General features: G+C 34.2%; 106 protein-coding genes and 1 tRNA gene (1 of these 107 running past the window's edge). 45 read left to right on the top strand and 62 right to left on the bottom strand.

The features are described from left to right. The 3 genes from dapB to AP058_RS02865 all read left to right on the top strand — a co-directional run. On the top strand, positions 1-196 hold the 3' portion of the coding sequence (gene dapB / locus AP058_RS02875) for a 4-hydroxy-tetrahydrodipicolinate reductase (RefSeq protein ID WP_066306759.1). Its footprint begins 506 nt before the window's first position; 196 of the gene's 702 nt are visible here — the last part of the coding sequence; the start codon falls outside the window, past its left edge; the stop codon is at positions 194-196. A gap of 52 nt (positions 197-248) precedes the next feature. Continuing rightward, positions 249-1,802, top strand: a complete 1,554-nt coding sequence (gene lepB, locus AP058_RS02870) for a signal peptidase I (protein ID WP_066306758.1) — start codon at positions 249-251, stop codon at positions 1,800-1,802. Between the two features lie 104 nt (positions 1,803-1,906). Then, positions 1,907-2,524, top strand: a complete 618-nt coding sequence (locus AP058_RS02865) for a WbqC family protein (protein WP_066306756.1) — start codon at positions 1,907-1,909, stop codon at positions 2,522-2,524. On the opposite strand, the gene AP058_RS02860 is transcribed toward AP058_RS02865, so the two are convergent. The 6 genes from AP058_RS02860 to AP058_RS02835 form a co-directional block, all read right to left on the bottom strand. Beyond that, on the bottom strand, positions 2,525-3,571 hold the full coding sequence (locus tag AP058_RS02860; protein WP_066306752.1) for an endonuclease/exonuclease/phosphatase family protein: 1,047 nt from the start codon (positions 3,569-3,571) through the stop codon (positions 2,525-2,527). Positions 3,572-3,587: 16 nt separating this feature from the next. Next, positions 3,588-4,457 carry a rhomboid family intramembrane serine protease gene (locus AP058_RS02855; protein WP_066306751.1) on the bottom strand — a complete coding sequence of 290 codons (870 nt, stop codon included), beginning with the start codon at positions 4,455-4,457 and terminating at the stop codon, positions 3,588-3,590. Between the two features lie 43 nt (positions 4,458-4,500). Next, positions 4,501-5,250, bottom strand: a complete 750-nt coding sequence (locus tag AP058_RS02850) for a rhomboid family intramembrane serine protease (protein WP_082706554.1) — start codon at positions 5,248-5,250, stop codon at positions 4,501-4,503. Next, positions 5,247-7,115, bottom strand: a complete 1,869-nt coding sequence (mutL, locus tag AP058_RS02845) for a DNA mismatch repair endonuclease MutL (protein WP_066306750.1) — start codon at positions 7,113-7,115, stop codon at positions 5,247-5,249. Before mutL ends, AP058_RS02850 begins: the two co-directional genes overlap by 4 nt. 160 nt (positions 7,116-7,275) lie before the next feature. Continuing rightward, a complete protein-coding gene (ribH, locus tag AP058_RS02840; protein ID WP_066306748.1) occupies positions 7,276-7,848 on the bottom strand; it encodes a 6,7-dimethyl-8-ribityllumazine synthase in 573 nt (190 codons plus the stop codon). Between the two features lie 110 nt (positions 7,849-7,958). Then, positions 7,959-8,732 (bottom strand): tetratricopeptide repeat protein, encoded by a 774-nt coding sequence (locus tag AP058_RS02835; protein ID WP_066306746.1) that lies wholly within the window; start codon positions 8,730-8,732, stop codon positions 7,959-7,961. A 247-nt stretch (positions 8,733-8,979) separates the two neighbouring features. Here AP058_RS02835 and AP058_RS02830 point away from each other — a divergent pair, with 247 nt between their 5' ends. The 12 genes from AP058_RS02830 to AP058_RS02775 all read left to right on the top strand — a co-directional run bounded on the left by AP058_RS02830 (position 8,980) and on the right by AP058_RS02775 (position 21,322). Then, positions 8,980-10,059, top strand: coding sequence for a DNA replication/repair protein RecF (locus AP058_RS02830; RefSeq protein ID WP_066306744.1), 1,080 nt, complete (start codon positions 8,980-8,982; stop codon positions 10,057-10,059). An 82-nt stretch (positions 10,060-10,141) separates the two neighbouring features. After that, entirely contained in the window at positions 10,142-10,843 is a 702-nt protein-coding gene (locus tag AP058_RS02825; protein ID WP_066306778.1) for a thioredoxin domain-containing protein, read from the top strand. A gap of 6 nt (positions 10,844-10,849) precedes the next feature. Further along, entirely contained in the window at positions 10,850-11,527 is a 678-nt protein-coding gene (locus AP058_RS02820; protein WP_066306742.1) for a DUF2461 domain-containing protein, read from the top strand. Between the two features lie 4 nt (positions 11,528-11,531). After that, complete coding sequence (locus AP058_RS02815; RefSeq protein ID WP_066306741.1) at positions 11,532-12,587, top strand: glycosyltransferase; 1,056 nt, start codon at positions 11,532-11,534, stop codon at positions 12,585-12,587. Between the two features lie 104 nt (positions 12,588-12,691). Beyond that, positions 12,692-13,705: a UDP-N-acetylmuramate dehydrogenase gene (murB, locus tag AP058_RS02810; protein ID WP_066306740.1), complete on the top strand. Its 1,014-nt coding sequence runs from the start codon at positions 12,692-12,694 to the stop codon at positions 13,703-13,705. Between the two features lie 10 nt (positions 13,706-13,715). Beyond that, entirely contained in the window at positions 13,716-14,330 is a 615-nt protein-coding gene (locus tag AP058_RS02805; RefSeq protein ID WP_066306739.1) for an FMN-binding negative transcriptional regulator, read from the top strand. 82 nt (positions 14,331-14,412) lie between these two features. Further along, positions 14,413-15,519, top strand: a complete 1,107-nt coding sequence (locus AP058_RS02800) for a glycosyltransferase (RefSeq protein ID WP_066306776.1) — start codon at positions 14,413-14,415, stop codon at positions 15,517-15,519. Beyond that, complete coding sequence (locus AP058_RS02795; RefSeq protein ID WP_066306736.1) at positions 15,510-16,061, top strand: RNA polymerase sigma factor; 552 nt, start codon at positions 15,510-15,512, stop codon at positions 16,059-16,061. The genes AP058_RS02800 and AP058_RS02795 overlap by 10 nt, the downstream gene beginning before the upstream one ends. Positions 16,062-16,212: 151 nt before the next feature. Continuing rightward, the gene (locus AP058_RS02790; RefSeq protein ID WP_066306733.1) at positions 16,213-17,043 is read left to right on the top strand and encodes an energy transducer TonB; all 831 of its coding nucleotides are present in this window, start codon (positions 16,213-16,215) and stop codon (positions 17,041-17,043) included. 148 nt (positions 17,044-17,191) lie between these two features. Beyond that, positions 17,192-18,061, top strand: coding sequence for a lipoyl synthase (lipA, locus tag AP058_RS02785; protein WP_066306729.1), 870 nt, complete (start codon positions 17,192-17,194; stop codon positions 18,059-18,061). 59 nt (positions 18,062-18,120) lie between these two features. Continuing rightward, positions 18,121-19,125, top strand: a complete 1,005-nt coding sequence (gap, locus tag AP058_RS02780) for a type I glyceraldehyde-3-phosphate dehydrogenase (protein ID WP_066306727.1) — start codon at positions 18,121-18,123, stop codon at positions 19,123-19,125. 19 nt (positions 19,126-19,144) lie between these two features. Continuing rightward, entirely contained in the window at positions 19,145-21,322 is a 2,178-nt protein-coding gene (locus AP058_RS02775) for an ATP-binding protein (protein WP_066306726.1), read from the top strand. 3 nt (positions 21,323-21,325) lie between these two features. Here AP058_RS02775 and AP058_RS02770 read toward each other — a convergent pair whose 3' ends face one another. The 5 genes from AP058_RS02770 to lpxK all read right to left on the bottom strand — a co-directional run bounded on the left by AP058_RS02770 (position 21,326) and on the right by lpxK (position 26,630). Continuing rightward, complete coding sequence (locus tag AP058_RS02770; RefSeq protein ID WP_066306719.1) at positions 21,326-23,314, bottom strand: TonB-dependent siderophore receptor; 1,989 nt, start codon at positions 23,312-23,314, stop codon at positions 21,326-21,328. 59 nt (positions 23,315-23,373) lie between these two features. Further along, positions 23,374-24,219, bottom strand: a complete 846-nt coding sequence (locus AP058_RS02765) for a hypothetical protein (protein WP_066306716.1) — start codon at positions 24,217-24,219, stop codon at positions 23,374-23,376. A gap of 103 nt (positions 24,220-24,322) precedes the next feature. Then, on the bottom strand, positions 24,323-24,691 hold the full coding sequence (locus AP058_RS02760) for a hypothetical protein (RefSeq protein WP_231739492.1): 369 nt from the start codon (positions 24,689-24,691) through the stop codon (positions 24,323-24,325). 129 nt (positions 24,692-24,820) lie between these two features. Next, a complete protein-coding gene (locus AP058_RS02755) occupies positions 24,821-25,633 on the bottom strand; it encodes a purine-nucleoside phosphorylase (protein WP_066306714.1) in 813 nt (270 codons plus the stop codon). Further along, positions 25,590-26,630 carry a tetraacyldisaccharide 4'-kinase gene (lpxK, locus tag AP058_RS02750; protein ID WP_066306712.1) on the bottom strand — a complete coding sequence of 347 codons (1,041 nt, stop codon included), beginning with the start codon at positions 26,628-26,630 and terminating at the stop codon, positions 25,590-25,592. Before lpxK ends, AP058_RS02755 begins: the two co-directional genes overlap by 44 nt. Before the next feature lie 92 nt (positions 26,631-26,722). Here lpxK and AP058_RS02745 point away from each other — a divergent pair, with 92 nt between their 5' ends. The 4 genes from AP058_RS02745 to rluF all read left to right on the top strand — a co-directional run bounded on the left by AP058_RS02745 (position 26,723) and on the right by rluF (position 30,492). Beyond that, positions 26,723-27,817 carry a Nif3-like dinuclear metal center hexameric protein gene (locus AP058_RS02745; RefSeq protein WP_066306710.1) on the top strand — a complete coding sequence of 365 codons (1,095 nt, stop codon included), beginning with the start codon at positions 26,723-26,725 and terminating at the stop codon, positions 27,815-27,817. Positions 27,818-27,820: 3 nt separating this feature from the next. Further along, a complete protein-coding gene (locus AP058_RS02740) occupies positions 27,821-28,600 on the top strand; it encodes a zinc ribbon domain-containing protein (protein ID WP_066306709.1) in 780 nt (259 codons plus the stop codon). Between the two features lie 56 nt (positions 28,601-28,656). Then, complete coding sequence (locus AP058_RS02735; protein WP_066306708.1) at positions 28,657-29,505, top strand: alpha/beta fold hydrolase; 849 nt, start codon at positions 28,657-28,659, stop codon at positions 29,503-29,505. A gap of 171 nt (positions 29,506-29,676) precedes the next feature. Continuing rightward, positions 29,677-30,492, top strand: a complete 816-nt coding sequence (gene rluF / locus AP058_RS02730) for a 23S rRNA pseudouridine(2604) synthase RluF (RefSeq protein ID WP_066306707.1) — start codon at positions 29,677-29,679, stop codon at positions 30,490-30,492. A gap of 45 nt (positions 30,493-30,537) precedes the next feature. Here rluF and AP058_RS02725 read toward each other — a convergent pair whose 3' ends face one another. After that, positions 30,538-31,569, bottom strand: coding sequence for a helix-turn-helix transcriptional regulator (locus AP058_RS02725; protein ID WP_082706553.1), 1,032 nt, complete (start codon positions 31,567-31,569; stop codon positions 30,538-30,540). A gap of 152 nt (positions 31,570-31,721) precedes the next feature. Between AP058_RS02725 and AP058_RS02720 the strand changes: the two genes are divergently transcribed. After that, complete coding sequence (locus AP058_RS02720) at positions 31,722-34,169, top strand: TonB-dependent receptor domain-containing protein (protein ID WP_066306700.1); 2,448 nt, start codon at positions 31,722-31,724, stop codon at positions 34,167-34,169. A gap of 32 nt (positions 34,170-34,201) precedes the next feature. Continuing rightward, complete coding sequence (locus tag AP058_RS02715; protein WP_066306698.1) at positions 34,202-35,503, top strand: hypothetical protein; 1,302 nt, start codon at positions 34,202-34,204, stop codon at positions 35,501-35,503. A 147-nt stretch (positions 35,504-35,650) separates the two neighbouring features. Here AP058_RS02715 and AP058_RS02710 read toward each other — a convergent pair whose 3' ends face one another. From AP058_RS02710 to AP058_RS02695, 4 genes are all read right to left on the bottom strand, one after another. Next, the gene (locus AP058_RS02710; RefSeq protein ID WP_066306695.1) at positions 35,651-36,532 is read right to left on the bottom strand and encodes a bifunctional 5,10-methylenetetrahydrofolate dehydrogenase/5,10-methenyltetrahydrofolate cyclohydrolase; all 882 of its coding nucleotides are present in this window, start codon (positions 36,530-36,532) and stop codon (positions 35,651-35,653) included. Between the two features lie 131 nt (positions 36,533-36,663). After that, positions 36,664-38,046, bottom strand: coding sequence for a signal recognition particle protein (gene ffh / locus AP058_RS02705; RefSeq protein WP_066306693.1), 1,383 nt, complete (start codon positions 38,044-38,046; stop codon positions 36,664-36,666). A 185-nt stretch (positions 38,047-38,231) separates the two neighbouring features. Next, positions 38,232-39,314, bottom strand: coding sequence for an HmuY family protein (locus AP058_RS02700; RefSeq protein WP_066306691.1), 1,083 nt, complete (start codon positions 39,312-39,314; stop codon positions 38,232-38,234). An 11-nt stretch (positions 39,315-39,325) separates the two neighbouring features. After that, positions 39,326-41,443 (bottom strand): TonB-dependent siderophore receptor, encoded by a 2,118-nt coding sequence (locus AP058_RS02695; protein WP_066306687.1) that lies wholly within the window; start codon positions 41,441-41,443, stop codon positions 39,326-39,328. 102 nt (positions 41,444-41,545) lie between these two features. Here AP058_RS02695 and AP058_RS02690 point away from each other — a divergent pair, with 102 nt between their 5' ends. Further along, the gene (locus AP058_RS02690; protein ID WP_066306686.1) at positions 41,546-42,457 is read left to right on the top strand and encodes a DUF6607 family protein; all 912 of its coding nucleotides are present in this window, start codon (positions 41,546-41,548) and stop codon (positions 42,455-42,457) included. 82 nt (positions 42,458-42,539) lie between these two features. On the opposite strand, the gene argS is transcribed toward AP058_RS02690, so the two are convergent. Next, positions 42,540-44,321, bottom strand: a complete 1,782-nt coding sequence (argS, locus tag AP058_RS02685) for an arginine--tRNA ligase (protein WP_066306683.1) — start codon at positions 44,319-44,321, stop codon at positions 42,540-42,542. Between the two features lie 183 nt (positions 44,322-44,504). Between argS and AP058_RS02680 the strand changes: the two genes are divergently transcribed. Beyond that, the gene (locus AP058_RS02680; RefSeq protein ID WP_066306680.1) at positions 44,505-46,919 is read left to right on the top strand and encodes an outer membrane beta-barrel family protein; all 2,415 of its coding nucleotides are present in this window, start codon (positions 44,505-44,507) and stop codon (positions 46,917-46,919) included. Between the two features lie 100 nt (positions 46,920-47,019). Here the strand turns inward: AP058_RS02680 and AP058_RS02675 are convergent, their stop codons facing one another. Both AP058_RS02675 and AP058_RS02670 read right to left on the bottom strand, forming a co-directional pair. Next, positions 47,020-47,694, bottom strand: coding sequence for a copper homeostasis protein CutC (locus tag AP058_RS02675; RefSeq protein WP_066306677.1), 675 nt, complete (start codon positions 47,692-47,694; stop codon positions 47,020-47,022). Between the two features lie 89 nt (positions 47,695-47,783). Further along, complete coding sequence (locus AP058_RS02670; protein WP_066306675.1) at positions 47,784-48,791, bottom strand: 3-oxoacyl-ACP synthase III family protein; 1,008 nt, start codon at positions 48,789-48,791, stop codon at positions 47,784-47,786. A 264-nt stretch (positions 48,792-49,055) separates the two neighbouring features. Between AP058_RS02670 and AP058_RS02665 the strand changes: the two genes are divergently transcribed. Beyond that, positions 49,056-51,467 (top strand): prolyl oligopeptidase family serine peptidase, encoded by a 2,412-nt coding sequence (locus AP058_RS02665; protein ID WP_066306673.1) that lies wholly within the window; start codon positions 49,056-49,058, stop codon positions 51,465-51,467. 62 nt (positions 51,468-51,529) lie between these two features. Here AP058_RS02665 and AP058_RS02660 read toward each other — a convergent pair whose 3' ends face one another. From AP058_RS02660 to AP058_RS02650, 3 genes are all read right to left on the bottom strand, one after another. Further along, positions 51,530-52,480 carry an ABC transporter ATP-binding protein gene (locus AP058_RS02660; protein ID WP_066306671.1) on the bottom strand — a complete coding sequence of 317 codons (951 nt, stop codon included), beginning with the start codon at positions 52,478-52,480 and terminating at the stop codon, positions 51,530-51,532. A 111-nt stretch (positions 52,481-52,591) separates the two neighbouring features. Further along, the gene (locus AP058_RS02655; protein ID WP_066306669.1) at positions 52,592-53,287 is read right to left on the bottom strand and encodes an OmpA family protein; all 696 of its coding nucleotides are present in this window, start codon (positions 53,285-53,287) and stop codon (positions 52,592-52,594) included. A 17-nt stretch (positions 53,288-53,304) separates the two neighbouring features. Next, positions 53,305-53,784, bottom strand: coding sequence for a lipocalin family protein (locus AP058_RS02650; RefSeq protein ID WP_066306666.1), 480 nt, complete (start codon positions 53,782-53,784; stop codon positions 53,305-53,307). Between the two features lie 181 nt (positions 53,785-53,965). Between AP058_RS02650 and htpG the strand changes: the two genes are divergently transcribed. From htpG to AP058_RS02615, 7 genes are all read left to right on the top strand, one after another. Then, positions 53,966-55,849, top strand: coding sequence for a molecular chaperone HtpG (gene htpG / locus AP058_RS02645; RefSeq protein ID WP_066306665.1), 1,884 nt, complete (start codon positions 53,966-53,968; stop codon positions 55,847-55,849). A 168-nt stretch (positions 55,850-56,017) separates the two neighbouring features. Next, the gene (locus AP058_RS02640; RefSeq protein WP_066306661.1) at positions 56,018-56,911 is read left to right on the top strand and encodes a DMT family transporter; all 894 of its coding nucleotides are present in this window, start codon (positions 56,018-56,020) and stop codon (positions 56,909-56,911) included. An 84-nt stretch (positions 56,912-56,995) separates the two neighbouring features. After that, a complete protein-coding gene (locus AP058_RS02635) occupies positions 56,996-57,349 on the top strand; it encodes a DoxX family membrane protein (RefSeq protein WP_066306660.1) in 354 nt (117 codons plus the stop codon). 68 nt (positions 57,350-57,417) lie between these two features. After that, complete coding sequence (locus AP058_RS02630; RefSeq protein WP_066306658.1) at positions 57,418-58,254, top strand: sterol desaturase family protein; 837 nt, start codon at positions 57,418-57,420, stop codon at positions 58,252-58,254. 110 nt (positions 58,255-58,364) lie between these two features. Beyond that, entirely contained in the window at positions 58,365-58,643 is a 279-nt protein-coding gene (locus tag AP058_RS02625; protein ID WP_066306656.1) for a DUF2805 domain-containing protein, read from the top strand. Between the two features lie 102 nt (positions 58,644-58,745). Beyond that, positions 58,746-60,608, top strand: a complete 1,863-nt coding sequence (locus AP058_RS02620) for a peptidase M61 (RefSeq protein ID WP_066306654.1) — start codon at positions 58,746-58,748, stop codon at positions 60,606-60,608. Positions 60,609-60,730: 122 nt separating this feature from the next. Beyond that, positions 60,731-61,441: a DUF4369 domain-containing protein gene (locus AP058_RS02615; protein ID WP_066306651.1), complete on the top strand. Its 711-nt coding sequence runs from the start codon at positions 60,731-60,733 to the stop codon at positions 61,439-61,441. 127 nt (positions 61,442-61,568) lie between these two features. Here AP058_RS02615 and AP058_RS02610 read toward each other — a convergent pair. The 6 genes from AP058_RS02610 to idi form a co-directional block, all read right to left on the bottom strand. Continuing rightward, a tRNA-Thr gene (locus AP058_RS02610) sits at positions 61,569-61,642 on the bottom strand. 78 nt (positions 61,643-61,720) lie between these two features. Beyond that, the gene (locus tag AP058_RS02605) at positions 61,721-61,987 is read right to left on the bottom strand and encodes a hypothetical protein (protein ID WP_066306648.1); all 267 of its coding nucleotides are present in this window, start codon (positions 61,985-61,987) and stop codon (positions 61,721-61,723) included. Between the two features lie 55 nt (positions 61,988-62,042). After that, positions 62,043-63,011: a type I phosphomannose isomerase catalytic subunit gene (locus AP058_RS02600; RefSeq protein ID WP_066306646.1), complete on the bottom strand. Its 969-nt coding sequence runs from the start codon at positions 63,009-63,011 to the stop codon at positions 62,043-62,045. Positions 63,012-63,073: 62 nt separating this feature from the next. Further along, on the bottom strand, positions 63,074-63,532 hold the full coding sequence (locus AP058_RS02595; protein WP_066306644.1) for a peroxiredoxin: 459 nt from the start codon (positions 63,530-63,532) through the stop codon (positions 63,074-63,076). After that, positions 63,533-63,943 carry a 6-carboxytetrahydropterin synthase gene (locus tag AP058_RS02590; protein ID WP_066306642.1) on the bottom strand — a complete coding sequence of 137 codons (411 nt, stop codon included), beginning with the start codon at positions 63,941-63,943 and terminating at the stop codon, positions 63,533-63,535. It abuts the gene before it with no gap. A 9-nt stretch (positions 63,944-63,952) separates the two neighbouring features. Then, positions 63,953-64,480 (bottom strand): isopentenyl-diphosphate Delta-isomerase, encoded by a 528-nt coding sequence (gene idi / locus AP058_RS02585; RefSeq protein WP_066306639.1) that lies wholly within the window; start codon positions 64,478-64,480, stop codon positions 63,953-63,955. A gap of 290 nt (positions 64,481-64,770) precedes the next feature. Here idi and msrB point away from each other — a divergent pair, with 290 nt between their 5' ends. After that, the gene (gene msrB, locus AP058_RS02580; protein WP_066306636.1) at positions 64,771-65,319 is read left to right on the top strand and encodes a peptide-methionine (R)-S-oxide reductase MsrB; all 549 of its coding nucleotides are present in this window, start codon (positions 64,771-64,773) and stop codon (positions 65,317-65,319) included. 7 nt (positions 65,320-65,326) lie between these two features. Next, entirely contained in the window at positions 65,327-65,956 is a 630-nt protein-coding gene (gene msrA, locus AP058_RS02575) for a peptide-methionine (S)-S-oxide reductase MsrA (protein WP_066306633.1), read from the top strand. A 54-nt stretch (positions 65,957-66,010) separates the two neighbouring features. Here msrA and AP058_RS02570 read toward each other — a convergent pair whose 3' ends face one another. Next, positions 66,011-67,579 carry an NAD(P)/FAD-dependent oxidoreductase gene (locus AP058_RS02570; protein ID WP_066306631.1) on the bottom strand — a complete coding sequence of 523 codons (1,569 nt, stop codon included), beginning with the start codon at positions 67,577-67,579 and terminating at the stop codon, positions 66,011-66,013. 316 nt (positions 67,580-67,895) lie between these two features. Between AP058_RS02570 and AP058_RS02565 the strand changes: the two genes are divergently transcribed. Next, entirely contained in the window at positions 67,896-68,831 is a 936-nt protein-coding gene (locus tag AP058_RS02565; protein ID WP_066306629.1) for an alpha/beta hydrolase, read from the top strand. Positions 68,832-68,840: 9 nt separating this feature from the next. Here AP058_RS02565 and AP058_RS02560 read toward each other — a convergent pair whose 3' ends face one another. Then, on the bottom strand, positions 68,841-69,905 hold the full coding sequence (locus AP058_RS02560) for a DUF2891 domain-containing protein (RefSeq protein WP_066306626.1): 1,065 nt from the start codon (positions 69,903-69,905) through the stop codon (positions 68,841-68,843). Positions 69,906-69,985: 80 nt separating this feature from the next. On the opposite strand from AP058_RS02560, the gene AP058_RS02555 reads away from it, so the two are divergent. Beyond that, positions 69,986-70,225 carry a hypothetical protein gene (locus AP058_RS02555; RefSeq protein WP_066306625.1) on the top strand — a complete coding sequence of 80 codons (240 nt, stop codon included), beginning with the start codon at positions 69,986-69,988 and terminating at the stop codon, positions 70,223-70,225. A 77-nt stretch (positions 70,226-70,302) separates the two neighbouring features. Here AP058_RS02555 and recQ read toward each other — a convergent pair whose 3' ends face one another. Next, positions 70,303-72,498, bottom strand: a complete 2,196-nt coding sequence (recQ, locus tag AP058_RS02550; RefSeq protein WP_066306624.1) for a DNA helicase RecQ — start codon at positions 72,496-72,498, stop codon at positions 70,303-70,305. Positions 72,499-72,583: 85 nt separating this feature from the next. On the opposite strand from recQ, the gene AP058_RS02545 reads away from it, so the two are divergent. The 5 genes from AP058_RS02545 (at position 72,584) to AP058_RS02525 (ending at position 75,886) form a co-directional block, all read left to right on the top strand. Beyond that, entirely contained in the window at positions 72,584-73,549 is a 966-nt protein-coding gene (locus AP058_RS02545) for an SIS domain-containing protein (protein WP_066306774.1), read from the top strand. Next, positions 73,549-74,352 carry a twin-arginine translocase subunit TatC gene (gene tatC / locus AP058_RS02540; RefSeq protein ID WP_066306622.1) on the top strand — a complete coding sequence of 268 codons (804 nt, stop codon included), beginning with the start codon at positions 73,549-73,551 and terminating at the stop codon, positions 74,350-74,352. Before AP058_RS02545 ends, tatC begins: the two co-directional genes overlap by 1 nt. 1 nt (position 74,353) lies before the next feature. Beyond that, positions 74,354-74,704, top strand: a complete 351-nt coding sequence (locus AP058_RS02535; RefSeq protein WP_066306619.1) for a carboxymuconolactone decarboxylase family protein — start codon at positions 74,354-74,356, stop codon at positions 74,702-74,704. Positions 74,705-74,847: 143 nt separating this feature from the next. Beyond that, positions 74,848-75,588, top strand: coding sequence for an LPS export ABC transporter ATP-binding protein (gene lptB / locus AP058_RS02530; protein WP_066306617.1), 741 nt, complete (start codon positions 74,848-74,850; stop codon positions 75,586-75,588). A 76-nt stretch (positions 75,589-75,664) separates the two neighbouring features. Then, positions 75,665-75,886, top strand: coding sequence for a DUF5808 domain-containing protein (locus tag AP058_RS02525; RefSeq protein WP_066306614.1), 222 nt, complete (start codon positions 75,665-75,667; stop codon positions 75,884-75,886). A gap of 292 nt (positions 75,887-76,178) precedes the next feature. Here the strand turns inward: AP058_RS02525 and AP058_RS02520 are convergent, their stop codons facing one another. Continuing rightward, positions 76,179-77,030, bottom strand: coding sequence for a glycoside hydrolase family 25 protein (locus tag AP058_RS02520; protein ID WP_066306612.1), 852 nt, complete (start codon positions 77,028-77,030; stop codon positions 76,179-76,181). 7 nt (positions 77,031-77,037) lie between these two features. Further along, complete coding sequence (locus AP058_RS02515) at positions 77,038-77,754, bottom strand: phosphatidylcholine/phosphatidylserine synthase (protein ID WP_066306610.1); 717 nt, start codon at positions 77,752-77,754, stop codon at positions 77,038-77,040. Positions 77,755-78,022: 268 nt separating this feature from the next. Here AP058_RS02515 and AP058_RS02510 point away from each other — a divergent pair, with 268 nt between their 5' ends. Both AP058_RS02510 and AP058_RS02505 read left to right on the top strand, forming a co-directional pair. Then, the gene (locus AP058_RS02510) at positions 78,023-79,009 is read left to right on the top strand and encodes a PorV/PorQ family protein (protein ID WP_066306607.1); all 987 of its coding nucleotides are present in this window, start codon (positions 78,023-78,025) and stop codon (positions 79,007-79,009) included. 69 nt (positions 79,010-79,078) lie between these two features. After that, positions 79,079-80,170 carry a DUF4105 domain-containing protein gene (locus AP058_RS02505; RefSeq protein WP_231739486.1) on the top strand — a complete coding sequence of 364 codons (1,092 nt, stop codon included), beginning with the start codon at positions 79,079-79,081 and terminating at the stop codon, positions 80,168-80,170. Positions 80,171-80,270: 100 nt separating this feature from the next. Here AP058_RS02505 and AP058_RS02500 read toward each other — a convergent pair whose 3' ends face one another. The 29 genes from AP058_RS02500 to AP058_RS02360 form a co-directional block, all read right to left on the bottom strand. Then, positions 80,271-81,641 carry an exopolysaccharide biosynthesis polyprenyl glycosylphosphotransferase gene (locus tag AP058_RS02500; protein ID WP_231739484.1) on the bottom strand — a complete coding sequence of 457 codons (1,371 nt, stop codon included), beginning with the start codon at positions 81,639-81,641 and terminating at the stop codon, positions 80,271-80,273. 84 nt (positions 81,642-81,725) lie between these two features. Then, positions 81,726-83,096, bottom strand: coding sequence for an O-antigen ligase (locus AP058_RS02495; RefSeq protein ID WP_066306600.1), 1,371 nt, complete (start codon positions 83,094-83,096; stop codon positions 81,726-81,728). Then, complete coding sequence (locus AP058_RS02490; protein ID WP_066306598.1) at positions 83,089-84,174, bottom strand: glycosyltransferase; 1,086 nt, start codon at positions 84,172-84,174, stop codon at positions 83,089-83,091. The genes AP058_RS02495 and AP058_RS02490 overlap by 8 nt, the downstream gene beginning before the upstream one ends. Then, positions 84,171-85,289, bottom strand: a complete 1,119-nt coding sequence (locus tag AP058_RS02485; RefSeq protein WP_066306595.1) for a glycosyltransferase — start codon at positions 85,287-85,289, stop codon at positions 84,171-84,173. The genes AP058_RS02490 and AP058_RS02485 overlap by 4 nt, the downstream gene beginning before the upstream one ends. Then, a complete protein-coding gene (locus tag AP058_RS02480) occupies positions 85,286-86,293 on the bottom strand; it encodes a glycosyltransferase (RefSeq protein ID WP_066306592.1) in 1,008 nt (335 codons plus the stop codon). Before AP058_RS02480 ends, AP058_RS02485 begins: the two co-directional genes overlap by 4 nt. Further along, positions 86,286-87,287 carry a glycosyltransferase family 2 protein gene (locus AP058_RS02475; RefSeq protein ID WP_066306589.1) on the bottom strand — a complete coding sequence of 334 codons (1,002 nt, stop codon included), beginning with the start codon at positions 87,285-87,287 and terminating at the stop codon, positions 86,286-86,288. Before AP058_RS02475 ends, AP058_RS02480 begins: the two co-directional genes overlap by 8 nt. After that, positions 87,284-88,306 carry a hypothetical protein gene (locus AP058_RS02470; RefSeq protein WP_066306587.1) on the bottom strand — a complete coding sequence of 341 codons (1,023 nt, stop codon included), beginning with the start codon at positions 88,304-88,306 and terminating at the stop codon, positions 87,284-87,286. The genes AP058_RS02475 and AP058_RS02470 overlap by 4 nt, the downstream gene beginning before the upstream one ends. Continuing rightward, the gene (locus AP058_RS02465) at positions 88,307-89,161 is read right to left on the bottom strand and encodes an FkbM family methyltransferase (protein ID WP_066306585.1); all 855 of its coding nucleotides are present in this window, start codon (positions 89,159-89,161) and stop codon (positions 88,307-88,309) included. A 5-nt stretch (positions 89,162-89,166) separates the two neighbouring features. Beyond that, complete coding sequence (locus AP058_RS02460; RefSeq protein ID WP_066306583.1) at positions 89,167-90,702, bottom strand: glycosyltransferase family 2 protein; 1,536 nt, start codon at positions 90,700-90,702, stop codon at positions 89,167-89,169. 519 nt (positions 90,703-91,221) lie between these two features. Further along, the gene (locus tag AP058_RS02455) at positions 91,222-92,382 is read right to left on the bottom strand and encodes a glycosyltransferase family 4 protein (RefSeq protein WP_066306579.1); all 1,161 of its coding nucleotides are present in this window, start codon (positions 92,380-92,382) and stop codon (positions 91,222-91,224) included. A gap of 30 nt (positions 92,383-92,412) precedes the next feature. Next, complete coding sequence (locus AP058_RS02450; protein WP_066306578.1) at positions 92,413-93,840, bottom strand: UDP-glycosyltransferase; 1,428 nt, start codon at positions 93,838-93,840, stop codon at positions 92,413-92,415. Positions 93,841-93,888: 48 nt separating this feature from the next. Beyond that, a complete protein-coding gene (locus AP058_RS02445; RefSeq protein ID WP_231739495.1) occupies positions 93,889-94,485 on the bottom strand; it encodes a polysaccharide pyruvyl transferase family protein in 597 nt (198 codons plus the stop codon). A 224-nt stretch (positions 94,486-94,709) separates the two neighbouring features. Further along, positions 94,710-95,585: an N-acetylneuraminate synthase family protein gene (locus tag AP058_RS02440; RefSeq protein ID WP_066306576.1), complete on the bottom strand. Its 876-nt coding sequence runs from the start codon at positions 95,583-95,585 to the stop codon at positions 94,710-94,712. Then, a complete protein-coding gene (locus AP058_RS02435) occupies positions 95,578-96,738 on the bottom strand; it encodes an acylneuraminate cytidylyltransferase (protein ID WP_066306573.1) in 1,161 nt (386 codons plus the stop codon). The genes AP058_RS02440 and AP058_RS02435 overlap by 8 nt, the downstream gene beginning before the upstream one ends. Before the next feature lie 51 nt (positions 96,739-96,789). Next, the gene (locus AP058_RS02430) at positions 96,790-97,713 is read right to left on the bottom strand and encodes a hypothetical protein (RefSeq protein WP_157492589.1); all 924 of its coding nucleotides are present in this window, start codon (positions 97,711-97,713) and stop codon (positions 96,790-96,792) included. A gap of 2 nt (positions 97,714-97,715) precedes the next feature. After that, on the bottom strand, positions 97,716-99,152 hold the full coding sequence (locus AP058_RS02425) for an MBOAT family protein (RefSeq protein ID WP_066306568.1): 1,437 nt from the start codon (positions 99,150-99,152) through the stop codon (positions 97,716-97,718). Position 99,153: 1 nt separating this feature from the next. Further along, positions 99,154-100,029 carry a glycosyltransferase family 2 protein gene (locus tag AP058_RS02420; protein WP_066306566.1) on the bottom strand — a complete coding sequence of 292 codons (876 nt, stop codon included), beginning with the start codon at positions 100,027-100,029 and terminating at the stop codon, positions 99,154-99,156. Positions 100,030-100,077: 48 nt separating this feature from the next. Continuing rightward, a complete protein-coding gene (locus tag AP058_RS02415) occupies positions 100,078-101,211 on the bottom strand; it encodes a glycosyltransferase family 4 protein (RefSeq protein ID WP_066306565.1) in 1,134 nt (377 codons plus the stop codon). Further along, complete coding sequence (locus AP058_RS02410) at positions 101,211-102,380, bottom strand: glycosyltransferase family 4 protein (protein WP_082706552.1); 1,170 nt, start codon at positions 102,378-102,380, stop codon at positions 101,211-101,213. The genes AP058_RS02415 and AP058_RS02410 overlap by 1 nt, the downstream gene beginning before the upstream one ends. Further along, complete coding sequence (locus AP058_RS02405; protein ID WP_066306562.1) at positions 102,381-103,157, bottom strand: glycosyltransferase; 777 nt, start codon at positions 103,155-103,157, stop codon at positions 102,381-102,383. Next, a complete protein-coding gene (locus AP058_RS02400; protein ID WP_082706551.1) occupies positions 103,157-103,888 on the bottom strand; it encodes an FkbM family methyltransferase in 732 nt (243 codons plus the stop codon). Before AP058_RS02400 ends, AP058_RS02405 begins: the two co-directional genes overlap by 1 nt. 267 nt (positions 103,889-104,155) lie before the next feature. Further along, on the bottom strand, positions 104,156-104,935 hold the full coding sequence (locus tag AP058_RS02395) for a glycosyltransferase family 2 protein (protein ID WP_066306559.1): 780 nt from the start codon (positions 104,933-104,935) through the stop codon (positions 104,156-104,158). Beyond that, complete coding sequence (locus AP058_RS02390) at positions 104,932-105,795, bottom strand: glycosyltransferase family A protein (RefSeq protein ID WP_066306556.1); 864 nt, start codon at positions 105,793-105,795, stop codon at positions 104,932-104,934. The genes AP058_RS02395 and AP058_RS02390 overlap by 4 nt, the downstream gene beginning before the upstream one ends. Continuing rightward, the gene (locus AP058_RS02385) at positions 105,792-106,637 is read right to left on the bottom strand and encodes a glycosyltransferase family 2 protein (RefSeq protein WP_082706550.1); all 846 of its coding nucleotides are present in this window, start codon (positions 106,635-106,637) and stop codon (positions 105,792-105,794) included. Before AP058_RS02385 ends, AP058_RS02390 begins: the two co-directional genes overlap by 4 nt. A gap of 66 nt (positions 106,638-106,703) precedes the next feature. Next, positions 106,704-107,657: a glycosyltransferase family 2 protein gene (locus tag AP058_RS02380; RefSeq protein WP_066306553.1), complete on the bottom strand. Its 954-nt coding sequence runs from the start codon at positions 107,655-107,657 to the stop codon at positions 106,704-106,706. 6 nt (positions 107,658-107,663) lie between these two features. Then, positions 107,664-108,284: an FkbM family methyltransferase gene (locus AP058_RS02375; RefSeq protein ID WP_231739478.1), complete on the bottom strand. Its 621-nt coding sequence runs from the start codon at positions 108,282-108,284 to the stop codon at positions 107,664-107,666. An 83-nt stretch (positions 108,285-108,367) separates the two neighbouring features. Then, entirely contained in the window at positions 108,368-109,657 is a 1,290-nt protein-coding gene (locus AP058_RS02370) for an ABC transporter ATP-binding protein (RefSeq protein ID WP_066306548.1), read from the bottom strand. Positions 109,658-109,865: 208 nt separating this feature from the next. Beyond that, complete coding sequence (locus AP058_RS02365) at positions 109,866-110,735, bottom strand: ABC transporter permease (RefSeq protein ID WP_066306544.1); 870 nt, start codon at positions 110,733-110,735, stop codon at positions 109,866-109,868. A 155-nt stretch (positions 110,736-110,890) separates the two neighbouring features. Beyond that, complete coding sequence (locus tag AP058_RS02360) at positions 110,891-111,658, bottom strand: hypothetical protein (RefSeq protein ID WP_066306537.1); 768 nt, start codon at positions 111,656-111,658, stop codon at positions 110,891-110,893. Positions 111,659-113,203: 1,545 nt separating this feature from the next. On the opposite strand from AP058_RS02360, the gene AP058_RS02350 reads away from it, so the two are divergent. The 3 genes from AP058_RS02350 to AP058_RS02340 are packed head-to-tail and all read left to right on the top strand — an operon-like array spanning position 113,204 to position 114,613. Then, the gene (locus AP058_RS02350) at positions 113,204-113,959 is read left to right on the top strand and encodes a hypothetical protein (protein ID WP_066306531.1); all 756 of its coding nucleotides are present in this window, start codon (positions 113,204-113,206) and stop codon (positions 113,957-113,959) included. Further along, the gene (locus AP058_RS02345) at positions 113,960-114,373 is read left to right on the top strand and encodes a DUF5675 family protein (RefSeq protein WP_066306529.1); all 414 of its coding nucleotides are present in this window, start codon (positions 113,960-113,962) and stop codon (positions 114,371-114,373) included. A gap of 12 nt (positions 114,374-114,385) precedes the next feature. Then, complete coding sequence (locus AP058_RS02340) at positions 114,386-114,613, top strand: hypothetical protein (protein WP_066306527.1); 228 nt, start codon at positions 114,386-114,388, stop codon at positions 114,611-114,613. Positions 114,614-115,343 lie beyond the last annotated feature (730 nt).

The following is a 115,343-nucleotide window of genomic DNA, read 5'->3' as shown; positions in this document are numbered from 1 at the left end:
TCACATTGATGCAATTCGCCAGGGTGAAGTACCGGGCACTCATACTGTCAGTTATCAATCTGCAGTAGACACTATCGAAATTAAACATACAGCTCACAATCGCGAAGGCTTTGCCCTTGGTGCCGTAATTGCTGCCGAATGGTTGGCGGGAAAACAAGGCGTATTTACAATGAAAGACGTTTTAAACATCAAATAATATCATTTTTGCTTAGAGATTTTGTTTCTTAGTCAAATTAAACAATACAATTATGACACTATATTTATGGTTTGTATTTTTCCTAGTGATGCAACTAGTTCACTTTTTAGGAACATGGAAAATGTACGAAGCAGCAGGAAGAAAGAAATGGGAAGCTGCCATTCCGGTTTATAACGCTATCGTTTTAATGAAAATTATTGGTCGACCAACGTGGTGGACTATTTTACTTTTCATTCCGATCATTAACCTTATCATGTTCCCAGTTATTTGGGTTGAAACTCTACGTTCTTTTGGAAAAAACACCACAGCAGATACGCTATTGGGCATTTTTACTTGTGGACTTTACATTTACTATGTTAACTATACGCAGAAATTAGAATACGTTCCGAACAGAAGTTTGCACGCCCAAAACAAGACAGCTGATACTTTAAGTTCGTTGCTTTTTGCGATTATTGTAGCAACGCTAGTGCATACTTACATAGTGCAACCGTATACAATACCAACTTCTTCCTTAGAAAAATCACTTTTAATTGGAGACTTTTTATTTGTTAGTAAAGTAAATTATGGACCGCGTGTACCAATGACTACGATTGCATTGCCTATGGTTCATGATTCCATTCCTTTTATCAAACAAAAATCATACGAAAAATGGCCACAATTACCCTATTTAAGATTACCCGCTATCGAAAAAATACAGCGAACTGACATTGTCGTTTTTAACTGGCCAATGGACACCGTGTATCAGTTTTTTGATAAATCAGGTCGTCACGTAGACAAACCGGTCGATAAGAAATCAAATTACGTAAAACGTTGCGTTGGTGTTCCTGGTGATAGCTTATCTATAAAAGATGGTTTTGTTTTTATTAATGGAAAACAATTAGCGCTACCAGAACGTGCTAAACCACAATACTCTTACGAAGTAGCTTTGGACGGAAAGACCCCAATTGATTTTGAATATTTAACCCGAGAATTAGACATCACAGATTTCGCTGGTTATAAAAATCCTGCAGCGAGAGATACTATCATTTTTAGTGCACTAACCGAAGTTAGCGCAGAACGATTAAAAAACACGCCAGGAATAACTGCAGTTACTCGAATGATCAGCAAAGGTAATGATAACTCTATTTTTCCTCATAACGGCAAAGGAAACATGGATAATATGGCTGCGCTCTATATTCCTGAAGCTGGAAAAACAGTTGCATTAAACTTACAAACGTTACCTTATTATAAGGAAATCATTCGTAATTACGAAGGAAACGATTTAAAAGTCAATGGAAGTGAAATTCGTATTAATGGAGAAATTGCTAAATCTTACACGTTCAAACAAGATTATTATTGGATGATGGGAGATAACCGACACAATTCTGAAGACAGCCGTTATTGGGGGTATGTTCCAGAAAACCATATCGTAGGAAAACCAGTTTTTATTTGGATGAGTTGGGATACGAACGGAAAAGGATTTAATAAAATTCGTTGGGACAGAGTTTTTAGCACTGTTGATGGCGAAGGACAACCGCAATCGTACTTTAAATATTTCTTAATTATTCTTGCTTTGTTTTTCGTCGGAGATTATTTTTGGAAAAAAAGAAAAGAGAATAAAGCATAACAATCTATTATAAAACTTTAAAGTCTAAAGTCGTACCGTAATTTGCATCACTGCAAGTGCTGACTTTAGACTTTCCGTTTTTAAAAACAACAAGACTTAAGAAAATGGATTCACTACTTCTTCCAACCTATTTCCCCTCTATCAGTCACTTTGCAGCAATTGCACAAGCGGATACTGTGACTTTTGAGATTGAAGATAATTTTCAAAAGCAAAGCAACCGCAACCGAACATATATTTATAGCCCAAACGGAATTCAGCTTTTGAATATTCCTGTTAAGCATTCTAAAGACAGTCGACAAAAAAGCAAAGACATAGTAATAGAGCCTGATTTCGATTGGCAAAAGCAGCACTTTAAATCATTAGAAACAGCTTACAGAAGCTCGCCATTTTTTGAATTTTTTGAAGATGACATTTATCCTATTTTTGAAAGAAAATATACTTTTTTAATGGACTTGAATTGGGAAGTTTTTGAAATTATGTGCAAATGCTTACGCATGAAAATTAACTATTCAACCACGAGTGAATATCTTAAAGAAGTTCCTGATAGCATAGATTACCGAGCATTAGCAAACGGCAAAAAAGACGAGCATAAATTTGAAAGCTATACCCAGGTTTTTGCAGATAAGCATGGGTTTATAAATAATCTCAGCGTACTAGATTTACTTTTTAATGAAGGAAAGTTTGCTGCTGACTACTTAAGAACTCAGCAACTATCATTCTAATCATTCCATTGAAAGTGTGGCAATAATCGGGAAATGATCTGAATTTTCGAAATCAGAAAAGCTCTCAAACTTCTTTACTTTCATACTATAATCCGCAAATATATAATCGATTCTAGCTGGGTAATACTTAAACTTATAAGTAGCACCAAAACCTTCACCAGCTTCTTCGAAACTGTCTTTTAAAGATCCTTTGATGTTTCTATATACATAGGAAAACGGACTGTTGTTCATATCTCCGCAAATAATTATCTTATACTTGCACTCCTTTTTATGTTCTTTAAAAATCTCCGCTTGTTGCTGCTGCTGTTTAAATGCTTTACCAATCCTTGAAAGTAATAAATTAGATTTCTCTTGATTGATTACGTCAATATTTTCGGAAATCTCATTGACGTCTGGAGAAATTTTAATTGACTGCAAATGCATATTATAAACCCGCACAATGTCCTTTCCACGTTTGATGTCGGCGTAAATTACATTATTGTTGGAATTGGGAAATTCAATATTTCCTTGATATAAAATAGGGTATTTAGAAAAAATGGCTTGACCTGTCTTTATTTTATTGCCTTCCATTACAATATAACGATGTGGATATACCTTTAAATCGATATTTCCTGAATTAGAATATTCTTGAATGCATAATATATCAGGATTCTTTTCATTTATAAATTCCAAAATATTATCGGGTATATCATCTCTCGGCACCCATTTAAATACATTTAAAAGCCGAACATTATAACTCATCACCGTAAAATCTTTGGTATCTGATTTGTATTCGGGAGCACTAAATTTGTAGAATTTATTGATAAAAGTAATACCCATCAACAAAACGAGACCCGAAAGAATCATTCGCTTCTTCAGCAATAAACCCCAATACAAAAAAAACAAACCATTTAGCACAAAAAACAAAGGCATAAACAAAGTAAAAACAGACAATAATGGGAAAGCTCTGGGCGCCAAAAACGGCAAAATATAAGCGCTGAATGTTAATACAGTCAACACTATATTAAAAAAGAACATGATCTTATTAAACCACGAGAGATTTTTCATTGCAGTGTGTTAAGGATTATTTTCCTGCTTTAAACAGAAATTCTTTTTCTTCTTTGGATAAACAATCATAACCCGACTGACTAATCTTATCTAAAATTTCGTCAATTTGTTGCTGTCTTTTGTCTTTGGTGACAATTCGAGAGGTTGCTTTTTCGACAGGTGGTTGCTGTCTGTAATTTTTATGTACTTTTCGGAAAGCCGTTGCAGGTTTTCTGTGAAACATATTGGCAAAAAAATCAATTACACGAGAAACAACTGTACTTACATCGGTTCCGTTTTGCAGTAATTTAATATATAAGAACCCGAAAAAAGCTCCCGCCAAGTGCGACATGTGTCCGCCCATATTATCCAAGCGAAACTGCATTAAGTCTAACACTAAAACAACAGCGGTGATGTGCCACAATTTTACATTGCCGACCAATATCATTCGAATTTGCATTAACGGCTGATAGGTCGTTACAGCAACCAAAATTGCCATAATAGCTGCGGAAGCACCTACGATTGAAGCATTATATCCTAAAATATAAAATGCAATAGCAAACACTACTCCTGCAAAAACAGCACTTAATAAATACAGTCCTAAATACTGTTTTTGAGTAAAAAAAGTAAGAAATAATGAACTCGCAAAATTCAGTATAATCATATTAAAGAATAAGTGCAGAAAACCGTCGTGCAAAAAAGCATAGGTTAAAAATGTCCATGGATAATAAATAACCTCAGAAGGACTTGAAGAAAGTGCCAACCAACTAGGAAAAATAAAAAATCCTTTTGAAAAGTGGTAGAAAAAAATTAGAGAAACGAGAAAACATCCTACATTCCAATAAATTACTCTTTTTGCAATGCCTCCTACTTTGTATTGTAACTTTAAATCATCAATTATACTCATAAACTATTTCCTATAATTTTTATTAAAATTAAAAAATTAAATCCTAATTCCAACGATTGTCATTGAACTCATTTTTCTTCCAATAATACATAATTAAAAATCCAGCTACAGCACCACCAACGTGTGCAAAATGCGCAATACCAGGCCCACTGCTGCCAAATAAAGAATTACCATTAATGCCTAAAAACAAATCGATACCCAAAAGTCCCGGCACGAAGTACTTCGCTTTGATCGGCACTGGGATAAACATCAAAGCCAACTCGGCATTAGGAAACATATATGCAAAAGCAACTAGAAGTCCATAGATAGCTCCAGAAGCTCCGACAACTGTGCCCAGATAAGCACCTGTAAAGTTTTTAAAATCAGAAACAGTCATAATTTCTTGCCACCTCGTATCAATTTTTCCTTGATCTAAAAGTTGCAAAATATCTGCCTTCGCAAAACCGTGTTCAGCTAAAACTGACAATCCTTCTTGAAAAAAGTAGTAGTTAACACCAGTGTGCAACAATGCTGCTCCTAAACCACAAGAAACGTAAAAAAACAAAAACTTTTTAGCTCCCCAAAAATGTTCCAGAGCTGATCCAAACGAATATAATGCAAACATATTAAATGCAATATGCATTAAGCCTCCGTGCATAAACATGTGGCTAATCGGCTGCCAGAATTTAAATTCGGGATTCTCTGGAAAAAACATGGCAAAAAAATCATACGAAATAGGCACTAATTGTGAGCCTATAAAAAAGATCACATTAATGATCAATAGTTGTTTAACAACGGGAGTGATTTTCATCATAAGGCAAATTTTTTATCGATATCTTCCACACGCATCGTGATGAAAGTTGGTTTTTGAAAAGGAGAAATATTAGGATCTTTACAAGCAAACAGTCCGTTTACTAAATTGTCTTGTTCTTTTTCGGTCATGTAAGAACCTGTTTTAATCGCCAAACTTTTGGCCATTGACTTTGCAATCGTATCGTTTTGACTGTAATTATTCTCGGGGACACCATCTTGTAAATCAGACAACAATTGCTCAATTACCATAGACACTTCACTTTCGGTAACATTTACTGGAATACCAGAAATCACGATGTGGTCTTCTGCATTTTCATCAAACACAAAACCTGTAGTAACCAATGATTGCTGTAACTCGTGCACTAATTCCATTTCGCTCGACGAAAAAAACAAATTTAAAGGAAACAATAGTTGCTGACTTAATGCCTGATTAACAGTCATATTTAATAAAAATTGCTCGTATAAAATGCGTTGGTGCGCGCGCTGCTGATCGACAATAACCATTCCTGATTTAATGGGCGATACAATATACTTTTTATGAATTTGATAGGTTTTCTGTACAACTTGCTCCACGTCATTGTCATTAAATAAAGACGAAGTTATGGTATCACTTTCAAACGAATGCGAAGCAATTTCTTCTGCATCATGCTTTAACCCCACATACAAACTTTCCCAACTCGCTGTTACTTCTGGCTTTTTGTACGAATACGAGTTACCACCGGCAGTCGCTGTCGTTTGCTTTCTAGGTGGTTCCACCATTTCAAACGGATTAAAATTACCATCGACCTGTATCGTTGGCGTTTCGCCATCCAAATCCTTGTAATGATAAGGTGTATCCAAATTAGAATCACGATCAAAATCCAATACTGGAGCTACATTAAATTGACCTAAACTATGCTTGATCGATGCGCGTAAAATAGCATATAGTGCTTGTTCATCATCAAATTTAATTTCTGTTTTTGTTGGATGAATATTTATATCAATAGTATTGGGTGGCACTTCAAGAAATAAAAAATAACTCGGTTGTGCACCGTCTTTTAAAATTCCATCGTAAGCAGCCATCACCGCATGATGCAAATAACCACTTTTTATGTAGCGATCATTCACAAAGAAAAACTGCTCTCCTCTACTCTTTTTAGCAAATTCGGGCTTGCATACAAATCCTTGCACTTTTACAATCTCAGTCTCTTCCTTTACAGGAACTAACTTTTCGTTTGTTTTGCCTCCAAAGATACCAACAATACGCTGGCGAAAACTAGCCGCAGGCAAATTGAACATTTCGCTTCCGTTATGATAAAAAGTAAAATGAATACTGGGATGCGCCAAAGCCACGCGTTGAAATTCATCCATAACATGGCGAAACTCAACAATGTCTGACTTCAAGAAATTACGCCTAGCAGGAATATTGAAAAATAAATTTTTAACTGCAAATGCGGTTCCTTTTGGTAACACTGCAGCGTCTTGCGAAACAAATTTACTGCCTTCAATAATAATGTGCGTTCCTAATTCTTCCTGGTCTTGCTTGGTTTTCATTTCCATGTGTGCAATTGCAGCAATAGAAGCCAATGCTTCACCTCGAAAACCTTTAGTGTGCAACGAAAACAAATCTTCGGCATGGCGAATTTTAGATGTTGCATGACGCTCAAAACATAAACGTGCGTCGGTAACCGTCATTCCTTGTCCGTTATCAATAACTTGAACCAATGACTTACCCGCATCTTTAATAATCAATTTGATATCAGTTGCTTTGGCATCAACGGCATTCTCAAGTAATTCTTTGACTACCGAAGCCGGTCTTTGAACCACTTCTCCAGCAGCAATTTGGTTGGCAACATGATCAGGAAGCAATTGTATAATACTCGACATTAATAGGGAATTGGATTTGTGTTTTTGAAATTTGGTAAAATAACCAAGAAGCACAAATTTAGCAAATTTTGATTGTCTTTTGGGGATTATAAACTCATAAATAAAACAAAAAACCCATACTATTTAGCACAGTATGGGTTACGATTTATATCGTTGTGTGTTATTCTTTCAGTTCCAACGGAGTACCTTCATCAATTTGAATAGCCCCCGAAGTCAACATCGGATTTTTATAATCATGCATCAAAGAAGCTTGATTGCGTAAAAAGGCCATTTTGATTGCTGCAATTGCAGCTTCAGTACCTTTGTTACCGTGAATTCCTCCACTTCTATCGATAGATTGTTGCTCGTTATTATCCGTTAAGACACAAAATATAACTGGCACATCCGTTTGTACATTCAAGTCCTTGATGCCTTGTGTCACTCCTTCACACACAAAATCAAAATGCTTAGTTTCTCCTTGAATTACGCATCCAATTACAATTACAGCATCCACGTTCTGTGTTTGTAACATTTTTTTGGCTCCATAAATTAGCTCAAAACTACCCGGAACATTCCAGCGAATAATATTTTGCTCGTGAACCTCATTATCAATTAAAGCATTATATGCACCATTATATAAACCTTCAGTCACTTTTTCATTCCATTCGGAAACGACTACTCCAAAACGGAAATTTTTTGCCTTCGGTAATTTGTTTTTATCGTATTCTGATAAATTTTTATTTGCAGTTGCCATGTTTACACTTTTTGATTAAGAAACTAAAGTTAAAAAAATAAAGGTTAGAAGCGAGAAGAAATTTATACATTTCTAATAACTTCTAACCTTCACTACAATTTATTGTCGTATTACTGAGCCAAACCAATCAAGGCATCAACAGAAGAACCTTCTGGAGTTGCTTCGTACTTTTCTTTGATTTCATTAAAATATTTCAAAGCATCATCCTTTTTCCCTAAAGACAAAGCAGTTTTTCCAGCTTTTAATAAAAAACGTGGCGTTGTAAAATCGTTTTTATTATAATCTGAAGCTTTTACGTAATAGTCTAAAGCTTCTTTTGGTTGATTTTTTTGAGAGTAAGCATCACCAATTGCTCCTTTTGCCAAAGCTCCCAAGATCATATCATCTGATTTGAAGTTTTCTAAAAATTCGATCGCTTGATCATATTTACCCGTGTTCAAATAAGAAATACCAGCATAATAATTTGCTAAATTTCCAGCAGCTGTGCTCGAGTATTCATCAGCAATTTTCAAGAATCCAAATTTACCTTCAGAACCGTTTAAAGCTAAATTATATAATGAATCACTTGCTACACCGTTTGTCGCTTTTTCAAAATTTTGTTGTGCAACGAACATTTCGCTAGCAGCATCAAGTTCTTTTGGAGCAGCAATAAATTTTTGGTAAGCCAAATATCCAATTGTTAAAATAGCAATACCTGCTACTAAACCAATAATGATGTTTTGATTTTTAGCAACAAAATCTTCCGTTTTAGAAGCAGTTTCGTCTAATTTTGAGAACACTTCAGCAGTAGTACTGTCTTTTTCATCAATGATAACGTCTTCTACCGTATCTTTAACTTCTTTTTCCTTAGGTGCTTTATATCCTCTTTTATTGTAAGTTGCCATTTAAAAAATTAATTTAGTGAACGGCAAAAATAAAATTTTTATTGAGACCTACGTAATAAAAAACGATTTTATATTTATTTTAAATATTTTTTTCTACAGAACGCAAAACTTACTGTCTTTTTAGTGCTAATTTATTCCATTTCCCAATCTTTAAAGTACTAGAATCTCGATATTTTTTGATAATTTGCAAGACTTTTTAAAAAGTTTCTTCAAAAACATAAACAATTACCACAGCGCACTTTACCACATGTATTTAAAAAAAATAGCCTTATTTAACTATAAAAATTTTGACGAAGCCAGCTTTCAATTTGACTCTAAAATAAACTGCTTCGTTGGAAAAAACGGAATTGGCAAAACAAATGTACTCGACGCAATTTATCACTTGGCTTATGGAAAAAGTTATTTTAACCCTCTAGCGGTACAAAACATCAAACATGGCGAAGAATTTTTTGTGATTGACGCCGAATTAGAAAAGAATGAACGCAATGAACAAATTGTTTGTAGCTTAAAAAAAGGACAGAAAAAAATACTAAAACGCAACGGCAAAGCCTACGATAAATTTTCGGATCATATTGGTTTTATTCCGTTAGTAATTATTTCTCCTGCAGATCGGGATTTAATAGTTGAAGGAAGCGAAACTCGCAGAAAATTTATGGACAGTGTGATTTGCCAACTCGACGCTCCATACTTGCAGCAACTTATTCAATATCAAAAAATAATTGTGCAGCGTAATGCTTTATTAAAGTATTTTGCTCTCAATCATGTTTTTGACAACGACACGCTATCTATATATAATGAGCAACTGAATGTTTTAGGAAAAGCGGTTTTTGAAAAAAGAAAAAACTTCATCGCCGAATTCATTCCAATTTTCAACAAACACCATCAAAGCATTACCGGAAATAATGAAACGGTTCAAGTTGTTTACGAAAGTAGCTTGTTTGAAAAAGAACTGCTTACTCTTTTACAAGAAAATATTGGTAAAGATCGAGCTTTGCAATATACAAGCGTCGGTATTCATAAGGACGATTTACTTTTCGAAATTGATGCGCATCCGATAAAAAAATTTGGCTCGCAAGGACAACAAAAATCATTTTTGATTGCGTTGAAATTAGCTCAATTTGAATTTTTAAAAAAACAAAGTGGCGTAAAACCTATTTTACTTTTTGATGATATTTTTGATAAATTAGACGAAAGTCGTGTTGCTAAAATAGTAGAAATGGTAAACACCGATACTTTTGGACAATTATTTATTTCAGACACACATCCAGAACGGACCGAAACTATTGTAAAATCAACACATCAATCGTACAAAATATTTAATTTATGATTGTATAGGGTTTTCAAAAATTAAAAAATCCTTATTTTAGCACAAACATAAAATGACCCCTAACAAAATAAATACTACATACATGAAAATTTCACAAATCTTAGTACTAATTACGGCCTTTATTGTTGCCTCTTGCAACGGACAAGCAGATAAAAAGATTGAAGTTCTTGCGCCCAAAGCATTTAGCGAAAAAATACACACAACAGCTAATGCACAAATTTTGGATGTTCGAACTCCAGAAGAGTTTTCGGGCGAACACCTTGAAAACGCAATCAATGTAGACTGGAAACAAAGTGACTTTGAAACTAAAGCAGCAGAATACGACAAATCAAAACCTGTTTTTGTGTATTGTTTGAGTGGTGGTAGAAGTAAAAAAGCTTCGGAAAAATTAAGTGAAATGGGCTTTACAACCATTTATGAATTGGAAGGTGGAATTATGAAATGGAATTCTGCTGGACTTGGCAAGCCACTAGACAAAGTAGTTGGAATGACCAAAGCTGACTACCTAAAAATGATTACGAGTGATAAAAAAGTACTAGTCGACTTTTATGCAGAATGGTGTGGACCTTGTAAAAAGATGGAGCCGTACTTGACTAAAATGGGCACAGATCCAGCTAGTGAAGTGCTTGTGATTAGAATTGATGTTGACAAAAACAAAACGTTAGCTACCGAAATGAAAATCGATCAATTGCCTGCATTAATCTTGTATAATAACAAGAAGGAAGAGCAATGGAGAAATTTTGGATACATTAGTGAGCAAGATTTAGTAAAAAAAATACAATAGTAAAATATGCTAACCATAGAATCACTCCAATTTTTAGATGATTTAAAAAACAATAACAATAGAGATTGGTTTTTAGAAAACAAAAAAAGGTATGAAATTTTCAAAACCGACTACCATCAATTGATTGGTGATTTTTTGGATGCTATGAAACCTTTAGACCCTTCCTTAGAACTGTTAGAAGTCAAAAATTGTACATTTCGTATTAATCGCGACATTCGTTTTTCTAAAGATAAGTCACCTTATAAATCACATTTAGGTATCTGGATTTCTAGTGGAATTAAAGGTTTGAATCGATCTGGGTATTACATTCACATCGAAAAAGACGCTAGCTTTATTGCAGGCGGATTGTATTCTCCCGAATCAGATGATTTAAAGAAAATTAGAAAAGAAATTGCCTTTTTTTATGACGATTTAGAAACTGTTTTAGCCGAGAAAACATTCAAGAAAGAATTTGGCACTTTAGATGTTAACGAAAGAAATTCGCTCAAAAATCCACCACGAGGATATGACAAAGAGCACCCCGCAATTTCTTTTTTAAAATTAAAGAGCTTTACGGCGAGTCAAAAAATAGATAGAGCTGAATTTTTAAAGTCTGATTTTGTTACTAAAATGAGCGCAAAGCTACTTGCTTTAAAACCTTTAAATGATTTCTTGAACCGTGGTTTAGCAACAGACGAATTTTAGGCGGATGCAAAAAAGAAAAATACTTTTCTTAGGCGAGTCTTATCGCGCAGACGCTATTACGTGGATGAACGGATTAAAAGAATTTGGCGATTTTGAAATAATTACATGGGAACTTCAAACTCCAAATAGCTCTAAACTGAAACGTATATTCGAATATAGTACAGCTCTTTTTTCCATAAAAAAAATAATTCGAATCGAAAAACCAGATATGGTTGTCGCAGAAAGAACTACGAGTTATGGTTTTTTGGCGGCTTTATCAGGTTCTAAAAATACCGCTATTGCGCAACAAGGACGTACCGACTTATGGCCAGAAAATTCTAAGCTGCTGCCTTTTAAAAAACTCATTCAGAAATTTGCGTTTCAAAAAGCACACCTTATTCACGCTTGGGGAGAAGTAATGACTGTTTCTATGAAAGCAATTGGAGTAGACATGAACAAAGTTTTGGTACTCTCCAAAGGAATTGACTTGGATGTTTTTACTCCTTCTCAAAAAAAATTCGATACAATACAAGCAATTGTAACGCGATCTTTGCAACCAGAATACCGACATGATAATATTTTAAAAGCATTTTCTATCGTAAACAAAAAGGGAATTGACTTCTCCCTGACTATTGTTGGCGACGGCTCTAGATTAAATAATTTGAAGGCTTTAGCCAAAGAATTACATATTGAGAATAAAGTGATTTTTACCGGAAGAATCCCAAATTCTCAATTACCAAACTTGCTGCAACAAGCAACTATTTATGTTAGCATGCCTATCACAGAAGGAGTGTCTGCATCTTTGTTCGAAGCCATGGCTTGCAATTGTTACCCTATTGTTTCTGAAATTGCAGGCAATCAAAGTTGGATTAGTTCAGGAAATAATGGCCATTTGGTTGCAATTGATAACGCTCAAAAATTAGCAGAAGCATTAATTTGGGCAAAAAACAACGACACTATTTGTCAAAAAGCTATTTTTGAAAATAGAAAAATGGTTGAAGAAAAAGCGAGTTACAAGATAAACATGAAAATTATTTCGGACAAATACCACGAATTAATCGATCGCAATTCGGCTGAATAAACTTTCAAATCAGTACGTTGATATTTTCAGCAATCTCCATACAACTCAATTATAATTCTTACTTTTGAAGTCTTAAAATACTCTTCAAAAAATAGTTCGTTTTTATGAAAATAACTGCTGATTTTTCTTTAAAAAATTACAACACTTTTGGTATCGAAGTCCTTGCATCAGAATTCATATCGGTTCATACGATTGAAGAGTTGAAAACTGTTTTGGCAGAAAACAAAACAAAGGAAAAATTTATTTTAGGCGGCGGAAGCAACATGCTTTTAACCAAAAATATTGATGCCTTAGTTATTCATATTGATTTGAAAGGAAAAAGAATCATTGAAGAAAATGATGAATTTGTTCTTGTTGAAAGTCAAGCGGGCGAAAATTGGCACGAATTTGTTCTGTGGACAATCGATCAAAATTTCGGGGGATTGGAAAACATGTCCTTGATTCCAGGAAATGTGGGTACGACTCCTGTACAAAACATTGGCGCTTACGGAACGGAAATAAAAGACACTTTTATTTCTTGCGAGGCAATGAACATAGAGAATCAAGAAATAAAAATCTTCAACAAAGCCGAGTGCAATTTTGGTTATCGGGAAAGTGTTTTTAAAAATGAAATAAAAAATCAATACATAATTACGTCAGTCGTTTATAAACTGACCAAGCACGAACATAAAATTAATACGTCTTACGGTGATATTTTAGGTGAATTAAACAAACAAAATATCTCGATACCTACTTTAAAAGACGTGAGTAATGCTGTAATTACCATCAGACAAAGTAAATTACCAGACCCCAAAGAATTGGGAAATAGCGGAAGCTTCTTTAAAAATCCGATTATACTAAAATCTGATTTTGAGAAAATTCATCAGCAATTTCCTGAAATGAAATTTTATGAAGTATCAGAAACTGAAGTAAAAGTACCGGCTGGTTGGCTAATTGAACAAACTGGTTTAAAAGGAAAACGTTTTGGTGACGCAGGCATTCATAAAAACCAAGCGCTCGTTTTGGTTAATTATGGAAATGCCACAGGTCAAGAAATTTTGGCCGTTTCAAAAAAAGTGCAAGATACCGTCTTTGAGATCTTCGGTATTCGAATTGAAGCAGAAGTAAATGTAATTTAAGCACAAAACAATGTATATCCCTAAGACTTATAAAAACGAAAATCCAGATGAAATTCGTGCTTTTTTAAAAGCGAATGGGTTCGGAATTTTAGTCAATCAAACCAACGGAAAATTGTGGGCTACTCATATTCCCATGATTTTGGACACCGACGATAATGGCAACGAAATTTTACACAGTCATATTTCTAAACTAAATCCACAAGCTGAAGGTTTTACAGAAAACGACCAAGTTCTAGCCATTTTTTCGGGATCGCACAGCTATATTTCTTCGTCTTGGTACGATCATGAAAATGTTCCGACTTGGAATTACAGTGCCGTTCATATATATGGTCGAATTAAAATTGTAGAACAGGAGTCTGCTCTTCGATCCTTAAAAAAATTAGTAGATCGCTACGAAGCCAATTCTGAGAAACCAATTCGCATTGAGAATTTATCCGAGAAAACAATGCAAGAAGCTAGAGGTATTATTGGTTTCGAAATTGAAATTGAAGAGATTCAAGCAGTCAAGAAACTATCCCAAAATCGAGACGATAAAAATTATAAAAACATCATTTCTGAATTAGAAAAAACCCAAGATATGCAAGCGATTGCTGTTGCTAAAGAAATGGGGAAATGTAGAAAGTAAATCAATTTTCTTTATTGAAAATCGGCAATTCCTACCTACATTTGCACTCGCAAGTTTCAAATTAAAAAGACATATAAATCAAATGCTTACAATTATTTTCTTCTTTTTTATTGCAATAGTTGTCATCCAACTTTCTTATTACCTTGGTATTTTTGCGAAATTTTCTTTTGCGAAACCACAAAACTTCACCTCTAAAAAAATTTCTGTCTCGGTAATTGTTTGCGCAAAAAATGAAGAGGAAAATGTCAAAAAATACATTCCAATTCTTGCCGAGCAAAATTATCCTGATTTCGAGATTGTATTAATAGACGATGCTTCAAGCGATGAAACTTTAGAAGTTTTTGAAGAATTCGAAAAAACGTATCCTAATATTCGCTTGGTTAAAGTAAAGAACAACGAAGCATTTTGGGGAAATAAAAAATACGCATTAACGCTTGGCATAAAAGCTGCAAAAAAAGAATATTTATTGTTTACTGATGCCGATTGCTATCCAACCTCTAACGAATGGATTACCGCAATGACTTCGCAATTTACGATGAATAAAACTATCGTTTTGGGGTACGGTGGTTACGAAAAAATAGAGCATTCTTTTATCAATAAAATTATTCGATTTGAAACCGTACTTACGGCACTTCAATATTTCTCATGGGCCAAAATCGGAAATCCATATATGGGTGTGGGTCGCAATTTAGCCTACAAAAAAGAAGAATTTTTTAATGTAAATGGATTCATAAAACACATTCAAGTTCGTTCTGGAGACGATGATTTATTTATAAACGAAGCTGCGAATGCTCACAATACAACGATATCTTTCACTCCAGAAAGCTTTACTTATTCTAAACCAAAAGAAACGTACAAAGAGTGGTTCAATCAAAAGAGAAGACACGTTTCGACGGCAAAATTTTATAAAATGTTCGACCAAATTCAGCTGGGCATTTTTTACTGTTCGCAATTCTTATTTTTACTTTTAGCGATTATTTTATTTGCATTTCAATTTCAGTGGATGATTGTGTTGCCTTTATTTTTACTTCGTTATTTGGCTTCTTGGCTTGTCGTGGGTTTCTCTGCAAAGAAATTTCAAGAAAAAGACCTAACAATTTGGTTTCCTGTATTAGAAATAGTGCTTATATTCACGCAAATCAATATCTTTATAACTAATATTTTTTCAAAACCAGTACATTGGAAATAAATTCTAAAATTGAAGAAGCGAAAAAAGGAGACCAAATTGCCTTTACTTTTTTATTAGATCGGTACTGGAATGAGGTTTACGGATTCTTACTCAAACGAACCGAAAACGAAACCACTGCCGAAGATATTACCATCGAAACTTTCTCGAAAGCATTTGATAAAATTGGCACTTATAATTCTGAATTTCAATTCAACACTTGGTTGATTGCCATTGCCAAAAACGTTCACATCGATTTATTACGCAAAAAAAAGTATAATCTTTTTGTACCCATTTCAGATCATGAAGATCAGCAAGCATATAATGTTGCCGACACTGCTCCTACTGCTGAAGACGAATTAATTACGGAGCAAAATCTTTCGCGTTTGCTGCGCTGCATCAAAGAATTAAAGCCACATTACCAAGAAGTAATTCAATTACGCTATTTTCAGGAACTTACTTACCAAGAAATTGCCCAAAAAATTGGTGAACCTTTGAGCAATGTAAAAATTAAGTTATTACGTGCTAAAAAATTGTTAGCAGAAATTATCAAAACTAAAAGATAATTCAGTAGCTTTATAAAAAGAATAAACAATTCTACGTTTATTTCTTAATTCATTCCATATTACTAAATATTAGTATTATCATTTTTACTTACTTAAAAGTTGTTTTTGCTTATGATTTAACTGCTACTTAACCTTTTAAACCCCATGAATTATGTCAAAATCAAGTATCTATGAAAACAGTTGGATTGATATTGTTTTCGAAAACAAGAACAAGGAATATGGTGCATATCAACTGCGTCATGACAATTTAAAGACTTCATTTACAGCGCTTTTAATGGGTTTATTATTTGTGGCTAGCGTAACTTCTGTTCTGTTTTTTGTAAATAAAATTAAAAATCCGATTAGTGTAAATCCAGTTGACATTCCAATCATCGATGAGACCATTCATGTTACAAAAGTCGATTTGCACGAAGAACCAGAGCGCGCAGCTCCAGTACTACCCACAACACAAGTGACACCGCCTGCTCCTATCACTATAAAAAGTCAGTTGGTTAATCCTGTAATTGTAAAAAGTGATTTAGTTGTTGCCGATATCGCAAAAGCGAGTGATAATGTGATTCCAGTAAACCAAGATAGTACTGGATCTGGAACTGAACTAAGTACTTTCCCGAGGGTTGGAACCGAAAATGGAACAGCGACTACTGGAAATCTTGATCCAGGCACGGGTATTATTAATAGCAATGCTGTCGATGTAATGCCGGCTTTTCCTGGCGGAATTGACAAATTTTATAAGTATGTCGGTACTACCTTTAGACAGCCCGATTTAGAATCTGATCAAGTTTTTCGCGTTTATGTTTCTTTCGTAATCGAAAAAGATGGCACTATGACTGCTATTAAAGTTTTAAAAGATCCTGGTTTCGGCTTAGGAAAAGAAGCCATTCGAGTATTGCAATCTTTAAAAACAAAATGGAGTCCTGGAATTGTAAATTCTAAACCTGTACGAACAGCGTACAATTTACCTATTATAATTAAAGCGCAATAATTATTAAAAGCAGGTCTTCGGTCCTGCTTTTTTATTTAAAGTCGCATAAAAACCAGTCGTTATTGCTTAAATTGAGAAACAAGATAACGCGTTGTTAAACTCTATTTTAAAACTACATTCCGTATCTTTGTGCTTTGAATTTTTATATATGGAAAACGTTGTAGAAAATAATTTACCTGTTGCAAAACCCAAATGGCTAAAGGTAAAATTACCAATCGGAAAAAAATATACAGAGCTTCGCAGCTTAGTCGATAAATACAGTTTAAATACCATTTGTACTTCTGGAAGTTGCCCAAATATGGGTGAATGCTGGGGAGAAGGAACGGCTACTTTTATGATTTTGGGAAACATTTGTACTCGTTCGTGCGGATTTTGCGGTGTAAAAACTGGAAGGCCAGAAACCGTTGATTGGGATGAACCAGAGAAAGTAGCGCGTTCTATCAAATTAATGAACATCAAGCATGCTGTTGTTACTAGTGTGGATCGCGATGATTTAAAAGATGGAGGTTCTATTATCTGGAACGAAACCGTGAAAGCGATTCGCAGAATGAATCCCACTACTACTTTAGAAACTTTAATTCCCGATTTTCAAGGAATTGAACGGAATATAGATCGTATCATAGCTGCCAATCCGGAAGTAGTTTCGCATAATATGGAAACCGTTAGACGCTTGACACGTGAAGTTCGTATACAAGCAAAATACGACCGCAGTCTCGATGTGTTGCGTTATTTAAAAGAAAAAGGAATCAACAGAACCAAATCTGGAATTATGTTAGGTTTGGGCGAATTGGAGGAAGAGGTTTTTCAAACGATGAGAGATTTGCGAGACGCAAATGTAGATGTCGTTACTATTGGACAATATTTACAACCCAGTAAAAAACATTTGCCAGTAAAAGAATTTATTACTCCCGATCAATTTGCCAAATACGAAAAATACGGACTCGAATTGGGTTTCCGCCATGTTGAAAGTGGACCATTAGTTCGTTCTTCATACAAAGCACAAAAACATATTTTATAAAAAGCTGATTCGTTTAATCGTTTATTTCTTTAAACGATTAAACGATTAAAAAAATAACTTTGAAAACAAGAATTGCAATAAATGGTTTTGGAAGAATTGGTCGCAATTTATTCCGTCTTTTACTAAATCATCCTGAAATTGAAGTTGTTGCAATAAATGATATTGCCGACACCAAAACAATGGCGCATTTAACTAAATACGATAGCATTCACGGTGTTTTACCTTTTTCAGTAGAATCAGATGAAAAAGGAATTATTGTAGATGGAAAGCATTACTTATTTTTTCACGAGAGAGCCATTACAGGATTAGATTGGAAAGAAAATAAAATTGATTTTGTTGTTGAATGTACGGGTAAATTTAAAACCCACGAAGAATTACAACAGCACATTACATCTGGTGCAAAGCGAGTAATTCTATCCGCTCCGTCAGAAGTAGATACTATAAAAACAGTTGTTTTGGGCGTTAATGAAAACATCCTAGACGGCACGGAGCAAATCATCTCCAATGCAAGTTGCACAACCAATAATGCAGCGCCGATGATTCAAATCATTAATGATTTATGCGGAATCAAGCAAGCATACATCACTACTATTCACTCCTTTACGACAGACCAGAGCCTTCACGACCAGCCACATAAGGATTTACGTCGTGCCAGAGGTGCTAGCCAATCAATTGTACCAACAACTACAGGTGCAGCTAAGGCTTTAACAAAAATTTTCCCTAAATTGCAGAATAAAATTGGTGGCTGCGGCATTAGAGTTCCTGTTCCAGATGGTTCGCTAACAGACATTACAGTCAATGTAAAACGAGCAGTTACTATAGAAGAAATTAATAAAGCTTTTGAAATTGCGAGTCAAACCACTTTGAAGGGCATTTTAGCGTATACTGAAGATCCAATTGTATCGGTGGATGTAATTGGCAATACAAATTCCTGCGTATTTGACGCGCAATTGACCTCCGTTATCGATAAAATGGTAAAAGTGGTGGGATGGTATGACAATGAAATAGGCTACTCTTCGCGATTAATAGATTTAATACTACTGATTCGTAAAACGATTAATTAAAGTTTAAAATAGGTATTCGATGGGAAGAAATTATCTTTTGACACTTTTTTGTTTTTTCCAACTTGCCTTATTTGCGCAAACGAACAAACCATTTGACAGCATTTCGTACTTTAATAAAATTATTAATTTTAACCTATCACTGAAAAAAGTTGATAAAGCACTTTTTTACACTAATAAATCAATTGCTTTTTCTGAAAAAAATAACCTAACGAGAAACGCTGCTTTTCAAACCTTCAAACTAGGAAAAATTCAATATTTAAATAAAAGCTTTACCGCTGCAGACGCTAGTTTTCGCAAAAGTATTGCTTATTTTGACAAAATTAAACTCGAAAACACCAAAGGTTTAGCTTATTATTATTTAGGGCTAACTACTATTTCTAGAGAAGATTTTAAGCAAGCAGAAGAACATTTTTTGCAATCGGAAGCTATTTTTAAAAATTTAGGAATTGTAGATACACTGGAGAGTCTGAACATTAAAAAAGCAACTGCATACCAACAAAAAAAGCAATATGCCTTAGCTAAAGATGCGTTAGTAAAAACCATTGATAAAGAAGAATCTGCAACTTCTATCAAAGCGAAGTCCGAAGCCTTATTTCAATTGGGTATTCTTGAAACAAAACTTAAAAGCGATTCTGCAATTATTCACTTCGAGGACGCATTAGAACTAAACTCAAGAAGAGACGATCTCAAGCAAAAAACAAAAATTCTGTTAGCGATTAGTAAATATTACAAAAGCAGACACGATTACGACCGCGCTTACACCTATCTCGAAGAACATTTTCAATTAAAAAATCATGTGCAGCAAGTAGAGAATGCTAAATTGGATTTTCTAGCTTACAAGACGTACAAAAAAAGTGAACTTTTAGGAGAAGCCCATAAACTCGAAAAGATAAAAATTGAAGAACAAAACGAAGCAAAATACAGTCAGCTAATAAGTATTCTTGCTATCGGATTAATTTCTATCTTATCTCTTTTGAGCTTGTCTTTATATAAAAACAATATTATTCGGAATCAAAATAATATTGTTTTAAAGGAAAAGAATCGAGAATTAATTATTGCTAAAAATAAGGCAGAAAAAGCCTCGAAGGCGAGAGCCGAATTTTTATCGACTGTCAGTCATGAATTGCGAACGCCACTTAATGCAATTAATGGAATTGCGCACTTGTTAATTGAAGACAATCCGAAAAAATCACAAATTGGCTACCTAGAATCACTACGATTCTCTGGTAATTATTTGACTACTTTTATTAATGAGATTCTAGAAATTAACAGAATCGAATCTAATAAATTAGAAGTAGAGCAAATTAGTTTTAATTTAAAAGAGTTAATGATTAATATAAAAAGTTCCTTAAAAGAACTTGCTTACGTTAACCAAAACAACTTTCAGCTAATAATTGACCCAACCATTCCTGACAATCTAATTGGTGATCCAACCAAATTAGCTCAGATCGTAATGAACTTGATTAATAATGCTTTAAAATTCACTCAGAATGGCGAAGTAAAAGTAATCGTTACTTTAAATTCTATTGAAACTGAAACAATAGCACTACTTGATTTTGAAATCATTGATACTGGTATAGGGATTCCTGCAGATAAATTACACTCCGTTTTTGAAAGTTTTTCTCAGGGCTCTATAGAAGTGAATCGTAAATATGGAGGAACTGGTTTAGGTTTAACTATTGTTAAACGATTGGTAGAAGTTCTAGGTGGAAAAATAAAACTAAAAAGTGAAGTTGATAAAGGATCTAGTTTTACGTTTAGTTTGAAATTTGAAATTAATTTTGCAGCCATTGCTGTAAAAGAAGCACTAACTTACAACGCTGAAGTTTTAAAGAATAAAAGAATACTATTGATTGAAGACAACAAAATCAATCAGATGATCACCAAAAAAATGTTGGAAAACAAAGAAATGGAATGCATCATAATTGACAATGGCGAATTGGCGATCGAAACTTTAAAAACTGAAAAATACGACCTTATTTTAATGGACGTTCATTTACCTGGAATTAACGGAACTACCGCAACCCAAGAAATTCGAGAATTTAATACCGATACGCCAATCATTGCATTGACAGCTATTTCGCTAGAAGAAAATCGGGAGTCGCTATTGGCCTTCGGAATGAATGATGTAATTACGAAACCTTTTGTCCCCGAAGAATTTTATGCCACAATTGCAGAACATTTAGAAGCCAATTAATTTTTACCGCAAAGAAATATTTACAAAAAAGTTTCTTCCCATTCGTGGTAAATTATTCCAGTCCGTGTACGTACTATAATTAGCATCTAAAACATTTTCAACACCAGTATTTAACTGCAAATTGGTCTTAAGCCAATTGACTTTTCTACCTACACTCGCGTCAATAATTCCGTACGCTGGCGTTTTATCTTCACCATAAAACGCATTAAAATTTGTTTGAGTTGCATTTCCTTTCACTAAAAAAATAGCGTTCCATTTATATTTATAAAATTCGAGGGATGTACTATACGCTAACGGACTCATAAAAGGCAAGCTTTTATTATTATCATCTCTTCCTATATAATACTGTAATTGCGCATTCCATTTCCAATTTGGACTAAGCTTATATTTTACAACCAAGTCATTTGACCAAATAGTAGCGTAATCTATTGCAGTATATCTTTTGATACCATTAGCACCAATGGTCATCGGAGCCACATTTTCATCTGGAATTCCTAAAATATAATTACTCAGATAAAAATATGTTGAAGTGATCTTTACAGCCCAATTTTTTTTAGTGACGCCAAAGTAGAAATTCACTTCATATGATTGTTCGTTTTTTAAATTCGGATTTCCAATGTAATCGTAATTATCAAAACTGTTATACAAATAAAAACCGTATCCTTCAGAAACAGAGGGAGCTCTTTCCCCAAGAGCTAATCCTGCTCCAGTAGAGAATTCATTTTTTTGATAGTTGTAATTTGTCGAAATACTTGGCAAGAAACGCGATCGTGTATCGGCTAGATCTGGATAAAATATTTGCAAACTTTCTAAGCCAAATTCACTTGCGATGTGATTGGAATGAAAACCCAAAGTAGTCGCTATTTTTAAAGAAGACTGCTCGGATAAATGCCAATTATCTTCAATATAAACACCCGAATATACGGTACGCACATCGGGCCAAGTGTACATAAACATTAAATTTTCGCTAGGATTTTCGGGATACATCGTCATTTCGGCTAGCGAACGATTGTAGAAACCATTAAAATTGGCAGAAACTGAATGTTGAGCCCAACTTCCTTTTATATTGCTGTAAAATCCAAAAGTATCACTCCATCCCGGCATGTCCATGTGGATCGGCACTGACAGTCGCTTGGTATCGTCCATTAGGTGCTTGATTGTATTGTAATAGAGTTTCGATTCCCAGTTTTGCAACCATTTATTTATTGGCTTGTACTCCAACTTCACAGACGTAATTAATGCTTGTGCTAACGAAACATCCATGGGTAATGATGGATAACCGACATTTGTTGCTCGATCAAAAATTACTGAAGCTTCCATAGTTTTATCAGCTGCTAATTGATAACCTCCAGTTGCAGAAATATTTAATTTTCGAAATTGCGAAAACTGTACTTCTTCTGTATTACCTGCTTTATAATTGTCGGCATCTCTAAACATTGCATCAGTATTTATATAAAAGGGACCTTTTTTATAATCTACTCCACCTCCGACGATTTTTTGCTTATTATTAAACTCAAATCCCGTTAGAAAATCAAAATCCCAACCTTGAACCGCTGTATTAGTATTATTGCTTTTTAAATCGAGTGAACCACCAATAGTATTGCCATGACACGAACCTTGTTGTCCAGATGATACGGTTGCTTCAGATAAATTAGATACCTCTACATAAGAAGTTATGGGGTCCATTTTATCGGTACAAGCGCCAAAAATCCGCATCCCATCAATAGTAACCACAGTTCGTTCGGTAGCCATACCGTTTATCAAGGGCTCCCAAGCATAGGCGCCTCTCTTTATTAAATTAATTTTATTTGATTTTTGTAAAAACTCGTCGACAGAAGAAAGAGTTTTAAATTGCTTTTCGTGCAGTGGCGTTTTCGTTCCTACTACAAGCACTTCTGTCAATTGCATAACATCAAGGCTATCTTTTGCAGACTCTTGTCCATACGCATGTACAGCAAGACCTACCATTAAAAATGATACTAACTTTTTCATAAATATTGAATTATAAAGCTTGTCGGTAAAGAACAAGCTTTAGATGATTACGCTCTTCTTTAAAATTCAATTTCAAAGAAAAGACTACTTGAATCGATTTTTTCAGAAACGGTTTCACCCTTAATGGTTGTTCCGTTTTTGTCTGCTAATTGCAAGTTAATTTTCCAATATCCAGTCATTGTTAATGATACTTTTCCGTTGTACCAGTCCCCTGCTTTGTCCTGAATGGCATTTGTATTATTTGGTGAAGAATGATTGCCCATACTTGGCATTCTTGGATCAATTTTAATGGTATAACCATCCATAATAGGATAACTATCCATGTTTTCCATTTTCCAAAGTCCTATCTTCAGGTCGTTGGTAGCCACTTTGGGTTTTGTAGGCTCAATTAACGCAAGAACATATTTTACGCCATCAGTACCTGTAAAGGATGTTACATTTCTTTTTGCAACTGTCGGTACATCAATGTTAGATTCTACGGAAAAGCTCGCTCCATCAATACTATAATTGATTTGTAAATTCCAATATTCAGAATCATTTTGTGGCATTTGGAAAACAATATATCCTTTGTAAATCGAATTGTTTTCTGCTGATTTAACTATAGTAGAAAATGGGCAAGAATGGCTCATCATTTTCATGTGCATTATTGGTTTCCAAGAAATTGCAGCATCCTTTACATATTCTGAAGTTTTTTTGTCTTTAATACGCAAACTAATATCATTGAAACCTTGCTGCAAAAATCCAGTTTCCGAATACATTTCAACAGTATGCAGGTCATTTTCAAATTTGGTAACTAAGTTCAGTTTCTCGATGTCAGTCGCAGCAGCATCATCATTATTGGAACAAGAAGTAAAAGTTAAGACAGCGACAAATAATGCCACAATATATTGTATTGAAGTTTTCATTTTTTTTGCAATAAAAGGTTAAGTAGTTGTGTCTAATAGTGCTATTAGACAACTGTTTATGATCAGTACGTTCTATACTGATATTAAATAGTATTGTAACCGATTATTTTACTGGAGGATGAAATATGACAGTATTTACCAAATAGTGGTAATTATTAAACCAAGTAACTAGTACTTTAGATGGATTAAAAAAGGAAGAAAAGTCGAAATTTATTGATTGTAATTCTTGAAAGTAAACCACCTCATACATTTTGACATTTACTTTTTTATCTGTAGGATTGGTTGATTCACTAGCTGAAGCTTTAGCCAATTCTTTAATCAAATGACATTTTCCGTTGCAGTTTAATTCGGGAATTTGTTTGTTTTCACAAAGTTCATTTACGATGTAATCATAATTAACGATGTATTCTATAACCGGAAAAACAGGTTTTAGAAACATCGTCATCGATAGTATGATCACCAATATTCTCATAATACAAAGTTCAGGAATAAGATGCACAAAGAACATGATTAAAATCATACTTGTACCGTAAAAACTGAATTTTTTTTGAATTTAAAATAGTCGCTAAAAGAGCAAGCAAACCACTAAAATTTAATAGATTTAGTACCCTTCAATTAAGTTTTTGATCAGCAAACGAACTTTGGGTTCGGCCATCTTAGCAGCTTCCAAAACTTCTTCGTGGGATATAGTTTCTAGAAACCCGTCTCGACCAATATCTGTAATTACAGACAATCCGAAAGTTTCTAAACTCATGTGTCGCGCAACTATAACTTCTGGAACCGTTGACATTCCGACACAATCGGCACCCATTCTGTACACCATATTGTATTCAGCCAAGGTTTCGAAAGTCGGCCCTTGCAGTCCAAAATAAATACCATCTTGCACTTTAATAGCATTCGCTGCAGCGATTTCTTTGGCTTTTGCTATCATTTTTAACGAATAGGGTTCACTCATATTAACAAAGCGCGGACCAAAACGTTCGTCATTTTTACCACGTAAAGGATGCTCGGGTGTAAAATTAATATGGTCTTTTATTAAAATAATTCCGCCAATTTCGTAATCAGGATTAACGCCACCAGAAGCATTAGAAACGATCAACTTTTGGATACCTAAGTACTTCATCACGCGAACTGGGAACGTAACTTCTTGCATCGAATAGCCTTCATAATAATGAAAACGACCTTGCATGGCGACCACATTTTTACCTCCTACTTTTCCAAAAATAAGCTTTCCCTGATGTCCAACAACTGTTGATACCGGAAAATTTGGAATCTCTGAATACGGTATCGAGTATTCTATGGTTATATCCTCTGTAAAATTTCCTAAGCCCGAACCCAATATAATTCCATATTCGGGAACAGTATTAAATTTAGATTGAATGAATTGTACGGTTTCTTGAACTTGATCCCACATAAGCTAAAATTATAGAATCAAACTGATTCTGATTAGTAATAAACGAACTTTTGATAGGCAAATAATACAATTGAGGCACTAAAACGGTATTCATTAATCGCACATAATCTTTTTCTGTGGTAATGATTTTTAGTCTTTGTGCGCGTTCTTGAATCACTGCAATATCCGACTCACTAAAATCATGATGATCGGGAAACGTTAAACATTTATCTTGATTCGATGTAATAAAATCAAAAAATGGAGTGGGCTTTGCAATTCCTGCTACAACTAATTTTTTCTGATTTTTTACATCTGCCACTTCAAGTGTCTCTCTCTCACTGTAAACACGAGTATCGTAATCAATAAAGGTAAAGAATAATTCTTGATCGGTCTTTAGATTTAGTTTTTGTTTAATTTCGTCTTGCTCTGGAGCCGAAAGATTTGCAGGACACTTGGTTACAATAATAATAGTTGCACGTTTGGCTCCACTTCTGCTTTCGCGTAAATTTCCGGTAGGCAAAATAAAATCATTTGAATACAAATCGCCGTAAGAAGTCAATAATATATAAAGACCAGCTTTTACTTTGCGGTGTTGGTACGCATCATCCAATAAAATTATTTCTGGTTTAGTCTTTTGTGAAAGCAATTGCCGAATTCCGTTGCTTCGATCGGCATCAACAGCCACCTGAATCTTAGGGAATTTTTGATAAAACTGAAAAGGTTCGTCTCCTAAAATGGCCGCCGTAACCGTTTCATCTGCCAAAATAAAACCTTCACTTTTTCGTTTGTAACCCCGACTTAAGGTCGCTACTTTATAATGTTGCGAAAGCAATCGAATTAAATGTTCAATTTGTGGTGTTTTACCAGTTCCTCCTACGCTCAAATTTCCAACAGCAATAATGGGCAAATCAAAAGAATTTGATTTAAAAATTCCGTTATCAAACATCCAGTTACGAATACTCGTAATACATCCGTACACAATTGCAAAGGGAAATAAAATTATTCTGAGAAATTTCATTTTACGAAAGTATAATATTTTTCGTTAATTTGTCTCTCTTTTCAGCTCGGATACGAAAGGTTGAAAGTTAAAATTTGATAAAATTGATGCAGATGAAAATCAAAGAAATACTTGATGTTCTCGAACAAATGGCGCCTTTGGCTTATGCCGAAGATTTTGACAATGTTGGTTTATTGGTGGGTGATCAAAATGCCGAAGCCACAGGAATTTTAGTCTGTCATGACGCATTAGAAGGTGTAATCGATGAAGCAATTAACAAAAACTGTAATTTGGTAGTTTGTTTTCATCCTATTTTATTCGGGGGACTAAAAAAGATTACAGGCAAAAATTACGTAGAACGGTCGATCTTAAAAGCTATAAAAAACGATATTGGCATTTACGCAGTTCATACGGCTTTGGACAATCATCAATATGGTGTGAATAAAATATTCTGTGATGCTTTGGGTCTTACAAACACTAAAGTTCTAATTCCGAAGCAAAATTTTATTCGAAAATTAATCACTTTTACTGTTCCTGAAAATGCAGCTGAAGTTCGACGCGCACTTTTTGAAGTTGGAGCAGGAACCATTGGCAATTACGAAAATTGCAGTTTTGTTTCTAATGGAACAGGAACTTACAGAGGAAATTCTAAAAGTAATCCGGTTATTGGTGAACGCAATGAATTGATCGAAGCCTCTGAAATAAAAATTGAAGTTACTTTTGAAAAGCATTTGGAATCTAAAATACTAAAAGCACTTTTTACGAGTCATATCTACGAAGAGGTTGCTTACGAAATTTATGATCTAAAAAACGAACACCAAAATATTGGTTTGGGCATGATTGGTGAATTTGAAAATGAAATGCAAGAAGCTGACTTTCTTACTTTTGTAAAAGAGAAGATGGAAGCAAATGGTATTCGACATTCTCAATTTTTGCAAAAATCGATAAAAAAAGTTGCCGTTTTGGGTGGCTCTGGAAGTTATGCCATAAAAAATGCAATTAATGCTGGAGCAGATGCGTTTTTGACTGCCGATTTAAAGTACCATCAGTTTTATGAAGCCGAAAATCGACTACTTTTAGCAGATATTGGTCATTTTGAAAGCGAACGGTATACAAAAAATTACATTGTTGATTTTCTTCGGAAAAAAATCCTTAATTTTGCCATCATTTTATCAGAAGAAAATACAAATCCAGTTAAGTACTTATAGAATATGGCGAATACGAAAGAGTTAAGTGTTGAGGACAAGTTAAGAGCAATTTACGATTTACAGTTAATTGACTCAAGAATCGACGAAATCAGAAATGTAAGAGGAGAACTTCCGTTGGAGGTTGAAGATTTAGAAGATGAAGTAGCTGGTTTAAGCACTCGTACTGAAAAATTAAAAGGAGAGCTTGAAATGATTGATGAGCAAATCAAAGCTAAAAAAATAGCTATTGACGATCACAAAGATTCAATCAAAAAATATACTAAACAACAAGAGACCGTTCGTAACAACAGAGAATTTAATTCTTTGACTAAAGAGGTTGAATTTCAAGAATTAGAAATTCAATTGGCTGAAAAGCAAATCAAAGAAATGAAAGGTTCTATCGAACATAAAAAAGATGTAGTTAATGGACTTAAGGAAAGATTAGAGGCTAAATCGAATCACCTTAAACACAAAAAACTAGAATTGGATGCTATTATGGCTGAAACTCAAAAAGAAGAATTATTCTTGACTGAGAAATCTGCTGAGTATGCTGCTCAAATCGAAGACCGTTTATTAGCTGCTTACACTCGTATACGTACTAGTGTTCGTAATGGCTTGGCGGTAGTTTCTATCGAAAGAGGTGCTTCGGCAGGTTCTTTCTTTACAATTCCACCACAAACACAAGTTGAAATTGCTTCTAGAAAAAAAATCATCACTGATGAGCATTCAGGAAGAATTTTGGTTGACAGCGGTTTAGCTGAAGAAGAAAGAGAAAAAATGGAACAATTATTTGCAAAGTTCTAACAAATTTATAAAGCCTCGAATTTCGAGGCTTTTTTTATTATATACCGCAATTTGTTTTGGAAGTAAAAAAGAGAATTCGTTTAGTAACCTTAAAATCGGTTGGTTTTTACATTAACTGCTTGAGTTATGTAAAACCAAAAAAAGCACTGGCGTTATCGTATGCTTTATTTAGCGAACCGCGAATAGGAAAATTACAAAAGGAAAATTTACCTGAAATTTTACAGCATACCGAGACCGAAACTTTTCAGCACGACGAACATCATTTTAAAACCTATGTTTGGCAAGGCAACGAAACCAAAATTTTATTAGTACACGGATGGGAAAGCAATGCTGCTCGCTGGCAAAAAACATTGCCTTATCTTCAAAAATCAGGTAGTACCATTATCGCTATTGATGCACCGGCGCACGGACAAAGTAGTGGCAAAGAATTTAACGTGCCGCTTTATGCACAGTTTATTAATAAAGCCGTCCAAAAACACCAACCTACCATTATTATTGGCCACTCTATCGGCGGAATTGCTTGCGTGTATCACCAACATTTATTTCCCAATACTACTATTCAAAAAATGGTTATTCTTGGGGCTCCATCAGATTTAAAGACGTTGCTAGAAAATTATGTGAACCTCTTGAGCCTTAATCACAAAATGTACGCTTTAATGGAAGCTCGTTTTTTAACGCATTTTAATTTTAAAATAGATGACTTTTCTGGAAGGAAATTTGCTCAAAATATAAACATTCAAGGATTTATTGCTCACGATACCGAAGATGATGTTGTGGCCTTTACCGAAGGAAAAAAAATTGCAAGCACTTGGAAAAACAGTCAGTTCATTTCAACCAAAGGATTAGGACACGGCATGCACGACGACGAACTGTATGAAAAGGTTATTGCTTTTTTACAGGAATAAGTCGCGAAGATTTAAATAAACAGAGTTGCAAAGTTTTAGAGTTGCAGCGTTTTTTTTTTTTAATTAAAAGATAAGTTGTTTCTCGTTACTTTTATTGCAACTGCATTTAGTAGCCTATTCATTGTACAATAATCCCATTATCTAATTTTCAAATTGCTTATATTTGCAGTTATGGAAGAAAATTTAAAACGCCTCAATAAATTCATAGGAGAAACAGGCTATTGTTCTCGTCGCGAAGCCGATAAATTAATCGAAGAAGGACGCGTTACTCTGAACGGAGTGGTACCAGAAATGGGAACTAAAGTTTCAACTCATGACGAAGTGCGAATTGATGGCAAATTAATTGTGGAGAAACATGAAAAACTCGTTTATCTGGCTTTTAATAAACCAGTGGGAATTGAATGTACCACCAATTTAGAAGTCCATAACAATATTGTAGATTATATTAATTATCCAAAACGAATTTTCCCTATTGGTCGTTTAGACAAAGCCAGCGAAGGTCTGATTTTTATGACTAATGATGGGGATATTGTCAATAAAATTCTTCGTGCTCGAAACAATCACGAAAAGGAATATACGGTAACGGTAAACAAACCAATTACCGACCGATTCATACAACGAATGGGAAATGGAATTCCCATCTTGGATACTATTACCAAAAAATGTAAAGTAGAGCAAATTAGCAAATTCGTATTTAAAATCATTTTAACGCAAGGATTGAACCGTCAGATTAGAAGAATGACTGAATACTTAGGTTACGACGTAACAGCGCTTAAACGGATTCGAATCATCAATATTTCGTTAGATATTCCTGTTGGAAGATACCGTGACATTACCGAAGCAGAATTTAAAGAAATGAACGAACTAATTGCACCTTCTAGCAAAACTGAAGAAGCAAGTGTAGAGGAGTACGAAAGACCGCAACGAAGAAAAACGGAATTCATTAAAAAAGACGATCCACGATTTAAGAATAAGGGAGAGTATTAAAAGACAAAAAGAGTTGCTATTCACTTGAACAGCAACTCTTTTTGCTTATGATAGTGTTATAAGAACAATATCTTCAGCGGTAAAATTACCAATTACCTCAACAATGTAAAGCAGCATTGCAGAAAAAACTTTTAAAACTGATCCAGGACTGTATCCAAAATAACGCTTAAAGGCAGTTACAAAATGACTGCTTGTTTTGTAGCCTAGCTGTTCTGCAACCTCTGTTACGTTTAAGTTGCCTTCTTGCAAAATTTGCTTTGCCTTATTCATTTTAATTTCGTTTAAATACCCAAAAACAGTTGTGCCAAAAAGTGCTTTAAATTGTTTCTTTAATTTAAACTCGTTGGTTCCTACTCTCTTGGCAAGATCGATTAAAGAGCAAGGTGTGGTCAAATTCTTGATAATCAGCGATCGTGCTTCGTACATCTTTTCTATATCTGTTTTTGAAAATTTGACGCCTAATGTTGCACTCTTTTGGTATTGTTCTAATTGCAGCAATAGCAATTCGGTTACTTTTGCCTCCATATACAAACGTTTGAAAGAGCCTTTTCTATCGCAAGTACAGATGGCTCTAATTGCATTGAGAATTTCTGGCGACGTAGACAGACATTGCTCGGCCAAACCATTAGTTGTTCGACTCGCTTGCATTACAGAAAAAGCTTCTTTTTTATCCCAATTTATGGTTTCTAAAAAGCTGCAAAAATGTTTTTCGGTCATGGAGACAGCCAAACATTCAGCGGTACTGGCGTTTAAAGAAATAGGACAAACCGATGTTCCTTCTTTAATTTCACGGATTTGATGCTTCATTTGATTGTCAAACCGTTCCATTAAAAAAATCAATTGAATGATCGGTTTGGTTGTGCAAATTTCAAAAGTAACTGGTTTTACCAAATCCAATTGCAAAAAACGAATCAAAAATTGGGAAGTCGTTGTTGTACTTTCGATCAGACTACCATATTCTTGACTTTCAAAAGTGCTCGGCTTTTCAGCTAAATCCAAGCAGCCACATTTTTCACTGAAAAGGAATTGATCGCAAAGTGTAAAATCGGGCTCTTTTATTCGAGTTTGGAGTCTCATTTCAAATACGTTTTTGGACAAAACTAATCTATATTTATTCTAAATAAAAATAATCCTTTAAGTATAATTTGTAATCCTTTAAACGAAACTAGTTTTCTACAGGTCTGCGATACTTTTGCACCATTACTAAATCAATATCAATTGACTGTTTGATGAAGACTATAAAAATTATACCAGTTACTACTTCTATATTGCACTGGACTTTACTACTATTTCTTTGTTTGAGCTGCACTGTCGCATTTTCTCAAATGGGAAAAGTCTCTGGAAAAATTTTACTTGGAAGTGCGCAACCACTACCTGGTGCCAATATTTTATTGCACGGAAATGACATACAACGAACGGCAGTTACGGGAATTGATGGGGAATATCTGATGGAAAATGTTCCATTTGGTCAGTATGAAATTGAAATATCATCTTTAGAATCAGAGCAAAAAACACAAAAAATAAACCATAATTCAGCACATTACAGTAGCAATACCATCGTAAAGAAAGCTGAATCTAAAGAACTGAACTCTGTTGTCATTAGATCGAACACCAAGAAAAAACAACTTGAAACTAAAGGATTTGCCGTGAACGTAATTGACACTAAGAATTTTGAATTACAGTCCATCCAATTAAATGAACTACTAGACCAGACCGCTGGTGTTCGCGTGCGCCGTTCTGGCGGTTTAGGGTCAAATGCCGAATACATCATCAACGGAATGTCGGGTAATTCGGTTCGCATATTTATTGATGGCATTCCGATTCGAAATTACGGGCCTTCTTTTTCATTGAATAGCTTACCTGTCGCACTCATTGAAAGAGTAGAGATTTACAAAGGTGTAGTTCCAGCACATTTGGCCGATGATGCTATGGGCGGCGCCATAAATGTAGTTTTAAAAAATGCTGCAAAAAATAACCTTACCGCTTCTGTGTCTGGTGGATCGTTCAACACCTTTCAAACAGATGTAACCGGAAGTTACCGTAATGAAAAGAACGGACAAACATTTAGAGGATCTGCTTTTTTAAATTATGCCGATAACGACTATACCGTTTGGGGAGACCAAGTAGCAGTACAACTTGCTCCTGGAACTCCTGATGTTTACGTAAAAGCCAAACGTTTTCATGATCGTTACCGTTCGCAAGGAACTAAAGCAGAATTCGGTTTTACCGATGTACAATGGGCCGACAAGCTACTATTTGGCATGTTGTTGTCAAGAATGGACCAACAAATCCAGAACGGAGCAACAATGGAAATCGTCTATGGAAACCGATTTGCAGAGCAAAATACGGCAATGTATAGTGTTGATTTTTCTAAAAAAAATATTCTAAAAAATTTAGATGCAAGTGCATTTGTGTCACTATCGAGATTGACACGAAACATAACCGATACTATCGCAACGCAATACAGTTGGTTAGGGTATCCTACCAACTATTTCAACAATCCAGATGTTTGGGCTTCTGGTGCCGAAGCTGGAAATCCAACTTTACAAGAAGATTTGGATATTAACCTGAATAGCAAAGCCAATTTAACTTATAAATTAAATGCGAAAAATAGCGTACAATTTAACTATTTAGCCAATCGTTTTTCTAGAGATTCAGACGATAGCATGTTGCCAACCATAGAGCGAGCGATGCAAGAAGAACGAAGTTATTTCAAAAATATCTATTCGCTATCGTACGAAAACAGAGCGTTTGATAATCGTTTGCGAACAACCGTCTTTGCCAAATCGTATCATTTAAATCGTTTATCCAAAATTAGACAGCGCACAGGAAATAGCGCTTCGGCAACCATTACTATAATCGAAAGTAAAAATAAATCGGATGATTTGGGCTTTGGAGGTGCGATTTCATACAACATTACCCGTCAATTATCCATTTTTGGATCGGCAGAAAAAGCCGTTCGTTTACCCGAAGCAGGTGAAGTTTTTGGAAACGTTGCTGGAAATATTAATCCTGCGATTAACCTAAAACCGGAAAAAAGCAACAATTACAATCTAGGTATCTCCTTTGATAACATTAACTATAACAATCATAAATTGAATGTTAGAGGGAATGTATTTATTCGAGACACCAAAGATTTGATAATGCAATTACCCGTTGGTAATACCGAAGAATTTTTCCAAAATTCTAATGTCGGTAAAATTTACACCGAAGGTTTGGACTTAGAACTCCATTACAATTACAACAAGCTCGTGTTCTTTAATGCAAATACATCTGTTTTTGCTGCCCGAGATTACAATGTCACTTACGACAGCAGCGGCAATACGATTACGCCAACTTACGAGAGACTGCCCAACACGCCTTATTTTACTATGAATTACAATTTGCGATTGGACCAATATAATTTTATTCAAGAAAAAGCCAAGTTCTCTTTTTACTATAACATTTTATACGTGCATGAATTTTTCAGACATGGAAACGCTTTGGGTGGCGCAGGAAAAACAATTATTCCAACCCAATTGTCTAGTGACACCGGCATCGCTTACACTTTTCCGAAGAAAAAATTAACGTTGAGCATCGATGCTAAAAACATTTTCAATCAACAAATATTTGATAATTATGCGCTACAAAAACCGGGACGCGCTTTTTACGCAAAATTGACCTATACATTATTATAAATTTCAACATTAATATCTAAATACATTTTACTATGAATCTGAATTTCAACAAAATATTTAAATTGACTTTTACAACAGCAGCAGCACTAACACTCGCCTCTTGCAGCAATGACGAAAGTGAAACACCAGCAACTCCCGACACAACAACAACTCGTTCCTACCATTTGGTTTTAGGACAAGGTTCTACAAAAGAATCTACAACCTATACGCAAGGCGCTACTCTTGCCGAAATGCAAGATCCAAATAAAACTTTCTCTTTTACTGGCTTTGGATTCGAGGTGCCTTCGACTAGAACAGCACGTGTGTATGCTTCAAATGACGGAGAAACGATTTACAACCTAAATTATGGCGGTGGTGCAGTTACTAAATTTAGCTACAACGGCGGACAAAATTACAAGCAACTACTAAATACTGATATACAAGCGGTAATGGGAACTGCGTATCCGCGTTGGACAAAAATTGACGATAAGTACGCGATGTTGCAACACGTATTTAGCGAAGAAAAATACGATGCTACAGGTGTGATTTATCAAAGAACTGCAACAACAGTTAAGTTGGCCCGAATTAATTTGGAAACAATGACGGTTGAAGAAAACGCTACTTTCGAGTTTCCTTGGACGGAAGCAGAAGCTACTCAAGGTGTTTACGTTTCTCGTATTGATGCGCCAGTTGTGGCTAGTGGAAAATTATACTATGGCGCTGCCAAAAGTAAATACGATCCGATAACTGCAGCAAAAATAACTATGGAATACCAAGACGTAGAAACGTTGGTTGTTGATTATCCTTCTTTAAAGATGCCAAGAACGATTAGAACCGATGTAGATAATGTGGCAGGTTCTACCAATGGGTACCGCACACCAGTTGCACACAAAGATGAAGATGGCGCCATCTTACAATTGATCACGTCTAATGGTGCAACGATTACCAAAATAAAAAATGGCGTTTACGATACTTCTTATGGAACTTTTAATATTGCTCAAGCTTTAGGTTATAAAGCAGAAGCTAACACTGGATGGTTTTATGCTGGTAATGGTATTGGCTATGTTCCAGTTTTAAATACTGATTTGGGTGGAAGTTCTAGTTCTAACTGGGATCTTATTCGCGTTGATATCAATAAAAAGACTGCTGTAAAAATGAATATTCCATTTGCAATGTGGTTGCGTCAATACCAATGGGCAAGTGTGATTGAAGGTAAATTGTACATGGCTTTAACTCCAATTGGAGGCGAAGGAAACATTTACATTTTTGACCCTGCATCTACTTCAGCAGATGGTTTTAAAGTTGGAGCTAAATTAAAAACCGGTACAGATGCTTTTTACTTAGGCGTTTACTAAACAAATTTTTTTGTAGTTAGAGAAACAGGCTGCTTCAAAAATTTGAAACAGCTTGTTTCGTTTTACTATTTTAAATACAGCATCCTAAACCAATTGTAAACAAAAAACCCAAGACTCTCATCTTGGGTTTTTACTATAAATTATCTTTTAGTTTCTGCTTCTTAATTTGCGCGCCAACAATGTATTTTTCAATAACATTGCTATCGTCATTGGTCCTACCCCTCCAGGAACTGGTGTAATAAATGATGCTTTTTTACTTACCTCAGCAAAGTCAACATCACCTGTAATAATGTATCCTTTTGGATGAGATGCGTCTTCAACTCTTGTAATTCCCACATCAATCACAACAACACCTTCTTTTACCATATTTGCTTTTAAGTAATTAGGCACTCCTAATGCCGTAATTATAATATCAGCATTCCTGGTATATTCTTCAATATTTTTTGTTCTACTGTGCGTAATAGTTACCGTAGAATCTCCAGGATATCCTTTGCGGCTCATTAAAATACTCATCGGACGACCTACAATATGACTTCTTCCAATAACAACCGTATGCTTTCCAGAAGTTTCTACTTTATATCTTTCCAACAATTGCATAATCCCGAATGGAGTTGCAGGAATAAAAGTATCCATTTCTAAAGCCATTTTCCCAAAATTTGTCGGATGAAAGCCATCTACATCTTTATCTGGATTAACCGCCATTAAAATTTTCTCTTCGTTGATGTGTTTCGGTAACGGCAATTGTACAATAAAACCATCTAAATCATCATCTTCATTCAGCTCTTTAATTTTTGCTAATAGTGCTTCTTCTGTAATGTCTTCTGGTAAACTCACCAAAGTCGAATCAAATCCGATTTGTTGGCAAGATCTTACTTTACTTCCTACGTAAGTTAAACTTGCACCATCTGTACCCACGATTACAGCTGCTAAGTGCGGAACTTTTCCACCCGCATCTTTAATCGCTTGCACTTCGGCAGCAATTTCATTCTTAATATCTTCTGCTGTTTTTTTGCCGTCTAGTAGTTGCATTTCTTTTAGTTTAAAACGAAGTTTAAAGTTTAAATTATCTCGTAAATAGCTTAAACCAAACTGTATAATTAGTATTAAAAAATAAAGTTTAAGATTCTAATTGATTCGAATCTTAAACTTTACGTAGTATTTTATTTGATTCCGGGCATTCCGCCTGGCATTCCGCCTGGCATTCCGCCTGGCATTCCTTTCATGCCGCCCATCATTTTCATTAAATTTTTTCCGCCTGGACCTTGCATCATCTTCATCATCTTGCTCATTTGGTCAAACTGCTTCATCAATTGATTGACTTGCTCCACTTTTGTTCCTGAACCTTTAGCAATTCGAGCTTTACGTTTTACATCAATCACAGCAGGTCTGCTTCTCTCTCCTGGTGTCATTGAATGAATAATTGCTTCAATATGTTTAAAAGCATCGTCTTCAATCTCTATATCTTTCATGGCTTTTGAAGCACCTGGTATCATACCAACCAAATCCTTCATGTTACCCATTTTTTTAACTTGTTGAATTTGAGTTAAGAAGTCATCAAAACCAAACTCATTCTTAGCAATTTTCTTCTGAAGTTTTCTAGCTTCTTCTTCATCAAATTGTTCTTGCGCTCTTTCTACTAACGACACAACGTCTCCCATTCCTAAGATACGTTCGGCCATACGAATAGGATAAAACACATCTAGTGCATCCATTTTTTCGCCTGTACCAACAAACTTAATCGGTTTGTTTACGATCGTTTTAATCGATAAAGCAGCTCCTCCGCGTGTGTCACCATCTAATTTGGTTAAGACAACTCCGTCGAAATTTAAAATATCGTTGAATGTCTTTGCCGTATTTACCGCATCTTGTCCCGTCATCGCATCAACAACAAACAAAGTTTCTTGAGGTTTAATCGCAGCATGAACACGAGCAATCTCGTCCATCATTTCTTTGTCAACCGCCAAACGACCGGCAGTATCCACAATAACTACATTAAAACCGTTTGCTTTGGCGTGTTTAATTGCGTTTTGAGCAATGTCAACCGGATTTTTATTTTCTGGTTCCGAGTAAACGGCAACACCTATTTGGTCTCCCACTACATGCAACTGATTGATTGCCGCAGGACGATAAATATCACAAGCTACTAAAAGCGGATTTTTTCCTTTTTTAGTTTTAAGATAATTGGCTAATTTTCCAGAAAAAGTTGTTTTACCAGAACCTTGCAAACCAGACATCAAAATCACCGTTGGTGTTCCCGATAAATTAATTCCGGCAACATCACCACCCATTAATTCGGTTAATTCATCTTTAACCAACTTCACTAATAATTGTCCTGGCTGAAGCGTAGTTAAAACGTCTTGACCAATTGCTTTTTCTTTTACTTTGGCAGTAAAGTCTTTAGCAATTTTAAAGTTAACATCGGCATCAAGCAACGCACGACGAACTTCTTTTAAGGTATCAGCAACGTTTACTTCGGTAATTTTACCGTGACCTTTTAGTATATGAAAAGCTTTATCTAATTTATCGCTTAAATTATCGAACATAATAGTGTTTTTTTGGAACTGCAAATATAGTAAGAAGTTGCAAAGCTTCAAAGCACCAAATTAACAAAGTTGTGTAGATCAATAGTATATTTTACTTTAGAAGGCAAAAAAAAAGAGGAGGAAATAAATCCAGCCTCTTTTCAGAAAATAAAAAAAACAAATTACAATATTTTACTAGTTTGCACTTATTTTAAAAGAGCATATTCTAAAACAGGATTTCCTCTTTCTCCAGCATCATTAGTCATAGTAAGAAACTTCACTTTATAGTTGTTATTCGCTTCATCTTTTACAATATAAAAGCGATCCGTTTTAATACTTGGCAATGAACTTGGTCCACCACCACTCCTCCAGTTTCCTCCAATTATTCTTTGATCTGTTTTTGAAATTTCAAACTTAGATGGATCTACATGAGACAAAACAAAGCCTTCATAAGTGATCTGGTCTGCAACCAAAACCTCATACACTTGAGTGCCACCTTTTCGATTCGAAATAACAAAATCAGAATAGCCGTATAGTACTTCTGAACCAAAATTAACGTAATTGGTAAATGTGGTAAAATTCAAATCCCATTTTGATTTTAAAGGTTCCACAGTTACCGTTTTTTCTGCTTTAATGCTAAAAAAAGTAAAATTGAAATTATCATCTTTTGCAATGGTTCTTTCTTGAAATGTGGTAGAAGCTAAATCAGCATACTGAATTTTATAGCCATTTGCGTTTCTTAAAACCCTTACTTTTTTCCAACCTCTTGCAGCACCGTACACATTGACTGCGCCTTTTGCTGGTTTTTCGGTAGAAACAGCAAATCCCATATTCACTAAATATACTTTATTATCAGCATCATTGGCAGAAACCTCCGCAATTGCAGTACCAATTCCTTGTCCGTTACCTGTTAAAACACCTGTAGGATTATCTACATATCCAGTTGTCGAAGCCACATCTCCTTGTCCAACAGTAATTTTTGTATCTATTTCTTGTGGTGCTGTAATATCTGACGTTTCTAATTTTTTAACTGCCATTTTCAATGAACCGTTGATTATCACTCTAAAATCGGTTCCAGTTGCAAAACCAAAATCCCACGTTTCTCGGTTTACTACCTCAGATTTTCCTGTGCTTAAATCAAGATATACTTGATTGGGCTGATTAGGACCGCCGACTTCTGGGTTTAAAGTTGCTCCAACTGTTGGTATTTCTATAGGATCTGACTCCGTACTTGAACAAGATGCTAAGGTCAATAAAGCGATTGTTAAAGAAAAAATTGTTTTTTTCATAGTGTTTAGTATTAATTAAAATTAAGCTTATACGTGAGTTTGATAAAAAAAGAGCGTCCATAAGCCAACATTACATTGGAAGAAGTGGCGTGGGCAGCAGCTGTATCGGTTTTGGATTGAAGTACATTAGAAACATTAAATAAATTCCTTGATCCCATAACTGTTTCGATTCTGTCATTAAAAAATGTTTTGCGAATCGAAGCATCCAACCAATTGCTTGCTCCGATCTCAGAAATGACATAAGCCGAAGTTCCTTCTACAAATTGCTGTGTTTTACCATTGTATTTGTAATAAGCAGAAAAAGTAGTTGCCCATTTTGGAACCGTATACGCAAGGCTGCTATTTAAATTGAATGAGTATAAAAAGGTATCGTCTGAAGCAAAAATTTGATTGTCTATTTGACGGGAAACACCAATAAATGAAGCTCCCAAATTAAAGCTAAAGTTTCCTTTTTGAAATTGATTTACAGTCGAAGCATTCCACATTTGATACTTACTGATGTTAATAAATTGATACATCGGATTTCCGGTAACCTCATTAAAACCAATCAAAGCCATATCTATTCGGTCATCAACATTCATAAAACTCCCATTCAGCATAGTAGACAGTTGCCAACCAGAATTTAAGTAAGTGGTCTTTTTCAAGCTAGTTTCGTAAGAAGTGCTTTTTTCGGGTACAAGATTTTCATTTCCTGTAAAAAAATGTCCGTCAAAAATTTGTTGGGAATACAACTCCTCAAAATTGGGAGTTCGAAATGATTTACCAAACGAAATGCGGTACTCGATTCCGCTATTAAATGAATAGCGAAGTCCTAAAGAAGAAGCATATTGATTGTCGAATTGAGATTGAGCTGAAAACCGAATTCCCGGTCGAATAGCCATTTTTTTGGTGACATTTACTTCTGAAGAAGCAAAAAAATCATAATTGTCGATCTTTTTTCGAATAGGAACAATCACATTATTTGCTTCTTGCACCAAAGCAAAACCCTTGTTATTTACAAACTCATATCCCAATTGCAAATCGAAGATGTCACTATTAAAAAAGTCATTGAAAGTTCCAATAGTATACAAAACTTCCATAGATTGATCTCTTGCTTCCAATACATTAGCCTCTGTTTTTGTGTACAAATAATACGTAAAATCTTCTACATTTCTAGTTTGTTTTTGATGCGAAAGAGACAGGTTGTAATTTAGTTTAGAGAATAATTTTCCAGTCGCATTTAAATTATGAAAATACCGATTGGTCAAATACCTATTATCATCAGCATATCTATACGAACCCAACGTTGTGTTGTATCCTGATTGTACGGTATTGTTATAATAATCAATTGTTTCGTCTAAAAATTCCAACTTGTAAAAAGCTCTAAAGTTATTTTTATGAAAAGCAATTAAGGCTGTAGCATTGACTTGTTCTTTTGGAAGCCAATTGTAACCTCTAGTAAAATCAGTTTCTAAGTATTCTTTACCATTTTTATTTCCCAAATAACCTTGAAAATCATTTCTATTAACTCCTAAACTCACAAACCAATTGTCGTTTATACTATTCGCAACACGCAACGACTGAATGTGTCTTCCTTTATCAAAAAAACTAAATTCGTTGCCCACTGTTTCTTCTTGTGCAGCGGCAGAAACATTCCATTTGTACCGAGATGATTTTTTAGTAATAATGTTTAAAACACCACTAATTGCATTGGCTCCATATGCAACTCCCATAGAACCTTCGACAATTTCTATTTGCTCAATATCACTTAAATTTATTTGCGATAAATCGGTATTATTTCCAAAACCTTGCTCACTGACTAAAGGCACGTTATCCACTAAAATTTTAAAATATTGCGAATCTAAACCAAACAACGAAACGGAAGATCGTCCCGTAGAACTACTAGGGCGAACCGTAATATTTAAATATTGGTTCAGTACATCAGCCAAATTAGCTGCCGCTAGATTTTGAATGTCAGCATTAGAAATTATACGCACATTAAAAACCGATTTCTTAATGGATTGTGGCTCAAAATGCCCCGTTATAACTACCTCTGCTAATTGTTCGTCTGAGGCAATACTGTCTTTTACTTGAGCGAAAAGCGAGCCGCAAAAAAGAAGGCCTAAAAAGATACTATTTTTGAAATTCATTATTTTTATTTAATCTTAATAATTTTAGCAAATGTAATATTATTTTTATTTAATCTAAATAAATATATATATTTGCTCAAAAAAAAATTAAAAACACCCTTTATGATTTCAAAAAGACACTACTTCTCCGCTTTAATCGCACTTAGTACCACGCTTGGATTTAGTCAAGAAAATAAAAAACAGCAAGACATTCAATCCATAAAGTCGATGTGCGGTTGTTACGAAGTGAAATTCAATTTTACCGAAACTTTTCAGTATCCAAAAGATACCGCTACTTATCAGCCCTCAAAAACCAAACACGATTACGGCTTAGAATGGGTAGAATTACTAGAAGACAATCCCAATAAAATTGTTTTACAGCATTTATTGATCGTTAGTGATGATATGATTATTAAACATTGGAGACAAGATTGGCTGTATGAAAACACCAAATTGTATGCTTTTGATAAAGAAAAAACATGGAAGTTTATCAAACTGAATCCAAAAGACGTTAAAGGACAATGGACTCAAAAAGTATTTCAAGTAGATGATAGTCCGAGATACGAAGGTTCTGCTAGTTGGGTTCACGTTGATGGCAAAAATTATTGGACCAATGTTGCTGATGCTCCTCTACCAAGAAGAGAGCAAACACACCGAAATGATTACAATGTTTTGAAAAGAAGAAACATACATGAAATTACAGCGACAGGTTGGAACCACGAACAAGACAACGCCAAAGTATTGCGCACGGATGCTCAAAAAGACTATGTTGTTGCCGAAGAAAAGGGTTTTGATGTGTATACCAAAGTAGATGATTCTAAATGTGTTGCCGCGCAAAAATGGTGGATTACCAACAAGCCTTTATGGAAAAACGTACGCACCAAATGGGATGTAATTTTTGCTCAAGACAAAGATCTTATTTTAGAGAACAAGGTCGAAAGAAAACCATTGTATTCGTATTTATTTGATTTAAAACCAGACGCGACCAAAGCTGAAAGTGATGCTATTATTGACAAATTTGTCGTTAAAAAATAAATGTTTGAGTTAGTTAATTGCAAAAGAGCCGTTAGTTTTTATGACTATCGGCTCTTTTATTTTATAACAGTAACTGTTTCATTTACATTCTTTCTGGAACTTCAATTCCCAATAATTTAAAAGCACCTTTAATCACTTCGGCTACTTTTTGAGACAATTGTACACGGAATACTTTTTTAGCCAAATCTTCTTCACCTAAAATATGTACCGATTGATAAAATGAATTGTACTCTTTTACCAAATCATAGGTATAATTGGCAATTAAAGCGGGACTGTGATTTTGAGCGGCACTTTGAATTACTTCAGCAAATAACTCTACTTGTTTTACCAACTCTTTTTCTTTTTCATGCAATTCAAAATCTAATGAAACTGCTGCAGAAAAATCAAAATCGGCTTTTCGAATAATCGATTGAATTCGCGCGTACGTATATTGAATAAACGGACCTGTATTTCCAGCAAAATCAACTGATTCTTCTGGATTAAATAAAATACGTTTTTTAGGATCTACTTTCAAAATATAATATTTTAAAGCTCCTAGACCAATCGTACTGTATAATTTCGCTTTTTCTTCTGCTGAATAACTGTCTAATTTGCCTAATTCTTCTGAGATTTTTTGAGCCGTATCGGTCATGTCTTGCATCAATTCATCAGCATCGACCACTGTTCCTTCGCGGCTTTTCATTTTTCCAGAAGGCAAATCTACCATTCCGTATGATAAATGATACAAGCTCGAAGCCCAATCAAAACCTAACTTTTTCAGAATCAAAAACAATACTTTAAAGTGATAATCTTGTTCGTTACCAACGGTGTAAACCATTCCGCCTACATCTGGATTGTCTTTTACACGCTGAATCGCGGTTCCAATATCTTGGGTCATGTAGACCGCAGTTCCGTCAGAACGCAACACAATTTTGCGATCCAAACCTTCGTCAGTCAAATCAATCCAAACGGAACCGTCAGGATCTTTTTCAAAAACACCTTTATCCAAACCGACTTGCACCACATCTTTACCTAATAAATAGGTATTGCTTTCGTAATAATATTGATCAAAATCAACTCCTAAATTTTTATAAGTAACGGCAAAACCATCATAAACCCATCGGTTCATTTTCTTCCAAAGTGACAAAACTTGCTCTTCTCCTGCTTCCCATTTTTGAAGCATTTGTTGCGCTTCTATAATAATCGGCGCCTGCTTTTTGGCTTCCTCTTCGGTTTTTCCTTCAGCCATTAATTGATTGATTTCTACTTTGTAGGCTTTATCAAAAGCTACATAATAGTTACCCACCAATTTATCTCCTTTTAAACCAGTACTTTCTGGAGTTTCTCCGTTTCCGAATCGTTCCCAAGCCAACATCGATTTACAAATATGAATTCCACGGTCATTGATCACCTGTGTCTTATATACTTTTTTACCCGAAGCTTTTAAAATTTCAGCTACCGAATACCCCAATAAATTATTACGAACGTGCCCCAAATGCAATGGTTTATTGGTATTTGGCGAAGAATATTCGACCATAATTGCTTTGTCATCTGAATTGGAATCTACAAAACCAAAACTAGCATTGTCTTTTATGGTATTGAAAAAATCCAAATAATACGAATCTGAAATAACGATATTTAAAAATCCTGAAACTACATTAAAACGAGCTACTTCTGATACATTTTCTACTAAATAATTTCCGATTTTAGTTCCCAATTCAACTGGATTGCTTTTAACCACTTTCAACAACGGAAAAATAACCATTGTAATATCGCCTTCAAACTCTTTTCGAGTGGTTTGAAATTCGATTTTCTCGACAGTTGCACCAAATAAAGCTTGAATCGCTTGTTGTATAGAAGGAGTAAGAATTTTTGATAATGACATGTAAACGTATTTTTAAAGTGTGCAAATATACTTCTTATTGCCCAAATACAGAAAACACAAAAGGTTTAAAAATCAGGCCATAGGCCACTTTACATGTTAAAAAATAAAAAAACATCAAAAAAAGTGTAACATAATCCAGATTTAAAAGTCTTAATAGTAATCATCAATCAAAAATAATCAATCATGAAAATCAAATTATTTATCGTACTATTTTTAGGAATGGTCGGTTGGGCTGAAGCTCAAAACAATGGAAATGTATCTGGAAAAGTAAACGAGAACAGTTCAAACGTGCCTATTTCTTACGCTACCGTTACTTTAAAAGAAAACGGAAAAACAATCAACAGCGCCGTTACCAACGACAATGGAGAATTTGACTTCAAAAACATTGCTCTAAAAAATTATGTACTAGAAGTGCAATACATCGGTTTTAAAAATTATACTGCTGCCGTAAATCTAACCGCTAATCCAACTGCGAATTTTAAGATTAATTTAGAAGAAGCGGCAACCGAATTAAAAGGTGTAAATATAATTGCCGAACGTTCTACAATGGAACAAAAAATCGATCGTAAAGTGATTACTGTTGGAAAAGATTTAACAACCGCTGGCGCCACTGCTTCGGACATTATGAGTAATGTACCGTCCGTAAATGTAGATCAAGACGGAAAAATATCACTTCGTGGCAATCAAAATGTCAGAGTTTTAATTGACGGAAGAGTGAGCACTATTGATGCTGCACAATTACTAAAACAAATTCCGTCTACTTCGATTAAAAAAATTGAACTAATCACCAATCCAAGTGCAAAGTACAATCCAGAAGGAATGTCGGGGATTATCAATATCATTTTGCATAAAAATGCCAACAATGGTTTCAACGGAAGCTACAGTGGCGGAATTACCTTTGCTGAAACAGCAAAATTCAACCAATCATTAGATGCTAATTATAAAGTAGGAAAAGTAAATTTCTTTGGAAATTTCGGAAACAATTCGGGACTAAAACACAATCAAGGTCAAATCAATCGCCTCGACGTTCCCACTTCTCAAAAATTAAATATCCTGAATGACAACGATTCGTACTTATACAAAATTGGAATGGATTATTTAATTGACGACAATAACACTGTATCGTTTTACACCAATCAAAATAAATTTACAGGCAAAACAAATGTACAAACTACTGTTGATTACAAAAATGCTAGCCCAACTAGCGCTAACATCTTTCAAGAAGGACTCTATGGCGGAACCGATATTACAGGAACTTACAACCTTGCTTACAAACATTTGTTCACAAAAGAAGGTCACACTTTAGATATCGAAGGAAATTATAGCAATTACAAAGAAGATCAAGGGGCAAACTTCGATACTCGCGTAACCAACCAAAACAATACAATTGACTCAAGCATTTACAATGATAATTTAGAAGACAGTCGTAAACTAAGCACTGTCAATATCGATTATGTAAATCCATTAAACGAAAAAACAACATTAGAAGCTGGTGCTGAAGCTAGAATTACCAGAACAAGTAATGAGTACGCCACTGGAAACCCATCTGTTCCTGCTGACGAAAGAATCTCTAATTATACGTACGATACCGACATTTATTCCGCTTATGTAACCTTTGGGCAAAAGTTCAATAAATTTAGTTACCAAATAGGAGGCCGTTTTGAAAGTTATAAGGTCGTTGCAAATTTAAACAAGGGCCTTGCCAAATTTGAAGATGATTACATTACGTTATATCCGTCGGCCTATTTGACTTATAATTTGAACGAGAAAAATACGTTGCAATTGAGTTACAGTCGCCGTGTCGATCGTCCGAGTTTAGAACAAACTAAACCCATCAGAGAATTTTCAACTCCGTTAATTACTTCGTACGGAAACCCAGAATTACGCCCTCAATTTACCAATTCAGTAGAAATAAATTATACTAAAACTTTTAACAAAGGCAGTTTTACAACAGGTATTTACTATCGAAACATCAACGACCAAATTAGTCGTGTAATTTCTCCAGACGAAAGTGACCAAACGCAGCAGAAGCAAATTATGACGTACACCAATTTCGCTCATAATACAGCGTACGGTTTTGAGGTTTCTGCCAATTACAAAATAACCAAATGGTGGGACATTCAACCGTCTATTGATTTTTCAAGCATCAATCAAGAAGGTATTGTATTTAAATACAATCCAACCACAAACCAGACTAGTCCGTTGTCAAGAAATATTAATGTTTCGTCTTTGAACACGCGTTTGAACTCTAATTTTAAAGCGAATAAGCGGTTGAGTTTTTTACTTTTCGGATTTTACAACAATGCCGTTGAGGAGATTCAAAACGATCGAAAAGCAATGTATAAAATAGATGCTGGCGCTCGTTACACTTTATTGAACAATAAAATGAGTATAAGTGTTCGTTTTAATGATGTTTTTGATACAATGAAATATTCGTTTGATACCGAATATCCTTATCCGCAAAAAGGTGAATTTAATTGGGAAAGCCAATCTGTTTATTTTGGCTTGAATTACAATTTTGGCGGTGGAAAAAATAAAAGTTTGCAACGCAAGCAACGTGAGGACAACACCAGTAAAGATGGCGGCGGCATGTTTTAAAGACAACCAACTCAATTTTAATTTTTTGAATTAGTTTTTGTAGTAAAAAAAAGCCGAAGTTTAACTACTTCGGCTTTTTTGATTTTTAACTTTTCTACTTTTAAGAAAGCACTTTTTTTAACTTAATTATTTCCTCGATACTCGGAACATCAGTTTCATCTAAAACAGCCGAAGAATGATATATATTTGGTCCTAATCTTTCTAGCAATAAATTGATATTAGTGGATCGAATGCCGCCACCTGGAATAATTTTAATTCGCGTATTAGCGATACGAATCAAATTTTCAAGAACATCAATTCCAGCGATAGCATTAACTGCACCTCCTGAAGTTAAAATAGACGAAAATCCAATTTTTATAAGTTGTTCCAATGCCTGGTGGGGGTCTGGAACATCATCAAAAGCACGATGAAAAGTACAAGGCAGTGGGTTCGCCAGTTGCACCAATTCTGAATTTTGTTTTTCGTTTACCGTTCCGTCTTCATTTAAAATTCCGAATACAAAGCCATCTGCATTTAGATTCTTAAAATCAAGAACGGCTCTTTTCATTGCATTAAATTCAGCTTCATTGTACACAAAACTTCCACCACGTGGACGAATCATTACATACAATTCTGAGGTTGTATTTTCTCTTGCAGCTGCAACCAACATACTACTCGGACTAATTCCTCCAACAGACATATCCAAACACAATTCAATTCTATCTGCTCCGTTTTCTTGTGCAAGTACAACAGAGTACAGTCCGAAGCAAGCAATCTCTAATTGATTTTTTTTCATTTGAGTAGATTTTTTGTTTGGGTATTACTCCAATATACAAAAAAACCTATTCAGATTGAATAGGTTTTAACATTACTATAGTATTTTATCTACCATTTTATGATGGCACTTGCCCAAGTAAAACCACTACCAAAAGCAGCTAAAACAACAGTGTCTCCGGATTTAATTTTTCCTTTTTCCCAAGCTTCTGTCAATGCGATAGGGATAGAGGCTGCGGTAGTATTACCATATTTCTGAATGTTGTTATACACTTGATCATCAGAAAGTTTGAATTTATTTTGGATGAACTGCGATATTCTTAAATTCGCTTGATGCGGAATCAACATGTCAATATCAGAAACTTCTAGATTATTGGCTGCTAAGCCTTCATTAATAACCTCGGCAAAACGAACTACTGCATTTTTAAACACAAATTGTCCATTCATGTACGGATAATAACTTTCGTCATTTGGATCATTGTCTGCAATAATATCAGTTACCCAGCGACCACCCATTCCTGGAGCTTGCAAAGCTAACTCTTCAGCATGCTGCCCTTCCGAATGTAAGTGTGTTGACAAAATTCCTTTGGTCGTATCTTCTTCACGACTTAAAACTGCTGCTCCTGCTCCATCACCAAAAATAACAGAAACGCCACGTCCACGAGTCGTCATGTCTAATCCGGTCGAATGAACTTCAGAACCAATCACCAAAATGTTTTTATACATTCCAGTCTTTATATATTGATCTGCTACTGAAATCGCATAGATAAAACCCGAACACTGATTTCTCACGTCCAAAGCTCCCACTGTGCGCAATCCTAAATCACGTTGTACCAAAACTCCTGGTCCTGGAAAATAATAATCTGGACTTAAAGTAGCAAAAACAACAAAATCTATATCATCTTTCGCAATTCCAGCACGTTCGATCGCAATTTCTGCTGCTTTTACGCCCATCGAGGTGGTCGTGTCTTCTCCACGTACAATGTACCTGCGTTCTTGTATGCCTGTTCGCTCCTGAATCCACTCATCATTAGTGTCTATTACCTTTGACAAATCGTCATTAGTTACCACATTGGAAGGAACATAATACCCTAAACCTGCTATTTTCGAATGATACATATTCTATTTTATTCGTTAAGAAATTGGATTGCAAATTTAAACATCTTTTAAAAAGCAAAGACACAATTTAGTGTTTTTTTCGAAATTACAGATTTAATGTTTACAAAATTATTAAAATGATATATTTGGTTTTCAATTATTTTTCTGCGCAATTCTTAAACAGCAGATTAAAAGACGTTTATTAAAATTTTATTTTACCAATTGCTATTAAACTTTATTGAACTAATTTAGTCCAATATAATCAAAAGCTAAACCCAACTGTTTATGAAATTAAAATCAACCTTGCTGTTTTTTGTTACAACCATTTTTGCTGGCTATGCGCAAGAAAATGTAACCTATCAAAAACCACCGCAATCTATCCTAGCGCTCGCAGATTTCGAAAGAGCGCCGTCTGCTAGTATGGATTCTAAAAAAGAGTACATGCTTTTATCTTACAGAAGCACTTATAAAACATTAGAAGACTTGAGTCAAGATGAATTGCGTTTAGGTGGTTTACGCATCAACCCCATTACCAATATTTCGAACACGGTAACGTATATGAACAATCTTAAAATCAAAAAAATAAAAGATTCAAAAGATGTTCAAGTAAGTGGTTTACCCGAAAATCCCAAGATCACGTATTTAACTTGGGCTCCAAACGAGACAAAGATTGCTTTTACCAATACTACTGCGGCCGGAGTTGAACTTTGGGTTATTGATGTTGCTACTGCAAAAGCAACTCGATTGACCGATGCAACTGTCAACGCGAATTTAGGAAATCCGATAAATTGGTTTACTGATAACGAATCTATTTTAGTTACGATATTGCCGAAAAACAAACCTTCTTTATTAGACAATAAGAAAGATTTACCAAAAGGACCGATTGTTTCTAATTCTGATGGTGCTAAATCACAAAACAGAACGTATCCTGACTTATTAAAAAACAAAATAGATGAGGCTAACTTTGAAAGTATTGCTACGTCTGAATTGTACAAAGTAAGTTTAAATGGACAGTCAACTTTGTTTAAAAATGCAGCAATGTACACTGACGAAAGCTTTTCTCCTGACGGAAAATATGTTTTGTTGACTACGCTAAAAAAACCGTTTTCGTATATCGTTCCTTTAAATCGTTTTCCACAAACTAGTAGCGTGTACGATATTGCCGGAAATGAAATTAAAACCGTAAACGAAGTGCCTTTAAATGAAATTATGCCGAAAGGATTTTCTTCGGTACGTAAAGGAAAAAGGAACATGAATTGGCGTGCAGACAAACCTGCTACTTTGTATTTTGTAGAAGCCTTGGATGAAGGTGATTCATCTAAAAAAGCAGAATATAGAGACGAGGTATTTGTTTGGGATGCTCCTTTTACTGCCACTCCAACTGCACTAGTAAAAACGCAACAACGTTATGCAGGAATTATTTGGGGTAACGAAACCAATGCGATTTTGTTTGATTCTTGGTATGACACTCGTAACACCAAAACGTACGTAATCAATCCGTCGAAACCAGGAGAAACGCCAAAAATAATTTCGGATAGAAATTCACAAGATGTATATTCCGATCCAGGATCTTTCGAAACTAGAAAAAATCAATTTAATAGAAAAACATTAGCGATTGAAAACAACAAAGCTTTTTTAATTGGAGATGGACTTACGCAAAAAGGACAATTTCCTTTTATTGATGAGTTGGATTTAAATTCCTTAAAGACAAACCGAATCTATACCTCAACTTATACTGACAAAAAAGAAAGTTTATTATCTATAGAAGATTTTAAAAAAGGAGAAGTTTTGGTACAAATTCAATCTAAAAGTGATTATCCAAATTATTACTTTAGAAACATCAGACAAAAAAACAAACTAACGCAAATAACTCACTTTGCAAATCCGTTTGAGAGTATTAAAAATGTATACAAAGAAGTAATTAAATACAAAAGAAAAGACGGTGTGGAGTTGTCTGGAACCTTGTATTTACCGGTTGGTTATGATCGTGTAAAAAAAGAAAAATTACCCTTATTAATTTGGGCTTATCCAACAGAATATAAAGACAAAAATTCTGCTGGCCAAGTTACTTCAAATCCAAACGAATTTACTTTTCCAAGTTATGGCTCTTTTATTTACTGGGTCACTCGCGGTTATGTTGTTTTAGATGACGCTGCTTTTCCAATTGTGGGAGAAGGAACCACAGAGCCAAACGATACTTTTATCGAGCAGTTGGTTGACAATGCTTCGGCAGCAATTAATGCTGTTGATGCGCTAGGATATATTGACACTAAAAAAGTAGCCATTGGAGGACACTCGTATGGTGCTTTTATGACTGCTAATTTGTTGACGCATTCTAAACTTTTTGCCTGCGGAATTGCGCGCAGTGGGGCATACAACAGAACCTTAACTCCATTTGGTTTTCAGAGAGAACAACGTAATTACTGGGAAGTTCCTGCAATTTATAACGAAATGTCTCCGTTTATGAATGCAGAAAAAATGAAAACACCACTTCTTTTGGTACACGGTGAAGCGGACAATAATCCTGGTACGTTTACTTTGCAAACAGAGCGTTATTTCCAAGCTTTAAACGGACTTGGAGCACCAGCACGTATGGTAATTTTACCTAAAGAAAGTCATGGTTACGCTGCCAAAGACAATATTTTACATTTACTGTGGGAAGAAGATCAATTTTTAGAAAAATACCTAAAAAACTAACCTCCACTTACACTTAAAAAAAAGCCATAAACACTTTACAGCGTTTATGGCTTTTCTTTTTTTTACAGATAATTCAATCCGATAAAAAAAGATTCGTCTATTGGTAAGTCGATTTCACTTTCAAAGAAAATAAGTTGTCTTTTATACACTGATTCAATCAAGTAATGGCTACCTCTAAAATAGGATTTTCTAATTTTTACTTGCAAGTTAGATTCCGAAACCATCTCAAATTGATGCGGGTATACTAACGTTTTATGGCTCTCATCTTCGTAAGGAAGCAATAAGTGTGTTGCAATCTCATTTACTTCGCCAAACAATGACGCTACATATTTTGAAGTTGGATTTTCATAAATTTCTATTGGATTGCCTTTGATCAAGACTTCTCCATGACGCATCACAATTGCTTCATCAGAAAATGATAAGGCATCAGTGCTGTCGTGTGTAGCAATAATACAAGTAATTTGTTTTTGCTTCAAGTAGCGAAATAAGTTACGACGCAACGAGTTTTTTCTGAAAGCATCAATCTGACTGAAGGGCTCGTCTAGCAAAATCACTTCTGGCTCCAAAGCCAATACTCTAACCAAAGCGACACGTTGTTGTTGACCACCACTCAAATACTTCGCTTTTACATTGGCAAACTGGTCCATCTCTACCATTTCCAATAACTCTTGAATGCGCAATTTTTTCATATTTGCAAAACCATTCGAAAGAAATTTACCCACATTTTCGGCTACGGTTTCATACAACGATAAGTCAAAGTCTTGAGCCAAATATTTCATGTACGACATTCCTGGAACTAAATTATACTTAGGCCCTAAAATGGCTTTTTCATCATAAGAAATTGATCCTTCATCAACATCATACAAACCATAAATAAGCTTTAATAAAGTACTTTTTCCGCAACCACTTTCTCCGATGATGGAAATATTTTGTCCCTTTTCAATGGTAAAAGAAATATTTTTTAAAACTGGACTATCGGTGTACGTGAACGAAATATTTTTAACTGCTAACATGCTACTATTTTGAATTGCAAAATTACAATCTTTAATTTAATTTTTGGACCATAAAAAAAGCTGTTTCTATAAGTAGAAACAGCTTTTTGTGTAATGTAGGAACAGTGAAAATTATTTCGCTGCTTCTGTTTTAGCATCTTGTACCATTTTATCATTTGCTGTAATAGCAAACTCTACTCTACGGTTTTGACCTCTACCATCTGCAGTATCATTACTAGCAATTGGATCAGCAATTCCTAAACCTTCAGATTTAAAACGACTAGAAGATAATCCTTTAGAAACTAAATATGTTTTTACTGCTTGAGCTCTTTGTTTAGATAAGTTTAAGTTGTATTCCGCTTTACCAGTGTTATCTGTGTATCCAAAAAGTTGAATATCAGTATCACCATATTCTTTAAAAACAGGAATTAATTTATCTAAATTTGCTTTAGCTTGAGTAGTTAAAGATGATTTGTTAGTATCAAAACGAACAGCATCTTCTTTAAGAATTAAGTGAATTCCTTCACCAACTCTTTCTACATTAGCTCCAGGCAATGCTTGATCAATTTCACGCGCTTGTTTGTCCATTTTGTTACCAATCAACGCTCCAGTTCCACCACCAACAGCAGCTCCAATTGCAGCTCCCAAAGCAGTGTTTCCACCTTTACCAAGATTGTTACCCAAAATTCCACCAATTACCGCACCAGCAGCAACTCCAATTCCAGCACCTTTTTGAGTGTTATTTGCATTTTTTACTGAATCGCAACTTACAAATAAACCACTAAAAATCATTAATGCGCTTAAACCTAATATCTTAATATTTTTCATCTTTGTCTTTATTTAAATTAATTTCTTTGAAATTGGTACGTTACGCTTTTTGCTTGCCCACCAACGGTAATTTGGTCGATCAACTGAAAAGAATTTTCTGTCTGATTGGCTACAGTTAATAGGTAACCTGTTTTAACTTTTTTAGATTTTAATCCTTCATCTAAAACTTTCAATACAAATAAACCTTGTTTGTTAATACTCCAAACAATTGCAGATTCGTATCCCGTACAATCAGCTACATTTAAACTAACGGATCCTTTATTATTATTCGAAATAAATTTCCAGTTACTTCCAACGAAACATTTTGAGTCAGCAATATCGAAAGAAGTTACTTTAATATATTCTGAACCAGGAAAGCTTACACTAGTTAAAATCCAGTTTCCTTTAATTGCAACTTGCGATGACTTATCTAATTTTGTAGAAAGTGCATTTGGGTCTGCAGACTTGCATGCAAATAACGAAAGCGCTATCATGCATATAAAAATAATTTTTTTCATTGTTATGGTATTTTATAATTAATACTCCTACAAAGGTACATTGCAAATAATTTGATTTTGTTTAAAAATTATTTTTTTTTGTTTCAAAATTAACACCTCCGACAATTTGTCATTTACAATTACATTGGTATTCTATTTGACTAGATGAGAATCATCAAGTTAAACTTAAATTTTAAAAAATATGACAACAGGTAAAATTAATGTTTCAGTAGAAAACATCTTTCCCTTAATCAAAAAATTCTTATATAGTGATCACGAAATCTTCTTACGTGAGCTAATTTCGAATGGAACTGATGCTACTCTAAAGCTCAAACACCTTATAAGCATAGGTGAAGCTAAAGTAGAATTTGGAAATCCGTTTATTGAAATCAAGGTAGATAAAGAAGGTAAAAAGATCCACATTATCGATCAAGGTTTGGGAATGACTTCGGATGAGGTTGAAAAATACATTAATCAAGTTGCTTTTTCTGGAGCCGAAGAGTTCTTAGACAAATACAAAGATTCTGCTAAAGATTCTGGAATTATTGGCCATTTTGGACTCGGTTTCTACTCTGCCTTTATGGTTGCAGAAAAGGTAGAAATCATTACTAAATCATACAAAGATGAGCCAGCAGCACATTGGACTTGCGATGGTAGCCCAGAATTCACTTTGGAACCAGCTGACAAAACTTCACGCGGAACAGAAATTATTCTTCATGTTGCCGAAGACTCTTTAGACTTTTTAGAAGATTCTAAAATTGCAGGTTTATTGAATAAATACAATAAATTTATGCCTATTCCGATTAAATTCGGAACAAAAACAGAAACACTTCCAAAGCCAGAAGATGCTCCTGAAGATTACGTAAATGAAACGGTTGAAATTGATAATTTCATCAACAACCCAAATCCAGCTTGGACGAAGCAACCAACTGAATTATCTGATGAAGATTACAAGTCATTCTACAGAGAATTGTATCCAATGCAATTTGAAGATCCGTTGTTTCACATTCACTTAAATGTAGATTATCCATTTAACTTAACCGGAATTTTATATTTTCCTAAGTTAGGTTCTGATTTGCAAATTCAAAAAGACAAAATTCAGTTATACCAAAACCAAGTTTACGTTACTGATAATGTAGAAGGAATTGTACCTGAATTTTTAACGATGTTAAAAGGGGTGATTGATTCACCAGATATTCCGTTGAACGTTTCTCGTTCTGGATTACAAGCAGATGGTGCGGTTAAGAAAATCTCAAACTATATTACTCGTAAAGTTGCAGATAAACTAAAAGCGCTATTCAATGAAAATCGTGCTGATTTTGAAGCAAAATGGAACGATATTAAAATAGTTCTAGAATACGGAATGTTGTCTGAAGATAAATTTTACGAAAAAGCAGGTGCATTCGTTTTATACCCAACGGTAGACGACACCTACTTTACTTTAGAAGAATTAAAAGAAAAAATCAAAGACAATCAAACTAATAAGGACGGTAAAATTGTTGTTTTATATGCTGGTAATAAAGAGGCACAGCACTCTTATATTGAAACAGCAAAAGACAAAGGATACCAAGTATTATTGTTAGATTCTCCGATTATCTCGCATTTAATTCAAAAAATTGAAGGCGACAATTCAGATATTACTTTTGTTCGTGTCGATTCTGATCATGTGGATAACCTGATCAAAAAAGATGAAGAAACAATTTCTAAATTATCAGAGGAAGAAAAAGAAAATTTAAAAACTTCTTTAGAAACTTACATTCCAAAAGCATATACCGTGCAATTGGAAGCAATGGACAGCCAAGCAGCTCCTTTTATAATTACGCAACCAGAATTTATGCGTAGAATGAAAGAAATGAGTCAATCTGGCGGTGGCGGAATGTTCGGAATGGGAAACATGCCCGAAATGTACAATTTGGTTGTAAATACCAATTCTGATTTGGCTTCAAACATTTTAAATACCGAAGACAAAACACACCAAGAGCACTTAGTTAAACAAGCGCTTGACTTGGCTAAATTATCGCAAAACTTACTAAAAGGAGAGGCACTAACTGCTTTTGTAAAACGTAGTTTTGAAATGATTAAATAAGTTTATCCAACTTTATCACTATTAAATCCTGTAAGATTAAATCTTACAGGATTTTTTTTTGAATCAAGTAGGCTAAAAGATATTTTAGAAAACTAAAATTTTATAAAAATTTCAATCCGTTAAACAAGTAGAAATGGCTTATCTTTGCACGCATTTAAAATAAAAAAAATGGCTAAAACGAATGTTTTAAAAGGAGTTTTTCTTGTAGCAATCGGCGCTTCAAGCTACGGAATGTTAGCAACTTTTGTACGAATGGCTTATGATGAAAATTATACAACTGCCGAAGTTACGACTGCTCAATTTGTTTTAGGAATTACTGGATTATTGCTGATCAATTTATTTCAAAAAATAAAAAATAAAAATGCAGGACGAAAAGCAAGTCCAAAAAATATTTTTCATTTGATGCTCGCAGGGACATCAATGGGAATGACCAGTTTATTTTACTACTTGGCCGTACGATACATTCCGGTTTCTATCGGAATTGTGATGCTAATGCAAACGGTTTGGATGGGTGTTTTATTAGAATATTTCTTGGATAAAAAGCTGCCTTCCAAACAAAAAGTACTTGCCGTGGTCATAGTTTTGATTGGAACTGCTTTGGCGACAAACATTCTTCAAAACGAAGTCGCTCTAGATTGGCGCGGTTTAGTGTTCGGGATTTTTGCAGCCGCTTCTTTTACCACTACTATGTTTACAGCCAACCGAGTTGCAACCGAAATTTCTTCGGCACAACGTAGCTTATTCATGCTATTAGGTGGTGCTGTAATTGTTTTTACTTTTGCTGCTGTTACACAAATCAGCCCTTTTAATTTAGAGATTTTTGCAAAATGGGGAATCATTCTAGCTTTATTCGGAACCATTATTCCGCCAATGTTAATGAATGCGGGTTTTCCATTAACCGGAATTGGGCTAGGAAGTATTGTTTCGGCACTAGAATTACCAATATCGGTATTGATGGCCTACATTTTACTAAATGAGCAAGTGGTCTTTTTACAATGGCTGGGCATAGTTTTAATAATTCTTGCTATTGTTTTAATGAATATTCGTCTAAAGTCATCTTGATTAAAACTACAAGGGGTAAAGAAATTTAACCCCTTCGTAAAATACTGTTGCTATTTTTGCTAAATTCGTAGTAAACCTACTATTATGAATTTACCTTGGCATCTCTATTTAATGGCTCTAATTTATATAATTGCAGGATTAAATCATTTTAGAAACCCGAGAATGTACCTAAAAATCATTCCGTCGTACCTACCCAATCCAAAATTATTAAATCGTCTTAGCGGATTTGCTGAAATTATTTTAGGAATTTTGTTAGCGGTACCTGCTACTACAACTTATTCAGCTTGGGGAATTATAGCGCTTTTAATTGCTGTTTTTCCGGCCAATCTATTTATGGTTCAAGAGCAAAGAGCAAGTTTTGGTTTACCTAAGTGGGTCTTATTGTTGCGTTTGCCGTTGCAAGTTCTTTTAATGTGGTGGGCGTTTCTATATACGTAGTTTTAAAACTATTTTAAAGAAGCACTTATCGCAAATTTGTTTGTCTAATCGCTTAAAATGGTAGTTGTATGAATGAGCTTGTATCCTATTTCAGCACGATTTCTTCATTGCACCGCAGCTTAATTTTAGTGGGTGGCATTACTGTTTTTTGGTTAATCGAAAACAACTTTCCTTTATTTCAGCTGCAGTATCACAAATGGAAACACGCCAAAATCAATTTCTTTCTTACGTTTACTACTATTCTAATTAATTTTGTTTTAGCATTTATATTACTTCAAACTGCCGATTGGACGATAGCCCATCAATTCGGAATTTTACAGTCGCTTCCTGAAATGTCACTTTTACTTTATACCATTATCGGCCTTTTACTTCTTGATTTAATCGGTGCTTACTTGGCTCATTTAGTTGAACATAAGATAAAATTCTTGTGGCGCTTTCACATTATTCACCATACGGACACTTGGATAGACACTACGACTGCTAACAGACACCATCCAGGAGAAAGTGTAATTCGATTTGCCTTTACTGCTTTAGGTGTCTTAATCGTCGGCAGCCCGATGTGGTTGGTTTTCTTGTATCAATCTTTGTCGGTAGTGGCTTCACAATTTAATCATGCCAATATAAACATGCCTAAAAAGCTAGATAAACTATTAAGCTACTGTATCGTTTCTCCCAACATGCACAAAATTCACCATCATTATGTCTTACCTTATACCGACAGTAACTATGGAAATATTTTTTCGATTTGGGATCGATTATTTGGCACATTTACCTATTTACCAACCGACAAAATAATTTACGGAGTAGATACCCATATGCTAGAAAGCGAGCATAATAATCTCGGAAAGTTATTAGAAATTCCGCTAAAAAAACAACGCACGGCACTACCTATTAAAAAAGAATAAAAAAAAGGTGTTTAAGCTGTGAAGTGATTATTATTTTTATTAATATTGGTATGTAAATTGAAAATCAATATATTAATCATTAAACACAAATTTGAATTAATTTTCACGTGATGAAAAAGAGTAACCGAAAAGAATTGAATTGGGACGAAACAGAGAAGGTAGTAGCTTTAGCTCTAGAAGAGAAAAATCCATTTGAAATCATAAAAAAACAATTTGGACTTTCTGACACAGAAATTCTCGAGATTATGAAAAAGAAGATGCCCGCTGAAAAATTTGAGATGTGGAAGAAAAAAGCGCTCGGAAGCAAACCAAAACCAAAACCTGTAAAAATTGATGATTTTGACGAGGATTTGGATGGTAAGTATTATATAAAAAACAAATTCGACTAATAATTTACAAAGCTCCTATTCAGGAGCTTTGTTCTTTTTATAACTAATAGGATGTAACAAAAAACGGTGTTACAAGACCAATTGCAAAACCAACTTATATTTATGAAAAAAATTGTTCTAACACTCGCCCTTTCGTTATCGCTATTGAGTTGTAAAACAGCTGCTGTCTCTACCGCTGGCAAAACCTCCAAAATCGTACAGGTTCACCTCAACTTAAACGATGTTATTGCAGATAAAGTTGCCGTAACCGTCACTCCTCCAAAAATAACGACAGAAGAAATTACGTTCAGTATCCCTAAAATAGTCCCAGGAACCTATTCTGAAGACAACTATGGAAGATACATTGATGATTTAAAAGCATTTGATGCTAAAGGAAATTTGCTTGGAGTTACAAAAACAGATGAAAACAATTGGATTATCAAAAACGCCAAAGTCTTATCTAAAATAACTTACCTAGTAAATGACACTTTTGACACTGAAAAAGGACAAGGTTTTGGGAAAGACGATGTGTTTTCTCCTGCTGGAACCAATATTTTAGCCAACGCAAATTTTGTAGTGAATACTCACGGCTTTATTGGCTATTTACAAGGCAAATTGGATAATCCGTATAAGGTTACAATTACTCACCCTGAAACACTTTGGGGAGCAACATCTATGACAGATGAAGACGCAAGCAATACGATTGACGTTTTTACTACTACTCGATACGCCGATTTGGTAGAGAATCCAATTATGTATTCGAAACCTGATTACACATCTTTTGATGTCAATGGAATGAATATTCAAATTGCTGTGTATTCTCCAACCGGAAAAATTACTGCGGAAAGTATCACGCCAGAAATGAAAACAATGATGACGGCGCAAAAAAACTTTTTGGGTTCTATTGATGCTACAAAAAAGTACAGCGTCTTATTGTATTTATCGACCACAAAAGCAGACGACGCTAAAGGTTTTGGCGCTTTAGAACACCCAACGTCGACGACTGTTGTTTTACCCGAAATGATGCCACAAGAAGAATTACTAAAGTCATTAAAGGACATTGTTTCGCATGAATTTTTTCATATCGTAACGCCATTAACTATTCATTCGAAAGAAATTCATGACTTTGATTACAATGCTCCAAAAATGTCAGAGCATTTATGGATGTACGAAGGTGTAACCGAATATTTTGCAAATCTATTTCAAATCAACCAAGGATTAATTACCGATGATGATTTTTACGGTCGCATGGCCGAAAAAGTAGAGCAAGCAAATGCAATGAACGACACGATGTCGTTTACCACAATGAGTAAAAATGTACTAGAGCAACCCTATAAAGATCAATATTTAAACGTTTATCAAAAAGGTGCTTTAATTGGGATGTGCATTGATCTTATTATTAGAGAAAAAAGTAATGGCAAAAAAGGCATTCTAGATTTGATGCATCAATTATCTAAGGAATATGGAGTTCACAAAGCCTTTAATGATGCTGATCTGTTTGCAAAAATCACAGAATTAACCTATCCTGAAGTAGGAGAATTTTTAAAGGCACATGTTTCTGGAACAACTCCAATTGCATACGATACTTACTTTGCAAAAGTCGGCGTTACTCCATCAGTAATCAAGAAACCAGGAAATGTATTTTTGAAAGGCCAAAAGCCATACATTACTATAAACCCGCAAACCAAAGCAATAATGGTGATTCCTGCAATCGAACTGAATGACTTTTTCACGAACTTAGATTTAAAAGGAGGTGACGAAATTTTAGTAATTAATGATGTTACCTATTCTTTAGAAAATATTTATGATTTAATAACTATCAGTCAAACTTGGAAAGAAAACGACCCGATTACTGTAAAAATTATTCGAAATAAAAAAGAACAGACGATCAAAGGAAAAGTAAAATTACCTTATGAGAACAGCGGCAGCTACAAAGCAACCGATAACAGTAAAAATGCATTGCGTGAGGCGTGGTTAAAAGGCTAAAAATAACGCTTATTGACAAAATACCGAACTAAAAATAGTTCGGTATTTTTTTTATAAAATCAGTTGCGCAAATAGTTTCTTTTCAACAATTTTCTCTATTTTGCACGAAATTTAAAAAGACAATGAAAAAAACTATTATTGCATTGGTATCTGTAATACTCTTAGCTTCGTGCAGCAAAACACCTTCAAAAGACAACTTGCACTTGACAGGTGACATTAAAGGATTAAAAAAAGGAACGTTGTATATTCAACGTGTAATCGATACTAATTTAGTGATCATCGACAGTATTTTAATTGATGGAGATTCTCGTTTTGAAGCCAATCTTGATTTAAAATCACCAGAAATGCTGTACTTGTTTTTAGATCGAGGAGTAACTAACTCAATGGATAATAATCTTTTGTTTTTTGCTGAACCAGGCGAAATGAAAATCGAAACCAATTTGGATGGATTTTTAACGAACGCAAAAATTACGGGTTCAAAAAATCAAGAACTATATGAAGAGTACAAGAAAATGAATTCTCGTTTTAATGACGAAAGTTTGACATTAGTAGAACAAAAGTTTAAAGCGATTAAATACCAGGGACAAAATGTAGTTGACAGCTTAACTGCTAGACAGCAATCAAATATTAAACGTAAATATTTATACGCGACAAACTTTGCCATAAACAACGCCAGTCACGAAATTGCACCTTATATTGCTTTATCTGAGATTTACGACATCAACATTAAGTATTTAGATACCATTCAAAAATCAATGGCACCAAAGGTCGCAGAATCGCTTTACGGTAAAAAATTAACCGAATATATTAAAGAGATCAAAAAGCAGGAATAATACTTTTATAAAACTTATTTAAAAGACGTACTACAGTTGTAATACGTCTTTTTTTTTGAGGCCAATTTGGCATAAAAATCAGGCATAAAAAAAACCATCATATCTCTATGATGGTTTTTAAACTCTGAGCCGGCGGAGGGACTCGAACCCACGACCTGCTGATTACAAATCAGCTGCTCTAGCCAACTGAGCTACGCTGGCGACTCATTACGGGTGCAAATATAAGCGGGAATTTCGTTTTTCCAAAATAAATTTACACTTTTTTATCGTTTTTTTTAATTACAATTCGTTGATTTTAGCAATCAATTGATTTGCAGTTTGTTCCAATTCAACATTGATTTGTTTGAAGTGAACTTTTTTATTTTCTACGTGTTTTTGATTCACTTTTGTGATCAAACTATCAAAAGAAGCGATAGCTTCATCAATGATAGCGTTCGTTTCTGGAGTAGGATTTCCTGAAGTTGATACTTCGAACAAGTAAACTGCTTCAATAATATCTGCTAATACAAAATTGATATCTTTCTTTAAATTCTTAACGTTTGCCATTTTTATCTTTATTAAATTTCGACTGCAAAAGTACACATAATCTTTCTATTACTGACTATGAAATGTAAATTTCTAAAATTGAAGCATTTCCACTGATACCAAACTCATTAAGAGCTGCTGGAATTAGTACGGTATCCCCTTTTTTATAGGATAGCTTTTGTCCTTCAAATTCTATTTCAAAAGATCCTTCGACACACATATAAACGGTAAAGGAAGCTCCGTCCTTTTTTACATTAATTTTATTTTTTAAAGGAATAAAGTTGGTGGTAAAATAAGGGCAATCAACCATAGTATTCGATTGATCAATGGTGGTGGTGTATTCTTTCTTCGTTTCTACCTTATTATAGTTAATTGCATCCAAAGCCAACTCTACATGTAATTCTCTAGTATTTCCGTTGGCGTCTTTACGATCAAAATCATACAAACGATACGTAATGTCTGAAGTTTGCTGAATTTCGGCAATGACCAAACCAGCCCCAATGGCGTGAACTGTTCCTGTTTCTAAAAAGAAAACATCACCTACATTAACTGTTACACTATCTAAAAGAGAGAGCAATGTCTTGTTTTCTAAATTTTCGACATACTCTTCTTTACTTGAATCTTCTTTAAATCCAACAATAATACGAGCATCTTTGTCTGCTTGCATGACGTACCACATTTCAGTTTTACCAAAAGAGTTGTGTCGCTTTTTTGCCAGTTCATCATTTGGATGCACTTGAATCGAAAGATCCTCTCGAGCATCTAAAAATTTAAATAATAACGGAAATTGTTTTCCGAATTTTTCATGAACAGCAGCTCCTAAAATTTCATTAGGAAACTCTTCGATAACAGCACTTAATGACTTCCCTGCAAAAGAACCTTGTGTCACCACACTAACGTCTCCTTCTACCGTAGATAATTCCCAACTTTCCCCAGTAATTTTTGAAGTAATTGGTTTATTAAATAGTGTTTTTAATTTTTCACCGCCCCAAATTCGTTCTTTTAAAATGGGATGAAATTGTAAGGGATAAAAGGTATTGCTCATGATATTTATTTTTTACAAATTAGAAAAAAAATATTCTAAAAATGTGGTACTATTTTCTATAATTACGATACAAATTCGGTAAGTGTTTCTAAAGCTTTCTCGATATGTTTAGAAGCATTCATACTATCAAATACCATAACAATAACTCCATTCTTATCCACAATATATGTCACTCGACCCGGAATTAACCCGAACAAATGATCGCGAACTCCAAATAACTTGCGAATGTCTTTACTTTTATCAGACAATAAAATAAAAGGCAGTTCGTACTTTTTTGCAAATTTTTTATGTGACTTTGCACTATCACTGCTGATACCAATTACTTCTACTCCTAAATCTTTAAAGTCTTCGTATTGATCTCTAAATCCGCAGGCTTCTGTTGTACATCCTGGCGTGTTGTCTTTAGGGTAAAAATAAATTACCAATGGTTTTCGCCCCACTACGCTTTTACTTTCAAAGACATCTCCGTGATTGTCTTTTGCGCTAAAGTTGGGTATTATATCTCCTATTTTCAATGACATCTATTCTCCTTTATAGGTTACAAAATTCCGTTCTGTCTCATATAAGACGATTTCTAAATCAAAATCGGCTCGTAATCTTTTTTTTATTTTATTCCAAATCACAACTGCAATATATTCGGCTGTTGGATTCAAATTTTCAAATTCAGGTACATCTAAGTTTAGATTTTTGTGATCAAAAGGAAGTTCGACTTCCTCATATATTATGTTCGCTAAATCTTTAACATCTATAACAAATCCAGTTTCGACATCAATTTTACCGGTAACACTAGCGGTCAATTGGTAATTGTGTCCATGAAAATTAGGATTGTTACATTTTCCAAAAACAGCATCATTCTTCTCAAAAGACCAATCTTTTCGATAGAGTCTGTGCGCTGCATTAAAATGGGCTTTTCGTGATATAGTAACTCTCATATCTGGGATTTAAATAGTGTGATCTTCTAAAAAATGATAAAATTTATCAAAAATAATCTTGAACCAGATGGTATATTTTTGCGGATTTGTAACCATATCTGATTTAATATCTTCAATTTTCATCCATTTCCAAGCCTCTACTTCTTCTGGATTAATCTTTGGCTCCTCATTGCAATAGCCAATCATTACATGATCTAATTCATGTTCGGTTAAACCATTGTCAAAGGGTGCTTTGTAGATAAAATGAAATAACTCTTTTAAATCGGCGGTAAAACCCATTTCTTCATCGAGTCTTCTGGTTCCTGCTTGGATATTGGATTCTCCTTCACGTTGATGACTGCAACACGTATTGGTCCAAAGCAAGGGCGAATGATACTTATGAGCGGCTCTTTGCTGCAACATGATTTCTTTTTTATCATTCAAAATAAATACCGAAAATGCACGATGCAATACTGCTTTTTCGTGCGCTTCTAATTTTGGCATCAATCCGATTGGTTCATCATTGGTATTAACAAGGATTACTTTTTCTTCTGTCATAGATCATAATTGTTACTAACAAAAATACGAAAAAAGAACCATTTATAAAGGCTATATAAAGTTTGTGATAAGTTTAACTAAGGCGTTAATACTCAAATTTATACCTTTACATGACTGAAAAACAGTGTTGTTTTTTAGTGATCTAAGAATAGTATAAAAACCAAAACTTCTTTTTTGACGTATATAAAAGAAACATAAAAACTTTGCTGTTTGGACTGTAAGTTAATCCAACAAATTACAATGATATCCAAAAAATATAAGCGACCGCAAACGAAAAAATCCTAGTAATTATGAAAACAAAATCGATCCTTTTTAACTTTCTATTTATTATTCCTCTTTTTGTACTACAAGCGTGCGGACAAAATAATCAGACAAAAAAAACAACAATGATGGAAAATAAAATTGAGAAACAAAACAATCCCTATTATTCAAATACTGACACCAAAAAACTGAATGTAACTGATGCCGAATGGAAAAAAGTTTTATCCGATGACATTTATGCCGTAATGCGAGAAGCTGACACCGAACGTCCTTTTACGGGCAAGTATTGGAACGCAGATGTAAAGGGAACATATTATTGCGCGTCTTGTGGAAATTTGCTTTTTAAATCTGGTGCTAAATTTGCAAGTAGTTGCGGCTGGCCAAGCTTCTTTGAGCAAGAAAACAAGAAAAGTGTAATTTACAAACAAGATAATTCCTTAGGTATGGAACGAACCGAAGCCCTTTGCGGCAGATGCGAAGGACATTTAGGACATTTGTTTAATGATGGCCCACCTCCAACAGGAAAAAGATATTGTATGAATTCGATTGCCTTGGACTTTGTACCAGATACTAAATAAAAGAAAAATGAAAAAACTATTTATACTCGGTCTTTTAGCGCTATCTGTTAGTGCTTGTGGCCAAAAATCGAAAGAATTAAAAATAAGTCCAAAAGGAGCGAACTTAGAAACGATAACGCTTGGCGGTGGCTGCTATTGGTGCGTCGAAGCTGTTTATGAACAATTAAATGGCGTGCAATCTGTGGTTTCTGGTTTTTCAGGAGGACAGAAAGCAAACCCGACTTACGATGAAGTGTGCACAGGAAGAACGGGTCATGCCGAAGTGATACAAATTACGTACGACAAAACGGTAACCAATATTAATGAAATTTTTAAAGTGTTTTTTACCGTTCATGATCCAACTACACTGAACAGACAAGGCGGAGATGTAGGAACTCAATACCGTTCTGTGATTTTCTACAACAGTCCGAGCCAGAAAAAAGCAGCGGAAAGCGTTATTGCTGAATTGAATGCAGCCAAAGTATATCCCGATCCGATTGTTACGGAGATAGCGCTGATTGGAAAATTTTATGTAGCCGAAGATTACCATCAGGATTATTATAAAAACAATAAAAGTCAGCCCTATTGTAAAATGGTAATTCAGCCAAAATTAGATAAGTTTGAAAAGGTTTTTAAAGATAAAATGAAGAAGTCTTAAAGTGAAAAGGAGCTGAAACTAAAAATTTTAACTCCTTTTTTTATAGTATTAAAACTAAATTTTATTTTGCAGTGCTTGAGCAATCATTAGTGCACATTTTTCACCATCGATAGCAGCCGAAATAATTCCGCCAGCGTAGCCCGCTCCTTCTCCGCAAGGATACAATCCTTTAATTTGAAGATGTTCGTAGGTGAAATTATCTCTCGGAATTCGCACTGGAGAAGATGTTCTACTCTCGGGCGCATGTAAAATTGCTTCGTTGGTCAGGTACCCACGCATAGACTTACCAAATTCGGTAAAACCTTCTCTTAAAATTTGAGATAAAAACCCAGGAAAAACTGCTCCCATTTCTACTGAAGTGGTGCCTGGAACATATGATGTTTTTGGAATGTCGGCTGAAACTTTATGTTGCGTAAAATCAACCATTCGTTGTGCGGGCGCTTTTTGGGTTTCACCAGCCAAATGCCATGCCTTTTGCTCAATGCTTTTTTGAAATTCCATTCCGGCCAAGGCCCCATGTTTTTCAAATGGTTTAAAATCTTCTAATTTTAATTCGATTACAATTCCAGAATTCGCTGTGGGTTGATCGCGTTTGGAAGGCGACCATCCGTTCGTAACTATCTCTCCTGGACTTGTCGCACAAGGCGCAATTACACCGCCGGGACACATACAAAAAGAATACATACCACGACCACCCACTTGTTTTACAATTGAGTAAGGCGCTGGCGGTAAATGGTCTCCTCGATAATCGCAACTGTACTGTATTTGATCGATTAACGATTGCGGATGCTCTGCACGAACACCCAAAGCAAAGGCCTTTGCTTCTATTAAAATTTTCTTTCTATCTAATAATTGAAAAATATCACGGGCTGAATGTCCAGTCGCCAAAATTAATTTATTGGCTGCGATAGTTGTTCCATCTTGAATAAGCACTCCTTGCACTTCATTATCTTTTAATAGAATATCTATTACGCGAGTATCAAACAACACTTGTCCTCCAAATTCTTTGATCTTCTCTCGAACGTCTTCAATTATTTGCGGCAATTTATTGGTTCCAATGTGCGGATGCGCATCTACCAAAATATCTGGAGTGGCACCAAAAGCAACTAACAACTCTAAAATTCGAGTGACATCTCCGCGCTTTTTGGAACGTGTGTATAGTTTACCATCCGAATAGGTCCCTGCTCCTCCTTCGCCGAAACAGTAATTTGAATCTTCGTTCACGATGTGATCACGATTAATTGCTTTTAGATCGCGACGACGACCACGAACGTCTTTTCCTCTTTCAATTAATATGGGTTTCAATCCTAACTCTATTAATTGCAAAGCGGCAAAAAGTCCCGCAGGCCCAGCGCCTACAACAAGTACTTCTTGCGCATTAGAGACATCTTTATAAATTGGTAATTCAATTGTTTGCGCAACAAATGATTCCCCTTTCATAAAAACACTTACTTTTAAATTGAATTTGACTGCTTTTTGACGCGCATCAATAGATCTTTTTAAAATACTAACATGTTGAATATCGGCAGCGGCTATCTTTAATTCTTTAGACAACTGCTCTTTAAGCATCGATTCATTGGCGGCAGTTTCTGGAGAAACCTGTAATAAAAGTTCTTTTGGCATGATGCAAAGTTAGAAAAAACCAAAGCATTTACATATTGTTTTTTCGAGTCTGTAAAAACAAAGCCTTTTTCATTTTGTATTGCTTTACAAATGCAAATTGAAAATCATGAAGCTCTATAAACACAGAAGACATAGTCTAATATTCTGTTTTACTTTTACATTAAAGAAAATAAAAGTTTTACGACCTAAAGGATTTCATAAGTAGTACTAATTTCATTTTTAAAACCAGTATACATTCAATAACTAACTAGCTCCTTCTTTAAAAAACACAGCAAATAAATTTTAAAAAATAGTTTAACTTGCCCAAAAATAAAAAATGAAACAATTCTCCCTCTATAATGTATTGTTTATTCTTTTACTAACAACTGCAATCTCAACAATGAACGCACAAATGAAAACAATTCCTTTATGGGAAAATGCTATTCCAAATAGCATCGAAAATAAAGATTATGTAGAAAAACACGAATCAGAAAACGGAACTTTAAAAAGTGCTCGATTGGTGTCGATTCCGACTTTATCAATTTATATTCCCAAACAAGAAATTGCCAATGGAACTGCAGTTCTAATTTTTCCTGGTGGCGGTTACTCTCATTTAGCGATAGACAAAGAAGGTTTTAAAGTGGCCGAATGGTTAAATACTTTAGGCATTACTGCTTTTGTTTTAAAATACCGTTTGCCTAGTAACGTGATCATGACTGACAAAACTGTCGCACCATTACAAGATGCACAAGAAGCCATGCGTTACATTCGTAGCAAGGCTATTGAATTACACCTTAATCCCGAAAAAATAGGAATAATGGGTTTTTCCGCTGGCGGTCATCTTGCTGCCACTTTAGCAACTCATTTTGCTGATTCTGTTTATCATACTACAAACAAAATAAGTGCACGACCTGATTTTTCGCTCTTGATTTATCCCGTAATTTCTATGAATAAAGAAACTACGCACTTAGGCTGCAGAGTAAATTTATTAGGAAAATCGCCTTCTGAAGAAATGGTGAAAAAATATTCAGGAGAGTTGCAAGTTACCAAGGACACGCCGCCCGCATTTTTGGTTCACGCCACAGATGACAATGCAGTTCCCGTAGAAAATAGCATCAATTATTACTTGGCTTTAAAGAAAAATAACATTCCAGCAGAAATACACATATACGAAAAAGGAGGCCACGGTTTTGGCTTAGGCGTTCAAGACACTAGCAAATACTGGACACAAGCTTGCGAAGCATGGCTAAAAAGCAATCATTTTAGCAAGTAATAAAGTGCTCTATTTCACCTTAGCTGCTTCATCAAATGCACGTAACGCAAAAGAAGCCAACCAATGTTCTCCTTCATAATTACCATCAACAACCGAAGGCAAAGAAAAATTAAGATGCTGATCTGCTAATGGTTTCAAATAACTAAATTGTTTCGGATATTGCTGAATTAAGCGGTACAAATTCCAAGCACGACTAAAGTTCAATCCATCTAAATGTACCAAATGTCCATCCGTTCGGTCTGAAACTTTAGCAACTTCCCAGTTGAAACTTTTAGTAAATAAAGCTGGTGCAAAAGACTGCAACCATTTTAAAAATTCCTTTTCAGGTAAAATACGCTGCATGATTCCCATTTCTTCCATACATGGAGATAAAAAATCAGTACCGCTTGGCTCCCAATTAAAAGGGCAATTTTGATCTTTCTGAAAAAGCCTAATCGCGTTGTCACTAATAGATTTTTGCAATTCTATATTTTTAGAATGAACAGCATAGTCGCAAGCAAAACTAAGTCCAAAAGCCGTATTAGTATGTGTACCAGCACGAACGGGATACATTAATTTAGGCAGAAAATCTAAATACCGTTGCACGACTAAATCACTCAATGGTTGCAGATTTACCGCTAAGTCTTTTGCATACAGATCAGTACTTGACTCCAATTCTAATTGCAGCTTTAACAACCACGTCCAGCCATACGTGCGCTCAAATGCTTTCTCGTGGCCTTTATTGAAATAAGCAATTTCTTGTTGAATATTTTCTTTGGACAAATTGGCTTTTAGTTGAGCAATAATAAAATCACGTTGTGCCAAATCTGGAAATTCACTTAACAAATACACTAAACTCCAATGGCCATGAACCGAAGAATGCCAATCGAAACAACCATAAAAAGCAGGATGCAATACTTTTGGCGAGAGAATTTCGGTGTTATCGATGAGCAGTTGATTTAGTTTATTCGGGTATTCTTGCTGCAAACATTTAACTGGTAGACTTGCTAAATGATTGGCTCTTTCGACCGTTAAATGCTGAGCAAAAAAAGTGGTAGAAATAAACATAAACAGCAATTGCATGGTGATTTTCATAGCGGCGATTTTTATCAAATATAAAAAAGAATAGACAAACTTTGTACCTTTACTCCTTTCAAACTTAGAACCGTATTATAATGTCTAGACAAATAAAATTAATTTGGGATTTTCGCGGTCCAGCCGCAGCAAAAACGGCCGAGCACCACGATATTCATCTAAAAGAATATATCGCAATCAAAGAAATAGAGCCCAATATTTCGGGTTTCGAAATTAAAAACGACATGTACGCCATTGCGTTTATGGTGGTAACGGATGAAAATATGATATTGGTAAGAGATGCTTTAAAACCGCATCGAGGAGAATTGTACGAAGAATAAATGCTATCAAATAAAAAATCCAAATTTCAATAAACAGTATATTGAAATTTGGATTTTTTTATATTTTTATCTAAAATTTAATTGGCTACTTCACTAATGAATTTAATACGCATCAAACGCAATTCATCAATATCATAATCGCCATCAAATTCTTTTAAGGCTTCATTTATTTTATCAGATTCTGACTCCATAAAATAATCATGAATTTCTTCTTGCTGGTCTTCGTCTAGCATATCCTCCAACCAATAGCTAATATTCAATTTAGTTCCCGAATACACAATTTGCTCCATTTCTTTAATCAACGTATCCATAGACAATCCTTTGGCTGATGCAATATCAGTTAAAGGTAATTTTCTATCAATATTCTGAATAATATACAATTTATTTGCCGAATTGACGCCTGTCGTTTTAACGACCAAATCATCGGGACGAATAATATCATTATCCTCTACATATCGATTGATTAATGCGACAAAATCTCCACCATATTTCTTAGCTTTTCCTTCGCCAACACCATGAATATTATATAATTCTGGAATTGTAATTGGATATTTTAAAGCCATATCCTCCAAAGAAGGATCTTGAAAAACGACAAAGGGCGGTACCCCTAATTTTTTAGCTACTTTTTTACGCAATTCGCGCAACATATTCATCAAAACTTCATCGGCTGTAGCAGATGTCTTTGAAGCGGTTACAATAGCATCATCACCAGCTTCATTGTACTCATGATCTTCAGACATCAAGAAAGACGACGGATTTCCAATAAAATCCAACCCTGATTTAGTGATCTTTATAATTCCGTATGTTTCAATATCCTTAGATAAATAGCCTTCAACTAAAACTTGGCGTAGCAAGGCCATCCAATATTTTTCGTCATGACTTGAACCCGATCCAAAAAAAGATTGCGAATCAGTTCTATGCGCTTTAATTACAGCGTTTACACGCCCAATTAAGGTAAAAACAATTTCTTTTGATTTGTAGATGTGCTTGGTATCTCGAACCGTTTGCAGTAATTTGACCACCTCATTTTGGGCTTCGATCTTCGTCTTTGGATTCCGAACATTATCATCCATATCAGCTCCATCTCCAGTTTCACTGCTGAACTCTTCACCAAAATAATGCAATAAAAATTTGCGCCTTGACATTGAAGTTTCGGCATAAGCAACGACTTCTTGCAATAACGCAAAACCAATTTCTTGTTCAGCAACTGGTTTACCAGACATGAATTTCTCTAACTTTTCCACATCTTTATAGGAATAGTATGCCAAACAATGCCCTTCTCCTCCATCACGACCCGCACGACCAGTTTCTTGGTAGTAACTTTCGAGTGATTTTGGAATATCATGGTGAATTACATAACGTACATCGGGCTTGTCAATTCCCATTCCAAATGCAATTGTAGCAACTACTACATCTACATCTTCCATCAAAAACATATCTTGATGCCTTGCTCTCGTCTTCGCATCTAAACCGGCGTGATAAGGCACGGCACTAATTCCGTTTACTTGTAAAACTTCGGCAATAGCCTCTACTTTTTTACGACTCAAACAATAAATAATTCCAGACTTACCTTTATGCTGACTGATGAAACGAATAATATCCGACTCTACATTCTTGGTTTTTGTTCGAATTTCGTAATATAAATTTGGTCTATTAAATGATGCTTTAAAAGTAGTAGCATCGACCATGTCCAGGTTTTTTAAGATATCCTCTTGAACTTTAGGAGTTGCAGTAGCAGTTAAGCCAATAATTGGAACATCACCTAACTGTTTGATAATGTGTTTAAGATTTCGGTACTCAGGACGAAAATCATGCCCCCACTCCGATATACAGTGTGCCTCATCAATAGCTACAAAAGAAATGGTCACCCCTTGAAGAAACTGCACATACTCTTCTTTTGTTAAAGATTCTGGCGCAACGTATAATAATTTGGTTAAACCAGAAGTAATGTCTTTTTTTACTTGCGTTATCTCCGTTTTAGTTAGAGACGAATTTAAAACGTGTGCAATTCCATTTTCTGAAGACAAACTTCGTATTGCGTCCACTTGGTTTTTCATCAAAGCGATCAGCGGCGAAACAACAATTGCAGTCCCTTCTTGAATCAAGGCAGGAAGCTGATAACATAAGGACTTACCTCCGCCCGTCGGCATAATTACAAAAGTGTTTTTTTGATCTAAAACGCTCTTAACAACTTGCTCTTGTAAGCCTTTAAATTGGCTAAAGCCGAAATACTTCTTTAATTCTTTATGTATTTCAATTTCGTTTGAATTCATTCTTTATTGTATGGTATTTTGTCTAAATTTGCACCTTATAAAGATACAACTTTCTTTCATACATACAAATTTTAACTATTCTGTTTTGATTACAAAAGAAAATATACTGGCGACCGCAAAAAAGACGATACTCTCTGAAAGCGAAGCCATTACAAAATTAGCCACTTACCTTGACGAAAACTTCAGCAAAGCTGTACAATCCATTTTTGAGAGTAAAGGCCGTTTAATTGTAACGGGAATTGGCAAAAGCGCCATCATTGCGCAAAAAATGGTTGCTACTTTTAATTCGACTGGAACACCTTCACTTTTCTTACATGCTTCCGAAGCCATTCATGGGGATTTAGGCATGGTTCAAAAAGAAGATGTCATTATTTGCATTTCAAAAAGCGGAAACAGCCCCGAAATTAAAGTTTTGGTGCCTTTGTTAACTCGTTTTGGAAATACTTTAATCGCAATGACTGGCAACATGACCTCGTTTTTAGCAAAAGGTTCCACTTATGTTTTAAATACAACTGTCGATGCTGAAGCCTGTCCCATCAACTTGGCTCCAACGAACAGCACAACTGCACAACTTGTTATGGGTGACGCACTTGCAGTTTGCTTAATGGAACTGCGTGATTTTAAAGCAGAAGATTTTGCCGTTTACCATCCGGGTGGTGCTTTGGGCAAAAAATTATTACTTCGTGTAAAAAATATGATTGAACACTCTCTAAAACCAATGGTAAGTCCAGAGGATTCTGTTAAAAAAGCAATTTTCGAAATATCAGAAAAACGTTTGGGCGTTACGGCTGTTATAGAGAACAATATTGTAATCGGCATTATAACCGATGGAGATGTTCGTCGCATGTTAAACGACAGAGATTCTATTGCCGATTTGACCGCTAGGGAAATTATGACAAAAAACCCAAAAATGGTAACTTCTGAAACTATGGCTGTAGAAGCCCTAAATATCTTAGAAGATTTTTCGATTACCCAATTAATCGTAACTGACAACGGTGAATACAAAGGCGTTTTGCATTTGCATGATATTTTAAAAGAAGGAATTGTATAATGGCAAAGAAAAACCTTAACCAAATGTCCTTTTTGGACCATTTAGAAGATTTAAGATGGTTACTTGTTCGAAGCAGTGCAGCCGTTGTAATTATGGCTATAGCTACTTACTTTATAAGTGACTTTTTATTTGATACAATCATTTTTGGACCTACTCGCCCGACGTTTTTTACTTATGTCTTTTTCTGTGATTTAGCTCGTGAATTAGGCGTAGAAAGTATTTGCATCACCGATTTATCGTTCATCATTCAGAATACTGAAATGGAAGGTCAGGTCAATATTTTTGTTTGGATGTGTATTTTGTCTGGTTTCATACTCAGTTTCCCTTACATTCTATGGGAAATCTGGAAATTTATCAGTCCTGCTCTGTATTCCAATGAAAAAAAACATGCGCGTGTTTTTATTTTCGTTTCGTCATTACTGTTCTTTCTAGGCGTACTTTTTGGATACTACGTAATCATTCCAATGTCGATAAATTTTGTTGCTACATTTACCATAAGTGATGTTGTAATTAATCAATTCACCATAAATTCATACGTAGGATTAGTAAAAACCAGTGTTTTAGCGGGAGGTTTATTTTTCGAATTGCCTATTATTATTTATTTCTTAACTTCACTAGGCTTAGTCACACCAGTACTTTTACGTAAATATTGGAAATATGCAGTTATTGCAATTTTAATTATTGCCGCCATTGTAACCCCGCCAGATGTAGTAAGCCAGACAATTGTTGCATTACCAATGTTAATTATTTATGAGATTAGTATTTTAATTTCGAAATTTGTGTACAAAAATAAAAAGGACTAAAATGGCAGAGACTATCAAAGAATTCAATGAGTACCGTTCTAAAATGAACGAGAAACTTTTGGCTGATAACAATAAAATTGTAAAACGCATCTTTAACTTAGACACTAATGCTTATGCAGCAGGCGCTCTAGATGTAAAAACCAAAGAACTTTTAGGCCTAGTTGCCTCCGCAGTTTTACGTTGCGACGATTGCGTAAAATACCATTTAGAAACCAGCCATAAAGAGGGCGTTACTAGAGAAGAAATGATGGAAGCAATGGGAATTGCTACGTTGGTGGGAGGAACAATCGTAATTCCGCATTTGCGAAGAGCCTACGAGTTTTGGGAAGCTTTAGAAGAAAGTGCTGAGTAAATAGAATTTCTCAGCGAATTAGAAATAGCTCGCACGATCACTTTCTGAACTTAAATTTAAATCAACCCGGAAATAAACGGAAATCGTTTCTTTATACTGAAGAAGTAAACAACTCAGTAACTAAGCAACTAAGCAACTAAAAAATGAAACTAAGAGCCGAAAATTTAATCAAAACCTACAAAGGACGAAGTGTTGTAAAAGGGATTTCTGTGGAAGTGAACCAAGGTGAAATCGTTGGACTTTTAGGACCAAATGGTGCCGGAAAAACAACTTCTTTTTATATGATTGTAGGATTGGTAAAGCCAAATTCGGGTAATATTTACTTGGATAATATGGATATTACCAACTACCCAATGTACAAAAGAGCCCAAAATGGAATTGGTTATTTGGCTCAAGAGGCTTCTGTATTTAGAAAATTAAGTATTGAAGATAACATTTTAAGCGTCTTGCAACTTACCAAGCTTTCAAAAGAGGAGCAAATTGCTAAAATGGAAGAGCTTATATCTGAATTTAGTTTAGAGCACATTCGTACCAATCGAGGCGATTTACTTTCGGGTGGGGAACGTCGACGTACCGAGATTGCAAGAGCATTAGCTACTGATCCAAAATTCATCTTATTAGATGAGCCTTTTGCAGGAGTCGATCCTGTTGCGGTTGAAGACATTCAGAGAATTGTAGCGCAGTTAAAAAACAAAAATATCGGTATCTTAATTACTGATCACAACGTACAAGAAACTTTAGCAATTACCGACAAAACCTACTTAATGTTTGAGGGTGGAATTTTAAAAGCTGGAGTTCCAGAAGAGTTGGTGGAAGATGAAATGGTTCGTAGAGTGTATTTAGGTCAAAACTTTGAGTTGCGAAAAAAGAAATTGGAATTTTAACAACTATATTTCGCGGTTTTTTTTTTACATTTAGTAAGGAGAATTTATAGATTTTATAAACTTTAAATAAGACTAATTGAAGTCAGAGAAACCCACTCCACAAGATTACGAAAATTGGACCAATGATCCGGACAATTGGGTTTGGGGACTATTTTACTTCAACCCAAAAGACGACCGTATTTTTCCGCCAAAAAAAATAAAATGGATGGGTTGGACTACCAATTTTGCCAATCCGCATTCTGTTTTTGCAATTATAGCTATTTTAATAATATTGATACAATTGAGTCGAATCCGCTAATTATAAGTTCAAATGCACGCAAAAACAAATGACATTTCGCCATTCTTTAATTCATTCAGATTGTAAACTAAAATCGACAATTGTATCACCAAAGTTTTACTTGAATAAAAAACTATAATTTTTATATTTATTCGTGACGATTTCTTCTCCGAGGAATGACAGCTTTGAGGCTAAATTTAATACCGCTGATTTCGTAAATTTGAAATCAAATCCATTTCGCTGGAATTAAATGTAGATTTAAGTGTTACTTACTTGTTTGATTGCCAACTTTTTTACTACTTCACTATCACACCTAATCTACCGTAATAAACTGTAGCTGCTGCAAATCGCCGTTGTATATATTTACATCTACAGTTCGAACAATTCCGTTAACTGCTGCCTTTTCAGTAAATTGCCAAAACAACCAATTCGGATCTATTTTTTCTCTATAAAAATTATAATTGGCAATCCAGAAAAGATATTCGCTAAACTCTTCTTTTAAAAAATCATCGTAATAACTCTCTCCAGAATAAATAATCGGCCGTACTTTGTAATGTGCCTCTACTCGATTTAACCAGCGATGCAAACCTACTTTTAAACTGTCAATAGATTGCGTTTTTGGTAGCTTTTCAATATCTAAAACTGGTGGTAAATCGCCTTTTTCTAAATGAACATTTTTGATAAAAAAATCAGCTTGTTGTATGGAGTTTTCGTTCGGCCTGTAATAATGGTAAGCGCCACGTATCAATTTTTGTTCTTTGGCCGCGATCCAATTTCTTTTAAATTGACGATCTAAGCGGTCGTACCCTGCAGTCGCTCGAATAAAAACATATTGAATCGGATATTCTTCCTCGACGGTTTTAACTAAATTCCATTTTATTTTTTCCTGAAATTCAGACACATCAATTCCCAGTGCTTTTCCTTTATGATTTTCAATCACTTGAATATTACGCACATCCGAAATTCGCTTTGCTTCAGTCTCTACCTTTGTTCCTGCCGTAAAACTGAAGTAATAAGCTAACCCATCACGATAATGATACAAAGCGGTAAAAAAACACGCCAAAAAAAGCAGGAGTAGCATCCGTTTAATAAAAAGACTAAATGAAGAATTTTTCTTCTTAGAATTGCGTGTATAAGTAGATTTACTTCTTTGCGTTTTTTTCATGATGCAATTACAACTTCTTTTTCAGAAATTTATTATTGAACGCAGACAAAAGCACGTAAGCGATAATCACTAATGCAATTCCTAAAAATTCGTAAAAAAGAACGAGTAAAAATGACAGCAATAAAAAACCGATTTGCAATGCGTTATCTTTAACTTTAAAGTTCTTTATTTTTAAAGAAAACAACGGAATTTCGGCATTTAATATGTAAGCGCTAAACAAAGTAATTAGAACCAAAACCCACTGATTGGTTAAAACTTCTAGTACCACCAAAGACTCTGAATACTGCAAAACCAAGGGCAAGCTTAAAATAAAAAGAGTATTGGCAGGTGTTGGTAATCCAATAAAGGAATCAGTTTGGCGCGTATCAATATTAAAATTTGCCAAACGATAGCAGGAACCCAATGTAATGATAAAACCTACATACGGAAAAAGAAAACTATCTGTAATTTCATGCTGGGCATTACTCATCAAACTGAACATTGCGTAACCAGGAATCAAACCACTAGTAATCATATCTGCAAGCGAGTCCAATTGCAATCCAAGCGGACTAGCAACTTTAAAAAGACGAGCAAAAAAACCATCAAAAAAATCTAAAAATATTCCCAAACAAACAAAATAAAAAGCCATCTCGTAGTCCGTTTTAGAAATGAAAACAACCGCAATACAGCCACAAAAAAGATTTAATAAAGTGATAAAATTTGGAATGTGTTTTTTGATGTTCATTTGTTTTTTAGTTTTATAAAAGAACAAATTTAGCATAATTACCGAATGAGTAGAGTGTTTAAGCTATAGATTTTTGGCAATAGCAGCATCTTTCGTATTATTTCTACTATTGAAGAAGTAAGCTCGGTAAAAAATTATATTTTTGAGGCTACCAAACTATAATCTACTGGTAAAAAAAATACAATTGAGAAAAATCATCCTTCTAAGCTGCCTATCTTTATGTACGGTAAATTACGCTCAAACCGCTCGTAAATACTCCAATGAGTTTATGAACATTGGTGTGGATGCTGGTGCATTAGGAATGTCGAATACCGCAGTTGCTTCTACTAAAGATGTAAATAGTGTGTATTGGAATCCCGCTGGTCTGACCCATTTAAAAGACCATGAATTAGGCTTGATGCATGCTAGTTATTTTGCTAATATTGCCCAATATGATTATATAGGATATGCTAGTCCAATTGACGAGGAGAGTGCATGGGGAATTTCAATGATCCGATTTGGAGTCGATGACATTTTAAACACTACTGATTTAATTGACAATCAAGGTAATCTTGACTACAATAGAATTAGTTTATTTTCTACAGCCGATTATGGTTTTACCTTTTCTTATGCTCGAAAACTCCCTGTTCAGGGTTTACAATATGGCGTAAATGCTAAAGTAATTCGACGTATAATTGGAGATTTTGCAAACTCTTGGGGGTTTGGTTTTGATATCGGAATTCAGTTCGAAAAAAATAATTGGCAATTTGGTTTACTACTTCGCGACATTACCACTACTTATAACCCTTGGAATATTGATGAAGAAAAGTATCAAAAAATAGCAGATGCCGTTCCAGGTCAAAATCAAGAATTACCAGAAACTACTGAAATTACTCTCCCAAAAGCACAATTGGGAATCGCCAAAAAATTCCTCATTCAATACGATTATAGTATTTTGGCCGCGACTAATTTAAATATGAGATTTACGCAAACCAACGACATTATTAACTCTGAACTTGTAAGTATTGATCCTGCATTAGGATTAGAATTTGGCTATACTGATTTGGTGTTTTTAAGAGCGGGAGTGGGAAATTTTCAGAATGTTACACAATTTGATAATTCTGAAAAAATAGGTTTTCAGCCCAATATTGGGGTTGGATTTAAATACAAAGGAATTCAAGTTGATTATGCTTTGACTGATTTAGGCAATCAGAGCGCTGCATTGTATTCCAATATTTTTTCACTAAAAGTAGATTTAGGAATATTTAGAAAGTAAATCAATCATTATAGTAAGCACATGACAACACCTACCTTCAAAAAAATAATTTTTATAGTTTCATTTATAATGAGTTTCTATTCAGGATTCAGTCAGAACATCGCATTATCCGATCAAGCGAAAATAAGTGTCTTGACTTGCGGAACAGGAAATGAATCGTATTCTTTATTTGGACACACCGCCATACGCGTTCAGGATTCGATACATGCGCTGGATGTTGTTTATAATTACGGTGCTTTTGATTTTAGAACGCCCAATTTTGTAGCAAAATTTGCCAAAGGTGACTTGCAATATTTTGCAATTGCCAATTCCTTCAGTGACTTCCTATCTAATTACACCGACGAAAAACGATCTATTTACGAACAACAATTAGAGATAAACAGTGCAGAAAAGCAGCAAATTTTTGATAATTTAAATCACACTTTACTATCTAACGAGCGCTTTTACACCTATAAATTTATAGATAAAAATTGCACTTCAATGGTTGTAGATCTCATCAATAAATCACTAGGAAGCACCGTTATAGTAAAAAAAGGAGATCTAGAGACAACGTATCGTTCTGTTTTGTTTCCTTATTTTGAAGGACATTTTTACGAAAGATTAGGGACTAGCATTATTTTCGGAATGAAGGTAGATGAAAAAGCGACTCGTATTTTTCTTCCATTCGAATTAAAAAGCAGTTTAGCTAAAACAAACTACAAGAATGAAAAGTTAGCCGGAAAGTCCGAAGTACTTCTCTCTTTTGAAAAGGAAGTAAATACTTCTATGTGGAATAATTGGTACACCTACTTGGTCATTTTGGCGTTAATTCTGGTCCTCAACAAAAAAGCCATTGATTTTACATACTTAACAGGTATGGGTTTGCTAGGTGTTTTCTTTATAGTGATGGGTTTTTACTCTGATCATCAGGAACTGGCCTTCAATTATAACATCTTACTTTTCAGTCCAATAGTATTGATTTTAATTGCGTTCACAATATTTCATAAGAGAAGTTTAGTTTATAAAACAGCTCTTTTACAGATTGTTATACTCTTAATTTACGGCATATTTATCGCAAGCAAAGCTCATTTTATAATTGTATTGCCTTTATTACTAACAACACTTATAATTTTAGTAAGAATTGCGGTTCGTAACGCAAAAAGAATTCCTATAATTATCTAAGAGTCCTGTGGGTTGGGATTTTAAAAAATAAAGTCGACCAAACAGTCTTAATTCACTACTTCGCTTTTGTAAGTTATTAGATCATTAACTTTAATAAAAGTTATTGACCACGATAAAAAATAACGGTAGTAATTGTTTTAAAAGTTATACTTAAGTCTAGAAAAATACTTCGGTGTTTAATGTAGTACAAGTCATATTGCAACTTTATTAAACTTTCCTCTATTGATTCGCCGTAAGAATAATTGACTTGTGCCCAACCCGTTAGTCCTGGCTTAATAATATGACGTGTTTCGTAAAAAGGCATAATCTGTGCTATTTCGCGAACGAAAAAAGGTTGTTCTGGCCTCGGTCCGATTATGGCCATGTCACCCTTTAAAATATTGAAAAATTGCGGAAATTCATCTAACCTAGTCTTGCGCATCATTTTTCCAAAAGTAGTAACACGGCTGTCATTGCTCTCTGCAAAAGAAGCTTCGACAGTGGGAACGGTTTGGGTCATCGTTCTAAATTTGTAAATTTTAAAAACAACACCATCTTTACCAATCCGCTCTTGTGTATAGAACAAAGTGCCTCGATTTCCGATTACGTTTCCGCACCAAATAACAGGAATCAATACTAAGCAACCGATCAATCCTACGATCGAAAGCAAATACTCTATAATTCGCACCACCGACAAGTATAATTTATTGTTATTACTTCGACTAAACGGAAAAAAACGATAGAAATCTCTCCCGATAAACTGAACGGGAATTCGTTGTGTTTTACTTTCGTACACTTGACTGTATTCTCGGATTACTTTGCCAGATTCCAATAATTTCAATAATTGTTGGTATAGTTCGGCTGTAATTCCATCCGTTTTTTGAGAAGCAATTACAATTTCTGAAATGCCATTTTTTGACACAAAGAAAGAGAGATCCTCCTTCGGAACTGATTGTAAGAAAGATGTTTGCTCCAGATTTGAATCATCTGAATTTACATAGCCAATTATTTTGTAGTGCGGATCAACGCTTTCTAAACCTTCAACTAATTCTTGGACTTGATCTTGGTCACATATCAAAAGTACATTTTGACTAAAACGATTCGAAGCTAAAAAATAAACATAGAATTGCCTCCATAGTAACAATCCGCCCATGATACAAATATAAAAAACCAGAATTGGCAAACGCTGTTTAGGTAGTTCTGGCGTCAAAAAGGGAGTAAACAAGTATACAAAAATTGTTGTGGTACTTGCTAACAAGGTACTTTTTAAAATATAAAAGTGATTGCTTGCTACTTGTAAGTTATACATTTCGAAAATAGATCCAAAAGCACTTAGATAAATAAGCAATAAGACAATTTTTGAAAATTTATGATGTGTGAGACTGAAATATTCGTAATTAAATAAATATTGCACCAAGGCCAACATTATAATAACAACCACAGCATCCATCAAACGCAGAATCATCTTGCGTTCTGAGATCTCAAAGTGCATTTTTGTAGTTGATTTTAACGGCATTAGTAAAGGGCTTTCTATTGATTTGGCTGAGCAAATATAAAAATTAAATCAGTTTTACCGTTAAATCCCAGCTTTACTTTCTTCGTCGAGTTTATTATGTAAGCTAGAACTTCGCTTCAGATCAATTTGTAACAGACACAGTGCATAAATAAAAGCAGGTGCAGCCGTTCGCATAGCGGCATGATTAATCGTCAACAACCAAAAGATAAAAAAAGAAAAAAAGTAAATATTTTGATAATTATTAAAGTAAAATAAGAAAGGGGTAAACAAAAGTATCAGCAAAACAGCGACTCCAAACATACCTTGTTCCGATAAAAGTCTAGTAATTTCATTGTGAGAGGCAACTTCTTGACCAATCATCTTTTCTCTATATGATTTACCTAGTCCAACACCAACTCCGAACATCGGATTGTCAGAAAATAATTGGAGCTCATTGTTCATTACCTCTTCACGACCTCCTAAACGATCTTTTTTAACGCGACCAGCTGCATCTTCATTGGCGTATCGTTTCACAATTAAACCTCCAGTTTGTATAATACTATAACTCCAAATGCTAAAAATCAATCCCATTGTAAATAGAAAAATCCATTTCAACTTCGATCTTCCTTTTGAATTTCCAAATAGATAAGCAGCAAAAAGTGCTACTGCAATCATACCTATTCCTGTCATCACGCCTCCTCTAGAAAAAGTAACCAAGGCGCGGTAACTTACGACAATAAACAACAATCCATTAACCGCGATTAGTAACTTAGTTTTGGACATAAAAACCAACTGACAAAAAAACACAAACATGCCCAGTCCTAAAATAGTGGAAACTTGGTTGGGACCAAAACCCCCAGAAGTTTCAAAATTAGATTGTGTTCCTGTAATTACATCTTGAACACTGGGATTGTACAGTACTAAATAGGTTAATGTACTGATCACGGGCAAACCGATTAAGACAATAATATTCTGCAATTGTTGGTAATTCAATCTTCTTTGGTAACAATAAATGGCACACAAACCCAAACAAATTGGACCTGAAATATTAAAAACAATTGCTTTACGTACTTCGAGCGTTGCATCTTCATAGAGCATGGTCACTAAAACGCCTGGAATTAAAAGTAAAAGATAGAGCCAGTACACGAAGGACCTCTTAGAAAAGCCACTGAAAATAAAGCCAAGTAGCATTAAAAGTGACACTACTACTTTGATATACTCGTTATTTAGGTTGCCTCCTGTCATTCGCAAGAAAACCTCCATTCCGATTAAATACCCCGAAACGTATAGTACTTCATTGCTTCTATTCTTGTTCGAAATAACATAGTAGAACCCAAAAAGAACAATTACTACAGCATATATTTTTGATAAGAATGGAATAAAAAAAATAGCCGCTGCAATAACCACATGCAACAGTACTAAACTAATATATTGTCTTTCTGATTTATTCATCTGTAATCGTTGCCTTTACCCATTGGATGTATTTTTGAATAACGGATCCAGCTGAAAATTCTTTTTCTACTTTTTGAAATAAATTAGTAGCCAAACGTTCTCGAAGTAACTGATCGTTAATTAATGCAACTAAGCTATTAAAAAACAACTCTATATTTCCTGAAGGAACTAAAAAACCACTTATTTCATCAGTCACTACAGCTGAAATTTGACCTACATTCGTTACCACAACAGGCTTTTTATTCAAACCATACTCAAGTAGCGCAACTGGAAGTCCTTCTGAACTCGAAGATAAAACTGCAATTTCAGCTTGTTCTAAAATCCACTCCACATCGCTGCATGAACCATATAAAAACACATGATCTTCTAAACTTTTATGTAATATAAAGTCCTTTATTGTACTCGAATACCCATCTCTAAAATCTTTTCCTACTAAGTGGAAAGTCCATTCTGGATATTCACTTTTTAATCTTTCGGCTACTTGCAGCAAAAACAAATGATTTTTTTGTGGTCGTAAGTTCGCCAAACAGACAATGCGCTTACCGTCTTCACCTTTTAAAAAGGTAGCTAGAGCAATCCCTTTTTCAGAAGTAGCAAAATTATGTAAATAAATTGCGTTTTTGAAATGCAGTTTACTCTGAGACCATTTTTTTAAATTATCATTTACCGCTATAATTCCGCTAAAAAAATAAGAAGAAATACGCAGAGCTTTTGTTGGTCTATCTTCTAAAAAATCACTGTTCCCATAATGGTCGTGCCAGATTATTTTAATTTTTGGCATAAAAAATTTAAGCATTACGGCTGTAAAGGAGGAAGAACTGTGCGCGTGAATAATATTAACACGATTCAGTTTAACGAATTTTCGCAACTTTAAAATTGCATACACATCTAAACTGCTTTTTTTAAATAAGCAGCTGTAAGCAACTTGCTCTTTTATTTGAGTTTTCAGAATTCCTCCTTTTCGTGTAGCGACCAAACCCGAAAACGCAATCGTTTCGGCAAGTCCATTAGCATATTGTACTGCCATGCGCTCCGCTCCACCGGCTTCCAAGGAATCAATAAGCTGGACGATTCTCATACCTTTAATAATTTTTGAATTTCCGCCTCAAAATAATCTAAGGTATATTTTCGTGACCAGGTTGCCGCCAAAATTCGTTTATTTTCAAAATTATTTTTATCACTAATCAATTGCTCAATTGTCTGTGCATCAGTATACAGATCCAACGTCAATAATATACCGCGATTTCCGTAATCAATCACGTACGGAACACAAGATACGCTGGTTGCTGCTGGAATACAGCCCCAAAACATCGCTTCAGCAACCGCTTTCGGCCAACCTTCACTTTTAGAAGCCAAAACTAAAATGTGGCTGTTTTGATATGCTTCTTTGAGAATAGTTGCATTTTGATTGCCATGAAAAAATACGGCGTCAGCTAAGTTGTTATTTTTTACAAATTGTATTAAATCATTTTTCAAAGGACCATCACCATACACATCAAGCTTTACATTTCTGCCGTTTTTTAATAACTCGGCAGTGATTTCAATGGCATACATCGGATTTTTACCTGAAACTAAAGTACCTACATAAAGCAATCGAATTGTATAATCTGTTTCTACCGCTTTTAAAGCTTTTATTTCAGACTCAGTATAGGAAGCCGTAAAAAAAGGCTTTATGTTTTTTGATTGTCCTTCCCATTCTCCATAAACCAATACTTGCATGTTCTTAGTCAAAAATGTATTGCTTAATATCCACTTTTGCAATCTATAACTCCAAGGTTGTGTGCTTTTCGGATCCCAATTTCCAGCATATTTTGCAGTTTTTATTTTATTAGGAAATAATATTTGAACCAGACAACCCAATAACCCAATATTACCCGGACAACGCAAATGAATGTGATCCGCGGAATGCATAGCATTATAAATCTGCCAAATAACAAATGGGAATTTAATCACTGTTTTAATAACTTCATATAATGAAGTCAAAGATAGTTCCGGAATTTCTCGAAAATCTATTGCCGCATTTTGATACGGTAGGTCGATTGTTGACAATTCAATTTTAGTTATGGGAGCTACTATACTAACTATATCTACATTTTTTAACCAAATATTCATTTCCCGCACGTACGGTGCGTAAGCAAAATATTCATCTTGAACTCTAATATGATTGACATGGGTTATTATGCAATAAGTCAAATTCCAAAATTTATAAGATTATTAATTACAACTGTCGGCTCTAGATTATTTTTGAAATAGCTTAAGGCATTTGCCTCCATTTTTTTACAAAGTGCTTCATTACTGATCAGTTCATTTAGTACCACAGAATAATCTTCTAAAACATTTTCACGAACGTAAATTAAATGAACTCTATCTATTAATGGATTTGGTAATTCATTTTTGTGCTTTGTTGAAATAATAACTTTGCCAAGTGCCAAATACTCTCCTAACTTCCAACCATGACAAGATAAGACGGCAGGTGTGTTAAAAACAAATTTTGATAACTGTGTTTTTGATAAATATGTTTTCAAATTATATCGTTTTAAAATTAAATTGCGGTCGAAGTCCATATTATTCCCGTCTGATCTTGGCGCAAATCCCCCCTCGAAAATTATGCTATTATTTAATTTACATGCATTGATAAAATTTAATCGATTCATATTTGTCTCAAATTCCTTTTTCCAAATAGAGCTTACGAAGAAAACGCTATTATTGCTAGCAACCGACTTATGATAATAATCTTCAAGTGGCAATCTTTTATACTGTCTCCAGTAATTCGCCAAATAATTTCTCTTATTTAATAGAAATTTACGAAATTTAAAAGTGTGTTTTAAACCAAAAAAAAGGGTTTCATACAGACCCCATATTTTTATACCAAAACTAGGTCCGATAGGTACGATCTTGAGATTTGAATACTTTGAAATAAGTTCAAAATCGTAATTGATCTTTCCGTAAATATCACACCAAGCCAATTCATCTTCCCAAATCAGATTTGTATCTCTCGAATCTATCACAACCTTCAATATTTTAGTATTCTTATATTCAAAAATGATCGCAAATGTATTTTCTTTAAATTTTGGAAAATTCAAAGTTGTAAAGCAGATTCTATCTCTGCCAAAGAGCATTTCTAAACCTTTTAAATAAAAAGAATCATAAAAAACATTGCACAAACCATATATAGAAACTTTCTCTATTCTATTCATTACTTGACGGTTTATTAAAAAATAGACTCCACCAGCCTACAAAGCGACCTAAAGCTTCAGTAAAAGCTGCTTTTTTGTTTGGTGTGGTAAATGTATTAGAAAATCGTATAACTGTTAGAAGAATCGTGATGGTATGCCATTTAAACTTGTCTCTAATAAAAGGATTAGGGTTTTTAACGCGCCAGACGTACCACCCATTTCTAACCACCATCTTACCATATTGATATTGGTTCGGACGACCTGATGGTTCGTGGTTGTGTGCCAATTGGGCAGCTGTGTTTAAGAATAACTTTCCTTTTTTTGCTATTCTTAAACTAAAATCTGCATCTTCATATAAACCATAACCTTCAAAATAGGTAGAAAACTGAATTGAATCAAATACTTTTTTTCTAAAAGACGAAACTCCTCCCATTAGCTGTTCCACCTCATATATTTTCCCAGTAGGTGGCAAGAACCCAACACTTCTACCATGAGAGAATAAAGAAGAATATCCTGGAGGACAATTACTATCAAGTCCTAATTTCTTTCGTAAAACAAATCGACTACCATCTGCTCTTTTCCAATCATCAAAATAAAACTCATTTATTTTTGGCTGATAACATTTTCCAACATTAGCCCACTGCGTTTCATTAGTAATGTAACCTCCAACCCCTAATGCTTCTGGGTGAATTTTGTACGTTTGAAATACCTGTTCGAAGTAATCTGATTTTAAAACAGTGTCATCATCTAAAAAACAAACAATTTCTGAGGATTGGGAAACCTTTGAAATTCCAAAATTTCGTTGCTTGGTCAAACCTTTCTCTTGTGGAGGAACGGCATAATAAGTCAGGTTTCTAAAATCATCTTTTAGAACCGCTACTTTTGTTAGATCATTTGTAGAACCATCTATAATTAATATCTGATCCGGATAACTCGTTTGTGACAATATTGAATTCAATAAATCCAATATTGAATTCGGACGCATATATGTGCAAATAATTAAAGAAAACTTCATGCAATTTTTGAATTAAATATTGAATATATGGCACAAAAATAGGCTTCTCTCTCCAATACAGTTAGCCACAATTTTCTATTATTTATCTGCATTAATTCAAAATCACTCGCACTAATATTATTGTGAAAATCACTAAGAGTTTTTACCATTTCGGTTTCTGTTGCTAAAACACAATGCTTTTTCCAATCGATATTTTCTTGCAAAGGCAATCTAAAATCCGATTCAACAACAAAAGGAATGCGTCCCATTGCTAACGTTTCATAAAAACGAACAGAAAAATTACCTTGGCCTCTCAAACAAAATGTATACGGATTTTGTGCTATATTTTGAAAAAATTCAGTAGCTGTTTGTTCTTTTTCTTCTTCTGTTTTTGCACCAGCACGGTATTTATTTCTAAATATAAAATTTGCATTCACTTTTGGTGAATTCAGCAGTAAAGTCAGGTATTTAAATCTTAGATTACTAGAAGGATAAAAAGATTGAAAATCCGTACTTAAACTTCCGTTTAATCTTCTATAATTATATTTAATAAAAAGAAGAAACTCCTTTATTTTTTTAAGCTTGGAATTACTAGCATGACCAACAAATCCTATTTGAGGCAATTGCATTTTTGGCAGCGGATCAAACTTTCTACTTGAGGTGTCATATGGGTCAACTATAAAAGAAGGCATTATGAATGTTCGAGAATTCAATTTACTATCAAAACCACCCATCCTAAAAGTGTAGGCCATAGTTTGTAAACTGCTACCATAATCACCCGCAGAATACAACCATACTTTTTTATTTAATGCACTAGCTCTGTCAATAAAAAAAATTAAATCTTGATTCTTATTCTTCAATCCAAAATGCGCAATATCTACTGGTACCACAGCAATGTCACAATCATCAATATCAGCAACAATTTGATACTTTGCACATAAATTTGCATTCGGCAAATACCACAAATCGAATAACAAAGGGAAAACAATTTTCCTATTCGCTGCGGTTAAATAATTTGTATCAGTGTAAAGCTTTAGCATTTATTTTAAATAATCTTTTCTTGCAAAAATAGTGTTAAACTTATTAGTGTTGAAAGTAGGCTGCGGAATTATTGTCTTACTAAAAACATCATATGCGATTGGAACAAAATCCAATTCAACTAAAAATTCAAAAATTTCCTCATTGCTATGACCAAATTTTAGAGTTGACGAATTGAGTTCGATTATAATATATTTTAACATTTTATTTTTCAAAACTTCAGTAGAACCTTTTAACACAAAATATTCATATCCTTCGACATCTATTTTTAAAAAAGTTGGATTATAACCCAACAATACATCATCTAATCTTTTTACTTCAACTGCAACCACGTCGGTTTCATAAGTCATGGCCACAGCATTCATAACATTTTTTGATCTTGTAAAATTTAAAACTGCATTATTATCTCCAATACCAATATTATATGATCGAATTTTATTATTTAATTTATTCAGGATTATATTTTTTTCTAATTTCATGAAGGTTTCAGGAATTGGTTCAAAAGCAATTACATTTGATTTACATATTCCTGCGGCTATAAGTGAAAAGTGCCCGACATTGGCACCAATATCAACAAATAATTCATTCTCCTTTAGCTTATCAATCAGAAACATTGAATCTTCATAATCGAACAATTTGTAATAAATGTTAGCAACAATTCCTGCATCTCCTTTTTGCGCATAGAAGCTCAGATTATTGATCCACGGATAAATTCTTGGTTTAAGATATAGAATTTGAGAAACATTAAATTTAATATATCTAACTAAAGCAAATAAAGGAGCATCTTGGGTCAATGGATGAACTTTAAATGCTGAATATCGCGTTCTCATTTTATTAATAAAATAAATAATTCTCATCTTTCTTAGCTTTTTAACTTACTGGCCCAATAGACGCTTCTTCTCCACTTAATTTTGAAATCTTTATAAAAGTGAAGATAATTTCCAAAAGATTCGTTTTTAAGCAATTTCAGAAATAAAATTAGTTTATATCTTTTTAATTGTTCGCTCGACGAATGTTTTTGTATTACATATAAAACTGTTGGAGAAGGTTTAGGCTGAATTAGGTCATCTGCCCATTGTTTTTTTATGATTGTTCGAAATCCACCTATCGCGGCTTTGAGGTGAGTGATTTTCAGATCGGGAAAGTAAATAACATCATGGCCACGATTTCTGAGCTGCAAGCCGAAGTCTATATCTTCTCCATAACCAAATTCTAGCGCTTTGTCAAATTGAATGTTTTGTAGTGCAGCTTTTTTTACAAAACTATTGCCTGATCCAAAAATCCCAGATTGATGAGTTGTTTTGTACTCCTGAATTTCGTTAACTTGTAAATAAGCAGTTGTTATGACTGTAGCCGAGAATTCAGAAGCTTTTAAAAATATGTTCTCAAATAATTTTGAATTAAACCTATTGTCATCATCATTTAAAAACACCCACTCACTGGTTACTTCTGCTAATGCTAAATTTCTAGCATTGCAAGCGCCTGCCTGATGTGTAAAAGAATGCTTTATAGTAAAAGGCCAGCTTTCATTATTCAAATAATCCAATTCAGATGCACTTCCTTCATCTGGATTCTGTTCAATTATGATGACATTTTGAGGTAAATGAGTTTGATTTTTTAAATCGACCAGAACATCATACAAATATTTTTTTCTACCAATGGTTGGAATAACAACGTCAATTGTTTTTGTTTCAACAACTTTTCGAGAGGACTGTATTGTGATTGAATCAAAAGTATTCGCTGGAATTTTCCTTTTCTTGTAGAATAGTGCTTTAAAAAAAGCAAGTAAGGGTATTCTTTTCTCGTAAATAAATAAATTCAACAATAGCAATAACAGCCATCTGGTTCTGTAATGTTGCTTCACAAATTTAAATAACTCCGCTTCTTTCGCTGCCTTTTTATCGGAAATGCATGCGGAGATTGTTTCTAATAATTTCGGTTCGGAATAGCAAAAAATACCCAATGGCATTGCTAATTTAGCAAAAGATTGTAAAAAGTATGCGAAATTTGTATTTTGTGGAAAACTACTTTTTATAGCAAGAAATACTGCAGCATATGCGCCACCAACATCTGTGCTCAACTGCCAAGTTGGATAAGAAACTTCTTTGTTTATTTTTATAAAAGGAGATTCTTCGACATAGCCAATAGTGTTGCTCAGATAATTAGCATTGCCAGTAGTGTACGAAGCCACTATCTTTTGATGGTGAAAAATTTCAGCTAAAGCACTAGCATTTAGATTTTCTTTTTGGGAAATATGACACCAAATTAACAATTGATCAGGGTATCGCTCCGCAACAGCAAATAAAGTCGACACAATATTTTCTGTTGCCAAAACGGCTTTGTCATCAGAAGCCTCCAATGACAAGATCTTTAAATTATCATGATAAATTACAATCATTATTGTTTTTTATTTCATTATTTATCACACTTTTCAACAGAGTGCAATGTACAATATTGTCATCTCGACGAAGGAGAGATCGCACTCGTAATTAAGCTCTAAAACCAATAGCGTGTGATTCCTCGTACCTCGGAATGACATACACAACCTGTCATCTCAACGAAGGAGAGATCGCACTCGTAATAACGCTTCAAAACTTCTAGCGTGTGATTCCTCGTGCCTCGGAATGACATACACAACTTTGTCAGCCCGACGAAGTAGAGATCACACTCATAATAACTCGTCAAAACTTCTCGCGTTTAATTCCTACTACCTCGGAATGACATACACAATCTTGTCATCTCGACGAAGGAGAGATCACACTCGTAATTAAGCTCTAAAACCAATAGCGTATGATTCCTCGTACCTCGGAATGACATACACAACCTGTCATCTCGACGAAGGAGAGATCGCACTCGCAATAACGCTGCAAACTTCTCGCGTGCGATTCCTCGTACCTCGGAATGACAAAAAATCACACTAATTCTGGCGGAAAGACAAAATGATTTCCTCATAATACTTAATATTGTGAATGGCTATAGCGTCAATATCAAATTTTTGTTCCACTCTAATTCTAGCGCGTTTGCCTATTTCTAGACACAGCAAATCATTTTTTAGCACATCAATAATTCTTTGTGCATACAAACCATGGTATTCTGGATGTACTAAATAACCACTTTCTTCATCTACAATCAATTCCTTTGCCCAGCCAATATTACTGTTGACTACCGCTTTTTGCATCGCCATAGATTCAATAGTTACCATGCCCAAAGTTTCAGCAAATGTTGGAAACACACAAACATTTGCGTTTTTAATATAATTTTGCACCTCATCATACGCTACTTTTCCTAAGTATTGAATGTGATTTAAATCATCCTTAGGAAATTGTTTGATCAAAAGTTCCCAAGTTGAACTAGATTGCGTCTTTATATCAGCCGCATCGCTTCCTATTAGAACCAAATGTGCATTTGGACATTGTTGGCGCACTTTTGCGAAAATTTCGGAAAGTTCTAAAACTCCTTTTTTTCGTATAATTGTACCCACGTACAAAATCAAACCATTTTCAAATTCGTCGGGTGTTGTATTTTCAAATTGTAGCAAATCTAGTCCGTAGTGAATGGTCTCGATTTTTTTATTTTTTATTTTAAATAATTGTTGAGACAAATTACCCGCAAATGCTGTTGGTGCAACAAAAGCGTTCGCTCCGCTAACAGCTAATTTTTCAAACCAAAAATTTTTTAATTTCTGCTTGCGCTGTTCCAAATGGCAAAAATAAGTATCACTTCCGTGAAAGCGAATTACCAGCGGGACTTTAAACTTCATAAAGGCCGTTATTCCCGTCCAATCTGGCGCTTCTAATATATTTATTTTTTCCAGTGAAACAATTTTATTCACATAAGTTTGAATGTATTTCCGATACAAAAACCATTTGGCAAACCTATATTTTTTATCTGCAATTAAATAAAAATGAACGCCATCTTCTTCAAAAACAACATCTGAACTTTGTCCATAAATAAAAACGGAAACCACTATTTCTTGCTTTACCAAAGCTTTAACCAAGTTATAGACGCTCGTACCTAAGCCTGCAGCATGTCTGACTCTGGGATGTGGATATTCGGGCGTTATAAAACCAATGTGCATTATTTATTCTAATTTACTTATTTTTTTAAACTACGCATTAATCAAATTCTTTTGAAGAATACCACCAATGGCTTTCCATATTTTTTCAGAAGATTCGGCTGGTGTTTTTCCTGCAACTATTTCAAACCATTTTTTACCTTCAGAAACATTTGATAATGTATCATCTAAAACGAATTCAATTTGACGCTCTAAATTCAACTTATCAGTACAAAAAATCGCTGCTTCTGAACTTGGCATACTGCGAAAGTGAACATAGTTATAATTTTGTCCAATATCTCGAATTCCTTTTTCTAACTGGGGTTGCTCATAATTGTAGTAAATACATGGTTTGTTGTGAGCGACAAAATCAAATACAGTCGACGAACATACATTTGTAACAAGTTCTGAGTGGGCACAAATGTTATGAAGCAATTGTAAATCAGCTTTGGTAGGGAAAACTTCGTTCCACTGGTTGCCAAAATTTTGCCACAAAGGATCAATCACAGTTATCAGGTCTTGATTCTGTTCCAAAATATTTTTATAGCGATTTGTCGTATCGACTGGACACTTTCTGTATATAATACCCAAATCATTTCCTTTTGCGCTTAAGGAGCGAACTGCATGGACTAGATCTTCTAGATAATATTGATCTAATGGCGACGTCGTTTCGTCATCTCCTGAAAAACAAATGTACCTTTTAGAAATATCCAAACCATATATCGCAAAAAATTCTGCTTTCGTTTGAAGCAGTGACAAATCATAATGTGGCTCAAACTGCGGAGTTCCGGTCACTATAATTTGATTTTCATTGATAAATGGATAGTACTGCAGCATTTCTCTTTTCATTAAATCACTCCAAACCAAGTAATAGTCTGTCTCTACCAACTGCATTGCTTTGGGAACATTATCCCAAGAATAAACGAATGCTACAGTGGGAATCCCTAAATCTTTTGCGGCCAGAAGTGGTGCAATAGATTGTGTAGCGCGCTGTGTGGTGCAAAAGACCAAATCAGGTTTTTGTTCCTTTAATTGATTTTTGCAGTATTTGTATTTTTTAGTAGATCGTTCTAGCGCATTGATTCGCTTGCGAACTCTTACAATTCCTTTATCTGAACTATTAAAAGAAATTAAAGTCTTTATAAAAAGTGTAAGTAAAATATTTTTTAATCCTTTGTAATTAAAAGGAAACTTATACAAGTGATAAACCGAATCTTTAAATTTTTTTGCAGAAACATTGAGTTCTATGTGCTTTCTTACTCGGCAGAAAATTGCTGTAAGTGGGTGACTTTTTTGGATTTCAATTTTTACTTCTTCATAGCCTAATTCTTGACTCAAAGGAAAAATCGTATTGTTCCAATACACAATTTGGTTGCCGTGTTGTTCGCCAATTTCTTTGAATTTAGTAAACGCAAAATTGCGCAATCCAACACCATCTGGAAAAAAAATAAATATTTTTTTATTCAACCGTTCTTTCGTCATTTATAATCCTTGATAAATAATTCTATTTCAACTCTTTTAAAGCAATGTTTATAAAAATAGACAAACCTCCATCAAACCATTTCTTAAATTTTCTAAAACTTGTTTTTCGGGAAGATTTGGATATTTATTAAAAAGCGCTGCTAATTCAGAATCAGCATAAGGTTTGAGCTGTATGGACGGTTTATAACTTTCTAGAGCAACAGATTCAAAATAATCTTGATACTTAATGTCATCTCCAAAAACTTGATCCGAAAAGCGCTGCCATACTGCAGGAATTCCATAAGCATGTGCCACAATGATTCCATGCAATGAAGATGAAATTATTTTTTCACATTGTAAAAACTCAATAGTTTTGCCTTCTATATCATTTGTCATCATACTAATGACGCAAACGTCTGCTGATTCTAATTTTAAAGCATCGACAAAAACAGCATCATTATAATGGGGAATAATACCCAGACGGTATTTTTTTTCTACTTTAGGATTAAAATAACGTGGCAACAACAAGGCTGGATCACCAAAAATAGCTGGAACTTCATAGCCTTGCGCTAACAAGAACTGACGCGTTTGTGGCCCTCGAACTGCTAAGAACTTTGCTTTTTTGACTGGATAATCCTTGCTTATTATGCCACTTCCCCAAACGATGCATTTGTGATTAACATTGGCTAATATGCTACCAATTGTGACATAAATAGGTGCAAAAAAATCATAAACTGAAAACTTTTTAGGCCAAGCAAAAATTACTTTTTTAGAGCAATTTTTTCTACCAGATATTTCCCAAGCAAATCGCCATAATTCTCGCTTGACTTTCGCTGTATTATTTTTTCATTCCACCAAAACAGTCGGATAGTTTTCATATCAATCTCAAATTACACTTTTTTGTTTTTGAGTTTATCGCGCTGCACCTGTTCTATTGGCAAAATATCTGTTTTTTTGAAAGATAGTGCTTGGTAGACTGCGTTGAGGTCCCGAGTCAATTTTCGCAAACCCATTGGTTCAAGTGATGCCGCATGATCCGTTCCTTTCCAGGTTCTGTCAATAGTATAATGTCTTTCGATGATATTAGCGCCCAATGTAAAAGCGGCAATGTCAACGGCGATTCCCAAATGATGTCCAGAAAATCCAATGTGTTTTACTTTATTTGCGTATTTCTCACTCAGGAGATTAATATCTAACAAGCAAACATCTTCAAAAGGAACTGGATATCCAGAAGTACAATTGTACAATACCAGGTCTTGATTTCTATTTTTTTCAATAAAGAAATTTACTAAATCTTCCGTTTCATTTTTTGTAGTCATGCCAGTCGAAATGTGCAATTCTCCGGTATAATTGTCGCAAAGCCAACTTAGCATCTCATAATTATTATTGCAGGCTGAAGGAATTTTGATAAACTCGGGTTGTAAAGAAGCAATTTCCTTGGCAGATGTGGTGTCCCAAACTGAAGAAGAATAAACTATGCCAATTTCGTCGCAATACTGTTTTAATGTAGTATGTTGCGCGACCGTAAATTCTAAATATTCGCGATGTGCTCCGTACGTTTCTCCGTAAGAATTGGATGCATTAGGATGCGGTGCGTTGTATTGTTCGGCTGTTAATAATTCTCTGTTATTTCTTTTTTGAAACTTAACTGCGTCTGCATTACAGAATATCTTAGCGATTTGTACTAATTCTTTTGCAATGGCCAAATCTCCTTTGTGATTGCACCCTATTTCGGCAATTACGTATGGTTTTTTATAATTAGTCATATCTTTCGTTGTAGGCAATTATTTTATCGCAAGCTTCTCTAATAGCTCCAGCTGCCGATTTTCTAGTTAGTAAGTAATCCGCTTTTTGTTTGATAATCTCGGTTGCATTTGCTGGAGCGAACGACCAGCCCACCGCGCACATGCTTGCCAGATCATTTACATCGTCACCAATGTAGGCAAAACTAGCGAAACTAGTGTTTCTATGAGAGATAAACTGCTGTAAAAACGCATATTTATCTTTAACTCCTAAAAACGTATTTTCAATTTGTAACTTCTTCATGCGCTGTGCAACTAATTCTGAGTTTTCTGACGTCAACACAACAACTTCGACTTCACACTGTCTTAAAATCTCTAAACCCATTCCATCTCGCATGTCGAAAGCTTTGGCCAGTTCGCCTTTTTCAGAATACAGCACTTCACCGTTCGTAAATACGCCGTCCACATCCAATACTAAATAATTAATGCGTTGGTGCTTTTTACTTTTCTTGAGGCGTTTTGCTAATAATTCTTCTACTATTTTCCAATCGGTCATTGAATCAATTTCTACTAAACTGTCTTCTTGCATTTTTACCAATCCAATTTTTCCACTAACCCGATTTTTAGAATTTAAAAAAGCAGCTTTTGATGTTGCATACACCGCTCCGTTTTCAATAAGTAACCCTTCAAAATCTTGTCGTCTTGGTCGATTAAATACATCATAGTTTTGAGATGTTCCGTCAGCATTCCATGTAAAACGGTGGGTATTAACGACCGATAAGGCCGAATCGTTACCGTCACTAGAAACAATTTTTAAAGCTGCATTGATGTCTGCTGCAGTAGTCAGCGGTGAAGTAGCTTGTAACAAGCATAAAACATCAAAATCGTATCCAACAAGTGTAGCAAACTCTAGCATCGTACTTTCAGTAGAAGCTGTATCTGTTGCATGTTCTGAAGAGCGCAATACCGCTTTTACTTTGCTAGACCATTGATACTCTTTTTGTATAAAAGCGATAATATCTGTATCATCTGTAAAAACAAAAACCTCATCAAGTTCAGAAAATATTGCTTCTGACAAAACCCAAAAAAACAAAGGCCTTCCCAACATTTTCTTCTTGTTTTTTCCTGGTATTCCTTTTGAATTCTTTCTAAGGGGAATTATGGCAGTTTTTTTCATTGTTCTTAGGTGTGTAGTTTAATGTCCGCGAATTTAATATTTTGAAAACAATTAGAATAAAGGGCCTATCTCGTTTGTATTAAGTTGGTTTTTTAGCAAGTATATTATTTCATCTGTATATAAAATAGCGCCCTTTTTATTTAAATGGGAGGCATCAGAAAAATAATTTGCATCGATAAAAGAAGGATGAATTTTGGAATAAAAAACAGTGTTCTTATCTACGAGTAAATCATTTACTCGTTTTATAAATACATTATTTTGAATTTGATAATTTGGTGGAACTAAAACGAATAATCTAATATGTTCTTTTTTACAAATGTTTTGAAATTCTTTAAAAGCGGATAATCTATCCGGCAATTCTTTTTCAACATCATATTCTTTTGTTTTTTTATACTTTTTATCAAAATCATCAGCAGTGAAATCTAAAATTATAGTTCCTGCCTTTGTCCAATTATCATATTTAGTAATAGACTTTGGTTCTAAAAGTTGCTCCCAATTCATTCTAGCACAATATAAACCTACAGCAAATGGAGAAATCTCTTTGTGACAAATAAGTTCTTTGGTGATTTCCTGATACTTTACCAAAGGATAGAGTTTATCATACCTAAATTGCAAGGTCTTTTCGGGTAAAAATTCTCGAAAATCATCAACCGTTAGTACTATTATTTTTGGTTTTTTATTGTATTTTAAGACTGATTTTAAAATAAACAGTTGAAAATTAATGTTACACCCCCGATAACCAAGATTAAATGTAGACATTTTTAAGCTATCCTGCATGGCATCACTATAAAGATTATGTTGTGCACGTGAAGAACCAAATATTAAAATATCCTTATTCATTTTGCCTTCCATTATCCGCTCTAATCTTTTATCAAATTCACGATAAGGCAACGTCTTAACCTTCCAATAGAATAACTTATCCACTAGAAAAAACAGCAGCAAAAACAAAAGTAGTTTCTTTATAAAATTTTTCATTTTTAAAATTGAAAGTAAATAAATTGTTGCTCCTCTTTTCCAAAAATAAACAAAAGAGTTAATATCAAAATAATAAATGTCCAACGAAAGGCGCGACTCCCATACTTTTTAAAATTATCTAGTGCAAAGTTTCCTTGTCTTCCTAACCATTCAACAACAATAAAAAATATGATCAAAATGATTAAAAATGTTGGTCTTATTTGAGGCAAACTAATTAATGACTTTGAGAAAATACCATTTATAAAATGAAAAGCAGAAGAAACAGAATCTGCCCTGAAAAATACCCATGCAAAGACCGTTAAAGCAAATGTAGTAAACATTTGAAGGCTTTCTCTCATGCTGGGTAACAATCGATCTTGAGCAATAATATCTAAATTAATTCTATTTTTATTAGTTAAGAGCAAGGGAATAAAGTATAAGGCGTTTAAAAATCCCCAAATCAAAAAAGTCCAATTGGCGCCATGCCAAAAACCGCTTACTAAAAATATAATGAACGTATTTCGAATCTGCATTGCTTTTCCTCCTTTACTACCGCCTAAAGGAATATATAGATAATCCTTGAACCATGAAGAAAGTGAAATGTGCCAACGACGCCAAAATTCGGCTATGTCTCTTGAAAAATAAGGGAAAGCAAAATTTTTGAGCAATTCAATTCCAAATAATTTTGAAACTCCCAAAGCAATATCTGAATACCCCGAAAAATCACCATAGATTTGAAATGTGAAAAATAAAGCTCCAGCTACTAATGTACTTCCTGAATACTGACTTGGATCGTTAAAAATTTCATTAGCAAAACGAGCGCAATTATCCGCAATGACAATTTTCTTAAATAACCCCCACAGAATCTGATACAAACCTGAAACTGCCTGATCGTAATTAAAATTTCTTTTAGCTTTAATTTGCGGTAACAAATGCGTAGCACGCTCAATGGGACCTGCAACTAATAGTGGAAAATAACTGACGAAAACTGCATATTCGACGAAATTTTTCTCTGCTCTTATCCTTTTTTTATAAACATCAATCACATACGATAAACCGTGAAAGGTGTAAAATGATATTCCTACTGGCAAAATAATGTTTAAAGTAAAAACATCTATTGCGTAACCCATTTTTAAAAATAGATTCTGGAAAGAAAGTACAAAAAAATCAAAGTATTTAAAAACGCCCAAAAAAGACAAATTGATTCCTATGGTCCCATAAAACCAAAATTTACGCACAGTAGTATTAGAATTTTTTTCTAGTTGCAGTCCCGAAAAATAATCTAATGCCGTTGAAAATAACAATAAAAATAAAAAACGCCAATCCCAGCAAGAATAAAAGAAATAACTTGCTGCTAGTATTAAAATATTCTGAGCTTTCAATGATTTTTGAAATACAAACCAATACAGTACAAAAATTACTGGGACAAAAATTGCAAAAGGAAAAGAGTTAAAAAGCATATTAGAAAGAGATTCCTTTTAGGGTTTTTAATTTAGAATCAGTTATAAAATCCATTTTTTTTCTACGTTTTAATAGCCTCGGAATATTCCAAATCATGTTACCAATGGCTCTGAAATACAATTTAAAATAAATACTATCTGAAGTCCCATATTTCTTAAAATTGTGACACAAAAGCCTAAGTATTCTAGGGAATGGCTTACGATAATAGACCATATAAATTCTGAAACTGTTTTGAAGTTGTTTTTGAAAACGAAAATAATTTTTTCCTTGTAATTTTCGCTTTTCAATATCTACACGATGATTCACCGCGACTTGATTCGTAAAAAGAATATCATATCCTAAGTTCATTACTTCTATAGAAAGGCAACTTTCCTCGCCATAAATATCAATCCAGTTTGGAAAACCACTTGTTTGATCGTAAATAGTTTTACGAATGGCAAAACCACAGCCAATAAACTCCGTAGTTAGAAATTCTTCTTTTTTAATTCCAATTAGATTTTTTTCTGGTTTTTCAATCAAGCCTTTTATTTCTAAGAAAGCTATAATGCCTAAACTTTGATTTTTATTAAAAAACTGCTTAACTGTTTCTATTGGACTATTAGAAATCAAGTGAGCATCATCATCCAGACCTATGAAAAATTCTCCTTTTGCCTGCTTATATAAAAAATTACGAGATGGAGAAGCGCTAATAGTGTAGGAATTGGAAAACCATCTAATTTGCGGATAATACTCCTTTATTTTTTCAGTTTCTAAGCATCCATCAATGTAAACAAGAATTTCATGTTTAGTAAAATCACATTCCAGTACTAATCGATCAAGCGTAAACTGAAGCTCAGTTGCTCTATTTTTTGTGACGATAAGAAATGAAATTTCCATTTATAGTATATTATAGCACATTCGACTGACTAGTTGAAACAAAAAATTTTACTTTATTTCCTTATATAAAGAAACAATTTTATCCTTTAATTCATTTCGATTATAATTATCCGCAATAAATCTTATATTTTGAATAGCAGCATTTTCTAAAAGTAACTTATCTTCTAAGGAATTCTTTATATGCTTTACAATCTCAGAAATATCATCAGGATTCTCGATTAAATAGCCGTTTACGCCATTCAAGATTATTTCTGCAGTAGCTCCTCCAGGATTCGATTGAATAGGAAACACTCCCATTCCCATAGCTTCTAATAAAGAATTTGGCATCCCGTCAGAACTGCTATTCCCTATATATATCAAACAGGAACCTAATTTTTGGAGTAGAAGCTTATTAGGTATAAAAGAACTTCTTGAAATTACTTCGAGATTTCTTTTCCTAAAATAATTCGAATTTTTTATATAATATTCTACGTTTTGATCCGCACTGAAGATTAAAAAATCGATTGATTTATCTACCTCAATCTTTTCAATTGCTTTTAGAACCGTTAATGCTTTCCCTACGCCATCGTCATAACCTTTTATGCAAATGGTTTTTCTACTAAAAACACGTTTTATAAAAGTGCTATCAATTTCGATGCCTCCATTTCCGGGAAAAACTCCTGAAAAATTAGCATTAAAACCTAAAGCCTTTGCAATTTTAGAATCACGTTCACAATCGGTAATTAAATAATCAACTCTTTTTAAAAATGATCTTATTTCAATATTGCGCACTCCTAGACTTTCATAATCATATAAATCACTCCCCCAAGAAGAATAAACAAAGGGTATTTTGTTTTGTTCGATCACTGAAAAAATAGGCAATCCTGCCAATTTCATTTCGAAACAATGGACGATGTCAGGCTGAAATTCTTTTAAAATTTTTTCAAAAATAACTTCTATTTTATTCGTCGTTACTCTTTCTAAAAAGCGATAGAGTTTAGGATTTTTTTTTTTTAAAGTGTATCGAAAAGGATAATCCCATTTTAATTTCCAACCGTTATATTGCTTTATCCAATTAATTTTGTCTACGAATCCTGCACCATCTGTTACATCAAACCAATGCACATCATAACCACTTTCCCTCAATTGGTTTGCCCATTGAAAAAAATGATGATTGGGAATAGAAACCAAAAGGATTTTCATTATTTTAATAATTGTTGATAGGAATTATTGAACTTTTTGATACTAAAATTTGCATGTGCGTATTTGTTACAGTTGTTTGATATAATTTCTAAAAGAGATCTGTCATTATATATATGAGAGATCGTTTGAATTAAATTATCAATAATTTTCAACTCAACGGTTTCATTAATTAAAAATCCATTTACTCCATGCTGAATATGTTCCGAAATACCCCCAACATTGGTGCTTATAGGTACGCAACCGTAACTCATTCCCTCCATAAAAACCATAGGAAATCCCTCGTAAACTGAAGTTAAAACCAACAGATGCGTTGCAGAATACAAATCATCTAAAATCTTTTTCTCATGAATATCTCCTAAACATACCACATTATGACTTTCTATCTGTTTTTGATTAGGAATTGTTCCACTACCAGCAATAAAAAATGTGAGTCCTTTAAATTTTTCTTTTAATAACTTCGCTGCTTGCAAATAAAGCTCTGGTCTTTTTTCGGCACTCCATCTTCCTATAAAGCTGATATTTAAAGATTCACTATTTTTGGGATGGGTTATTTTTGGAAGTGTTACACCGTTTGAAATAATTTGTACTCGCTCTAAAAGAAAAGATTGGTTAGCTTTTAAATAGTAATTACTAATAATTTCTTTAGCCTTCTTATTTATAACTATTCTTGAATCAATAAGTAAAGCACTTGCAACGACTGTACTTTCTCTATCGTCATTTTCTCTAAAAGCGTGGAACAAATCAATTTTTTTAAAATTATTATTCAAAAAAGGCAATAACTCATAAAAATAATCAGAATTAGCTCCCAAAACCGTCTTTAAAGAAGAACTAGTGTTCATCTGTTCCTCAATAATTTTTTTAAGTAATTTATTTACACAAAAAAATCTTTTACTTAAAATAGGGTTTAATTCTACTATAGTAGCATATTTTGAATAAAAAGGTAACATGCTTTTAGTTGCTGAACCTTTCGTAAAGATGACACAACATTTTTGATAGGAAACTGCTTTAGCAATTTCTGAATGCACCTTTTCTGCTCCGCCAGTATGATAATGTGGGAAAAAGAAAATAATTGTAGAAGATCTAATTTTTTGTTTTTGAAAAAAGTAAAAAAACATTAAGAAAAAACCTCCAACAAAAAAATTACGTAGAAATCTTATTATTCTCTTCATTTATAAACTTTTTATGAAACTGTAATAAATTCTTTTAAAGTAATAGAGATTAAATTCTCTGGTAAAAAATACTGTTTTTACTATTTTTGCTAATGATTTAAAATAATTTCGATTTCTCAAATAATAAAATTCATCATATTCAACCCACGATGCATTCCATAAATGAACTGCATAGGTTCCATCTTCTATATAATTTTTATAATTTTTTAAATCATTTTTTTTATTATTAGGAAAAGGATAAAAATAGGTGACGGGATAGACTACAACATTATTCGCTTGTACAGTATTTTTAAATAAAATATTTCCAAAATGCTTATTATGTGTCCTTGTTATTATGAGTGGTATTGTTATTTCATGAAAATTAGTTGATTCTTCTAAATTTATTTTATCATAGTAAGACAAGCAAGCTTTAATAAAAAAATGATTTTTTTGACATGCGATAATTCCTGCACTAATTAAATTTTCTTGTTCAGCACCAAAAAAACAATCATTTAGCAACAACTTATCTAAAGATTTAATCATCATCATATCTGTATCTAGATAAATTCCACCATGTTGATACAATACTTTTAACCTAACAAAATCAGAAACAAAAGCCCATTTTTTTAATCTATAAGCTTCTTTTACATAAGGATGCATTAAATCTGAATTTGATTCATTCCATTCCACAATTTTATAATCGGGAAGCAATTTTTTCCATGATTTAATACAGGAATTGATTAAGGGAGATTTTTTCTGTTTACCAAACCAACAGTAATGTAATGTTTTTGGAATCATTAAAATAATTTTATTGCTTTAAGATTCACACCTACAGTGTCACCATATTCATTAAACAAATAGTATCCATTGTCTCTCAATAATTCATTAGCAGTAATTTTATCAGAATCACTCAGATTAATATATTCAAATTTTATTATTTTGGGCTTGATTATTGAAAAATCAATCATTCGTAAAATCTCTAGATCAAAACCTTCTGTGTCGCTCTGCAAGTAATCAATCTCCATTATGAACTTATTATCGCTAATGATATTCATTAATGCATCAGCCATAACTTCTTCTTTGATGATGTCCTCACTTTTAATATCTGTTTTTTTATGATGCTCAGAATCTAAAGACGCAATACCTTTTACCCAATCCGGATAATTTGTGATGACACTAGGCTTTATTTTGTAAATATAAGTTTTCTTAATTGTTGGATGAACTGCTATATTAATCGCAAATATTTCAGGATATTCAGAATAATTTTTTAATAATTCATCATAATATTCCTTTATTGGTTCGATAACTAATCCTTGCGATTCTCTACAAACAACAAATTCATATAGAAAATCAAAACTAACTCCATCATTAGCTCCAATCTGAATAAATTTAAAATTTGATTTCTCTTCAAAATTAATTTCTAACATTTTCTTAGATGATAAAAGCTTAGAATGGTTGCCAAAATACTTTCGGACTTTATTTTCTACTTTTCGGATAAGAAGAAATATTTTATTGAGTTGAAATATCATAATTTATCAATTAATTTAGCTGTTTATTAATTTTAACAATATGAATAAAAAGCGCTTATTAATAAATTATTATTTCTTTAACATTAAAATTCGAAATACAATTTTTTCTTTTTTTATTCATTAATTTTTTATTATCAATTGTATTAACCAAATTTGGCTGGAAGGAAATAATCAATTATTGTATTATTTGTGTGTTTTCTATTCATAAATTATCAGTACAAATATGTTTAATTTAAACCACAGTTAGTAATGATTTTTTTTTAAAATTTAAAATCTTTCTGGTTTATTAAAAATAAATTTTAACAAAAAGATGAGTCTTCTAAAAATATACCATATCTCTACAAAAATATGTCTTACTAAGAAACATATAGACGCTAAAAATCCTTTAATAGCTTTTAACAAATAAACATCCTGATGCCACAATTGATAATTACCAATTACATCATTCTTGAACCGAAAGAAATTTTGTTTTGCTGTTCGTTTTATTTCATAATGAAAAATTGCAGGGACAAATTCAATTTCGTATCCATTTTGTAAAACTCTTTTAGACCATTCTTTATCCTCAAAAGTACATACATCTTCTTTAAAAGGATATTGCTCCCAAACCTTTTTACTGAACGCAGAACCCGAAAAAATTAAGCCTGATCTATTAGGGTCTGCTTTAGCAGAAATTTGATTAATATAATTGCGATAATCATTTGTGCTGTGCAAGCAACGTAATCCTGCGAGATTAGTGTTTGAATAAAATTTTTCTTTTATTAGTTTAAAAAAATCATGACTGACTGGATATGAATGAGCGCTAAACATAACGACAATTGGATTTTTCGCTTCGCTGGCCGCTAGGTTAGCACTTTGTCCATAACTAAATTTTTCAATCGTTACAAATCGAGCTGCGTATTGGTTGGTAATTTCGCTACTATTATCAGTAGAAAGATTATCAATCACTATCACTTCATTAATATCGTCAGCATACCTTTCTGTTAAGTTTTTCAACAAAAAAGACAAGGCAGCTGCCTGATTCTTATTTCTTATTACAACCGAAATCATCCTTTATTTTTTGAACTTGAGAATAAATTAGAAATAAATCTAATAGGCATCAGCAACATTTTACCTATCTTATATTCTAATGAATATCTAATTTCTATTTTACCCAAACGATGCGTTTTTATATAATAAAAAAGTACTTCGGCTGTATTGTCAAAGTGTTTGATGTAAAGTTCTTGGTGCTTTCGAAAAATGTATTCCATGTTAGCTTCAGCATGCTTATTAATTGTATCTACTAACATAGAATTTTTAGCTTTTCGATAGTAGAATAAAAATTTTGGTACGATGAAAAATTGCCACCCCCGTTTAGTAACATTTAACCAAAACTCCCAGTCTTCGAAACCTTTTTTCATATTTTCGTCATAACCTCCAACTTCTTCCCAGCATTTTTTACGATACAATGAAGTTGCAACTAAATGATTTTGAAATAGTAGATCTTCATAAGTTCTACCAGATGGTTTTAGTTCATTAATAAAATTGTTTCTATCATTTATAAAAAACTTGCTGTAACAGGAAATAATGGCCAATTGCTTATTATTATCCAACTCAGGAACTAGCCTACTTAGAAAATTAATATCAATATAATCATCCGAATCGAGCGGTAAAATATAATCACCTTCACTAATGCCAATTCCAGAATTTCTAGCACTAGATAAACCACCATTTTCCTTATAAATATATTTAAAACGAATGTCTTTCTGTATCCATTTTTGAGCAACTAAAGCAGTGTTATCAGGACTTCCGTCATTTACTATAATGCATTCCCAATTGCTATAAGTCTGCTCAATTACCGATTGCAAGCACTCCTCCAAAAAATGAGACTGCTTGTAGCAAGGAACTACTATCGAAACTAAAATACTCATTTTTTAAATATTTTTTTTACCAATCGGATGGGTTTTAGCAAATTAAAACCAATCGTGAATTCTGCACTACGCTTAATTTTACGGACCGTTTTTCTAAACATAGAATTTTGTCTGAGTAATTCTAAGACATAAAATCCGATGTGTTCTTCATATACCTCTTTGTGTTTTGCATAAATATACTTGCGAAGTTCGTAGTCATGATTGAGTAATGCTTTTTGATCTCGGGAAGTTTTTTTAATTCTGTAATGCGATAAAACTTCATTAATAATATAAATAGATCCTCCTTGCTTTAAAATTGAAATCCAAAATTCCCAGTCTTCATAACCATCCTTCATTTTTACATCAAAACCACCGGTGGCTTCCCATGAACATTTTCTAAACATAGAATTGGCTCTACTGCTGTTCATTATGATAAAATCTTTTACCTGACCGCCCAAAGGCTTCACTATTTCTAATGTATTGCTTTGTTTAAAAACACGACAGTAACTACTTACTGCTAGAATATCAGGATTGCCATTTAATACAGCAATTGATTTTTCAATGAAGGTCTGTTCAAAATAATCATCAGCATCCAAGTTTACGATATATGGTGTGATAGCTAAGCTAATAGCCAAATTGCGCGCAGCGCTTACACCTTTGTTCTCTTGATAAACGATTTGCAACAACGGATGCACATGGCTTTGTAAAACATTTTTTGTTTGAGCGTCGGAGCCATCGTCAATTACTATAATTTTATCTGGCAATAATGTTTGCTCATATATTGACTTTAAAGCTCTACCAATGTATTCTCCATCATTATAACAAGGGATTACAACAGTTACATTACTTACTCGATTTATCAATTTATTTTATCTAAATTAAATTTTTTCACAAAACAATAATTTCACTATCTCAATTTTAAAAATCCTTTATCCTTTTTCATACAAGAATGGAAAAAGCATTTTCCTAAATCTAACGACAGGAAAATATTTAATACTTAAAATTGAAAACATCAATTGTGGTTGCGGGAAGAAGAATTTTGCCCACCCTTTTATATCTGTCATCAAATTATTTTGTTGTTTGTATTTCAGCATCCAAATCCATTTCAGTAAGTCATCTACAATACTGTAATTGATATTGTTCTTACTACACCATATGGCAAGCACTTCATGCATCTTAATAGTGTAAACTTGATATAAATCCTCGTTGTTAAAGATATTTTCATCATGGATACCACGTATGGCAACAGCTTGATTTATTATCCCAGTATATAAGCGGCATTTGAGAGCCATTTTCCAAAACATTTCTGAATCTTCCGCTACTACTAATTCTTCATTAAATAAACCTACATTTTCAAATATACTCCTTTTAACTGTCAAACCATTGATATGAAAGTTCCCACATCTTCCATATAATAAATTTTGAAATAAATCTTCAGGTGCAACTTGTTTAGTCACGGTATAAAGCTGATGCATTTCTAATTCTCGTTCTGTGGCCTTTCTATAAAAATAAAAACCGACAGCATTGTAAACGCCATCGCAATTAGGTTTATCTAGAAATAATTTCATATCTGCATTAAACCTATTTTCTAAAAAGTAATCGTCTGCATCGAGAAAAGCAATATATTTAGATGTAGCTTTTTGAATTCCTAAGTTCCTACTTGCGGAGCGTCCTCTATTATTTTTATTTTCATGATTTACAATTAGTAATCTCTCGTCGAATTTTTGAAATTTTTCAATGATTAATAATGAACTATCGGTACTTCCATCATTTACGACAACCACTTGTGCTACATGCTTTTGTTGTAAAGCAGATTTTATAGCTTTTTCAATAAAGCGTTCACAATTATAAACTGGTATGATTACTGTTACTGTAAAATTCATAATTTTTTATAATTTAAAAATAAAGGTGTTTACAGTTCTAGAAAAAAGTTTATATCCTTTAGACGTTAAATATATATAAATTTCATGATCTTGTACGTCGATTATTGATGCTACATTTAATATCTCGATTAAAATGACTAATGGTTTAAACCTTTGCCAATCGTTAGAATGTAAAACGTCTAAATCTAAACCTTCTACGTCGATGCTCATAAAATCAATTTGTTCGCTATTTCTCAATGAGTTTTCTAATACATCAGATAATTTCTTAGTTTCAATTTCTTTTTTTTCAATAACCCTAAAATATTTATCATTATCATACAACTTAACTACTGTCTCATCGAAAGTATTTAAAGCTAAATCATTGAAAATATAAAAACACAAAATCTCCTTTTCTTCTGAAATTGCAGCTTCAATATTAAAATCTCTTGGTCTCCACTTATTAAAAAGATCCATGCTGCCTGGCATTGCATCGATATTCACACCACGCCATCCCTTTAAATAAAACTTGAAAGTATTTGAATAGCGGTAGGGATGGTGTGCACCAACATCAACATAAATACCCCAATTCTTACCTTCAAATAACCTTTCTAATATTAAATCTTCACCCTCTTGTGAAAATGATTTCACATCAAAAAATGAATAAACTGGCCTGACACACTCAGATAGAAATACCGCAATTCTACTTGGTATTAAATAACTAATTACTTTTTTTAATATTCTTTTGAACTCCATTCTCCTTTTATCAAAAAATTAGCATTATCCGTATATCCTTTACGTCCTGTTCTGTAAAAATCTCCCATTTCGACATCAATCGTTCCTAAAATATTTTGTGGCCAGTCTAATTCAATTTCATTTGAAACTATTCGTCCCATAACTTGAATTCTCCCAGGTGCAAAATTAAATTCATTCAATTTGCATTTAACCACTAAATATTCTTGGTTTTGAGCGTCAAATTTTTCATTTTGAAACGAACTATATAAAACTGTAAGTAAATTTCCGTAAGAATCGTGGAATGAAAAACCTAAATCAATATTATTCCACGTCTTATCTTGTATTTTCAATATAAACACCAGAAAAACATCTTCTCCAGAAATGGCTTTGTCTATTATTTTTTCTGAATTGTTTTCTAAATAAAACCTTGAAAAAATAACATCTCCTGTTCCTCTTCGTGCTTTAATATTTTCTACATCCAAATTTTTAAAATCTTGACTAACTGCATACTTATCGATTGCTTCACAAACATTACCCTCAAAAACCACTTTCCCATTCTCCAAAACAATCCCCCTCGTACACAAACTTTTAACTGCCGCCATATTATGACTTACAAACAAAACAGTTCTTCCTTCTCCTTTAGAAATATTTTGCATCTTTCCAATGGCTTTCTTTTGAAATTCGGCATCACCAACTGCTAAAACCTCATCGATAACCAAAATTTCGGGTTCGAGAAAAGCCGCAACGGCAAAAGCTAGTCTTACGGTCATACCTGAACTGTATCTTTTTACGGGAGTGTCGATGTAGCGCTGACAACCCGAGAAATCAATAATTTCTTCCAGTTTTGAGGTGATTTCTTTCTTGGTCATTCCAAGTATGGCTCCGTTTAGATAGACATTCTCACGACCGGTTAGCTCTGGATTAAAACCAGTACCAACTTCTAGCAAAGAAGCAATACGTCCCCGTGACTTGATACTTCCCTTTGTTGGTGCGGTTACTTTGGATAAAATTTTCAAGAGTGTGGATTTTCCAGCGCCATTTTTACCAATAATTCCTAAAACTTCCCCTCGCTTCACCTCAAAATTAATATCTTGAAGTGCCCATACATAATCACTTTCTCCTTTTGTACTTCGGTCATTGGTTTCGCCAATTTTAAGATAGGGGTCTTCTTTACCACGAATTTTATGCCACCATCTGTTGAAATCATGACTTAAAGTTCCGGTGCCTACTTGCCCCAAACGGTATTGTTTGGAGATGTTCTCAGCTTTTAATATAATGTCTTTACTCATTTGTTTTTGGTCCTTCCCTCAGCCTCCTGCGAAGGACGAGGAGTTGTGATTTATACCTAATTTCACCTTTTGTTCTATTAATTCAAACAAATTAAAATATTCTTTTCCAATTAAATCAAATCGTTCCTGCTCCCCTCCTTCGGAGGGGTTGGGGGAGGATTACCTCAATGCGTCTTGCTCCCCTCCTTCGGAGGGGCTGGGGGAGGAATTACACCGTATCAATAAAACTCTTCTCAGTTCTATTGAATAACAATAGACCAGCAAAAAATACAACTAAAGTTATAATTAGAGTATATAGCAATCCTAGTAATGAAACTTCCCCTACATTTAATAGCATGTACCGTGCGGTTTCAATAATGTACGCAAGCGGATTATATTGCACTAACCAGCCATAACTGGGTAGTTTCTCTTTTATCAATTCCATCGGATACATTACTGCCGAAAGATACATTAGTAACTGCACACCAAAACCTATTAAGTAACTAAAATCGCGGTATTTAGTGACCATTGATGAAATCATCATTCCGAGTCCTAGCCCTAATATTCCCATCATTACAATTAGTAAAGGAAAAAATAGTGTTAAACTGTTAAAGCCAATTGCTGCGCCTTTGAAGTAGTAAAAGATATAAAATGCGATGAATATAAAAAATTGTATCCCAAACTTCAGCAAGTTGGAAATTACCACAGAGAGTGGCGTAATTATTCGTGGGAAATATACTTTTCCAAATATTCCAGCGTTGGCTCGAAAGGTATCCGACGTGCCAGATAAGCAGGCTGTAAAATAATTCCAAACTGTTATGCCGGCTAAATTAAATAAAAATGGAGGTACCGTTCCAGTATCAATTCCGGCAACATTGTTGAAAATAATGGTAAAAGTAATGGAGGTAAACAATGGCTGAATCAAATACCACAATGGTCCCAAAACCGTTTGTTTGTAAACAGTCACCACATCTCTCTTGACAAAAAGCATTAATAAATCGCGGTACTGCCAAACTTCTTGCAGGTTTAAAGAAAAGAACTTGTTTTTTGGTGTTATTTCAAACAACCAAGGATCATTGTCAGACGGGCTATGGGGCATAAAAAATAAATTCTTTTTTAAATTTTAAAAAATATAGGAGATGAGTAAATAGAATTAAGTGTTTCGCAGAAGGTTTACAAGTAAATTGCAATCAAGTAACTCCTAAAAACACTTCATTACTCGCTCACAACTATTCACTTCGCACTAATTGCCAATCACTTCCCTCCAAAAGACAAACAGCCAATTAAAGAAGTGGTATTAAACTTATTGTGCAAGACCTTCACTTTGCCGTAAGCAGCAGTGTAACTAAATTTGAAATGAATGTAGCACAACCACAAATCCTGTTCTTGGGGAGCATTGATTTTAAAATCCAGAACAACCTCTTCAGTACGATTCGAGACAACAATCGAATTGCTGTAATGTGTTTCATGGGTATCGCCCAAACAATTCCAATTGGCTACAGCGAGCTGTATTTCCACCTGTGTAGACAATTCTGGCCAGTCGATGGCAATACTAGGGCTAATAACTTTCAAATTCAACTGCAAACTTTTCCAATCAAAAGTGAGCTCTTCTCGCAATACAGCAGACAAAGGTCGTCGACTATTGCCTTCAAATCCAATTAAAAAACCAAGGCCAGTTGGAGTTTGCAGTCCAACATATATGTGCCTGCTTCCAATAGGATTTATAGCATCCTCTTTTAAAATAGCCTGTAACAATCCAATGCAACGACCAAAGGTAGAAGCTTCTTGAGCATAAGTATAAAAAGGTTGTACAAGTAATTTAAAGCGCTTCGCTTTCCTAGAGCAAAGTCCAAATTCAGTACTTTGCTGTCTAATTCGATCAAAAATAGGATTCTCCTTAAATTGTTGTTTCGTAATTCCTGTCTTACCACACATACGAACGATAGTACCGTCAGCAGTCTCATAAAAAGTCAAATCGTCGAGCTTTCCCGTAATTTTAAAAGGCCCAATTAATTTTGCCATCTTTTATAAGTTAAGTAAAAATAAATCTAATATAATACTATTTTCAATAGGATGAAGAGCTAAAAGTGCTGTACTCTAATTCGCAAGTAATAAGTCTTCAATAACAGTATTCCTTAAGCAATACGTGCAGCGCATTACAAATAACGTACGCACTATTCACTGCTCTATTTATTCATATGCTACAGTGCGTAACACACACTAATTATTTATAATCACTAATTAAACAAGCCTACGGCATCCCCACCAACACTTTCTAAGCATTAATCAGTGAACATCAACTAGCAAAATTTAACTAATTTACTGCCAAGTCTATACAGAATTCTAAAAAAACTAGCAATGGCAAAAATAGATAATTAATCCACTTTAACCCTCTGTTTTGTATAAATCGTTTGCCCTAATAGAGTGGTTGAAAGAGAAATCCACTTAAAAACAGAACTTCCAATCAATTACTATACACTCTAAACAGCAAATACAGAAACTTACAGTTTTAATAGTGCTTTTTAAAAAATAAAAGTCGCCTCTCGAAATTGGATCTTCAAAGAAGCAATCTTGAAGCTAGAGCATAAGTAAAGATACATCTCAAATAAAAGTCGATTAAAAGCAAATTAACACCCTGAGCTCTTACTATAACTACATTCCTTCAATTACTGAACTAGTTGTTGAACAGGTTAGAATAAAGTGTAAAAAAGTAATGGGTGAACCATCACATTTTTTAACCCACAATCAGCGGCTGTACCAGTTCTAAATTTAAGCCCGTGTACAAACAAAATTCTTCAATGCTTACGAATTGATGTTCTTGTTTTCCCAAGTTCTTTTTTATAGCAATCAAGAGTAATCGCGCGTAACGATAACTCTTACCAGTAATACGCTGAACATCTTTAGGGTAAATACATACTCTCTTCAGTTCTGCCTTCATAAACGTCCATCTGAGACCAAGATTCTACTTTTATAAAAAGAAAAAAGAATTTCATTGGCCACTCAAATATAATAAAATTAACAAGTTAAAACGTATTAATAAAAGCAAACAAACAACTCTACTTGCCAATTCTCACTGCGCACTAATCCAATACTTAATACTTAATACTTACTAGTTAATAATTAACAATAACTTCTTAATACTTACTACTTAATCCTTTAGACTCAATACTTCAATAATTGAAATACTTAATCCTTACTAGTTAATCCTTAACAATTAACAATTACTGCGTAATACTTACTATTTAATAATTAACAATTACTTCTTAATACTTACTACTTAATAATTAACAATTAATAATTACTTCTTAACACTTAACAATTAATAATTACTTCTTAATACTTAACAATTAATAATTAACAATTACCTCTTACTGCTCATTCAAAACTAGGCAAATACGACCATTATAGTCCTTTATGGTCTGTTACGAACCCTACCACTTTGATTTTAAATTAAATAGCGAAAGATTTGTACTATAAATCCGCTTTTAGATGCATCGAAATTGGCTTTATCAGGTTTGAAAAAATGTACCTAACATTTTATACTTCATAAATTAACACTTAGAAATTATGGCGCAACAAAAAGGGATTATCAAATTAAGAGGTACTATCGGAGATATTACTTTTTACAAAACAAAAGACGGTCACTTAGCTCGCGAAAAAGGCGGAATCGATGCCAAAAGAATGGCTACTGATCCAGCCTTTCAACGTACTAGAGAAAATGGAGCTGAATTTGGCAGAGCCGGTAAAGCAGGAAAAATATTGCGATCATCGATACGCACCTTGCTTTTAAATGCTGCAGACAGCAGAATGGTCAGCCGATTGACACAATCTATGATCAAAGTAATTCAGGCAGACCTCATCAGCATAAGAGGTTTACGCAACGTTATTGACGGCGAAGCCGAACTGTTAGCGGGATTTGAATTCAACATAAAAAGTACCTTGGGATCCACCTTATTTGCCGAATACACCAAAACCATCAACCGAGTGACAGGCGAAATTTCAATAACCATTGCACCATTTGTACCGGCAAACATGATAGCTGCTCCCTCTGGAACAACCCATTTTAAAATTATTTCAGCAGGAACAGAAGTAGATTTTGAAGCAGAAACATTCGTTTCTGCAAACAATGAAACGGCCACTTTGCCGTGGAACATGCTACCTACTGTCGCAATCAGCCACATCAATGCAGTAACTGCAAACAGTACCAAACCACTATTTCTTGCTGTGGGTATAGAATTCTTTCAGGAGGTCAATGGCCAGTTCTATGCGTTAAAAAATGGGTCGTACAATCCACTAGCCTTGGTAGCTGTAAGCGGACTATAAATGATTCTAGTCTTAAACCGAATCTATTTCCCTGAAGGAACAAACGGAACATTGGTATATAAAGGAAAAACCATCTGCCATACCATCGAATTGCCTTGGAAAGCAAATCGACCCCAAATTTCTTGTATTCCTGAAGGGGAATATTTCATAGTGAAGCGGTACAGCACAAAATTTGGCTGGCATCTAGAACTAGTAGAGGTACCCAATAGAAGTCTAATCTTAATCCATCCAGCAAATAATGCCGCACTGCAACTCCGCGGTTGTATAGCACCAGTCAGTCAACTTGCTGCTCCTGGTCAAGGTCGTAAATCTCGACTAGCAATGCAACAACTTACGGCTATAGTATTTCGAGAACTCGACGCTAAAGAGAGCGTTTTACTCCTTATTCAATCACAATCCAAAGTAGAAAATTAAAACCCAAAAATTATGAATGCAATCAAAAGAGCACAAGCTCCCACACCAAAATTTTTCAAAACCCTTCGCGCAATTGGCTTACTGCTGGCAGCCATTGGCAGTGCTGTTTTTGCAGCCCCCATAGCATTGCCCGCAGCCATAATAACACTCGGCGGCTATTTGGCCGTAGCAGGCGGTGTGGTATCTGCGGTAAGCCAGCTCACTGTCGAATTAAAATCAGCGGAGAATGCAGTCGAGTAACCATTCGCTCGTCGCAACGGCAAGTGGTACTTTTTTAAGTATAGTCCCAAATTTAAACTCAGAGGACATTCTAAAAACTGTAGCACTAGCTAGTATAGGGGCAATAGTTAGTTTCGGTATCTCCATACTACTAAAAATACTGTTTCGAAAGACAAGAAAATAAAACTATTCCCACCGAGAACTTTCCGCAAAGAGTCCAGACCCCTAGTCTGGACTCTTTTTATTATAAAACAAAGTCTTTCGTTGCACAAACTCCACTAAACGTGACCCTAAGCAATTTTCAATAATAAAAAAATTTAAAATAAAAAAGATTATTCTTACATTTTATTATATATTTATAATAGGATATTGCATTTTTTCTAAAAAAGATTTAGACTACACTCGCACTCGATAGCGCGGATTTGCAACTCGATAGCGCGGATTTGCAACGTGATAGCGCGGATTTGCAATCCGTGCCCATCATAAACATAAATACATGTCAACAAAAAAAAAAGTATTTCCCAGTAAACGATAGCGGGAATGTGCAACTCGATAGCGCGGATTTGCAATCAGTGCCCATCATAAACATAAACTCGATAGCGCGGATTTGCAATCCGTGCCCACCATAAACATAAATATATGTCAAAAAAAAAGCACTTCCCAGTAAACGATAGCGCGAATGTGCAACTCGATAGGGCGAATGTGCAACTCGATAGCGCGGATTTGCAATCCGTGCCCATCATAAACATAA

The sequence above is a fragment of the Flavobacterium sp. TAB 87 genome (assembly GCF_001529295.1).
In the GTDB taxonomy this organism is placed as follows: domain Bacteria; phylum Bacteroidota; class Bacteroidia; order Flavobacteriales; family Flavobacteriaceae; genus Flavobacterium.
Note: the sequence above shows the minus strand (reverse complement) of the source record. Positions and strands in the feature narration are given on the sequence as shown.

Bases quoted from the DNA above. Each gene is read 5' to 3' on its own strand.
- AP058_RS02555 (WP_066306625.1), top strand. From the start codon at position 69,986: ATGTCTAGACAAATAAAATTAATTTGGGATTTTCGCGGTCCAGCCGCA.
- AP058_RS02605 (WP_066306648.1), bottom strand. From the start codon at position 61,987: ATGGCAAACGTTAAGAATTTAAAGAAAGATATCAATTTTGTATTAGCA.
- AP058_RS02425 (WP_066306568.1), bottom strand. From the start codon at position 99,152: ATGCTTTTTAACTCTTTTCCTTTTGCAATTTTTGTCCCAGTAATTTTT.
- tatC (WP_066306622.1), top strand. From the start codon at position 73,549: ATGGCAAAGAAAAACCTTAACCAAATGTCCTTTTTGGACCATTTAGAA.
- AP058_RS02400 (WP_082706551.1), bottom strand. From the start codon at position 103,888: ATGATATTTCAACTCAATAAAATATTTCTTCTTATCCGAAAAGTAGAA.
- AP058_RS02620 (WP_066306654.1), top strand. From the start codon at position 58,746: ATGAAAAAAATTGTTCTAACACTCGCCCTTTCGTTATCGCTATTGAGT.
- AP058_RS02595 (WP_066306644.1), bottom strand. From the start codon at position 63,532: ATGTCATTGAAAATAGGAGATATAATACCCAACTTTAGCGCAAAAGAC.
- AP058_RS02615 (WP_066306651.1), top strand. From the start codon at position 60,731: ATGAAAAAAACTATTATTGCATTGGTATCTGTAATACTCTTAGCTTCG.
- AP058_RS02860 (WP_066306752.1), bottom strand. From the start codon at position 3,571: ATGAAAAATCTCTCGTGGTTTAATAAGATCATGTTCTTTTTTAATATA.
- AP058_RS02475 (WP_066306589.1), bottom strand. From the start codon at position 87,287: ATGAAGTTTTCTTTAATTATTTGCACATATATGCGTCCGAATTCAATA.
- ffh (WP_066306693.1), bottom strand. From the start codon at position 38,046: ATGTTCGATAATTTAAGCGATAAATTAGATAAAGCTTTTCATATACTA.
- AP058_RS02790 (WP_066306733.1), top strand. From the start codon at position 16,213: ATGTCAAAATCAAGTATCTATGAAAACAGTTGGATTGATATTGTTTTC.
- AP058_RS02640 (WP_066306661.1), top strand. From the start codon at position 56,018: ATGGCTAAAACGAATGTTTTAAAAGGAGTTTTTCTTGTAGCAATCGGC.
- AP058_RS02500 (WP_231739484.1), bottom strand. From the start codon at position 81,641: ATGCACTTTGAGATCTCAGAACGCAAGATGATTCTGCGTTTGATGGAT.
- AP058_RS02680 (WP_066306680.1), top strand. From the start codon at position 44,505: ATGAAAATCAAATTATTTATCGTACTATTTTTAGGAATGGTCGGTTGG.
- AP058_RS02405 (WP_066306562.1), bottom strand. From the start codon at position 103,157: ATGATTCCAAAAACATTACATTACTGTTGGTTTGGTAAACAGAAAAAA.
- AP058_RS02665 (WP_066306673.1), top strand. From the start codon at position 49,056: ATGAAATTAAAATCAACCTTGCTGTTTTTTGTTACAACCATTTTTGCT.
- mutL (WP_066306750.1), bottom strand. From the start codon at position 7,115: ATGTCGAGTATTATACAATTGCTTCCTGATCATGTTGCCAACCAAATT.
- AP058_RS02700 (WP_066306691.1), bottom strand. From the start codon at position 39,314: ATGAAAAAAACAATTTTTTCTTTAACAATCGCTTTATTGACCTTAGCA.
- AP058_RS02470 (WP_066306587.1), bottom strand. From the start codon at position 88,306: ATGCTAAAGCTTTACACTGATACAAATTATTTAACCGCAGCGAATAGG.
- AP058_RS02460 (WP_066306583.1), bottom strand. From the start codon at position 90,702: ATGATTGTAATTTATCATGATAATTTAAAGATCTTGTCATTGGAGGCT.
- AP058_RS02415 (WP_066306565.1), bottom strand. From the start codon at position 101,211: ATGAAAATCCTTTTGGTTTCTATTCCCAATCATCATTTTTTTCAATGG.
- AP058_RS02465 (WP_066306585.1), bottom strand. From the start codon at position 89,161: ATGAGAATTATTTATTTTATTAATAAAATGAGAACGCGATATTCAGCA.
- AP058_RS02565 (WP_066306629.1), top strand. From the start codon at position 67,896: ATGAAACAATTCTCCCTCTATAATGTATTGTTTATTCTTTTACTAACA.
- AP058_RS02370 (WP_066306548.1), bottom strand. From the start codon at position 109,657: ATGAGTAAAGACATTATATTAAAAGCTGAGAACATCTCCAAACAATAC.
- AP058_RS02725 (WP_082706553.1), bottom strand. From the start codon at position 31,569: ATGAGACTCCAAACTCGAATAAAAGAGCCCGATTTTACACTTTGCGAT.
- lptB (WP_066306617.1), top strand. From the start codon at position 74,848: ATGAAACTAAGAGCCGAAAATTTAATCAAAACCTACAAAGGACGAAGT.
- AP058_RS02825 (WP_066306778.1), top strand. From the start codon at position 10,142: ATGAAAATTTCACAAATCTTAGTACTAATTACGGCCTTTATTGTTGCC.
- htpG (WP_066306665.1), top strand. From the start codon at position 53,966: ATGACAACAGGTAAAATTAATGTTTCAGTAGAAAACATCTTTCCCTTA.
- AP058_RS02570 (WP_066306631.1), bottom strand. From the start codon at position 67,579: ATGCCAAAAGAACTTTTATTACAGGTTTCTCCAGAAACTGCCGCCAAT.
- murB (WP_066306740.1), top strand. From the start codon at position 12,692: ATGAAAATAACTGCTGATTTTTCTTTAAAAAATTACAACACTTTTGGT.
- AP058_RS02560 (WP_066306626.1), bottom strand. From the start codon at position 69,905: ATGAAAATCACCATGCAATTGCTGTTTATGTTTATTTCTACCACTTTT.
- AP058_RS02815 (WP_066306741.1), top strand. From the start codon at position 11,532: ATGCAAAAAAGAAAAATACTTTTCTTAGGCGAGTCTTATCGCGCAGAC.
- AP058_RS02380 (WP_066306553.1), bottom strand. From the start codon at position 107,657: ATGAATTTTACAGTAACAGTAATCATACCAGTTTATAATTGTGAACGC.
- msrA (WP_066306633.1), top strand. From the start codon at position 65,327: ATGAAAAAACTATTTATACTCGGTCTTTTAGCGCTATCTGTTAGTGCT.
- AP058_RS02775 (WP_066306726.1), top strand. From the start codon at position 19,145: ATGGGAAGAAATTATCTTTTGACACTTTTTTGTTTTTTCCAACTTGCC.
- AP058_RS02480 (WP_066306592.1), bottom strand. From the start codon at position 86,293: ATGAATAGAATAGAGAAAGTTTCTATATATGGTTTGTGCAATGTTTTT.
- AP058_RS02505 (WP_231739486.1), top strand. From the start codon at position 79,079: ATGAGTTTCTATTCAGGATTCAGTCAGAACATCGCATTATCCGATCAA.
- AP058_RS02600 (WP_066306646.1), bottom strand. From the start codon at position 63,011: ATGAGCAATACCTTTTATCCCTTACAATTTCATCCCATTTTAAAAGAA.
- AP058_RS02800 (WP_066306776.1), top strand. From the start codon at position 14,413: ATGCTTACAATTATTTTCTTCTTTTTTATTGCAATAGTTGTCATCCAA.
- recQ (WP_066306624.1), bottom strand. From the start codon at position 72,498: ATGAATTCAAACGAAATTGAAATACATAAAGAATTAAAGAAGTATTTC.
- AP058_RS02365 (WP_066306544.1), bottom strand. From the start codon at position 110,735: ATGCCCCATAGCCCGTCTGACAATGATCCTTGGTTGTTTGAAATAACA.
- AP058_RS02745 (WP_066306710.1), top strand. From the start codon at position 26,723: ATGAAAATCAAAGAAATACTTGATGTTCTCGAACAAATGGCGCCTTTG.
- AP058_RS02805 (WP_066306739.1), top strand. From the start codon at position 13,716: ATGTATATCCCTAAGACTTATAAAAACGAAAATCCAGATGAAATTCGT.
- lpxK (WP_066306712.1), bottom strand. From the start codon at position 26,630: ATGAAATTTCTCAGAATAATTTTATTTCCCTTTGCAATTGTGTACGGA.
- AP058_RS02635 (WP_066306660.1), top strand. From the start codon at position 56,996: ATGAATTTACCTTGGCATCTCTATTTAATGGCTCTAATTTATATAATT.
- argS (WP_066306683.1), bottom strand. From the start codon at position 44,321: ATGTCATTATCAAAAATTCTTACTCCTTCTATACAACAAGCGATTCAA.
- AP058_RS02660 (WP_066306671.1), bottom strand. From the start codon at position 52,480: ATGTTAGCAGTTAAAAATATTTCGTTCACGTACACCGATAGTCCAGTT.
- lepB (WP_066306758.1), top strand. From the start codon at position 249: ATGACACTATATTTATGGTTTGTATTTTTCCTAGTGATGCAACTAGTT.
- AP058_RS02590 (WP_066306642.1), bottom strand. From the start codon at position 63,943: ATGAGAGTTACTATATCACGAAAAGCCCATTTTAATGCAGCGCACAGA.
- AP058_RS02765 (WP_066306716.1), bottom strand. From the start codon at position 24,219: ATGAAAACTTCAATACAATATATTGTGGCATTATTTGTCGCTGTCTTA.
- AP058_RS02710 (WP_066306695.1), bottom strand. From the start codon at position 36,532: ATGCAACTACTAGACGGCAAAAAAACAGCAGAAGATATTAAGAATGAA.
- AP058_RS02690 (WP_066306686.1), top strand. From the start codon at position 41,546: ATGATTTCAAAAAGACACTACTTCTCCGCTTTAATCGCACTTAGTACC.
- AP058_RS02535 (WP_066306619.1), top strand. From the start codon at position 74,354: ATGGCAGAGACTATCAAAGAATTCAATGAGTACCGTTCTAAAATGAAC.
- AP058_RS02830 (WP_066306744.1), top strand. From the start codon at position 8,980: ATGTATTTAAAAAAAATAGCCTTATTTAACTATAAAAATTTTGACGAA.
- AP058_RS02820 (WP_066306742.1), top strand. From the start codon at position 10,850: ATGCTAACCATAGAATCACTCCAATTTTTAGATGATTTAAAAAACAAT.
- AP058_RS02345 (WP_066306529.1), top strand. From the start codon at position 113,960: ATGATTCTAGTCTTAAACCGAATCTATTTCCCTGAAGGAACAAACGGA.
- AP058_RS02490 (WP_066306598.1), bottom strand. From the start codon at position 84,174: ATGAGAATCGTCCAGCTTATTGATTCCTTGGAAGCCGGTGGAGCGGAG.
- AP058_RS02520 (WP_066306612.1), bottom strand. From the start codon at position 77,030: ATGAAAAAAACGCAAAGAAGTAAATCTACTTATACACGCAATTCTAAG.
- ribH (WP_066306748.1), bottom strand. From the start codon at position 7,848: ATGGCAACTGCAAATAAAAATTTATCAGAATACGATAAAAACAAATTA.
- AP058_RS02720 (WP_066306700.1), top strand. From the start codon at position 31,722: ATGAAGACTATAAAAATTATACCAGTTACTACTTCTATATTGCACTGG.
- AP058_RS02625 (WP_066306656.1), top strand. From the start codon at position 58,365: ATGAAAAAGAGTAACCGAAAAGAATTGAATTGGGACGAAACAGAGAAG.
- AP058_RS02740 (WP_066306709.1), top strand. From the start codon at position 27,821: ATGGCGAATACGAAAGAGTTAAGTGTTGAGGACAAGTTAAGAGCAATT.
- AP058_RS02390 (WP_066306556.1), bottom strand. From the start codon at position 105,795: ATGAGTATTTTAGTTTCGATAGTAGTTCCTTGCTACAAGCAGTCTCAT.
- AP058_RS02855 (WP_066306751.1), bottom strand. From the start codon at position 4,457: ATGAGTATAATTGATGATTTAAAGTTACAATACAAAGTAGGAGGCATT.
- lipA (WP_066306729.1), top strand. From the start codon at position 17,192: ATGGAAAACGTTGTAGAAAATAATTTACCTGTTGCAAAACCCAAATGG.
- AP058_RS02755 (WP_066306714.1), bottom strand. From the start codon at position 25,633: ATGTGGGATCAAGTTCAAGAAACCGTACAATTCATTCAATCTAAATTT.
- AP058_RS02435 (WP_066306573.1), bottom strand. From the start codon at position 96,738: ATGAAAAAAACTGCCATAATTCCCCTTAGAAAGAATTCAAAAGGAATA.
- AP058_RS02340 (WP_066306527.1), top strand. From the start codon at position 114,386: ATGAATGCAATCAAAAGAGCACAAGCTCCCACACCAAAATTTTTCAAA.
- AP058_RS02675 (WP_066306677.1), bottom strand. From the start codon at position 47,694: ATGAAAAAAAATCAATTAGAGATTGCTTGCTTCGGACTGTACTCTGTT.
- AP058_RS02420 (WP_066306566.1), bottom strand. From the start codon at position 100,029: ATGGAAATTTCATTTCTTATCGTCACAAAAAATAGAGCAACTGAGCTT.
- AP058_RS02360 (WP_066306537.1), bottom strand. From the start codon at position 111,658: ATGGCAAAATTAATTGGGCCTTTTAAAATTACGGGAAAGCTCGACGAT.
- AP058_RS02715 (WP_066306698.1), top strand. From the start codon at position 34,202: ATGAATCTGAATTTCAACAAAATATTTAAATTGACTTTTACAACAGCA.
- AP058_RS02655 (WP_066306669.1), bottom strand. From the start codon at position 53,287: ATGAAAAATATTAAGATATTAGGTTTAAGCGCATTAATGATTTTTAGT.
- AP058_RS02455 (WP_066306579.1), bottom strand. From the start codon at position 92,382: ATGCACATTGGTTTTATAACGCCCGAATATCCACATCCCAGAGTCAGA.
- AP058_RS02630 (WP_066306658.1), top strand. From the start codon at position 57,418: ATGAATGAGCTTGTATCCTATTTCAGCACGATTTCTTCATTGCACCGC.
- AP058_RS02695 (WP_066306687.1), bottom strand. From the start codon at position 41,443: ATGAATTTCAAAAATAGTATCTTTTTAGGCCTTCTTTTTTGCGGCTCG.
- AP058_RS02865 (WP_066306756.1), top strand. From the start codon at position 1,907: ATGGATTCACTACTTCTTCCAACCTATTTCCCCTCTATCAGTCACTTT.
- AP058_RS02395 (WP_066306559.1), bottom strand. From the start codon at position 104,935: ATGATTTCGGTTGTAATAAGAAATAAGAATCAGGCAGCTGCCTTGTCT.
- idi (WP_066306639.1), bottom strand. From the start codon at position 64,480: ATGACAGAAGAAAAAGTAATCCTTGTTAATACCAATGATGAACCAATC.
- AP058_RS02495 (WP_066306600.1), bottom strand. From the start codon at position 83,096: ATGAATAAATCAGAAAGACAATATATTAGTTTAGTACTGTTGCATGTG.
- msrB (WP_066306636.1), top strand. From the start codon at position 64,771: ATGAAAACAAAATCGATCCTTTTTAACTTTCTATTTATTATTCCTCTT.
- AP058_RS02410 (WP_082706552.1), bottom strand. From the start codon at position 102,380: ATGAAGAGAATAATAAGATTTCTACGTAATTTTTTTGTTGGAGGTTTT.
- AP058_RS02770 (WP_066306719.1), bottom strand. From the start codon at position 23,314: ATGAAAAAGTTAGTATCATTTTTAATGGTAGGTCTTGCTGTACATGCG.
- AP058_RS02760 (WP_231739492.1), bottom strand. From the start codon at position 24,691: ATGAGAATATTGGTGATCATACTATCGATGACGATGTTTCTAAAACCT.
- AP058_RS02515 (WP_066306610.1), bottom strand. From the start codon at position 77,754: ATGAACATCAAAAAACACATTCCAAATTTTATCACTTTATTAAATCTT.
- AP058_RS02835 (WP_066306746.1), bottom strand. From the start codon at position 8,732: ATGGCAACTTACAATAAAAGAGGATATAAAGCACCTAAGGAAAAAGAA.
- AP058_RS02450 (WP_066306578.1), bottom strand. From the start codon at position 93,840: ATGACGAAAGAACGGTTGAATAAAAAAATATTTATTTTTTTTCCAGAT.
- AP058_RS02440 (WP_066306576.1), bottom strand. From the start codon at position 95,585: ATGACTAATTATAAAAAACCATACGTAATTGCCGAAATAGGGTGCAAT.
- AP058_RS02670 (WP_066306675.1), bottom strand. From the start codon at position 48,791: ATGTATCATTCGAAAATAGCAGGTTTAGGGTATTATGTTCCTTCCAAT.
- AP058_RS02350 (WP_066306531.1), top strand. From the start codon at position 113,204: ATGGCGCAACAAAAAGGGATTATCAAATTAAGAGGTACTATCGGAGAT.
- AP058_RS02510 (WP_066306607.1), top strand. From the start codon at position 78,023: ATGAACATTGGTGTGGATGCTGGTGCATTAGGAATGTCGAATACCGCA.
- AP058_RS02850 (WP_082706554.1), bottom strand. From the start codon at position 5,250: ATGATGAAAATCACTCCCGTTGTTAAACAACTATTGATCATTAATGTG.
- AP058_RS02430 (WP_157492589.1), bottom strand. From the start codon at position 97,713: ATGAAAAATTTTATAAAGAAACTACTTTTGTTTTTGCTGCTGTTTTTT.
- rluF (WP_066306707.1), top strand. From the start codon at position 29,677: ATGGAAGAAAATTTAAAACGCCTCAATAAATTCATAGGAGAAACAGGC.
- AP058_RS02650 (WP_066306666.1), bottom strand. From the start codon at position 53,784: ATGAAAAAAATTATTTTTATATGCATGATAGCGCTTTCGTTATTTGCA.